A 112,323-nucleotide genomic window follows, 5' to 3' on the forward strand; every position below is an offset into this window, starting at 1 on the left:
TCAAGGAAGGCGGCGGCGTTCCGGGCAACAAGATCTGGATCCAGTTCAACGGCGACGGCGGCCACAAGGAATGGGTCACGGCCGTCTGCGAGAACATCCGCCAGAACACCGGCGTCGAGTGCCTCGCCGACCCCAAGCCGGACTTCCAGGCCGACCTGGACCTGCGTGACCAGAACAAGGTCAAGGCGATGTACCGCGGTGGCTGGGTCGCCGACTACCCGCTGAACGTCAACTTCATGCGCGAGCTCTACCGCTCGGGCGCCGAGGCCAACAGCGGCCGCTTCTCCGACAAGAACATCGACGAGCTCTTCGACAAGGGCGACAACGCCAAGACCCTGGAGGAGTCGGTCAAGCTGTACCAGGAGGCCGAGAAGGCCATGGCGCAGAAGATGCCGGCCATCCCGCTGTGGAACTACCGGATCAACGGTGGCCACTCCAAGAACGTGACCAACGTCAAGGCCGACTACCGCGGTGACTACGTCCTCACCGACGTCACCCCCAAGTAGTCCGCCCACGGAGTACATCCGATCCGGTCCCCCGCATCCCCCGTAACCCGGAACGGGGCGGGAAGGCACCGGGGGCCGCTCCTCCCACAGCCCCGCTGTGCGCGAGCGGCCCCCGGCGCCGTCGTATCCACATGGAGGCACCATGGGGCGTTATGTCGCGCGGCGACTGCTCCAGATGATCCCGGTGTTCATCGGGTCAACCTTGCTGATCTTCCTCATGATGTACGCACTGCCCGGCGACCCCGTCCGGGCCATGTGGGGAGAACAGGCCATCGACGAGGCGCAGATCGCCTCGGTCAAGCACGATCTGGGCCTTGACCTGCCGCTCTGGCAGCAGTACTGGAACTACCTCAGCGGCCTGTTCCAGGGCGACTTCGGCACCCAGATCGCCAGCCAGCGGCCCGTCGCCGACGTCATCTCGGACGCGATCCCGGTGACCCTCCGACTGGCCCTCTTCGCCTTCACGTTCACCGTCGTCGTCGGCATCAGCCTCGGCGTCCTGGCCGGCCTGAAGGCCGACCGCTGGCTGGACAAGGGCGTACTGTTCCTCACCCTGCTGCTGGTCTCGGTGCCGTCCTTCGTGCTCGGCTACCTCTTCCAGTTCATCTTCGCCATGAAGCTCGGCTGGCTGACCCCGACGGTCCAGAACTCCGAGGACTTCGGGCAGTTGTTCCTGCCGGCCGTGGTGCTGGGTTCGCTCTCGCTGGCGTATGTCACCCGGCTGACCCGGACCTCCATCGCCGAGAACAAGCGCGCGGACTACATCCGCACCGCCGTCGCCAAGGGCCTGCCCCGGCGCCGCGTCGTCGGCATCCACCTGCTGCGCAACTCCCTGATCCCCGTGGTCACCTTCCTCGGTACGGACCTGGGCGCCCTGCTGGGCGGCGCGGTGGTCACCGAGGGCATCTTCAACGTCCAGGGCATCGGACGGGAGATCTACGAGGCCCTCAACCGCCACGAGGGCTCCACCGTCGTGGGCATCGTGACGCTGCTGGTCATCGTCTATCTCTGCGCCAGCCTGATCGTCGACCTCCTGTACGCCGTGCTCGACCCGAGGATCCGTTATGCCTGAGGCAATCGAGGGCTCCTTCGTGGACCCGGCTGCCATCGCCGAGAAGGTGGAGAAGGAGAACTCCGAGGGCGCGAAGTCCCCGGTGCAGACCGGTGGTTCCGCCGGCGGCCCGGTCGGCAAGCCGCGCAGCCTGTGGAGCGACGCCTGGCGCGACCTGCGCCGCAACCCGCTGTTCGTGGCATCCGCGATCCTGATCGTGCTGCTGCTGACCATGACCTGCTTCCCCGGCCTGTTCACCAGCGCCTCGCCGCGCAACGGCGACCTGACCGGTGCCTACCTCAAGGAGCCGGAGTTCGGGAAGGTGTTCTCGGGCGAGTGGCTCGGCTACGACGGCCAGGGCCGCAGCATCTGGGCGCGCCTGGTCTACGGCGCCCGCGCCTCGGTGATCGTCGGTGTCGTGGTCACGGCCGCCGTCACCCTCTTCGGCGGCTTCGTCGGCATGATGGCCGGGTACTTCGGCGGCTGGATCGACAGCGTCCTCTCCCGCCTCACCGACATCTTCGCCGGCATCCCCTTCCTCCTCGGCGCCATGGTCGTGCTCACCTCGTTCGACGTGCGCACCGTGTGGGTGGTCTCCGCGGCCCTGATCGTCCTGGGCTGGACCCAGATCGCCCGCGTCATGCGCGGCTCGGTGATCTCCATCAAGCAGCAGGACTACGTCATGGCCGCCAAGGCCCTCGGTGCCGGCACCGGCCGCATCCTGCTGCGCCACATCCTGCCGAACGCCATCGCGCCGGTGATCGTCGTCGCGACCATCGCGCTCGGCGGCTACATCTCGGCCGAGGCCACCCTGTCCTACCTCGGCATCGGTCTGGCCGACCCGGTCGTCTCGTGGGGCATCGACGTCTCGGCGGGCAAGGACCAGCTGCGCAACGCGCCGCACGTCCTGCTCTTCCCGGCGCTGATGGTCTCCGTCACGGTCCTGGCCTTCATCATGCTCGGCGATGCGGTGCGCAACGCCCTCGACCCCAAGCTGCGCTGAGGGAGGCGTACGTGACCACCATCGAGAAGACCGCGAAGGTCCCCGAGCCCCGGCCCTCCGACGCCCCGGGCACCCCGCTGCTCGAAGTCCGCGACCTGCACGTGGAGTTCCACACCCGCGACGGCGTCGCCAAGGCCGTCAACGGCGTCAACTACACCGTCAACGCGGGCGAGACCCTCGCCGTCCTCGGCGAGTCCGGCTCCGGCAAGTCCGTGACCGCGCAGGCCGTCATGGGCATCCTCGACATGCCGCCCGGGAAGATCCCGCAGGGCGAGATCCTCTTCCGCGGCAAGGACATGCTGAAGATGTCCGCCGAGGAGCGCCGGAAGATCCGCGGCAGCAAGATCGCCATGATCTTCCAGGACGCCCTGTCGTCCCTGAACCCCGTGCTGAGCGTGGGCTACCAGCTCGGCGAGATGTTCCGGGTGCACCAGGGGCTGTCCAAGAAGGAGGCGAAGGCCAAGTCCATCGAGCTGATGGACCGGGTCCGCATCCCCGCCGCCAAGGAGCGCGTCAGCGACTACCCGCACCAGTTCTCGGGCGGCATGCGCCAGCGCATCATGATCGCGATGGCGCTGGCCCTGGAGCCGGACCTGATCATCGCGGACGAGCCGACGACGGCCCTGGACGTCACCGTCCAGGCCCAGGTGATGGACCTGCTCGCCGAGCTGCAGCGCGAGCTCAACATGGGCCTGATCCTCATCACCCACGACCTCGGTGTCGTGGCGGACGTCGCCGACAAGATCGCGGTGATGTACGCGGGCCGGATCGTGGAGACCGCGCCCGTGCACGAGCTGTACAAGCGCCCGGCCCACCCGTACACCCGGGGCCTGCTGGACTCCATCCCGCGCCTGGACCAGAAGGGCCAGGAGCTCTACGCGATCAAGGGCCTGCCGCCCAACCTGCTGAACATCCCGGCCGGCTGCGCCTTCAACCCGCGCTGCCCCAAGGCCCAGGACATCTGCCGCACGGACGTCCCCGTCCTGCACCGGGTGACCGAGCAGGACGGTGCGGAGCTCGACGGCCGCGGCAGCGCGTGCCACTTCTGGAAGGAGACGATCCATGGCTGAGACCGGCAAGAAGGACGAGGCCGCGACGCCCAACGTCTCCGAGGTGGAGGTCAGCGACGCGTCGACGACCGCCGAGGTCGAGGCCGTCCTCGACGCCCCGGTGGAGCGCGGCGAGCCGATCCTGCAGGTGCGCAACCTGGTCAAGCACTTCCCGCTGACCCAGGGCATCCTCTTCAAGCGGCAGGTCGGCGCGGTCAAGGCGGTCGACGGCGTCTCCTTCGACCTCTACCAGGGCGAGACGCTGGGCATCGTCGGTGAGTCCGGCTGTGGCAAGTCCACGGTCGCCAAGCTGCTGATGACCCTGGAGACGGCCACCTCCGGCGAGGTCTTCTACAAGGGCCAGGACATCACCAAGCTGTCCGGGCGCGCCCTGAAGGCCGTGCGCCGCAACATCCAGATGGTCTTCCAGGACCCGTACACCTCGCTCAACCCGCGCATGACGGTCGGCGACATCATCGGGGAGCCCTTCGAGATCCACCCCGAGGTGGCGCCGAAGGGCGACCGGCGCAAGCGCGTGCAGGAACTCCTGGACGTCGTCGGCCTGAACCCGGAGTACATCAACCGCTACCCGCACCAGTTCTCGGGCGGTCAGCGGCAGCGCATCGGCATCGCGCGCGGGCTGGCTCTCAACCCCGAGATCATCATCTGCGACGAGCCGGTGTCCGCGCTGGACGTCTCCGTGCAGGCGCAGGTCGTCAACCTGATGGAGAAGCTGCAGGACGAGTTCAACCTCTCCTACATCTTCATCGCGCACGACCTGTCGATCGTGCGCCACATCTCCGACCGCGTCGGGGTGATGTACCTGGGCAAGATGGCCGAGATCGGCACGGACGTGCAGATCTACGACCACCCGACCCACCCCTACACCCAGGCGCTGCTCTCGGCCGTCCCGGTCCCCGACCCGGACGCCCGCGAGGGCCGCGAGCGCATCATCCTCACCGGCGACGTCCCGTCCCCGGCGAACCCGCCCTCCGGCTGCCGCTTCCGCACCCGCTGCTGGAAGGCGGAGGACCGGTGCGCCGAGGAGATGCCGCTGCTGGCGGTGCCGGAGGTCTTCGCCGGCGTCGACACCCCGGCCGCGCACGAGTCGGCGTGCCACTTCGCGGAGGAGAAGCAGGTGGTGGGGGCGGCGTAACGGCGCCGTTCCCGCAGCGGGGGAGTGGCCGGGGTAGTTTCGTGATCATGTCGCTCGATGACTTCCGCACCCACGTTCGTGCCCGCGTCCTGTACGTCACCGACCTGGCCTACGAGGCCAAGGGGCGGCGGTACTGCGACGAGGACATCTTCCTGACGTCGCGGCTGCGCGAGGACTTCGACATCGCGCTGTGCCACCCGCTGGACGCGGCGGCGCTCATGGAGACGGGCGCCTTCGACGTGGTGGTGGTGCGCAACAGCGGACCGGTGCTGCACTACGAGGCGGCCTACGAGGACTTCCGCGCCCGGGCCGTGAAGAACGACGTCCGCGTCTACAACCAGCTCACGGGCCGGGCCGACATGGCCGGCAAGCAATACCTCGTCGACCTGAGCGCGGCGGGATACCCGGTCATCCCGACGGTCGACCGCGCGGAGGACCTGGCCCGCCTGCCGGAGGTGGCCGAGTACGTGGCCAAGCCCAAGGCCGGCGCGGACTCGATCGGCCTGCGGTTCCTCGAGCGGCCGGAGCCGGGGGAGCGGGAGTGGGCTGCGGGAGTGCTGGTCCAGCCCCGCATCCACTTCCGCTACGAGGTCTCGTTCTACTTCATCGACGACACCTTCCAGTACGCGCTGTACGCCCCGGACCCGGAGCGGCGCTGGAAGCTGGAGCGCTACGAGCCGACGGCCGCCGACCTGGCCTTCGCGCAGCGCTTCATCGACTGGAACGACATCGAGCACGGCATCCAGCGCGTCGACGCCTGCCGCACACCGGAAGGCGAGCTGCTGCTCGTGGAGCTCGAGGACCTCAACCCGTACCTGTCCCTGGACCTCCTGGACGACGGCACGCGCGAGGCGTTCGTGGCGAACCTGAAGGCGTCGCTGCGGACCCTGACGGAGACGCCGGCTCAGTAGAACGTCCGCCCACCGGCCCCGGAGGAGACCGACCACACCTCGGTGATGCGCCCGCCGCTGAACCGGAGTATGTCGGTCCCGCTCCGGGAGACGAGTTGCCCGTCGTCGCCGGTGAAGCTCGCGCGATAGGGCCGCGCCACGACTCCGTGCGGTGCCGTCCCGTCGTCGCCCTCCGTGTCGACCACAGCGGGCCCCTCGGCGACGAACCGCAATCCGGGCCGTCGGCGATGCCACCCCGCGATGACGTCCGCGAGCTCACCGGGCCGCCGGACGTCGTCGAACGTCTCGGTCCCCGCCTGCGCGTACCGCAGACGGAACTCCGGCGCCATGATCTCCCCGGCAAGGCCGGTGTCCCCGTTCCACAGGGCGGTCCACCGGTCGTACAGCTCAACCCCGAATCGACGCATGCGAATCTCTCCCCCGTAGGCCGTGTCCCGTCAGCGGTCCTGACTCCTGGTACGGACTGTAGGGGGAGGGTCTGACAACGCCGGTCCGGTGCCGGTGGAGCCGCCTCCACCGGACGGTCCGGGTGGTCCGGGTGGTCCGGGTGGCTCGGATGGCGGGCGTGACGGGAGTCGCCTACGGTTATCTGGGATGTTCGAGAATTCGAACATCTGAGCCTTTCATGGAGGTCACCATGAAGTGTCTTCGAACCCTCGCCCTGGCAGCCGCGCCCGCCGCGATGCTGATCGGCCTCGCGGCCCCCGCGATGGCCGCGGACGACCCCGCACCGAACACGCCGGCAACCGTGAGCACCAGCCCTGTGAAGGTGCAGGTCAAGACCTGGCACTGGATGGGCAATTACGGATCGGTCTACGAGGTGGCCAATGCCGCCAACACCGTTGGCGCCGGGGCCGGGGAAGTCATCACCCAGGACGTCGGCAACGGCCTGTACGCGACATTCCTGTTCTACTGAGCCGAGGCGGTTCGGTGGTCTCGGCACCATCACCCAGGCACCGCGCAGTGCCCGTCCGTGACCGCACACCACGGGCGGGCACCTCGCGCGTCGTGTCCGCATGTGGGGGGCATGCGGTCCGGTACGGACGGTTGAAACCCTCTGGTGCGGTTGATCAAGTCCATGGTTGTCTCGGTCGAGCCGCCGCGATGGTGCGGCAGCTGTGCGATCCGAGGAGAGAAGGACCACCATGAGACGCCTTGCCCGCGCCCTGGCCATGACCGGAGCTGTCGGCGCCCTGACCCTGCTGTCCGCCCCGGCCTCGCAGGCGGCGCCGTCCGCGTCGGCGTCGACGACCGCGTGCGTCACCGCCAAGCAGGAGGCGTCCTTCGCGCGCGGCGAGATATCCCTGTGCCCGCAGAGCGACGGCACCACGCGGGCCACCGGCTACATCGAGGACCTGCTGCCGGGCAGCGGCTGGGGCACGCCGGACGGTACCTGCGCGGGCTGGTGGATCGAGATGGGTCCGAACAAGGGAATGATCGGGCCGATGGTCTGCCCGCACTTCGACCCCCAGCACAGGGCGACGAAGACGTTCGACTACACCTTCAAGCCGGAGGCTCCGGTGACGGGCGCGAAGCTCAACGGCTTCCGCGCGTGAGCCAGGGGCCCTGCCGGGGGCCCCTTCCGTCGGCTCGGTGGGTGACAATCCTCCCGTGGACGTGCCCGAACTGCTCGAATCCGTAGGCCTGCTGGTCCCCGAGGCGACGGCCACCGGGAACGACCTCACGGTGCGGGATGTCTGGGACCACCTGGTCCACGACGAGTGGGACACCGCCCTCGACCTCCTGGAGGAGCTCGGAGGCGGCCGTTCGCTGCCCCCTGCGTGGTGGGAGGCGATGGCCGGCGCCGCCGAGCAGCTGCGCATGGAACGGAGCGCCGCCTGGTGCCACTGGCGCTGCGCGGAAGCCCGAAACGGTGTGATCCGGGCGGACTTGACGCTGAGTCCGGCGGGGGCGACCCGGCGCACCTCGCCCGTTCCGGGCTCCGGTGTCCTGCGACCGATGTGGAACATCGGGCACCGCTCACCCGCCGGCGGGCCGTCCTGGAACATCGCCGGCCTGTGGATCGAGGGCCGCCCGTCTCTGGAGCCCGGCGGCCGCGCCACGGTCCGGCTGCTCCCCCTGACCCCCGACCGCTGGCGCCACCTCGAACCCGGTCAGCAGATCACCATGCACGAGGACCGAACGGTGGCGGGCAGGGCGACCGTCGTGGAGCTCCGCCCACCTGCGACGGCCTCACCCCTGGTGCGGTGAGCCGGACGCCTGTGGATCCTGCCCGAACCCGCGCTTACCGGGCCGCCGTGGTGTAGCGGGCGCGGGCGCGCTCGGGGTAGCGGGCGGTGAAGGCGGCGGGCAGTGCGAATCCGGCGACCTGGACCGCTATGGATGCCCCGCTGCCGAGGCCCTCGGCGCTGGTGAGGGCCAGTGCGGCGGAGGCCAGGGTGAAGGCGAGTGCCCAGGCGGTGGTGACCACGACGTTGATGCGGCGGAAGAGCGGGGTGTTCCATACCTCCGGCGGTGCCTGTCGCTTGGCGATGCCGGTCGTGAACGGGTGGCCGATGAGCAGGGTGGCCCAGGCCGTGAGGGCGAGCCAGCCCAGGGACATGGCACCCCCGAAATGCCGCAGCCCGCTCTGCGGGAGGGCGAAGGCCAGGGCGGTCAGCGCGGCGAAGAAGCCCGCCGTGCTGTGCTCCAGGATCAGCGACTGTCCGGCGGTACCTGCCTTGTGCTCCTTGACCAGCAGGGCTATGGCGGTGGCGAGCCCTGCGGCGGCGCCCCACTGCCAGCCGTACGAGGAGACGGCCGCGAAGGCGATCCAGGGCATGAAGCCGCGCAGGTAGTTCATCGAGAAGTCTCCTTGGTCGGTGGCCGGATGCGGCCGTGCCGGGCGCCGACCCCCCGGCCGACATTCCAACTATGACATGTCAGTTGTGGACTGTCCACACTCGACATGTCGATTGTGGAGGGTAGAGTGGGGGCATGAGCCTGAGACACGCGATGCTGGGCCTTCTCGCGAACGAGCCGGCCAGCGGCTACGACCTGATGAAGAGCTTCGAGACCTCGCTGAGCAATGCCTGGCCGGCAACCCAGAGCCAGGTCTACGGGGAACTGGCCAAGCTCGCGAAGGCCGGCCTGCTGGAGGTCTGCGCGGAAGGCCCCCGCGGCCGCAAGGAATACGCCATCACCCAGGACGGCCGCGCCGAACTGCACCGCTGGCTCACCGAACCCCACCCCGACACCGCCCGCCGCAGCGAGGCCCTGCTCCGGGTCTTCTTCCTCAACCACCTCACGCCCCTGGAGGCGGTCACCTATCTCGTGGGCGAGGCGGAGCGCGCGGCCGGCCAGCGCGCGGCGCTGGCGGAGCTGGAACAGAAGGTCGACTGGGGCGACGACCCGCTGTCCGTCAACGGCCGCCTCGCCATCGAGTACGGCCTGCGCTTCACCGCCATGCGCGAAGAATGGGCCCGCTGGGCCGCCGAAGAACTCGAAAGGACCCGGGGGCGGTAAGGGCGTCGTCCCTTCAGTTCCCCGGGCTCACGTTGAGGTGCTCGGCCAGTTGCTGGAGGACCGTCCATGCCTGGGCGTCGGTGCCGTCGCCGAGGGGGTAGTGGAGGGCGGACCCGAGCTCTGCGGGCCGGAGGTCGAGCGGTGGGCGGCGGGCGTGCTCGAGGCCCACGCGGCGGACGTCCGGGGCGCCGAGGGTGAAGGAGAGGGGAACGGGCGGGGCCTCGAAGTGCGGGGGGACGGTGAGGTCGCGGCGGGCCCGGCGCAGGGAGGCCAGCATCGAGACGAGACCGTGCTCGTCGGCGAGCGTACGGGCGAGGGGCTCGATCGCGTCGAGCGGCGGCTGCTCGTCCTCGCTGTAGCCGAGGGTGAGGGTGACGTCCTCCGCGACGCCGTTCCCGGTGCGGGTGATGCGGTGGGTGGCGAGGGCGGGGCGGCCGGGCTGCCCGACGGCGAGCAGATGGGTGGGCTCGGGGGAGCGGTCGCGCGCGAGGTCGGTCAACTGGCCGGTCGACCAGGGGAGGTTGACGGGCTCGGCGGTGCCCCAGCCGGCGGGGGCGGTGCCGGTGAGCGCGGTCCACGCGGCCCCGAGGGCCCGGCCCAGGACGAGGTCGTCGGTGACCTGCTCGTGCAGCACGCGGAACGCGACGCAGAGCTGCCGTTCCGTGGTGGGCGTAGCGCCCGCGAACGCTTGGGCGACGGAGGCCTCGCCGCTCTCGTCGCGGACCGGCGTGAACGTTCCGTCCTGCCAGTGGAGCACGGCACCGGAGAGGCCGTCGTAGTAGCCGCAGCCGGGGTCCTGGACGACCCAGCGGTTGGGCGCACCGGTCAGCGCGCTGCGGAGCGGCAGGCTGAGGCGCACGTGGGGAGGGGTGACGATCTGCAGGGCGAGGCCGCCGGCGGTGACGGTGCGCAGGACCTCGGACAGCCAGGCGTTGAGGGCGATGACGGGCCGGTCGGCGAGGACGACGGCGGTGGAGCCGGTGAGCACGTCGACGGCGAGCTGCGCCTCGCCGGACGCCGGATGGGCACCCTCCGGCGCACGGGTCTCGACGACGTCGGTGGTGGCGACCCCCGGCGGCCAAACAGTGCCGCCGAGCAGTACGGTGAGCCGCCCGGCCACGGATCCGGCGAGCGGTGCGCCCTCGGGGAGGGCGGTGGAGGCCCGTATCTCGGTCCACCAGTACGGCGTCGGGGGCGCGCTGATGCCGTCACCGAGCAGACGCTCCGCCTCCCCGGGAACGTGGACGAGCAGAGGCGCCTCAAGAGAAACGAGCGGACTACCGTCCACCGCACACAACTGCACGACGGCCCCGTCCTGAACGCTCCCGACCTCCAGCTCGGGCCCGCCCGCGTACAGCCCGGCCACCAGCGCCTGGGAGGAGGGCATGTTGGGGGTGAGGGCTATGACGTCTTTCACGGGGCGTCCTATCAGGCGGTAGAGGTCTCTGGGCTGTTGGCCGTGAGCGATCTGTATGAGCTCCAGCTCACGTGGGAGCTGGGTGACGCCTTACCGGGCGCTGTTCTGGCCGCCTTTTCGGCGGCGTACTCCTGGCGGATCCGGGCATAGATCGCATCGATTTCGGCGTTGTATTCCGCTGCCTGCTCGGGCGTTCCGTCCTCCTCCGGATCACCGATGCCGAACTTCTCGCGGCATTCGTAGAACCACTCCGAGGTCATCCGCTGGCGCTTGGCCACCGGCGGATGAACCACGTCCGGCTTCTCGGTTCGGAGCTTGTCAGTGACGTTGGGCCGGAGCCGTCCTCGCTGATTCGGGGCAGAATCGCCTTCATGCCCCGCTTCGCACTCAGTCGGCGACGTCTTGTGCCTGGTAACCCAAGAGTCCAGCTGTATGCAGGGGCGGCAGCATCTGCTCCAGGTACCAGGGAATGTCGGTCATCTCTTCCGCTACCGCATGCTTTCTTCGGTTGATCGAGGGTGTGAATGAAACCTGTGTCCTATCCGCGAAGAAGAGCAGCAACCCGCCCGTCTCGGCTTCTTGGCTGTAGATGGAGATCCCCACCATGCGGCCATGGTTCCGCGGAGAATCGAGTCCATCGATGATCTCCGCGCCGGATTCCGGCGAAGCGCTCTCCCAGTCCAGATCGCCGTCCTCGTCCTCGCTGGCGTGCGAGATCCCGAGAGGCTCGACGGGGGACCAGCCCGACTGGGACAGAGCCTTCACCACGGACGTCACCGTGACGGGGCTTTGGAACGTGAAATCGATGTCTGCTGTGCGGGACAACTTACCTACTCCTTCGGGATTATTTTCCAGTTGTAGCCCTTCTTATCGAGCCACTTGACGATATTCTCGGGGATCTCCTTCTCGGAAATCAGCAAAAACTCCTTGCCGCGCTCAGCTGCGATGCGGCGCGCGTCGCCGAGGTTCGCCTTGAACTTGAGCATGACCTTTTCGTGCTGGTTGGCCCTTTCCCAGTACGCGCCGGACTTGGCTTCATACCAAGTCTTTGCGTCTTCCTTTCCTCCTGGGTAGCTGCCGTCGAACTCTCGTCCCCCTTCTCGGAAGGAGTCGCCTCCTCCGAGCTTCTCTTGGAGGTGTACTTCGTATTCTCTACCTCGTTTCTCTGCAAGCGCACCCTTCGACCCCGGATTTCCTGGCTGCTCGCCAGGTGCGTGACCGGGCCCGTGGTGCGTCTCGCCGCTGCCGGTCTCCCCGACTCCAGCTTGCTCGCCAGGCCCTTCGGGAGAGTGACCCGCGGGCGGGTGTCCGTCGTGGTGCGCACCGTCGTTGCCGTGAGCGTTGGCCGAGGTGCTGTCCTTACCGTTGCCGTGGCTGCCGTCACGCGGGGGCGGGCCGTCGTCTGCATGGCGCGGGGTATCGCGCTCGTGTGGAGGCGACGAGGAGTCGCCATGGCCGCCGTGGCCCCCGGAAGTGCGACCGGCCGTGCCGGAGCCCGGCGTGTCGTGGGCCGGGTGGACGGACCCGCTTTGCCCGCCACTCGTGCCTGGGACGTCGTGAGCGGCCGACGGCCCGCGTCCGAGGTCGTGGGCGCCGCCGCCCACCCCGTGACCCGCCCCGTGCTCCGCACCCCGCCCCGCCGAGGCCGAAACGTCGCCGTTGCGTACACCCGCGCTGACCAGCGCGCCGTCGTGCTGCGTCCGTGCCTCCGGCTGTCGCGCCGCCGCGGCGCGTTCGTCCGCCGAGAGTTCCTTCTTGACCTCGGACGCGGGCTGGCGCGGCCCGCCGTGCTCGTCGTACATCGCGCCGGTCTTCTTGTCGAGGTAGACGACCTTGTTCTCGTTGTCGAGGAACGGCACCGCGCTCTCCGGCAGATCCGCCGGCCGCTTCGGCAGATGGGCCGCCGCCTCGGCCGGCACCGTGAACGCCTCGTCCGCGATGCGGACCGTCGAGCCCACCCTCAGGTCCTTCAGCCCCGACATCAGGTCGCCGACCTTGACGAAGGCGACCTTGCCGGCCTTGCCGACGTACGTGATCGGGTCGACGATCCGGCCCGCCTTGCCCAGCACCGAGACCGTCTTGGCGACCGCGCCGCCCTTCGCCGCCGCGCCCGAGCCGCCGGTGAAGACGGTGGTGAGGACGTTGAAGGTGACGCCGCCGGCCGCGCGGGCCGGGTTTTTGCCCCACTGGTCGTAGGCGACGAGCGCCTTGCCGGTCTCCTTGACCGCCGTGCGGGAGTCGCGCAGCCACTTGGGCAGCTTCTTCTCGGGGGCCATCCAGTACGCGGCCGCCAGCGGCGTGGTGCTGATGACGAGTCCGGTGGACAGCTTGGCCAGGCCTGTCCACGCCTGGCCGGCCTTGTCCCAGCCCTCGGTGCCCACGAGCGTGCCGAGGCCCTTGATGGTGCCCCAGATGCCGTCGACGATGAAGCCGTCCCAGACGAAGCTCTTGACCTGGTGGCCCAGCCAGCGGATGCCGGTGTATTCGCGCTGCGCCATCGACCCCCAGGGCAGCTTCTCCGCGTGGTTGAGGTCGTCGGCCTTGTAGCCGTACATGTTCGGCTTGTGCGAGCCGTCATCGACGATGAGCGGCTTTCCGCCGACCAGGGCGACGATCTTGTCGTGGCAGGTGCGCTCGGCCGCCTGGAAGGCGGACACGGCGGCGTTGACCCCGCGGACCAGCTCGTTGTTGCGGTCGACCTTCTTCTTGTCCTTGCGCCAGTCGTCGTCGCCTTCGACGCTGCTCACGAAGTCGATGGCGTCGGACTTGAGGTTCTCGAGCCTCTTCACCAGCGGCTTGACCTCGCCCGCGTACGCGCTCAGAGCGGCGGTCACCTTCTCGAGGTCGTCCGCGAACGCGTCCGACTTGGTCGCCACCGGCTTGGTGGTGGCGAAGAGCTTGTCCGCCTCCGGTGCCTTGTAGCAGGCCGACAGTCCCTGGAACGTGGAGTGCACGGAAGCGCCGGAGTCCCGGAACAGCTTGGCGTCCGCCGCCAGTGCCTTGGTCTCGGTCTCGAGCGTGCCCAGATTTCCGGTGAACTGCGGTATGCCCGACGGGATGATGAGCTTTTCGTCGTCGCTCATTTCTTCCCCTGCCCGGGCATCTCTATCTTGGGCTCCTCAAGCGCCTTGCGGTGCGCGTCCTCGGCCATCTTCAGGTCGCCCTGGACGTATTCGTCGGTGGCCTTCTTCGCACCGTTCAGGGAATTGGCGGTGCGTTGCGCCACGTACGCCAGCTGCGACTGCCACTCCTTGCCGAACTCGGCGAGGGCGGCCCCGACCCGCCCCTGTGGGGCCTCGCCGCAGTACATGCCGCTGATGGTGCCCGCTGCGGCCGCGGCGGCCGGCAGGGACTTCTGCACCCCCTGGCCCGCCTTCGACAGCCCCTCCGCCGCCGTCGCCGCCCTGCCGAGCACGCCGTACACGGCGCCCGGCCTGATGTCCCAGCCCGTCACGTAAGCCCCCCTTCCCCCTGGTCCCGGTCGACCCATGGCCGGAACCCGTCACTCCGGTCTTCGGTGATCCCCTGTCACATCAGCCCCACCGAACCGCAATCATGTCTACAGAAAGCACGTTCGGTATGCAAACGTGTTCGCGCGTCGTGTCGGCGGATCGCCCCGCCCGCCTCCCCACCGCCCCCGCCGCTCGCGCATACGGGCGGTTTCTCGGCCCATGCGCCTCCGGAACGCCCCTACAAGTCACTCCATAAGGTGTTATTTGGGTCGGAGCGAGACGTAGGACCCGAGGAGGCACTCCATGCGTGGACGCACGCGCGCCACAGCCGCTCTCGCCGTCTGCGCGGCCGGGGTCGCGCTGACGGCCACCGGATGCGGCGGTGGAGGGGGCGGCAGCGGCGCGGGGGTCGTGCGGGCCTCGTGGGGGGACCCCCAGAGTCCGCTCGAGCCCGCCAACACCAACGAGGTGCAGGGCGGCAAGGTCCTCACCATGATCTTCCGCGGGCTGAAGGAGTACGACCCCAAGACCGGCGAGGCCAGGAACATGCTCGCCGAGAAGATCGACAGCGCCGACCAGCAGACCTTCACCATCACCCTCAAGGACGGCTGGACGTTCAGCAACGGCGAGAAGATCACCGCCAAGTCCTTCGTCGACGCCTGGAACTACGCCTCCGTGGTCGGGAACAAGCAGAAGAACGCCTCCTTCTTCCAGGACATCGAGGGCTACGACAAGGTCCACCCCGCCGCCGGCTCCGCCACCGCCAAGACCCTCTCCGGCCTCGTCGTCAAGGACGACCGCACGTTCACCGTCAAGCTGCGCACCAAGTTCTCCACCTGGCCCGACACCCTGGGCTACGCCGCCTACGCGCCGCTGCCCAGGGCGTTCTACGACGACCACGCGAACTGGCTGAAGAAGCCCGTCGGCAACGGGCCGTACATGATCGACTCGTACACCAAGGGCTCCTCGATGCGGCTCAGCCGCTGGGAGGGGTACCCCGGCGAGGACAAGGCGCAGAACGCCGGCGTGGAACTGCGCGTCTACACCGACAACAACACCGCCTACACCGACCTGCAGGCCGGCAACATCGACCTCGTCGACGACATCCCCAGCGCCCAGCTGAAGAACGTCAAGAACGACCTCGGCGACCGCTACATCAACCAGCCCGCCGGCATCATCCAGACCGTCGTCTTCCCGATGTACGACCCGAACTGGTCCCGGGCCGGGATGGAGAAGGTCCGCCGGGGGCTGTCCATGGCCATCAACCGCGATCAGATCACCGAGCAGATCTACCAGAAGACCCGCACCCCGGCCACGGACTGGACCTCACCGGTGCTGGGGGAGAAGGGCGGCTACAAGGCCGGCCTGTGCGGCGACGCCTGCACGTACAACCCCGGCGAGGCGAAGAAGCTGATCCAGGAGGCGGGCGGGCTGCCGGGCGGCAAGGTCACCATCACCTCGAATGTCGACACCGGCTCCCACCGGGTGTGGATGGACGCCGTCTGCAACAGCGTCAACAACGCACTGGGCAACGACAAGGCCTGCACGGTCAACCCCGTCGGCACCTTCGCCGACTTCCGCAACCAGGTCTCCGAGCAGCGCGTGGCCGGCCTCTTCCGCTCCGGCTGGCAGATGGACTACCCGCTCGCCCAGAACTTCCTGCAGCCGCTCTACTACACCGGCGCCTCCTCCAACTACGGCAAGTTCAGCGACGCGCAGTTCGACAAGCTCGTCGACGAGGCCAACACCGAATCCGACACCGAGAAGGCCATCGGCAAGTTCCAAGACGCGGAGAAGATCCTCGCCGAGCAGATGCCGGCCATCCCGCTCTGGTACCAGAACGGCAGCGCGGGCTACTCCGAGAGCATCGGCGACGTGGAGCTGAACTCCTTCAGCGTGCCCGTCTACGAGCGGATCACCGTCAAGTAGGCCCGTCCCAGAAAGGCCCTGGTCCTCATGGGACGGTATGTGATCCGGCGGCTGCTCCAGATGATCCCCGTGTTCATCGGCAGCACGTTCCTGATCTTCTTCATGGTCTACGCCCTGGGCGACCCCGTCGCCGCCCTCTTCGGCGACAAGGCCCCCGACCCCGCGACCGCCGCGCGCATCCGCAAGGACCTCTACCTCGACGCACCCCTTTGGAAGCAATACCTCCACTACATGGGGCAGATCCTCACCGGGAACTTCGGCACCGCCTTCAACGGCCAGGACGTCACCGAGCTGATGGCCGACGCCTTTCCGGTGACCCTGCGCCTGACGCTCGTCGCCCTCCTCTTCGAGATCGTCATCGGCATCACCCTCGGCCTCCTCAGCGGACTGCGGCGCGGCCGCTCCGTGGACACCTCCGTCCTGCTGGTCACCCTGATCGTCGTCTCCATCCCGACGTTCGTCAGCGGCTATGTGCTGCAGTACCTCTTCGGCGTCAAATGGGGGGTCGTCTCCCCGTCCGTGTCGCCCGCCGCCCCTTTCGACGAGCTGCTCCTGCCGGGCGTCGTGCTCGCCCTGACCTCGCTGGCCTACGTCACCCGCCTGACGCGCACGTCCATCGCCGAGAACTCCCGCGCCGACTACCTCCGCACGGCCGTGGCCAAGGGCCTGCCGCGCCACCGCGTCATCACCCGGCACCTGCTGCGCAACTCCCTCATCCCCGTCGTCACCTTCATCGGCACCGACATCGGCGCCCTGATGGGCGGGGCCATCGTCACCGAGCGGATCTTCAACATCCACGGCGTCGGCTACCAGCTCTACCAGGGCATCCTGCGGCAGAACTCGCCCACCGTCGTCGGCTTCGTGACCGTCCTCGTCATCGTCTTCCTGGCGGCCAACCTGATCGTCGACCTCCTGTACGCCGTGCTCGACCCGAGGATCCGCTATGCCTGAGCTCGATCCTTCCGACCCCAACGCCACCATCACCCCCGCGGGCGGCGGGGCGATGTCCCTGGCCACCAGCGACGCCGAGACGCTCGAAGGCGGCCCCATCCCCGGCGGCACCGCCAGCGGCAAGGCCCGCAGCCTGTGGTCGGACGCCTGGCACGACCTGCGGCGCAACCCCGTCTTCATCGTCTCCGCGCTCGTCATCGTCTTCCTGGTGCTCATCGCCGTCTGGCCCGGCCTCATCGCGAGCGGCAACCCCCTCAGCTGCGACCTGTCCAAGGCGCAGGAGGGCTCCCAGCCCGGCCACCCCTTCGGCTACGACGCCCAGGGCTGCGACGTCTACACCCGTACGGTCTACGGCGCGCGGGCCTCCATCGCCGTCGGCGTGTGCGCCACGACGGGGGCCGCACTGCTGGGCAGCGTGTTCGGCGGGCTGGCCGGGTTCTTCGGCGGCTGGTGGGACGGGCTGCTCTCGCGGCTGGCCGACATCTTCTTCGGCATCCCGATCATCCTGGGCGGGCTGGTCTTCCTGTCCATGGTCACCAGCGGCTCGGTGTGGCCGGTCGTCGGCTTCATCGTGCTGCTGGGCTGGCCACAGATCTCCCGCATCGCCCGTGGCGCCGTGGTCGGCGCCAAGCAGCACGACTACGTCCAGGCCGCCCGCGCCCTGGGCGCCGGCAACAGCCGGCTGCTGCTGCGGCACATCGCACCCAACGCGGTGGCGCCCGTCATCGTCGTCGCCACCATCGCGCTGGGCACCTACATCGCGCTCGAGGCCACCCTCTCCTTCATCGGCGTCGGGCTCAAACCCCCCACCGTCTCCTGGGGCATCGACATCTCCAACGCCTCCAACCAGATCCGCAACGCCCCGCACATGCTGCTGTGGCCGGCGGGCGCCCTGAGCATCACGGTGCTCGCGTTCATCATGCTCGGCGACGCGGTGCGCGACGCCCTCGACCCCAAGCTGCGCTGAGGAGAAGGCGGATGACAGAGCGACAGCCGGCACTGCTCGACGTGCGCGACCTCTACGTGGAGTTCCGCACCCGGGACGGGGTGGCCAAGGCCGTCAACGGCGTCAGCTACTCCGTCGGCGCGGGCGAGACCCTCGCCGTCCTCGGCGAGTCCGGCTCCGGCAAATCAGTGACCGCGCAGGCCGTCATGGGCATCCTCGACAGCCCGCCCGGCCACGTCACCGGCGGCGAGGTCCTCTTCCGGGGCAAGGACCTGCTCACCATGGGCGAGGAGCACCGCCGCCGGGTGCGCGGCGCCAAGCTCGCCATGATCTTCCAGGACGCGCTGTCCTCGCTGAACCCCGTGATGACGGTGGGCGCGCAGCTCGGCGAGATGTACGAGGTCCACCAGGGCATGACCCGCAAGGACGCCCGCGCCCGGGCCGCCCAGCTGATGGACCGGGTGCGCATCCCGGCCGCCGGGGACCGGGTGCGGGACTATCCGCACCAGTTCTCCGGCGGCATGCGCCAGCGCATCATGATCGCGATGGCGCTGGCCCTGGAGCCGGACCTGATCATCGCGGACGAGCCGACGACGGCCCTGGACGTCACCGTCCAGGCCCAGGTGATGGACCTGCTCGCCGAGCTGCAGCGCGAATACAACATGGGCCTGATCCTCATCACCCACGACCTGGGCGTGGTCGCGGACGTCGCCGACAAGATCGCGGTGATGTACGCGGGCCGGATCGTGGAGACCGCGCCCGTGCACGAGCTGTATGCCGCGCCCGCCCACCCGTACACCAAGGGCCTGCTGGACTCCATCCCGCGGCTCGACCGGAAGGGCCGGGAGCTCTACGCCATCAAGGGCCTGCCGCCCAACCTCACCGCCATCCCGGCCGGCTGCCCCTTCAACCCGCGCTGCCCCATGGCCCAGGACATCTGCCGCACCGACCGGCCCCCGCTCTTCACCGTCGCCCCCGGCCGCGCCAGCGCCTGCCACTTCTGGAAGGAGACGCTCGATGAGAGCTGACGGCGAGGCGATCCTGGAGGTACGGGACCTGGTCAAGCACTACCCGCTGACCCGCGGCGTGCTGATCAGGAAACAGGTCGGCGCGGTCCACGCCGTCGACGGGGTCTCCTTCGACCTGCGGCCCGGCGAGACCCTCGGCATCGTGGGGGAGTCCGGCTGCGGCAAATCCACGGTCGCCAAGATGCTCGTCAACCTCGAACGCCCCACCGCGGGGGAGATCCGGTACAAGGGCGAGGACATCGCCAAGCTGTCCCGCCGCGCCCTGAAGACCGTACGCCGCAACATCCAGATGGTCTTCCAGGACCCGTACACCTCGCTCAACCCCCGCATGACCGTCGGCGACATCATCGGCGAGCCCTACGAGATCCACCCAGAGGCCGCGCCCAAGGGCAGCCGCCGCCAGAAGGTGCGGGACCTCCTCGACGTGGTCGGGCTCAACCCCGAGTACATCAACCGCTACCCCCACCAGTTCTCCGGCGGCCAGCGGCAGCGCATCGGCATCGCGCGCGGACTGGCGCTGCGCCCGGAGGTGATCGTCGCGGACGAGCCGGTCTCCGCGCTCGACGTCTCCGTGCAGGCGCAGGTGGTCAACCTGCTGGAGCGGCTGCAGCGGGAGTTCGAGCTGTCGTACGTGTTCATCGCGCACGACCTGTCCGTGGTGCGGCACATCTCGGACCGGGTGGCGGTGATGTACCTCGGCAAACTGGCGGAGGTCGGCACGGACGTCCAGATCTACGAGCACCCCACCCACCCCTACACCCAGGCCCTGCTCTCCGCCGTGCCCGTACCGGACCCGGCGGCGCGCGAGCGGCGCGAGCGCGTGCTTCTCTCCGGCGACGTGCCCTCCCCGGCCCACCCGCCGAGCGGCTGCCGCTTCCGCACCCGCTGCTGGAAGGCCAAGGAGAAGTGCGCGCTGATCGTGCCGCCGATCGAGGTCCCCGACTGGTTCCGCGAGGGCGGCGGCCCGGAGGCGCACGCCTCGGCCTGCCACTACGCGGAGGAGCGCCGGGTGGTGCCTACGGAACCTGGCGGTTCCGGCGATTGAGGACCGGGGTCCGGGGCGGAGCCCCGGGGGGTCAGTCGTCCTCGGCGGCTCGCAGCGCCGGGTCCAGGATGATCTCCGCGTCCCGTTCCACCGTCGGCGGCTCCGGGAAGTGGCACGCCGACAGATGCCCCTCGCCGCTGCCCTCCGCACGGAGCAACGGCGGCTCCTGCGTCGCGCACCGTTCGCGCGCCTTCCAGCACCGCGTCCGGAAGCGGCAGCCGCTCGGCGGCCGGATCGGCGACGGCACATCACCGGCCAGCCGAATCCTCCCCCGGCTACCGCCGGGAGGTGCCCCCACGCGGCCGGGGCCATCGGCGTCGTCGAGGTCCGCCGCCTCCGGTACGGCCGAGAGCAGGGCGTGCGTGTACGGGTGGCGGGGGCGCTCGTAGATGTCGTCGCGCGCGCCCACCTCCACGATCTTGCCGAGGTACATCACCGCCACGCGCTGCGAGAAGTGCCGTACGACCGCGAGGTCGTGGGCGATGAAGAGGAACGCGATGCCCAGCTCGCGCCGCAGCCCGTGCAGCAGGTTGACCACCTGCGCCTGGATGGAGACGTCGAGCGCCGAGACCGGCTCGTCCGCCACGATCACCTTGGGCTCGAGCGCCAGCGCCCGTGCGATGCCGATGCGCTGGCGCTGGCCTCCGGAGAACTCGTGCGGGAAGCGGTTGTAGTGCTCGGGGTTCAGGCCCACGGTCTCCAGCAGCTCGCGCACGCGTGCCTCGCGGCCGCCCGCCGGGGCGATGCCGTTGATCTCCATCGGCCCGGAGATGATCTTTCCGACCGTCTGCCGGGGGTTGAGCGACGAGTACGGGTCCTGGAAGATCATCTGGATCTCGGAGCGGATCGGGGCGAGCCGTCGGCGGTCCGCGTGAGTGATGTCCTCGCCCTCGTAGAGGATCCGGCCGGCGGTCGGCTCCAGCAGGCGGGTCAGCAGCCGCCCGGTGGTGGACTTGCCGCAGCCCGACTCGCCGACCAGGCCGAAGCTCTCACCGGCCCGTACGGCCAGGTCGATGCCGTCCACGGCCTGCACGGCGCCGACCCTGCGCTTGACGGGGAAGCCGCCCATGATGGGGAAGTGCTTGGTCAGGCCCTCGGCGACCAGGATGTCGGTCATGGCTCTCGCTCCGCTCGTCAGCCCAGCCGGGGCTTGATCTGCTCGGTGAAGACGGTCCGTTTGCGTTCCGCGCTCAGATGGCAGGCGGCGCCGCGCCCCTGCGGCAGCTCCGGCCGCTCGGTGCGGCAGCGGTCCCCCTCCACCTCGGCCGTGTAGCCGCAGCGCGGGTGGAAGGGGCAGCCGGGCGGCGGCGCCAGCAGGCTCGGCGGCGTGCCCGGGATGGGCAGGAGCGGCTCCCCGACGTCCGAGGACAAGCGGGGCATCGAGCCCAGCAGCCCCCAGGTGTAGGGATGCCGGGGCTCGCGCAGCACCTCGCGGACCGTGCCGCGCTCCACGGCCCGGCCCGCGTACATCACGAGCAGCTCGTCGGCGGTGTGGGCGACGACGCCGAGGTCGTGGGTGATGAGGATGATGGCCGAACCGGTCTGCTGCTGGAGGTCCTTGAGCAGATCGAGGATCTGGGCCTGGACGGTGACGTCCAGCGCGGTCGTCGGCTCGTCCGCGATGAGCAGCTCGGGGTCGCAGACCAGCGCCATGGCGATCATCGCGCGCTGGCGCATGCCGCCGGAGAACTGGTGCGGATAGTCGTCGGCCCGCAGCGCGGCGTTGGGGATGCCGACCTTCTCCAGCATCTCGATCGCCCGCAGCCGGGCGTCCCGCTTGGAGGCGCCGGTGTGCTTGCGGAAGGGCTCGGCGATCTGCCGGCCGACGGTGTAGTACGGGGAGAGCGCGGTGAGCGAGTCCTGGAAGATCATCGCCATCTTGTCGCCGCGCAGCTTCTCCAGCACCGGCTCGGAGGCCCCGGTCAGCTCCTGGCCGTCCAGCACGATCTCGCCGCGGATCTCCGCCTGACGGGCCTCGTGCAGGCCCAGCACGGCGAGGCTGGTGACCGACTTGCCGGAGCCGGACTCGCCGACGATGCCGAGCGTGCGGCCGCGCTCCAGGCCGAAGGAGAGGCCGTCCACGGCCCGTACGGTCCCGTCCTCGGTGGCGAAGCGCACGTACAGGTCCCTGACGCTCAGGAAGGGGGTGGAAGGGGTCACGGTCGCGGTCTCCTGACGGGTGACGGCTAGGCGAGCCGCACGCGCGGGTCGATGAAGGCGTAGGCGGCGTCGACGACGATGTTGGCGACGACGATCGCCGTGCAGCCGACGAGCATCACGGCCATCAGGGTGGGCAGGTCCGTCTCGCTGACCGAGGAGACCGCGAGCCGGCCGAGCCCGTGCAGGCTGAAGGTGAACTCGGTGATGATCGCCCCGCCGAAGAGCGAGCCGAGGTCGATGCCGAAGATGGTCACGATCGGAGCCATCGCGCCCCGCCAGGCGTAGCGGAAGAAGACCGTGCGCCGGGAGAGGCCCTTGGCGCGCGCGGTGCGCACATGGTCCTCGGCGAGCTGCTCGATCATCTGGGAGCGGGTCATCCGGCTGTAGTTGGCGATGAAGATGATGGAGAGCACCAGCCAGGGGATGAGCATGCCCGTGAACCACTTCACGGGGTTCTCGGTGATGGGGTGGTAGGCGGGGTTGTCCATCCAGTGCAGGCCGCTGACGAGGACGGCGAGGGCGACGACGCCGACGAAGTAGATCTGCAGGGCGCCGCCGATCAGCGACAGGGAGCTGAAGAACTTGTCGATCCACGTGCCCCGGTAGGCGGCGGCGATCATGCCGATGCCCACGCCGACGATCAGGAAGACGGTGGCGCCGCCGAGGGTGATGGACAAGGTGGTCGGGAAGCGGTCCACGATGGTGCCCCAGACCGGCTGCTGGTTGGAGAAGGAGTAGCCGAAGCAGGGCGCCGGGCAGTGGCCCACGGAGAAGTCGCGGCCGGTGAAGATGCCCGTCATGTAGTGCCAGTACTGGACGGGCACCGGCTGGTCCAGGCCCAGGTTCTTGTTGATGACCGCCAGCGCGTCCGGGGTGCAGTTCTTCCCGCAGGACATCAGGGCGGGCTCGGAGGGCAGCGCGAAGAAGAGGAAGAACGTGATCGCGCTGATCAGCAGGACGATGACGATCGCGCCGAGGGAGCGGCGGGCGAGGAATCTCAGCATGGTTCTTCCGGGTGGCGTCTTCCGGTCGGCGGGCGTCCGGGGCGGGTGGGGTGACCGGGCCGGGCCCACGCGCGGCCCGGCCCGGTGGCATCGCTACTTCACGAACACTCCGGTCGGGTCCACGCTCCCGTAGACCGGGTGGTACTTGACCCCGCCGAGGTTCGAACCCCACAGGGCGAACAGCCGGTTGTAGAAGGTCGGCACGCCCGCCGCGTCATCGGTGAGAATCTTGTCGGCCAGCTTCTGCCACTCGGGCGCGGCCTTCTTCACCTCGGGGATCGCGCTGATGCGGTCGATCTCCTTGTCGACGGCGGCGTTCTTGAGGTGGCTGTAGTTCTGGGCGCCGTCGGCGACCTGCCGGCCGTCGAAGAGCGGCGGGACGACCGTCGAGGAGACGGGCCAGTCCGCGCCCCACGAGGTGCGGTAGATGTCGAACTTGTTCTTCACCTCCGCGATCGCGGTGCGCCAGGTGTTGGAGTCGACCTCCTTCTTCTGCACCTTGAAGCCCGCCCGCTCCAGCGCCTGGGTGACGACGACCGCCACCTTCTGCTGGACGTCGGTGTTGGCGTAGGCGTAGACGATCTCCTGGCCGGTCTTGCCGGCCTCCTTCAGCAGCTGCTTGGCCTTCTCCGTGTCACCGGCCGGGTGGGACTTCTTCCCGTACGGGTCGGAGGGCTCGTAGCCGTCCGTCGCGGGGGAGAGGTAGTTGGTGGCCAGCAGGCCCGCCGTCGTCCCGCCCATCTGCTGCACGATCTGCCCGTTGGGCATGGCGTAGGCGAGGGCCTTGCGGACCTTGACGTCCGGGAGCCGGTCGATGTTGAAGCTGATGTAGTCGACGTAGGGCTGGATCTCCACCAGGCGGCGGGCCTTGGTGGCGGCCTGGCCCAGGACCTTCTCGGTCATCTCCGGGGCGACGGCGTTGGTGAACGTCATCGTGTTCTTGTCGGCGCCCTGGTCGGCGAGGAAGCGGCGGGTGGAGTCCGTGAACTGATGGCCGAAGCTGATCTCGAACCGGTCGGCGTACTGGTGCCGGACGGGGTCCGTCTTCGGGTCCCAGTGCTCGTTGCGCACGAGCGTCAGCGACTTGCCGACCTTGTAGTCGCCGACCTTGTACGGGCCGGAGGCGAAGGGCGCGTTGTCGTACTTCTGCTTGGTGTCCTTCGCGGCCTTGACCGGGCCCACGTTCGGCATGGCCGTCGCGAACGGCGTGTCCGCGTGCGGCTGGCGGAAGTGGAAGATCACCGTCTTGTCGTCCGGGGTGTCCAGCACCGACGCCGGCAGGTGCTTGCCCTCGTACGGGCCGTCCGGCAGCGCCTTGCGGAAGTCGTTGCCGTCGCCGGAGAGCCACTGCGGGATGTAGAGCGGCCCGTCGGTCTCGAAGGGGGCGTAGAGGCGCTCGATGCCCCAGCGGACGTCGCTCGAGGTGATGGGCGAGCCGTCCTCGAACTTCAGGCCGTCCTTGAGCGTGAACTTCCAGGTCCTACCGTCGTCGGAGGAGGTGCCGGCGTCCGTGGCGAGGTCCCCGACGATCTTCACCTGGCCCTTGTCGTCCACCTTGTAGGAGGTGAGGGTGCGGTTGTAGAGCATCTGGTTGGTCAGGACGTCGGAGTAGTAGATCTGGCCCGGGTCGAGGTGGTTGAAGGCGTCGCGCTGCAGGACGCCGACGGTTCCCCCCTTCTTGGCTTCCTTCGCCCCCGCGACCTCGGGGGCGGGCCCGGTGGAGTCGGCCTTGGTGCCGATGGAGTAGTGCGCGGACGTGGTCTTGTCCTCGCCCGGCCCCTGGCTCTCCTTGCCCCCGTCGCCGCCCCCACCCCCTCCGCTGCTGCACGCGGAGAGCGTCAGGGCCCCTGCTGCCAGGGCCACGGCCCAGAGCCGGGCCCTGCGCCCGGGGGACATCGTCGCGGAAGTCATGGATGCACCTGCCTGTCGGTTGCCTGTCGGCTGCCGGTCGTGGACGACGTGCGGGGGAGCTGTCAGCGCCTGGTCCGGGGGTCGAAGGCGTCCCGGACCGAGTCCCCGAGGAGGTTGAAGGCGACCACGAAAACGATCATCGCCAGCCCGGGGAAGAAGATGTAGGTGATGTCGCTCTCGTAGTAGGCGGCGCCGTTGGCGAACATCCGGCCCCAGTCGGGGGTCGGTTCCAGAATGCCGACGCCGATGAAGGACAACCCCGCCTCGATGGTCACGATCGACGGCAGCATCAGCGTCGACTGCACCAGGATCGGGGTCCACAGATTGGGCAGCAGCTCCTTGGTGATGATCCGCCACGGCGAGGCGCCCGTCACCTTCGCCGCCTCCACGAACTCCCGCTCCCGGAGGCTGAGCACCTGACCGCGCAGCAGTCGCGCCAGACCCATCCAGCCCAGCACCCACAGCACCAGGATCAGGGTCAGCACCCGCAGGTACGTCGGGGTCTCCTTCTCGGGGCTCACGAAGAGGGAGTAGACGACCGGGGTGAAGGCGATGAACGACAGCTGGCTGGGAAAGGCCAGCAGGAGGTCGATGAAGCGGCCCAGGAAGTAGTCGGTCCTGCCGCCCGCGTAGCCGGCCGTCACCCCGACCACGATGCCGGTCAGCACGCACAGCATCGTGGCCGCGGCGGCGATGAGCAGCGAGGTGCGGATGCCGTAGACGAGCTGGGTGAGGACGTCCCGGCCGAGCGTCGGCTCGATGCCGAACCAGAACTCGCCGGAGATCCCGCCGTTGGGCGCGACCGGATAGCCGAACTCGTTCAGCAGGCCCGGCTCGTTGAGCCCATAGGTCGTCGTCGGGTCCTTCCCGTAGAGCTTGGAGATCAGCGGGGCGGCGAGGGCGACGACGAAGAAGAAGGCCACGACGAAGGCGGAGACGACACCCGGGCGGTCGCGCTTGAAGCGCCGCCACATCAGCTGTCCGGGCGAGCGGCCCACGAGCTCGGCGGGCTGTCCGGCCGGCGCCGGCCCGGCGGCGGCCGGGGAAGGCATCGGGGAAGGTGTCTGGGAAGGACTCGTCATCGCGCAGATCCCCCGCACTGTGGTCGCGTCCGCCCCGCGCGCGGCCGGCGTGGACGCGGTGGGGTTCAGCGGACTTTCGCAACGGACGCACAGTGCAGTCAAGGGGGCTGTCGTGGACGATGGGGCCTTCCCCGGCATCTTGAGCGAAGGTTGTGCAGATCGAGGTGGCGGCGTGCTTGACAGCCCGTCAAGCACGCCGCGCACCGGACCACCCCAACGAGGGCGTCCGGATTCAGACCATGCCCAAGGAACGCTTGAGGAAGTCGACTTGGAGCAGCAGCAGGTTCTCCGCGACCTCCTCCTGCGGGGTCATGTGCGTGACCCCCGACAGCGGCAGCACCTCGTGCGGACGGCCCGCCGCCAGCAGGGCCGACGACAGCCGGAGGGTGTGGGCGGCCACCACGTTGTCGTCCGCGAGCCCGTGAACGATCATCAGCGGACGGGTTTGCTCCGCGGGCGACGACAGACCGGCGTCGGTGACGAGGGAGTTGCGCGCGTACACCTCCGGACGCTCCTGGGGCATCCCCAGATAGCGCTCGGTGTAGTGGGTGTCGTACAGCCGCCAGTCGGTGACCGGGGCGCCCGCGACGCCCGCGTGGAAGACGTCCGGGCGGCGCAGCACCGCCAGCGCCGCCAGATAGCCGCCGTACGACCAGCCGCGGATGCCCACCCGGCCCAGGTCCAGCGGATGGTCCGCGGCCAGCGCCAGCAGCGCCTCCACCTGGTCGTCCAGCGTGACGCCGGCGAAGTCCTCGTGGACGGCCTTCTCCCAGTCGGGAGAGGTGTGCGGGGTGCCCCGGCCGTCGGCGACGACCACGGCGAAGCCCTGGTCGGCGAACCACTGCGACGTCAGATGGGCGTTGTGGGCCGCGGCCACGCGCTGCCCGTGCGGCCCGCCGTAGGGGTCCATGAGCACCGGCAGCGGCCCGTCGCCGTCCCGGTAGCCGGTCGGCAGCAGCACCGCGCAGGGGATGCCGCGCGCGCCGGCCCGGGTCAGCCGGGCGCGGGCGGCGAGCACGGGCGTCTCGGCGTACGAGGGTACCTCGGCGATCTGCTTGCCGTCGCGCAGCACCCGCACCCGGGCGCCGGGGGCGTCCAGGGACGCCGACGCCATCACCGTCACCTCGCCCGAACGCACCGCCGAATGACGGCCCGGCTCCTGCGAAAGCCGCTCGACGCCCTGCTCGTTGACGCGGTAGACGTGCGCCTGGCCGGTCTCCGGGTCCGCCGCCTGCGGTCCGGCGGCCGCGGCGATCAGCACGTCGTCCCCGCAGACGTCCAGCACCGACAGCACGTGCAGCTGCGGCCCCGTCAGTGCCCGGTCGCCGACCACCAGCACCCGGGCCCCGCCTTCGTCCGCGATGCGCACGAGCCGTCCGCCGGGCGTCCACGCGGGCACACCGTCGAAAAGTTCCAGCCACTTCGGATCCTCATCCGCGTGCAGGACGCGTGTGGCACCGGTCGCGGTGTCGACCGCGAGGTACGCCTGGGAGCGCTGGTCGCGCGACTGCACCAGCAGCACCGGCGGGCCGTCCGCCGACCAGTGCACGCGCGCGAGATAGGGGTGGCGCTCGCGGTCCCACTCGATGTCGGTCCGCGAGCCGTCCAGGCCCAGCAGGGACAGCGACACCAGGGCGTTGGGCGTACCGGCCGCCGGGTAGGCGACCTCGGCGGGCGCGCTGCCGGGGTTGGCCGGGTCGGCGATCCACCAGCGCTGCACAGGCGCGTCGTCCGCGCGGGCGGCCAGCAGCGCGTCGCCGTCCGGCGACCACCAGAAGCCGCGCAGCCGGTGCATCTCCTCGGCGGCGATGAACTCGGCCAGCCCCCAGGTGGTGGTGGCGTTCTCCGGCTCGGCCAGCGCCCGGTCGCCGCTGCCGTCGGCCCCCACGACACGCAGGGCGCCGCCCGCCACGTACGCCACATGGCGGCCGTCGGGCGAGGGCCTGGGGTCGGCGACCGGCCCCGGGACGGGCAGTTCGGCCGCCGTGCCGCCGCGCAGCTCCGCCACCCACAGGCGCCCGGAGAGTGCGAAAGCGGCCAACTCCACGGCGCCGTCCACGGCGTAGCCCACGATGCCCGCGGAGCCCTCCCGGCTGCGCTCGCGGCGCGCCCGCTCCTCGTCGGACAGTTCCTCGTCGGCACCGCCCAGCAGGGCCACCGGGTCGGCGGCCGGGTACTCGCGGCCCGTGTCCAGGTCGAGCACCCACAGGACGTTCGCCCGATCGGTGCCGGTGCGCGAGCGCAGGAAGACGACGCGCGAGCCGTCGGGCGACACGCCGAAGGAGCGCGGCGCGCCGAGGGAGAAACGTTGGGTGCGGGCGTGCTGCCGAGGGAACGAGAGCTGTCCGGTCATGCGGGGGAGCCTACGGGCCTTACCACCGGGTTCACCCAAGACGGCGAGAACTCGCCGTGCGCCCCGTGTTTGCGCCCGTGCACCGAGTCATGCGCACGCACGGAAAGTTATGATCGCTCGCGCATAGTGGGTATGACTCCCTGGCGTCGTATGCCTGTCCGGGCATTCGTATGCCGTCCTTCCGACCGCATTTCCTGGAGGTGAGCCGCTGTGGCACTTTCGATTTCGGCGGTGGTGCTGCTGGCGATCATCGTCTTCCTGCTGGTCCGGAAGTCCGGGTTGAAGGCCGGCCACGCCGTGGTCTGCGTGCTGCTGGGCTTCTACCTGGCGAGCTCGACCGTCGCCCCGACGCTCAACCAGCTGAGCAACAGCGTCGCGAGCATGATCAACAACATTAAGTTCTGATCCGACCGCACCGTCGTGGTGAAAGGGGCGCCGCCCAGGTGGCGCTCCGGCGGGCCCGTGCGGCTCGTAGGCTGTTCCCATGACCGACCGTTCCCTCCTGCCCGGCCGCCGGCTGCTCCTGGTGCACGCGCACCCGGACGACGAATCGATCAACAACGGCGCGACCATGGCCAAGTACGCCGCCGAGGGTGCCCATGTCACGCTCGTGACCTGCACCCTGGGCGAGGAGGGCGAGGTCATCCCGCCCGAGCTGGCACATCTCGCCGCGGACCGGGACAACACCCTGGGTGCACACCGGCTCGGTGAACTCGCCGCCGCGATGAGGGAGCTGGGCGTCACCGACCACCGCTTCCTCGGCGGCCCCGGGCGCTACCGCGACTCCGGCATGATGGGCGCCCCGCAGAACGAGCGCCCCGAGTGCTTCTGGCGGGCCGACGTGGACGAGGCCGCCGCGTACCTCGTTGAGGTGATCCGCGAGGTGCGTCCCCAGGTCCTCGTCACGTACGACCCGGACGGCGGCTACGGCCACCCCGACCACATCCAGGCGCACCGCGTCGCCATGCGGGCCGTGGAGCTCGCCGCGGAGCCGGCGTTCCGCCGCGACCTCGGCGACGCCTACGAGGTCGCGAAGGTCTACTGGAACTGCGTCCCGCGCTCGGTGCTCGAGGAGGGCTTCGCGCGGCTGCGCGAGGCCGGCCGGCGGGGAGAGGTCTTCCCCGGCGTCGCCTCGCCCGACGACGTTCCCGGCGTCGTGCCCGACGAGGAGGTCACCGCGGCCGTCGACGCCTCCGCCCACGCGTCCGAGAAGGCCGCCGCGATGCGTGCCCACGCCACGCAGATCGCCGTGGACGGCCCGTTCTTCGCGCTCTCCAACGACCTGGGGCAACCGCTGTTCCCCACCGAGTACTACAAGCTCGTCCGCGGCCGGCCCGGTGCCGACCGCGAGGACGACCTCTTCGCGGGCGTGACGGGAGCGGACGCATGACCGGCGGCTCGAACGGTATGGGCGACGGCCTGCTGAAGCTGCCGGGCGCCGGGCGGCTGTGCGCGTACGCCGGCCTGGCCGCCCTCGGTTTTCTGACCGGGATCGCCGGATCGCTCGTGCAAGGCGGCTGGTTCCCCGGCGGGTTGCTGCTGGCCCTGCTCGCCCTCGCCGGGCTCTGCTACGGCGCCGTCCTGCTCACCCGGGCCAGGGTCGGCGGCGCGGCCGCCGGCACGGGATGGCTGATCGCGGCGCTCGTCCTGGCCGCCAACCGGCCGGAAGGAGACTTTCTCTTTCAGGCCGGAATCGGTTCATATGCCTTCCTGCTGGGCGGAATGGCCGTGGCTGTGATCTGTGCCACGGTTCCGAAAGTGCCGCAACCGGACGGGCCGTCGGCCCGACTTGGCAAGTGACGTGACGTTTTCTACCTGACTGCCCTCCACCGGCCGGGGGAGTGAAGCAGCGGTCGTCGAGTACGGGCCCGTGGTGCCCAGTATGGTGGTGCGCGCCGCCGAGCCTCCCCTGGCCTCCGGCAATGGGCGACCCCGAGCGAGGTCAAACGAGGGCGGCGAAGAGTAACCGGGAGAACCTGCTTTGAGCCGTGCATCTGACAGTTCGTCCTCCGGGCCCCAGGGGCGCGGCGGAGCCGCCTACCCTTCGGGCACCCCGCCGTACGGGACCGCCTCCGGCGAGGAACCGACCGGATCAGCTGCTTCCGCTTCATCCGCCAAGCCGGGTGAGCCGAAGACCGAGACCACGATGACGACGCGGATCCGCATCAACATCCCGGGCTCGCGACCCATCCCGCCGGTCGTCCTGCGCACGCCCGTCGGTGACGAGGCGCCGGCCGCGGACGCGGCCCCCGCGCCCGCTCCGGGCGGCGCGGCCGCCGAGCGCAAGGAGAACCTCCCCGCGCGCAGGGAGAGCCTCCCCACGCGCCCCAAGCAGGACCGCAAGGCCGCCGCGCCGGCTGCGGACGCCGCGGCCGACGGCGCGGGCTCGGGCGACAAGACCAGCGACTGGTTCGCGCCGCGCAAGTCATCCCCGGCCCCGCCGCCCGCCGCGGGCGCCGCGCGCCGGCAGGCCGCGGCCGGCGGCAAGCAGCCGCCGCCGCTGCCGCGCCGTGGTGCCGCGGGCATGGGCGGCGCCCAGCGCCCGCCGGCGCACGGCGGTGCCGCGGGCACGGGCGCGGGCCCCTGGCCGGGCGACGCCTCGACGACGGGAGCGGTGCCGCAGGCGCCCGCCCCCACGGCCGGTGCCGCGAACGGTGCGGCCCCCTGGCCGGGCGGCGCCCCGGCCGCGCCCGTCGACGACTGGCCGGCCAACGACCCCTCCACCACGGCCGCGACGCCGTGGCCGGGTGACCCCTCGGCCGGTGCCATGCAGCACCCGGCGCCGGGTGCCGCCACCGACGGCGCCGCGCCGTGGCCGGGCGACCCGCAGACCACGGGCACCACGCCGTGGCCGGGCGACTCCTCCACGACCGGTGCCATGCAGCAGCCGCCCGCCCCGGGCGGTCCGGCGAACGGTGCGGCCCCCTGGCCGGGCGGCACCCCCGACGCGCCCGTCGACGACTGGCCGGGAGGCTCCTCCACCACGGCCGCCACCCCGTGGCCGGGCGGCGAGGCGCCGGCCGGCGGCAACGCGCCGCGGCAGGCCGACCCCGCGCCGTGGCCCGGCAGCCCGGCCGCGCCCGGCGGCGCTCCGCAGGCCCGCCCCGCCGCCACGCAGCAGTTCTCCGCGCCCACCGTCGGGGCCACCATCGGCGGCGTGCCCGCCGGCGGTGCCGCCTTCGCCGGCAGCCGTACGGACACCCCGCGCGAGGGCTTCCCGGCCGTCCCGGGCACCCCGCAGGGTGCCGGCAACCCCGCGGCGCAGGGCGGCAACGCCCAGGCCAAGGGCAAGAAGAAGCGCGGCCCGAAGGCGAGCGCACCCGCTCCCGCCGCTGGCCGGACCGGCGAGACGCTGGTCAGCGGCGTGCCGCCGGTGCCGCCCGCGGCAGGCCAGGGCGCCCAGCGCGCCGTGGACAGCGGCGCGCCCCGGGTGCCCGTACCGAAGCCCAAGCCGGCCCTGGCGGGCGGACCGTCCGCGGCGGCCCCCAAGGCCCCGGCGAAGAGCGCTCCGAAGAGCGCGGCCAAGAGCGCGCCCAAGAAGAAGGGCCGCTCCAAGCTCGTCCTGCTCGGCGGCGGGCTCGTCGCGCTGGTCGGTCTCGCGTACGGCGCCGGCCTGTTGCTCGACCACGCGGACGTACCGAACGGCACGACCGTCCTCGGCATCGACATCGGCGGCAAGTCCAAGGACCAGGCCGTGCAGACCCTCGACTCCGCCCTGGCGAGCCGCACCGGAGCGCCGCTGAAGGTCACCATCGGCGGCAAGACGGCCGACCTCAAGCCGTCGGTGGCCGGCCTGTCCATCGACACCCAGGCCACCGTGCGCGCCGCGGCCGGCCGGGACTACAACCCCGTCACCGTCCTCAGCTCGCTCATCGGCGGCAGCCGCACGGCCGAGCCGACCGTGGTCGCGGACGAGGAGAAGATCGCCGCCGCGCTCAAGACGCTCGCCGGCGAGACGGGCACGGCGAAGGAAGGCACCATCAAGTTCGAGCCGGGCAAGGCCGTGCCCGTCTACGGCCAGCCCTACGAGGGCGTGAACGTGGACGCTTCGGTCAAGGAGGTCTCCAAGGCCTTCCGCGAGCGGGCGGCCACCGGCAAGGACAAGCCCATCACCCTGCAGACCTCCCCGCAGCAGCCGAAGGTGGCCAAAGCCGAGGTCGACCGGATGATGAAGGACTTCGCCACGCCCGCGATGTCCGGTCTCGTCACGATCCAGACCGACCCGGCGCACAAGATCCAGTTCGGTCCGGACCGCTCGCTGCCGAAGATCCTCTCCGTCAAGGAGGTCAACGGCAAGCTCGTCGAGAACTACGACCTGGAAGCGATCAAGGAGCTCTACGGGAGCGCCTTCAACGGCGTCCAGATCCAGCGCGGCAACGGCGCCAAGACGCCCGTCCAGCCGACGGACGTCGCGGTCGCCCTCGGCAAGGCGCTGCGCGGCAAGACCCCGGCCGAGCGGATCGGCACGATTCCGCTGGGCTGACCTGCCCACCGCCGCCCGACGGCGTACCGAGCCCCCGTGCCGCACCCGGCGCGGGGGCTCACTTTTGTCATCCCACCCATGACATCTGTCATCGCCTGTTCACGACGGCTGACACTGCCCGGCGCCGCGCCGGGCCGCGATGATTTTCTCCATGAGCACCACAGCAACCACGGTCACGGGGGACGGGCGCCGCACCGGCGCACCCGTGGTCAGCTTCGAGAACGTCAGCAAGAGCTACGGCACCGTACGGGCCGTCGCCGACCTGGACCTCGCCCTCTACCCGGGCGAGACCGTGGCCCTCCTCGGGCCGAACGGGGCGGGCAAGTCCTCGACGCTCGACCTGCTGCTGGGGCTGCGGAACCCCGACGCCGGCCGCGTCGAGGTCTTCGGCATGACCCCGGGCCAGGCCATCGCGCGCGGCAGGGTCGGCGCGATGCTGCAGTCGGGCGGCCTGATGGAGGACGTGAAGGTCCGCGAACTGGTGAAGCTCGCCTGCGACCTGCACCCCCGGGCCTTCCCGGTCGACCAGGTGCTGGCGGCCGCAGACCTCACCGACATCGCCGACCGCATGGTCAACAAGCTCTCCGGCGGCCAGGAGCAGCGGGTGCGCTTCGCCCTCGCGACGGCCGGCGCCAACGACCTCATCGTGCTGGACGAGCCGACCACCGGCATGGACGTCTCGGCCCGTCAGGCCTTCTGGGCCGTGATGCGCGAGCAGACCCGCCAGGGCCGCGCCGTCCTCTTCGCCACCCACTACCTCGAAGAGGCCGACGCCATCGCCGACCGGGTGATCGTGCTGCGCCAGGGCCGCGTGCTGGCCGACGGCTCGGCGGCCGAGATCAAGGCGAAGGCCGGCGGCCGCCGGATCGTCTTCGACCTCGACCAGCCGGTGGGCGAGGGCGCGCTGCGGGAGCTGCCGTTCCTGTCGTCGCTGGAGATATCCGGCCGCACGGTCCGTATCCAGTCCCAGGACGCCGACGCGACCGTCCACGCCGTCTACGGCCTCGGCCTCTACCCGCGCAACCTCGAGGTCGCGGGCCTCGGCCTGGAGCAGGCCTTCCTCGCCATCAACGACGCAGCGACCGCCGAGGAGGCGGCCCGATGAAGACTCTGGTCAAGCTCGAGATCGCGCGCACCCTGCGCAACAAGAAGTTCGTGTTCTTCTCCGTGCTCTACCCCGTCCTGCTCTATGTGCTGATCGCGGGCGGCGCCAGCGAGGATGAGCTGGTCAAGGGCACGAAGCTGACCCTGCCGCTGCTGATGATGGTCTCCATGGCCTCCTTCGGCGCCATCACCGCCGTCCTCGTCGGCAACAGCGAGAAGATCGCCAAGGAGCGCGAGAAGGGCTGGGTGCGCCAGCTGCGCCTCACAGCCCTGCCGGGCCGCGGCTATGTGGCGGCCAAGGTGGCCTCCGCCTCCGTCGTCTCCCTCCCCTCGATCCTCGCCGTCTTCGCCGTCGCCGCCGCGGTGAAGCACGTCCGCCTCGACGCCTGGCAGTGGGCCGCGCTCACGGGCTCCATCTGGGCCGGCAGCATCGTCTTCGCCGCGCTCGGCGTGGCCATCGGCTACCTCGCCACGGGCGACGCCGTACGGCCCATCACGTTCATCATCTACTTCGCCCTGGCGATCCTGGGCGGTCTGTGGATGCCGACCACGACCTTCCCGCAGTGGCTGCAGGACATCGCCGCCTGGACGCCCACCCACGCCTACGCCGCCCTCGGCCAGGCCATCGAGGTGGGCGACGCACCGCACCTGAAGGACGTCAGCCTGCTCTTCGCCTATCTTGTGCTCTTCGCAGGCGGGGCCGCGTGGCTCTACCGCAAGGACACACGCAAGGCCTGAGCGGCCGAGAGGGAGGGGGCTGCTGTGGCCGGAGACGAGCGACGCCGGAAGCTGTGGCGCGTGGTCATGGAGACCGAGGACGAGCCGTCCTCCGACAACGCCACCATCGGGATGCGTCCCGAGACCCGCCGGCAGATGATGATCAAGCTGTTGTGGATCTCCATCTGGTTCGCCTATCTGGCGGCGCCCGCCGAGGACGTCCTCGGAGACCACCACGGCCCCCTCGCCGACGTCCTCGGCGGCATCGGCCTGGTGGCCTTCGTGAGCGCCTATCTGGCCCTGGTGTTCCGGCACACCTCCCGGGCCCTGGAGCGGTCCCGGGTGCTGGCCTGGCTGGGCGTGCTGATGTCGCTCGCGCTGGTGCTGTCCCTGACGCTCGGGCCGTCCTGGCTCGTGCTCTTCGTCTTCGTCGGCATCTCCTGTGGTGCGGTTCTGCCGGCGAAGCTCGCTCGCGTCGCGATTCCGCTGGTCACGGGGGTACTGGTGGCCGTCGGCGCGGGCATGCCGGGATCAGTGGGTGCGCTCATCGGCGCCCTGCTGATCCCGGCCCTCCTCGGTGGCTTCGCGATGGTGGGGGTGCGGCAGATGGCCCTGACGACCCGTGCGCTGCGTGAAGCACGGGCGACGGTGGCTCACCTCGCCGCCAACGAGGAACGGTTGCGGCTCGCCCGCGACCTGCACGACCTGCTCGGCCACTCGCTCTCGCTCATCACGCTCAAGAGCGAGCTGGCCGGGCGGATGCTGCCGGACAAGCCCGAGCAGGCCGCCCAGCAGGTCGCGGACATCGAACGGGTGAGCCGCCAGGCCCTGGTGGACGTCCGGGAGGCGGTGAGCGGCTATCGCCGCCCCACCCTCGAGGCCGAGCTCGCCGGGGCCCGCACCGCACTGGCCGCCGCCGGCATCGCTGTCGACCTCCCCGGGGCCGCCCCGGACCACCCCGACCTGCCGCCCGACGAGGAGGGCGCGCTGGCCTGGGCGCTGCGGGAAGCGGTGACCAACGTGGTGCGGCACAGCGGGGCGCGACGCTGCGAGGTGACGCTCACCGAGTCGGGGGACGAGCTCTGTCTGACCGTCACCGACAACGGCCGGGGGCCGGGCGGTTCGCCAGGCAACGGCCTGACCGGTCTCACCGAGCGGCTGGCGCTCGCCGACGGCCGGCTGGAGACCGGCCAGGCGCCGCGCGGCGGATTCCGGCTGCGGGCCTATGTCCCGCTCTCGCGCCCCGTCGTGGCGGCAGGGGCGGGGACGGAGGTGGAGCGGCAGGTGTGAGGGCGAGGCCCGCCGGCGCCTACCCTGTCGCTGTGACTGCAGCTCAGCCCGCGACGCCCCACGACGCCCACGACCGGCCCGCCATCCGGGTCCTTCTCGCCGAGGACCAGTCGATGGTCCGCGAAGCGCTGGCCGCGCTCCTGGGACTGGAGGGGGACATCGAGGTCGTCGTCCAGGTGGCACGGGGCGACCAGGTTCTGGACGCGGCCCGCCGCACCCCGCTCGACGTGGCGCTGCTGGACATCGAGATGCCCGGCATGACGGGCCTCGACGCGGCCGCCCTGCTGCGGCGCGAGCTGCCCGGGCTCAAGGTCGTCATCCTGACCACCTTCGGGCGGCCGGGCTATCTGCGCCGGGCCATGGAGTCCGGCGCGGACGCCTTCCTGGTCAAGGACGCCCCCGCCGCGCGCCTGGCGGACGCGCTGCGCCGGGTGCTGCGCGGCGAGCGCGTCATCGACCCGACGCTGGCGGCGGCCGCGCTCGCGGAGGGGGCGAACCCCCTCACCGACCGCGAGCGCGCCGTCCTGACCGCCTCCGCCGACGGCTCCACCAACGCCGAACTGGCCGCGGCCCTGCACCTCTCCCACGGCACGGTCCGCAACTACCTCTCCACCGCCATCCAGAAGACCGGCGCCCGCAACCGCGCCGAAGCGGTCCGCATCGCCCGCGACAAGGGCTGGCTCTGAGCGCGGCCCCGGTCGTCAGTTGAGCATCGCCCGCGCGGCGATCGCCTGGTGGCGCACGGACTCCGCCGCCGTCGGCTCCAGCGGCGCGATCACGTCCGCGTACTCCTCCAGCTCGCGTGCGCCCCGGGCGAAGTCGCCCCGCTCCACCAGGAGCTCGGCGCGCTCGTAGCGGAGCCGGGCCGGGTGGGTGGGCAGCAGGAGGGAGAGCTCCACGGCCCAGAGCTGGACGTCGCTGCGCTCGGGGCGGGCCGCGGCCCAGGCCCGGATGTTGTTCAGCACGCGCAGCACGATCTCCAGCGGCTCGGCCGGGGAGAACATCGACGGCGCCAGCGGCGCCCCGGTCGCGCCCGCCACCAGCAGGCCCGCGTCCTCCTCGGACAGGGTCCGGCCCCCGTCGAAGGGGTCGGCCAGCGCGTGCTGCCCGTACGGGTCGCCGAAGCCGACGACGAAGTGCCCCGGCAGCGCCACCCCGTACACGGGCGCCCCCGCCCGCCGGGCGACCTCCATCCAGATCACGGACAGCAGGATCGGCAGGCCGCGCCGCCGCGTGAGGACCTCGTGCAGCAGCGAGGACTCCAGCCGCCGGTAGTCCGCCGGCGAGCCGTGGAAGCCGCAGCGCTCACCGAGGAGCTCCGCGAGCGCCTCCGCCCAGCGCCGAGGCTCCCCGTGCCGGCCCAGCGCTGGCAGCAGCCCGGCCAGCCGGTCCAGCTCCATCTGCGCGGCGTCGATCGCCTCCTCCGGCAGCCCCGCCTCCGCCTCGGCGGAGATCAGCAGGCACAGCAGCGCCAGGTCCGGCCGCTCGTCCCGGGCCGTCTCCGCGAACCGCCGCCGTCGGTCAGTGGTGTCGTCGTACATGCGTGCCTCGTACCCCTCGGAGCGATGGCGCAGCCGCCGTCACTGTCCATGGTGCGGCCGCGTCGGCGGCTACCGCAGCGGCTCGCGGCGGTAGTGGTAGGCGTGGTGCGTGGTGAAGCCCAGCTCGTCGTAGAGCCCGGCGGCCGCGTCGTTGTCGGTCTCCACCTGCAGATATGCCGCCGAGGCGCCCTCGCTCAGCGCCTGCCGGGCCAGGGCGGCCATCACCTGGGTGCCCAGTCCCTGCCGTCGTCTGCCGGGGCTCACGTCCAGTGCGGCGAAGCCCGCCCACCGGCCGTCGATCACACAGCGGGCTATGGCCGCCGGCCGGTCCCGGGCGTCCGTTGCCGTCTCGCCGGGCTCCTCCGAGGCGGCTGCCTGCGGCACGGTCGCGAACCAGACCGAGGGGCCCCCGGTCAGCACGGCCAGCGCGTCCGCGGGATCGGCGCCCGTCCGCCCGTACGCCGCAAGCCACGCCTCGTCCGGCTCGCGGGAGAGCACCACCGGGGCCTCGTCCGCGTACCGGTCGGCGATCGGCGCCAGGGCCGCCGTGCGCATCAGGGCATGGCGCTCGGCCGTCCAGCCGCGCCCCGCCAGCTCCGCGTCGAGCCGCTCGTCCGCCGCCGGGTCCCCCGTGGTGATCTGCACACGGGCGGGCAGCCCGCGCGCGGCGTACCAGTCGGTCACCCGGTCCAGCGCCGCGTCCAGCGGCAGCCCGCAATCGTCCAGGGGCAGCACCGAGTTGGCCCGGGCGGTGAAGCCGCCCGCCGCCCGCAGTGTCCAGCCGCCCAGCCGCCCGGTCTCCCGCGCGGGCCAGCCGCGGGCCGCGATCTCCTGGAGCTCGCGACGGGTCGCGGCGGGGCCGCGCCGCCGGGCGGGCTCCGCCGGAATGACCTTGCCGGCGACGAGCGCGCCCTCCTCGATCTCGACGATCTCACCGCTGCGGCGTGTGATCCGCAGCACACCGCCCGTCCAGGATGTGAGCACGCCGACGGCGTCGGTGAAACGCTCCGGGGAACTCCCGGAGTCGTTCAGGCGCCGTACGGAGACCCTTTTTCCCACATCTGCCGCGGTGATCCGCACCGCGAGCCTTCCGCCCGTGGTGAATTCCACAGCTCTGCCCGCCCCTCTTGTTCGTCATGTGCCCGGGGAGGGAGATACTAGGTGTGGGCATCGACGACGCCGCGCTCCCGCGCGAGATGAGCCCTACCGAGGAGGAACGACAGCGTGACCTACGTCATCGCGCAGCCTTGTGTCGACGTGAAGGACAAGGCGTGCATCGAGGAGTGCCCCGTCGACTGCATCTACGAGGGCTCCCGGTCCTTGTACATCCACCCGGACGAATGCGTTGACTGTGGTGCCTGTGAGCCGGTCTGCCCGGTCGAGGCGATCTTCTACGAGGACGACACTCCGGAAGAGTGGAAGGACTACTACAAGGCGAACGTCGAGTTCTTCGACGAGCTCGGTTCGCCCGGTGGAGCCTCCAAGCTCGGCCTGATCGAGCGGGACCACCCCTTCATCGCCGAGCTGCCCGAGGGCATCAACGCCGAGCACTGACCTGCGGCAGCAACCGCGGCCCCGTACGGCCACCGCCGTACGGGGCCGCGGCGCATTCCCCACCCCACTGACGCAAGAGAGCGAGCAGCGAACACCGTGAGCGCAGTCTCTTCCCGCCTCCCCGTCTTCCCCTGGGACCGGCTCGAGCCCTACAAGGCCACCGCGGCCGCCCACCCCGACGGCATCGTCGACCTCTCGGTGGGCACCCCCGTCGACCCGGTGCCGGCCGTCGTCCAGCGGGCGCTGGCGGACGCCGCCGACAGCCCCGGCTATCCCACGGTGTGGGGCACGGCCGCGCTGCGGGACGCGCTCACCGGCTGGGCGGAGCGCCGCCTGGGTGCCCGGGACATGTCGCACGCCAACGTGCTGCCGATCGTCGGCTCCAAGGAACTGGTGGCCTGGCTGCCGACCCAGCTGGGCCTCGGCGCCGGCGACAAGGTCGCCTACCCGCGGCTGGCCTACCCCACGTACGAGGTGGGCGCGCGGCTCGCGGGCGCGGAGCCGGTCGTCTACGACGACCCGACCGAGCTGGACCCCGCCGGCCTCAAGCTGCTGTGGCTGAACTCGCCGTCCAACCCGACGGGCCGGGTGATGTCCAAGGAGGAGCTGCGCCGCGCGGTTGCCTGGGCCCGCGAGCACGGCGTGCTGGTCTTCAGCGACGAGTGCTACCTGGAGCTGGGCTGGGAGGCCGACCCGGTCTCGGTCCTGCACCCGGACGTCTGCGGCGGCTCGTACGAGGGCATCGTCGCCGTCCACTCGCTCTCCAAGCGCTCCAACCTGGCCGGCTACCGCGCCGCCTTCCTCGCCGGTGACGCCGCCGTCCTCGGCGAGCTGCTGCAGATCCGCAAGCACGGCGGAATGATGGTCGCCGCGCCCGTCCAGGCCGCCACCGTCGCGGCCCTGGGCGACACGGCCCACGTCAGCGAGCAGCGGGCCCGCTACGCCGCCCGCCGGGCCGCGCTGCGCGCCGCCTTCGAGGGAGCCGGCTTCCGGATCGAGCACAGCGAGGCGTCGCTGTACCTGTGGGCCACGCGTGACGAACCGTGCTGGGACACGGTCGGCGAGCTGTCCAAGCGCGGCATCCTGGTCGCCCCGGGCGACTTCTACGGCCCGGCCGGTGGGCGTTTCGTCCGGATCGCCTTCACCGCGACGGACGAGCGTGTCGAGGCCGCGGTCCGGCGTCTGGCCGAGTAGCGTCTACGTCCGTACCTACGCGAACAGGGGGCCCGGGACGGTAAGTCCCGGGCCCCCTGTGGGTGCTCCATGGCGTGGTTCAGCCGAGGGGCAGACCCTTGGTCGGCAGGCCCTGGGTGGGCAGGCCGCTCTTGGTGACGCCCTGCGCGGTGTTGCCCGCGGCCTGGCCGAGGCCGCCCGCGACCTGGCCCGCGGCCTTCTGCACGGCCGGGACCTGCTCCTTGCTGGCCTTGCCCACCGTGCTGGTGGTCGTGCTGACGGCCTTGCCGCCGACGCCCGTCGCCGTGCTCCCGGCCTGCTTGGAGGTCGAGTCGATGTTGTTGCCCAGGTTGGCGCTGTCCACCGCGCTCAGCCCGCCGAGGTCGGGGGCCTTGACCAGGTCCGCGGCGCTCGCAGAGCCGGCCGCCGCACCGACGATGGGAGCAGCCGCTGCGACGAGCAGGGCGGCCCGGGCGATGCGACGCGTGAGGGGGAGGGACATGTTGCTCCTTTGACGGAGTGAGAGGTCGGTTGCTGTCCGGCGAGCGGACGCTGTGACTACCGCGTGAGCCCCTCGAAGGTTGCGGTGAACCAAGGTAAAGAGTGAGTAATGCGTCGCATTATCGGCTCCGTTGAAACCACGGCAAACCGGGCAGGTTGTCAATCAATCCGGAAGGCTTAAAAGCCTTTAGTCACAAGGCTGCCGGGGGTGAGTCGAGAACGCGTGCGGATGACGGGCAAGGCGACAACTCCCGTATACGGAACGTACTCCGGGGGAGGGGCCTCTCGTACTACTGAGCGGTCGTGATTCTTACCGCTGCCGGGCCGTTCCCGGCCGCTTCGTCCTCCGATTCGCGCCAGCCGGCCGCCGAATTCTTCGCCGTCCACACCCGGTCGCCGAAGGAAACGCGCTCCACGCGCAGTTCGGCCGCGTGCGCCACCGCCCAGGACGCCAGCTCCCAGCCGCGCCGCCCCGGCCCGTCCTGCGCGGACGCCGCAACGGGCTGCACCGGCACGATCAGCGTGCGGCCGCCACCGGACCCGCCCGCGCCGGCCGGACCGGCGGCCAGCTTCGGCAGCACCCCCGGCCCGAACTCCCGCGTCAGCTTGGACCGCAGCGCCGACATGTCACCGGGCCTGCCGTCGCCGGGGCTGCGCGTGCAGCTGAAGGCGGCCTCCACGCGGCCCGTGAGCGCCGAGGACAGCAGCGACGCGTTCGGCTCGTGCTTGGCGTACGCCTGCGGGAAACCGCTGCGCTGCACCCTCTGCGCGGCCACCGTCAGCGGCAGCCGCGAATAGCCCCGCACCTCCACCAGGTGGTCGTAGAACTTCCCGGCCGCGTACACCGGGTCCGTGATCTGCCCGGCCGTGCCCCAGCCCTGGGTCGGCCGCTGCTGGAACAGGCCCAGCGAATCGCGGTCGCCGTGGTGGATGTTGCGCAGCCCCGACTCCTGCATCGCCGTCGCCAGCGCGATCGTCACCGCCCGCTCCGGCAGCCCGCGCGAGGACCCCACCGCCGAGATCGTCGCCGCGTTCACGGCCTGCTCGGGAGAGAGGGAGTACGACTCCCCGTCGGCCCGCACCGTGCAGCGCGGCGCCCCCGTCCCGCCCGTCACCTGCAGGGCGATCACGTAGCCGATCAGCGCCAGCAGTACGGCGCAGGCGGTCACGGTACGCAGCAGTCGGCCACGGCGGGCGACGGTGATCCGGGACATGCGGGCCACGTTACTTGAGAGTGCGCTCCCCGGCGGCCCTGGACCTTACCGGCGGTCGCGTTAGGCTCGCGGCATGGATCACGCCGCACTGGACCTGTCCCTCGACGCCGTTGCCCTCACCGCCCAGCTCGTCGACTTCCGCTCCGAGAGCGGCGACGAGAAGGCCCTCGCCGACGCCATCGAGCACCGGCTGCGCGCCCTTCCGCACCTGAGCGTCGACCGGCACGGCAACAACGTCGTCGCCCGGACCAACCTCGGCCGCGCCGAGCGGGTCATCCTGGCCGGCCACATCGACACCGTCCCGATCGCGGACAACGTCCCCTCGCGGCTGGACGACAACGGCGTGCTGTGGGGCTGCGGCACCAGCGACATGAAGTCCGGCGTCGCCGTGCAGCTGCGCATCGCCGCGACCGTCCCCGAGCCCAACCGCGACCTGACGTTCGTCTTCTACGACAACGAAGAGGTCGCCGCCCACCTCAACGGCCTCGGGCACGTGGCCGCGGCCCACCCGGACTGGCTGGAGGGCGACTTCGCCATCCTGCTGGAGCCCTCCGAGGGCGAGGTCGAGGGCGGCTGCCAGGGCACCCTGCGGGTGCTGCTGCGCACGGCGGGGGAGCGGGCCCACTCCGCGCGCGGCTGGATGGGGTCCAACGCCATCCACGCCGCCGCCCCGATCCTCGCCCGCCTCGCCGCGTACGAGCCGCGCCGCCCGGTCGTCGACGGGCTCGAGTACCACGAGGGCCTCAACGCCGTGGGTATCTCCGGCGGCGTCGCGACCAACGTCATCCCGGACGAGTGCACCGTGACGGTGAACTTCCGATACGCCCCCGACCGCACCGAGGAGGAGGCCCTCGCGCACGTCCGTGAGGCCTTCGACGGCTGCGGCGTCACGGAGTTCGTCGTCGACGACCACGCGGGCGGCGCGCGTCCCGGCCTCACCCACCCGGCCGCCGCGGCCTTCATGGAGGCCGTCGGCGGCACGGCACGGCCCAAGTTCGGCTGGACGGACGTCGCGCGCTTCAGCGCGCTGGGCGTCCCCGCGGTCAACTACGGGCCGGGCGACCCGCTGTACGCGCACAAGCGCGACGAGCACGTGGTCGCCGAGAAGATCACGCACTGCGAGGAGCGGCTGCGCGCCTGGCTGACCGGCTGACGGCCGGTGGCCGCGGTGGCCGCGGGCCTACGCTGAGGCGCAACGAATCCGACGATCTGCGGTTCCGACGATCCGCAGCGGAGGGAGCACGGTATGGGCAATCCCGAGACGCCGCGCGTGCGGCGGGAGCAGCGGCGGGGGCCGGTCGTGCGCCGGCTGGGCCAGATGCAGGCGGGTACCACCGACCAGCATCTGCTCGACACCAGAGGAACGGCCGACTGGGTGCACGAGGACCCGTTCCGGGTCATGCGCATCCAGTCCGAGTTCGTCGAGGGCTTCGGGGCGCTCGCCGAACTGCCACCGGCCATCAGCGTGTTCGGCTCGGCCCGTACGAAGCCGGGCACGCCGGAGTACGAGTCCGGGGTGGCCATCGGGCGCGGCCTGGTCGAGGCGGGCTTCGCCGTGATCACCGGCGGCGGGCCCGGTGCGATGGAGGCCGCGAACAGGGGTGCCATGGAGGCGGGCGGGGTGTCCGTGGGCCTGGGCATCGAGCTGCCCTTCGAGCAGGGGCTCAACCCGTATGTGAACCTCGGCGTCGACTTCCGCTACTTCTTCGTGCGCAAGACGATGTTCGTGAAGTACGCGAGCGGGTTCGTGGTGCTGCCGGGCGGCCTGGGCACGCTGGACGAGCTGTTCGAGGCGCTCACCCTCGTTCAGACGAAGAAGGTCACCCGCTTCCCGATCGTCCTGTTCGGCACCGCCTACTGGCAGGGCCTGCTCGACTGGCTCAGGGGCACCCTCGTCGCCGAGGGCAAGGCGGGCCTGGCGGACCTGCAGCTGTTCCACGTCACGGACGACGTGGAGGAGGCGATCGGCGTCGTCACCAAGGAAGCGGGCACCTGACCCGCCCCACGGTCCCGGCGAGCCCCCGGCGGCCCACCGCCGGGGGCCGGCGGCCCACCCCTCAGGCGAGCCCGCGGCGGGCGACCGCCGGGGGGCGGTGGCCGGCGATGGAGGCGACCATGTCGAGCACCTGTTTGGTTTCCGCGACTTCGTGGACGCGGTAGACCTGGGCGCCCAGCCAGGCGGAGACGGCCGTCGTCGCCAGCGTGCCCAGCACCCGCTCCTTGACCGGCTTGTCGAGCGTCTCGCCGACGAAGTCCTTGTTCGACAGCGAGACGAGCACGGGCCAGCCCGTGGCGGCCATCTCGTCCAGCCGGCGGGTGGCCTCGAGCGAGTGGCGGGTGTTCTTCCCGAAGTCGTGGCCCGGGTCGATCATGATGCCGTCGCGGCGCACGCCCAGCTCCACGGCCCGTTCGGCCAGGCCGAGCGTCACCCGCAGGACGTCCGCCATCACGTCGTCGTACGCGATCCGGTGCGGCCGCGTGCGCGGTTCGACGCCGCCCGCGTGGGTGCACACCAGGCCGGCGCCGTAACGTGCCGCCACCTCGGCCAGCTTGGGGTCCACACCGCCCCACGCGTCGTTCAGCACGTCGGCCCCCGCCTCGCAGACGGCCTCGCCGACGTCGTGGCGCCAGGTGTCGACGCTGATGACCACGTCGGGGTGGCGGCGCCGCACCTCCGCCACGAAGCCCACCGTGCGGCGGGCCTCCTCCTCGGCGGTGACCTCCGCGCCGGGGCCCGCCTTGACACCGCCGATGTCGATGATGGCCGCGCCCTCGGCGACCGCCTGCTCCACCCGGGCCAGCGCGGGCTCGTCGCTGAACGTCGCTCCCTGGTCGTAGAAGGAGTCGGGCGTCCGGTTCACGATCGCCATGATCACCGGCTCGTGAGCGTCGAACTCGCGTCGTCCCAGCCGCAGCATCTTCCGTACTCCCTCTCCGTGGTCCGCCAGCGACCTTAACTGTCAGTGCGGCATGGCACGATCAGGGTGGACGGATTGGCTGACGGAGGACGACGGGGAGACGGCCGTGTTCTGGTTCTTGCTCATCGCGCTGGTCGTGGTGGTCGCCGCGGTCACGCTCGCCGTCGCCGGGGGCGGTGGCGACACCGCCGGCGGCGTGCTGCCCGAGCCCGCCCAGGACCGCATGGCCTGGCCCCTGCCGCTGGGCCGGCCGGTGGGCCGGGCCGACGTGGAGGCGCTGCGCCTGCCGATGGTGCTGCGCGGCTACCGCATGGCGGACACCGACGACGTCCTGGACCGGCTCGGCGCCGAGCTGGCCGAGCGGGACGCCCGCATCGCCGAGCTCGAGGCCGCGCTCGCCGGTGCCCAGGCCGCCGCGATAGGGGGCCGTCACGGCCTCGCCGGCGGCGCGGCCCGGGACGCCCGGCAGGACGCGGAGCCCGGCCGGCCGGCAGAGGGGGCCGAAGGGCCCGACGAGGGCTCCGAGGGCCCTGACGAGGGGGAGAAGACGTCATGACCGACGGTGGAGCGGTCCTCGGGCCGGACGGGCTGTCGCGCTGCCCCTGGGGCCTGGAGGCGGAGTCCCGGGCGGACTACCGCGCCTATCACGACACGGAGTGGGGCCGCCCGGTGCACGGCGACGACGCCCTGTTCGAGCGGATATGCCTGGAGGCCTTCCAGTCGGGGCTCTCCTGGCTGACGATCCTGCGCCGCCGCGAGGGGTTCCGCGCCGCCTTCGCGGGCTTCTCCATCGCCAAGGTCGCGGCGTTCACGGACGCCGACGCGGAGCGGCTGCTGGCCGACCCGGGCATCATCCGCAACCGCGCGAAGATCGCGGCGGCGATAGCCAACGCCCAGGCCGCGTCCCGGCTGGCGCCCGGCGAGCTCGACGAACTCGTCTGGTCGTACGCGCCGGAGGCGGCGGGCCGCCCGGTGCCGGGGACGTTCGCGGACGTGCCGGCGGTGACGCCCGAATCCACGGCCCTGGCCAAGGACCTCAAGAAGCGGGGCTTCCGTTTCGTGGGGCCGACGACGGTGTACGCGCTGATGCAGGCGTGCGGGCTGGTCAACGACCACCTGGCCGGGTGCCACGCACGGGATACGGCCTGAGCCGTCCGGCCGCCGGGCGGGCCGCACGGGCCCGCCCGCCGTCCGGGCCGGGGTCAGCGACCGACGAAGCGGGGCTTCTCCTTGGCGAGGAAGGCCGCCACCGCGATGCCGTGGTCCTCGGACGCGCCGGCCCGTTCCTGCAGCTCGTCCTCCTTGACCAGCGAGTCGGCCAGTGAGTGCTCCGCGCCGTACGCGAGGGACTCCTTGATCGCCGCGTAGGCCCCGGTCGGGCCGGCGGCGAGCCGGCGGGCCACGGCCTCGGCCGTGGCGGCCAGCTCCGCCGCGGGGACGACCTGGTTGGCGATGCCCAGCTCGTACGCCTCCTGGGCGCTCACATTGCGCGGGAAGAGCAGCAGGTCCGCGGCGCGGCCGTGGCCGATGAGGCGGGGCAGGGTCCAGGAGACTCCCGAGTCGGCGGTGAGGGCGACCCCGGCGAAGGAGGTGTTGAAGGCGGCCGAGTCGGCGACCACGCGGTAGTCGGCGGCGAAGGCGAAGCCCGCGCCCGCGCCGGCCGCGACGCCGTTCACCCCGGCGACGACCGGCTTGGGCATCCGGGTGATCGCGGTGACGATGGGGTTGTAGTGATCCTTGACGGTGTCCATGGTCGTCCGGGTGCCGTGCTCGCGGTCGGCCGCCAGCGAGGTCACGTGTTCCTTGAGGTCCTGCCCGACGCAGAACGCGCGTCCGGTGGCGGTCAGCAGCACGGCCCGTACGGCCGCGTCCCCGCCCGCCCGGACCAGGGCGTCGCGGAGGGCGACCTTGGTCTCCGTGTCCAGCGCGTTCATGGCGTCGGGGCGGTTCAGCGTGATCGTCGCGAGCCCGTCGCCCACCTCGTACAGCACGGTGTCGGCCATGGTGCGGTCCCTCCCTGGGTCGGCTGTGGTCAGCGCCAGCATGCCGGAGATCATCGGGGGCCGATATGTGACCTGCGTCAAACAATCGAGTGCCGCTATGTCCCTGAGGGCGACGCAGGAACGGAGCGTGATCCCCGAATTGAGTGGTTTTGCGGCAGCGCGTTGCCGAAGGGATGCGGACCGATGTTGGTCATTGGGTCGCGCGATGCGGGATAATGACCTGGAAGCAATGTGTTCGATGCCGGTGACGCGTGCCCTTCCATAGGGCCGTCGGCTGACGATGAGCTGGTTTCAGGAAGGGGAACGAGCATGGCGGCCATGAAGCCGCGGACGGGCGATGGCCCGCTCGAGGTGACCAAGGAGGGGCGGGGCATCGTCATGCGGGTTCCGCTCGAGGGCGGCGGTCGTCTCGTCGTCGAGCTGACCCCCGACGAGGCCAAGGCTCTCGGCGAGGCCCTGGAGAAGGTCACTGTCTGAGGCGCAGACCCACGACTCCCGCACCGCCCCGGCTGCCGGTCCCACCGGCCACCGGGGCGGCGGCGTATCCAGGGGCCACCCGGCGGTCTGACGGGCCCCGCTCAGGCGCCGCGCCGCACCGCGCACAGCAGCCCGTCGCCGACCGGCAGCAGGGACGGCACCAGCGCCGTGGACTCCCGCACGGCCCGCAGCAATTCGCGCAGCCGCTGCACCTCGGCGGGCGGCAGGGCCGAGTCGACCGTGCGGCCGTCCGCGAAGACGCCCTCGAAACAGACCAGCCCACCGGGGCGCAGCAGGCGCAACGATTCGGCTAGGTAGTCGAGGCACTCCAGCCGGTCACCGTCGCAGAAGACCAGGTCGTACCCGCCGTCGGCGAGGCGCGGCAGCACCTCCAGCGCCCGGCCGGGGATGAAGCGCGCCCGGTTGCCGGCGAAGCCGGCGGCGCGGAACGCCTGCCGGGCGAACTGCTGGCACTCCGGGTCGCTGTCCACGGTCGTGAGCACGCCGTCCGGGCGCATGCCGTGCAGGAGGTGGATGCCGGAGACCCCGGTGCCCGTGCCGATCTCGGCGACGGCCTTGGCGTCCGCAGCGGCGGCGAGCAGGCGCAGCGCCGCGCCGGTGCCGTTCGACACCGAGCGGAGCCCTGCCTCGTAGGCCCGGTCCCGGGCCCAGCGCAGCGCCTCGTCCTCGGCGACGAACACATCGGCGAACGCCCAGCTCGTCTGCTGGTTGCCGGTAATGGCCCTCTCCTGTCCCCGTAGTCCACGCAACCGTGACTGTATCCGCTGCCCACGGGAACCCGCAGATGGGACCGGGCGTTGAGGAGAGCGGAGGGCCGGGGAAACGGCGGGAACCGCGGACGCCGGCCGGGCGTCACGGATCACGGCAGAGCAAGACCAAAAAGCGGGTCAAAAATGCTTATCCGGAGCTAACGGGCGAGGTGGATATGGTAGGGGCTCCACTGGACACCACCAGAGCCGACAGGGGAGGTGCGGCTGCGGGTGGCGACCGCCGGGGCGTGCTCAGGCGCTTCCGCAGGTCCGCTCCCGAGCCGAAATCCGTGACCTACACCGCTGACCGTTCCCACTCCGCAGACTCCGCAACCACCGCGACTTTCGCCACCGATGCGGACACGCAGGCGTGGACACCTCCCACCTGGGAGGAGATCGTCAGCACGCACAGCGCACGGGTCTACCGCCTCGCCTACCGCCTCACGGGCAACCAGCACGACGCCGAGGACCTGACGCAGGAGGTCTTCGTCCGCGTCTTCCGCTCGCTGTCCACGTACACCCCGGGCACGTTCGAGGGGTGGCTGCACCGCATCACCACCAATCTCTTCCTGGACATGGTCCGGCGCCGCCAGCGCATCCGCTTCGACGCGCTGGGCGAGGACGCCGCCGAGCGGCTCCCCAGCCGCGAGCCGTCCCCCCAGCAGCACTTCAACGACACGCACTTCGACGCCGACGTCCAGCAGGCGCTGGACACCCTCGCACCGGAGTTCCGCGCCGCGGTCGTCCTGTGCGACATCGAGGGGCTCTCCTACGAGGAGATCGCCGCGACGCTGGGCGTCAAGCTCGGCACCGTGCGCAGCCGTATCCACCGCGGCCGCTCCCACCTGCGCAAGGCGCTCCAGCACCGCTCGCCCGCCGCCCGGGCCGAGCAGCGCGCGGTGGCGGGTGTGGCTCCCGGCTTCCGGATGGGTGGGGAGGTAGGGATCGCGTGAGCGGTTCAGGCGGTCAGTCCCCCGCTGAGCACCATCTCGGCGACCGCCTCGCGGCCCTGGTCGACGGGGAGTTGGGACACGATTCGCGGGAGCGGGTGCTGGCGCACCTCGCCACCTGCTGGACATGCAAAGCCGAAGCCGACGCGCAGCGCCGGCTCAAGAGCGTCTTCGCGGAGGCCGCGCCTCCACCGCTCTCCGATTCCCTGCTCGCCCGGCTGCAGGGCCTGCCGGGCGAACGGCTCGGGGGCGACGACCGGAGCGGCGGCGGTGAGGGCCCGGGCGACGGAAGAGGTGGCTCCGTCGGCCGCATGGAGGCGTTCGCCCTGATCCCGGTGGCTCCGCTGCCCCGTGAGCGCGGCTTCCGCATCCACGAGGTCGAGCCGCGCGGTGGCACGCGCGGGCGCCGGTTCGCCTTCGCGGCCGCCGGAGCCGTTTCGCTGGCCGCGTTCGCGCTGGTCGGCGCCCAGCCGCTGGAGACGGCCGTGGAGGCGCCCCGGGCCCGCGGGGGTGGCCCGAGCGCCGCCACGACCTCGCTCGCGATGTCGCCGGGCGAGGTCCGCCAGGAGCGCGACCTCAGCCGTACGCGGCCCGCCGCGAAGGAGCTGCCCGCGCCTCTGACGGCCGCCCCGGCCGCCGCCGGCGTCTCACTGCTGCGCCCCTCCGGCGCTCCTGTGCTGCCGCCGCTGGTCCTCACCTCCCACACCCATCCCGCACCGTCCGTCGCTCAGCCCCAGGCACTACCGGAGCGGACGGCCGCCGCCCGCTGATTGCGGCCCACTCCCCCCTCCGCACCCACCGGGGGACCTGGTGTAATCGTCGGTGGGGCGCGGGTGCCACCGGCATGCGCGCCCTCGGACGAACGGGGAGAGCAATGGACGAGGGGAAGGCACGGGTGTCCGGGCCCAAGCCGCAGTGGTGGAGCCGTCGGCGCCGCAATCCCGACGACTGGCCCCTGCAGGCCCCGTCGGCCCCGCCCGCACAGCCGCCCGTTTCCGCGCCTGGCGCGGAGGCGGAGGCCGGCCTTTCCGCTCCCGGTACGGAGCCGGTCGCCGACCTGCCCGCTCCCGGTGCGCAGTCGCCCGCAGGTCTTTCCGCTCCCGGTGCGCAGTCGCCCGCCGGCCCTTCCGTCGCCGACGCCGAGGCGTCCGCCGGGCCTGCCGTCCCCGAGAGCGCGGCCGAATCCGTCCCGGCGCCCGCCGCGCATCCGGCACCCGGGGACGCGCCCCGGCCCGCCCCCATCGCGCACCCCGCGCCCGAGCACGGCGGGCCTCCCGGCCCCCTGCACGCGCCCGATCCGTACGGCACCCCGCCCTATGGGCGGCCCGGGCCCTGGGCGCCCGCGCCGCCCGTGCAGCGACCCGTGGTGACGCCGCCGCACGGCACACACCTGCCGCCCGCGTACCCGCAGGCCGAGCCCCCTGCGTACCCGCATGCCGGCCCCACCCCGCCCCCCGGCACGGCCGTGCCCACCGCCGGGCCCGCCCCGGCGCCGCAGGGGCCGTGGCAGTACGACCCGTGGGCGGCGTCCGCGGCGCGCGGGTCGCGGGAGAAGGCGGCAGTGGGGTCGCTGACGCGGGGCAGGGTTCTGGCCGGGGCCGTGGCCGTGGCGTTGGTCGCCGGTGGGGTCGGGGCCGGGGTCGGGGTCTATCTGGAGCGGGACGGCGGGGGGTCCCGGGTGACGCTGCCGCAGGCGGCGCCCGGCAAGGGCGACCGCGCGCCCGGCAGCATCGCGGGCATCGCCGCCCGCGCCCTGCCCGGCGTCGTGACGATCCACGTGCGCGGCGGCGGCGAGGGCGGCACGGGCACCGGCTTCGTGCTGGACGACAAGGGACACATCCTCACCAACAACCACGTCGTGCAGCCCGCCGGCTCCGACGGCTCCATATCCGTGACGTTCAACGGCGGCCAGACCGCCAAGGCCACCCTCGTGGGCCGGGACGGCGGCTACGACCTGGCCGTCATCAAGGTCTCCGGGGTCTCCGGCCTCACCCCGCTGCCGCTGGGCAACTCCGACTCGGTGCGCGTCGGCGACTCCGTCGTCGCCATCGGCGCGCCCTTCGACCTGGCGGGCACGGTCACCACCGGCATCATCAGCGCCAAGGAGCGGCCGATCACCGCGGGCGGCAAGAAGCAGGACGGCAGCGACATCAGCTACGTCGACGCCCTGCAGACCGACGCCCCGATCAACCCGGGCAACTCCGGCGGCCCCCTCATGGACTCCTCGGCCCGCGTCATCGGCATCAACAGCGCCATCCGCTCCGTCGGCGAGTCCGCGGCCGGTGGCCAGGGCGGCAGCATCGGCCTGGGCTTCGCCATCCCGGTCAACCAGGCCAAGCGGGTCGCCGAGGAGCTGATCAACACCGGCCGGGCCACCCACCCGGTCATCGGCGTCTCGCTCGACATGGGCTACGCGGGCGACGGCGCGCGGGTGAACACCGACAGCGCCAGGACCCCGGCCGTCAACCGCGGCGGGCCCGCCGACAAGGCGGGCATCCAGCCCAAGGACGTCATCAGGAAGGTGGACGGGGTGCCTGTCCACAGCGGCCAGGAGCTCATCGTCAAGATCCGTAGCCACCGTCCCGGTGACACGCTCACCCTCACGGTCGAGCGGGACGGCGGGGAACGCACCGTACGGCTGACCCTGGGATCGGCGAGCACCCGGTGAGCCTTCGCCGGGCGTTGGCCGAGGCGTCTCCCGCGGTACCCGCCGGGCCAGGTACCGTGATAGACGGCCCGATCCCGGCCGCCGACGCCCCAAGGAGCTGTGCAACGTGCTCGACATAGGACCCCTCGAGCTGGTCGCGCTCGTCGTCCTCGCCGTGCTCATCTTCGGCCCCGACAAGCTGCCGAAGATGATCCAGGATGTGTCGCGCACGCTGCGCAAGATCCGGCAGTTCTCCGAGAACGCCAAGGAGGACATCCGCTCCGAGCTGGGCCCCGAGTTCAAGGACTTCGAGTTCGAGGACCTCAACCCCAAGACCTTCGTCCGCAAGCACGTGCTGGAGAAGGACGAGCTGGGGCTGAAGGAGATCCGCAACGGCTTCGACTTCAAGTCCGAGATGGCCGAGGTCACCGACGCGGTGCACGGCCGTAACGCCGACCCGGCGGCGCCCGCGCCGTCGCCGGCCGCCGGGTCCGGTACGCCCGACCTGCTGAAAAAGCGCGAGAGCCCGCAGTCCGGCGGCCATCCGCCGTTCGACGCCGACGCCACCTGAGCCCGCGTATGCGGGGCCCCATTGACGGGGGTGGCTATCCTCCCTTTGTTTGGGGTGTGTCGCCCGCGGGGCGGACGCGCCCAGAACAAAGGGGCTACGAGGAGGCGCCGCGCAGATGGAGACGACGAGTCGGGTAGGGGCGCAGGGGGTCGGTACGTCCGACGAGACCGCCGTGGACGAGCAGGGAGTGCCACAGGGCGGCCCCGGCACCCGGCGCTCGGTCGACGGCTACCTCCTGGCGTCGTTCCCCTGGTACGGCCTCGACGAGGCCTACACCGGGCCGCGCTGGCTGATGCAGGTCGGCGCCGCGGCCGACGGCACCGTGGAGCACGGGGCCACGGGCCACGGCGCGGAGCCCTCGCTGCGGATGGGCCGGATCGAGCACGACACGGGCACACAGCGCTTCGCGGTCGTGGTGACCGTCGCCAGCCGCCCGGTGCGGCGCAGCGCGGACGGTACGGGCGTGCTGGAGGCCACTTCGGTCTCCTCGGCGGCCTGGCTCGCCGGCTCAGGGCTGCTGGCCTGCACGTGGCCGGCCCAGATGGAGCGGGCCCTGCGCCAGGACTGGCTGGACCAGCAGACGGCCCTCGCCTGGGAGCTGGCGGACCAGCTGGACGAGGCGCCCTGGTCGACGCTGTCGCTGCCGGTGGACGGCGTGCCGACCGACTTCCGCTACCGCGAGTCCGAGTACGGCTGGGTCCTGGCCGGCTCGGCCGAGGGCGGCGTCCACGTGGGCGCGTACGGCCGGGGCATGAGCGCGTACGGCATGGGCTTCTCGGTGATCAAGGACATCACGACGTACGAGCACTGAGCCATGCCTGCGCCCAGCAGACGAACGGTACGAACGGTAAGGGGCGGCCTCCATGGAGGCCGCCCCTTACCGTTCGTCCAGCGCTCAGAACTTGTTGCGCGGGGTGATGCCCAGCGACATGCCGGACAGGCCGCGCTGGCGGCCGCCGAGCTTGCCGGCGATGGCCCGCAGCGCGCTCCCGGCCGGGGACTCCGGGTCGGTCAGGACGACGGGCCTGCCCTCGTCGCCGCCCTCGCGCAGGCGGACGTCGATGGGGATCGAGCCCAGCACCGGAACGGTCGCGCCCGTGGTCCGCGTCAGGCCGTCGGCGACCTTCTGGCCGCCGCCCGTGCCGAAGACGTCGACCATCTCGTCGCAGTGCGGGCACGGCAGCCCGGACATGTTCTCCACGACGCCGACGATCTTCTGGTGGGTCTGCACGGCGATCGAACCGGCCCGCTCGGCGACCTCGGCGGCGGCCTGCTGAGGGGTCGTCACCACCAGGATCTCGGCGTTCGGCACCAGCTGGGCCACGGAGATGGCGATGTCGCCGGTGCCCGGGGGCAGATCCAGCAGCAGCACGTCCAGGTCGCCCCAGTAGACGTCCGCGAGGAACTGCTGCAGCGCGCGGTGGAGCATCGGGCCGCGCCAGACCACGGGGGCGTTGCCCGGGGTGAACATCCCGATGGAGATGACCTTCACGCCATTGGCCGACGGCGGCATGATCATGTTCTCGACCTGGGTGGGACGGCCGTCCGCGCCCAGCATGCGGGGCACCGAGTGGCCGTAGATGTCGGCGTCGACGACACCGACCTTCAGGCCGTCGGCCGCCATGGCCGCCGCCAGGTTGACCGTCACCGACGACTTGCCGACGCCGCCCTTGCCGGAGGCGACGGCGTAGACGCGCGTCAGCGAGCCCGGCTTGGCGAAGGGCACCTCGCGCTCGGCCTGGCCGCCGCGCAGCGAGGCCGCCAGCTCGCGCCGCTGCTCGTCGCTCATCACGTCGAGCTCGACGGTGACGCCCGTGACGCCCTCGACGCCGGAGACCGCCTCGCTCACCCGGCTGATGATCGTCTCCCGCATGGGGCAGCCGGACACCGTCAGGTAGACCGCCACCGCGACCGAACCGTCCGCCGCGATCTCCACCGATTTGACCATCCCGAGGTCGGTGATGGGTCGCTGGATCTCGGGGTCGTTCACCGTCGCGAGCGCGGTGCGGACCGCGTCCTCGCTCGGGGACGTTCCGTTCGTGTCGGTAGCCATAGGGACGATGGTACGGCGCGTGAGGGGGCCTCCGGAAAGGCCCGTCAACGGTCGCGTTCCTCACTCTCCTCCGGGAATACCCGGCGCTGTTCCAGCTCCTTGACCATGTCCTGGAACTCCGAGCGGATCCAGTCCCGGGTGGCCACCTCGCCCAGGCCCATGCGCAGTGCCGCGATCTCCCGTGTCAGGTACTCGGTGTCCGCGATGGAGCGCTCGTTCTGCTTGCGGTCCTGTTCGAGGTTGACCCGGTCGCGGTCGTCCTGCCGGTTCTGCGCCAGCAGGATCAGCGGCGCCGCGTACGAGGCCTGCAGCGACAGCATCAGGGTCAGAAAGATGAACGGATAGTTGTCGAAGCGCAGGTGCCCGGGGACGGTGGTGTTCCACACCACCCACAGGATGATGACGACCGTCATCCAGACGATGAACCGCCCGGTGCCCAGGAAGCGCGCGATCCGCTCCGAGGTCCGCCCGAACGCCTCCGGGTCGTACTCCGGCAGCCAGCCGCGCCGCCGCACCAGGGGCAGGTCCAGCCGCACCCTGGGCGGGTGCGGCCGTTCGTGCGCCGCCCGGTCGGCCGCCCGCTCCCGCTCGCCGCGGTCGGTGCGCTCAGCGCCCATCGGCCACCTCCGGCAGATCGCTCATGCCGAGGGCACCCTGGAGGAGCTCGGTCTCGCGCCAGTCGTCGGGCAGCAGGTGGTCCAGCACGTCGTCGACGGTCACCGCGCCGAGCAGCGAGCCGCTGTCGTCCACGACGGGCGCCGCGACCATGTTGTACGTGGCCAGGTAGCTGGTGACGGCCGGCAGCGGGGTGTTTGGCGGCAGGGGGCGCAGATCGGTGTCGGTGAGCGAGCCGACGAGCGTGAAGGGCGGATCCCGCAGCAGCCGCTGGAAGTGGACGGTGCCCAGATACTTCCCGGTGGGGGTCTCGTCCGGCGGCCGGCAGACGTAGACCTGCGCGGCGAGCGCGGGGGACAGGTCGGGGTTGCGGACCCGGGCGAGGGCGTCGGCGACGGTCGCGTCCGGGCGCAGCACGATCGGCTCGGTGGTCATCAGGCCGCCGGCCGTCCGCTCCTCGTAGGCCAGGAGCCGGCGCACGTCCGCCGCGTCGTCCGGCTGCATGAGGGTCAGCAGCCGCTCCTTCTCCTCCTCGGGCAGCTCGGAGAGGAGGTCGGCCGCGTCGTCTGGGTCCATGGCCTCCAGGACGTCGGCGGCGCGCTCCTCCTTGAGCTTGCCGAGGATCTCGATCTGGTCGTCCTCCGGCAGCTCCTCCAGGACGTCCGCGAGCCGGTCGTCGTCGAGGGCGGCCGCGACCTCGGAGCGCCGCTTGGGGGAGAGGTGGTGCAGGACGTTGGCGAGGTCGGCGGGGCGCAGCCGCTCGAAGGTCGCCAGGAGGTTCTCGGCGCCCTGGCCGTGCTCCTCCAGGGAGAAGCCGCTGACCGCCGACCACTCGACGGTCAGCGTCTCGCCCTTGCGGCGCAGGGCGCCGCCCTTGCCCCGGCGGACGAAGACCTTGTCGATCTCCCAGTCCCGGCGGGCCGGCAGCTGGGTGATCGACACGTCGAGGACGGTGACGTCCTCATCGGTGCCGGCGAGCCGGACCCGGCGGTCGAGCAGCTCGCCGAGGACCAGCGTCTCCGTCGGCCGCTGTTCGAAGCGCCGCATGTTGACCACGCCGGTCGTGATCACCTGGCCCGACTCCACGCCGGTGACCCGGGTCATGGGGATGAAGACCCGGCGGCGGCTGACGACCTCCACCACCAGCCCCAGCACGCGCGGCGGCCGGCCGCCGACGCGGAGCATCGCCACGACGTCGCGCAGCCGGCCCACCTGGTCGCCGTTGGGGTCGAACACGGCCACGCCCGCGAGGTGCGACACGAACACCCGGTGGGCGCCTGCTGCCATCGCCGCGCACCTCCTCACGTCCCGGGTGTCCGATTCAGGCTAACGTGACCGGCTTCGCCGGGCGCGGGAGAGACGGCCGTACGGACTCTTGGCACGACCTGTACGGACTCCCGGCTTCCGCTCCGGGGCGGCACAGGTACGCTGCCGCCGTATCCCACCGGTAACAGGAGGCAAGAGCGAGGTGCGAACCCGGAACGCGGCTCTCGTGGGGGCGCTGTGCGTCGGCCTGTCCGCGGCGCTCACGGCCTGCGGCGGTGGCGAGGACCCCGACGCGGGGACCAACGGCGTGGGCAAGCTCGAGGCCACCGCCATCCAGGACAAGGCCCGCGCCGCCGCGCGGGGCGCGGAGACCGTCCACCTGTCCGGAAACGTCGTCAGCCAGGGACGTACGTACCGCCTCGACATGCGGCTGAAGAAGAACGGCGGCACGGGGCGGGTCTCCTCCTCCAACGCCAGCGCCTTCGAGCTGCTGCGGGTGGGCGACGCCCTCTACCTCAAGGCCCCGGCCGGCTTCTGGTCCCGGGGGGCCACGCCGTCGCCGTCGGCCAAGGCCGCGCCCACGGCCAAGGCGGACGCCGCGGCGGCCGCGGGCAAGCTCGACGACAAGTACGTCAAGGTGCCCGCCGACGACCCCTCGTACCAGCAGCTCAAGGGCTTCACGGACAAGGACGTCCTGCTCGACGGGCTCATCGGCCTGCACGGCACCCTCGCCCGCGGCGACCACGGCACGGTCGGCGGCGTCCGCACCATCCGCGTCACCGGCGCCAAGGGCGGCGGCGGCACGCTGGACGTCTCCCTCGTCGGCACGCCCTACCCCCTGCGCGTGCAGCGCGCCGGGGGAGCGGGCCAGCTGGAGCTGGACGGCTGGGGCAAGGACTTCGCCCTCGCCGTCCCGACGAAGGAGCAGACCGTGGACTACGGCAAGCAGCTCCACATCCCCAGCGGGGGCTGACCCCGGGGGCGCGTCAGCGGCCCTTGCGGCCGCGGCGCAGGAGCTTGGGGAGGGCCGCCGGCATCGGGTGGCGGGTCGTCGCCGGTGTGGGCAGGGGCACCGCCGTCAGGGAGCCCGACGGGAGGTCCACCGTGGCGCCGGAGGGCGCGAGGCGCAGCACGCGGCACTCCTGCGCCCAGCGGTCCTCGAGGCGCTCCGCGTCCGGCGCGTTCAGGCGCTTGCCCTTGAGCTCGGCCACGGCGGCCGTCCAGGCCTCGCCGCGGGGCGGGAGCTCGCTGACGGTCGCGGTCCAGGTCACCAGCCGGCCGCCCTTGTCCTTGCTGCGGACGGTGACGGTGGCCGGGCCGCCGTCGGTGAGGGCGAGGGCGTCCACGGGCTGCTCGCCGGGTCCGCCGACGATGTGGGCGGCGCCGTCGTGCCAGACGTGCCACAGCGCACGGCTCGGCCCGGCCGGGCCCTGCACCCAGATGAGACCGGACTTCTTCGTGGCCTCTTCGATCAGCGCCTGCGTCATCGTCATGGGCTTACCTTAAGCGTCCGCTCCGCCTCACCCAGCGGCATGCCTGGGCCTAGGCTAGGGGCGTGAGTGCCGCCCGTACGCGCCGTGAGGCGATACCGTCCGCCCCCGCCGTGCCGGCCCCCGAGGCAGCCCCGGCGCCCCCTTCCGTCCGCACCGAGCTCCTCCTGCTGGGGACCGCCGTGGCAGCGGTCTCCCTGTCGGCACCGCTCATCGCCGCCACCGCCGCCCCCGCCCTGGCCATCGCCTTCTGGCGCAACGCCATGGCCGTCGGCGCGCTCACCCCGCTCGCCCTGTGGCGCCACCGCGCCGAGCTGCGCGGCATCGGGCGCCGGGCGGCGCTGCTGGCGGTCGCCGCGGGCGCGCTGCTCGCGCTGCACTTCGGCGTCTGGCTGCCGAGCCTGCACATGACCTCGGTGGCCTCCTCGACCGCACTGGTCACCACCACACCCATTTGGACCACCCTGCTGCTGCGGCTGCGCGGCCACCGTCCGCCGACGCTGGTCTGGGCGGGCACCGGGCTCGCCTTCCTGGGCGTGGTGATCCTCACGGGCGTCGACCTGTCCCTGTCCCCCCGCGCCCTCGCCGGGGACGCCCTCGCCCTCGCGGGCGGCATGGCGGCGGCCGGGTACGTCCTGCTGGGGGCGGAGGTCAGGCGGACGGTGAGCACCATCGCGTACTCCTACGTCTGCTACGCGACCACCACCGTGCTGCTCCTGGCGACCTGCCTGGTGTCGGGCACCTCGCTCGGCGGCTACAGCGGGGAGACCTGGCTGAAGCTGGTCGTGCTCACGCTCACCGCGCAGCTGCTGGGCCACTCGCTGATCAACCGGGTGGTCAAGGGCCTCGGCCCCTCCGTCACCTCCACCGCGATCCTGCTGGAGACGCCGGGCGCGGCGCTGATCGCGGCGCTCTGGCTGGGCCAGCTGCCGCCGGCCGCGGCGTACCCCGCACTCGCCGTGATCATGGTGGGCCTGGTCCTGGTGATCATGGGGGACCGGAAGCGGCCGCCCGTCCCCCCGGAGACCGGGGTCTGAAGCCCCCGCGCTAGAGCCAGCCGTTGCGCTTGAAGCCGCGGTGGATCGTCACACAGATGGCGACCGTGACGGCCATGACCGCCGGATAGCCGTACTTCCAGTGCAGCTCCGGCATGTGGTCGAAGTTCATGCCGTAGATCCCGGCGATCATCGTCGGGACGGCGAAGATGGCCGCCCAAGAGGTGATCTTGCGCATGTCCTCGTTCTGGGCGACGGACGCCTGCGCGAGGTTGGCCTGGAGGATGGAGTTGAGCAGGTCGTCGAAGGAGACCACCTGCTCGTGCACGCGCGCGAGGTGGTCGGCGACGTCACGGAAGTACTTCTGGATGTCCGGCTCGATCAGCCGCATCGGCCGCTCGCTCAGCAGCTGCATCGGCCGCATCAGCGGGGTGACCGCCCGCTTGAACTCCAGGACCTCGCGCTTGAGCTGGTAGATGCGGCCCGCGTCGCCGCCGCGCCGGCTGCCCTTGCCGGGGTCGGAGAAGACGTCGATCTCCACCTCGTCGATGTCGTCCTGCACGGCGTCGGCCACGGCTATGTAGCCGTCGACCACCTGGTCGGCGATGGCGTGCAGAACGGCCGAGGGGCCCTTGGCGAGCAGCTGGGGGTCGTCCTGCAGCCGGTGGCGCAGCGCCCGCAGCGAGCCCTGGCCGCCGTGCCGGACGGTGATGATGAAGTCCGCGCCGGTGAAGCACATCACCTCGCCGGTCTCCACCACCTCGCTGGTGGCGGTGAGTTCGGCGTGCTCGACGTAGTGGATCGTCTTGAAGACGGTGAAGAGCGTGTCGTCGTACCGCTCGAGCTTGGGCCGCTGGTGGGCGTGGACCGCGTCCTCCACCGCCAGCGGGTGCAGCCCGAACTCCCGCGCGATCCCGGAGAACTCGTGCTCCGCGGGCTCGTGCAGCCCGATCCACGCGAAGCCGCCCTCGGCGCGCACCCGGCGCATGGCCTCGGCCGGGCTGACGTGGTCGCTCACCCGCTTGCCGTCGCGGTAGACGGCGCAGTCCACGACGGCGCTGCTGGCGGACGGGTCACGGGTGGCGTCGTAGCCGCCGCCCTGGACGGGCACCCGACGCAGGGCGGGGCGGACCGCTGCACGCAGGTCACGGATCATCGACATGGCTGGCTCCTTCACGGGCCGGCCGTCAGCCGGTGACGCGGGGCGCAACGCTTCCTGAAACGTAGACGTGGTGGCCCGGGGGGCCGGCGTGCTGGTACGTCCGCAAATCGGGCGGCGCTTCGCGCGGTGCGTACAACTGACGGCAGTTCGCGGAGAACTTCGCAGAGAACACGGAACAAAGCGAGAGGCAGGCGCTCTTCCGCCAAGTGCTGCGGGCGAGGAAGGACTTCCGGGACGACGCCGGCGGGAAGGCCGGGCTCGGAAGGCTTCAGATCACAGGGTGACGCGCGTCCGGAGCGGGAAGACGGGAGAACTGTCGGTACTGCACGGTCGACTAGGATCCACCGCAGCCCCACCTCCTCCGGCCGGTCCCCGCTGAGGGACGAACGTAACGCCTTGACCAGAGGTCGAGGCAAGCCAAGGCTAGCAGGAGCGCGGCGCGTCAAGGCCCCCCTTTGCCCGTTCGATACGCGTTCTATGCTCACTGCATGTCAGACGTTCTCGCACTCGTCGAGGCCCGGCTGGTGATGGCTCTCGGCGAGCCGGACGCCCGCGCCGCGGTGACCTTCCTGGGCACGGACCGCATCGAAGTCCTGCGTTTTCCTGCCGAGGACGACGGCGGGGACGTCGTCCGCTACGCCACGCTCGGCATGTCCGCCCAGCCGATGACCGACCCCACCGCCGCCGTCGCCGACCCCCTGCGCGGCCCGCGCGCCGAGCTGCTGCTGTCGGTGCGCGCCGGCCGCGCCGACACGGACAAGGTGCTCCGCCCGCTGGCCGTGCTTGCCGCGTCCCCGCAGGTGGAGGGCCTGATCGTGGCGCCCGGCGCCTCCCTCGACACTGGTGAGCCGCTGTGGCCGGGCGCGCCCTTCACCTCCGTGCTCGTCGCGGAGTCCGGCGGCCTCGTCGAGGACCTGGAGCTGGACGAGCCCATGGACCCCGTCCGCTTCCTTCCCCTGCTGCCGATGACGCCCAACGAGGCCGCGTGGAAGCGGGTGCAGGGCGCGGCCGCGCTGCAGGAGCGCTGGCTGCAGCACGGCACGGACCTGCGCGACCCGCTGCGGTCCGGCGTGCCGCTGGGCTGAATCCCTTGTGCGGCCCAGGGAGGCGGAAGGCCGGAACGGTGTGACGGCATCGACTCCGGACGGGTGATCGTCCTTGACGGGAGGGCGGCCTGGTAGGACCGTTGGAGGCTATGAGGGGCGAACCCAGTTGCCCGAAGTGCGGTGGCCGGGTGCGAGCGCCCGGTCTCTTCGCCGACTCCTGGCAGTGCGGCGTGCACGGCACCGTGCACCCTCTGCAGCCGGTCGTCCCGCCCAGTGTCGAAGCGCTGGCCGTCGTGGTCCGCCGGGCCCGGGTGCCGGTCTGGATGCCCTGGCCGCTGCCCGTCGGCTGGCTCTTCACCGGCGTGGTCTGCGCCGGCGACGACCGCAGCGGCGGGCGCGCCACCGCCGTCGCCTGCTCGGGGCCGAGCCCGCTCGGCGGCCCCGGTGAGCTGCTGCTCGTCGCGGAGGAGCTCGGCGTCGGCCTCGGCGCGCGCTACGCCGGCGTCGACGGCCCCGACCCCGGTTCCCATCTGCGCATGGACCGCTCCCCGCACGCCAAGGTGCACGCCGCCGGCCGCCCGACCCCCCTGTGGCACGTGGACAACGCGCCCGGCGACCGGGCCGTCTTCGCGGGTGAGGCCCGGGGGCTGTGGCTGTGGGCGATCGTCTGGCCGGAGCGGTCGGGGCTGCTGATGTACGACGAGCTGGTGCTCACCGATCTGCGCGATGCCGGCGCTGAGGTGGATCTGCTGCCCTGTGGGGCGTTGTCGCCGCGGATTCTGGCCCCCTGAACGTCCGGGCGCCGACGGCGCTCGGACGACGGTGATCGTTCGAACGACGGTTATCCTGAAGCGGTCCTGCCCGTTCCATCCGCCGTTGGGAGCCGTGTCGTCGTGCGCATCGACCTGCACACCCACTCCACGGCCTCGGACGGTACGGACACCCCCGCCGAGCTGGTCCGCAACGCGGCCGCCGCCGGGCTGGACGTCGTCGCCCTGACCGACCACGACGGGGTCGGCGGCCACGCCGACGCCATCGCGGCCCTCCCCGCCGGGCTGACCCTGGTCACCGGTGCCGAGCTCTCGTGCCGGCTGAACGGCCCGGACGGCCTGAGCCTGCACATGCTGGCCTACCTCTTCGACCCCGCGGAGCCCGAGTTCGCGCGCGAGCGCGAGCTGGTCCGCGACGACCGCGAGCCCCGCGCCCGCACCATGGTCGCCAAGCTCAACGAGCTGGGCGTGCCCGTCACCTGGGAGCGCGTCGCACAGCTCGCCGCGGGCGGCGCCGTGGGCCGGCCGCACGTGGCCAGCGCCATGGTCGAGCTCGGAGTGATCGACACGGTCTCCGACGCCTTCACCCCCCAGTGGCTCGCCGGCGGCGGCCGCGCCTACGCCGAGAAGCACGAGCTGGACCCCTTCGAGGCGGTCCGCCTGGTCAAGGCCGCCGGCGGCGTCGCCGTGCTGGCGCACCCGATGGCGCTGAAGCGCGGCCACTGCGTGCCCGAGAGCGCGATAGCCGAGCTGGCCTCCGCCGGACTGGACGGCATCGAGGTGGACCACATGGACCACGACGCCCCCACCCGGGCCCGGCTGCGCGGCCTCGCCGCCGAGCTCGGCCTGCTGACCACCGGCTCCAGCGACTACCACGGCAGCCGCAAGACGTGCCGCCTGGGCGAGTTCACGACCGACCCGGAAATCTACGGCGAGATCACCCGCCGCGCGACGGGCGCGTTCCCCGTCCCGGGCGCCGGCGGCTGACCGCCCCCTCACCCCCTGCCCGTACGGATGTCCTCGTACGGGTGACGGTGTGCGTACCCCCTCATCGCCGTTTCCGCGTACCGCACGCGGCCGGCCGTACGAGCCCGTCGTCACTCCCCCCTGTTGTTCCGCTCCTGCTCGCACCACTCCCGCAAGGCCCTCACTGTGTTCGACATCGCTGTCTTCGGCTCCCTCTTCCTCACCCTGTTCGTGATCATGGACCCGCCCGGGATCACGCCGATCTTCCTGGCCCTCACCGCGGGCCGCCCCGCCAAGGTCCAGCGCCGCATGGCCTGGCAGGCGGCCGTGGTCGCCTTCGGCGTGATCACCGTCTTCGGCATCTGCGGCCAGCAGATCCTGGACTACCTGCACATCACGACCCCGGCGCTGATGATCGCGGGCGGTCTGCTCCTGCTGCTCATCGCCCTGGACCTGCTCACGGGCAAGTCGGAGGAGCCGACCCAGACGAAGGACGTCAACGTCGCGCTCGTGCCGCTGGGCATGCCGCTGCTGGCGGGCCCCGGTGCGATCGTCTCCGTGATCCTGGCCGTCCAGCACGCCGACTCCGTCGCCTCCCAGGTCTCCGTGTGGTGCGCGATCGCCGCGATCCATCTGGTGCTGTGGCTGGTCATGCGGAACTCGCTGCACATCATCCGGGTGATCAAGGACGGTGGTGTGGTGCTGGTGACGCGGCTCGCGGGCATGATGCTCTCCGCGCTGGCCGTGCAGCAGATCATCAACGGCATCACCCAGGTGATCGACGCCCACTGAGCCGGGCGCGACGAAGAACACCCCCGTACGGTGGTCCGTACGGGGGTGTTCTGTCTGTGGGTACGCGGTGGGCGTTACCGGACCGCGGATTCGGCCGGGCGGATGTAGATGCGCTGGCCTATCGAGGCGGCCTGCTGCACGATCCGGTTGACGGAGGCGGCGTCCACGACGGTGCTGTCGACGGCCGTACCGTCGACGTCGTCCAGGCGCATGATCTCGAAGCGCAAGGCTTCTCCCTTCGTCTGATCCTCCTGAGGAGAACTGTGAACAGTGACGCGCGCGGCGACGGTGCTGCGCGCGTTCCATACGTGTCCAACGAGGTGACCCCTACAAACATTCCCTACGCTAAAGAAATTTTTAACATGACTAACCACTGACTCCTGGTGAGAACTGCATGAACGACCCGAACCACCTGCCCGGCAGCACCCGCCGGGCCGACCTCACCGACCTCGCCGCCGGCATCGAACGCACCAATGAGCTGCTCACACGGGTGCTCGCCGAGGTCGCGACGACCCCCTCCACCCACGCGATCTTTGTCGACGCCGGCTACGCCTACGCCGCCGCAGGCCGTCTCGTCGCCGGCACCGAGGACCGGCGCGCCTTCGCCCTCGACGCGGAAGGACTGATCGAGGCCTTCATCGACAAGGCCCGCACGATCTTCCCCGACAGCCGGCTGCTGCGCGTCTACTGGTACGACGGTGCCCGCCGCCGCATCCACACCACCGAACAGCAGAGCATCGCCGAGCTCCCCGACGTCAAGGTCCGCCTCGGCAACCTCAACGCCAACAACCAGCAGAAGGGCGTCGACTCCCTCATCCGCACCGACCTCGAATCCCTCGCCCGCCACCGCGCCATCAGCGACGCGGTGCTCATCGGCGGCGACGAGGACCTCGTCTCGGCGGTCGAGGCGGCACAGGGCTACGGCGCCCGCGTCCACCTGTGGGGCATCGAGGCCGTCGGCGGGCGCAACCAGGCCGAACCGCTGCTGTGGGAGGTCGACAGCCAGCGCACCTTCGACCTCGAGTTCTGCCGGCCCTACGTCACGCGGCGCAGCAGCTACGAGCCCTTCGGCGAGGCCCCCGAACGGCCCGGCCCCGCCCCCTCCCGCGACGACGTGCGCTTCGTCGGCGCCCAGGTGGCGGCGCAGTGGCTGGGCTCGCGCGGCCGGGCCTCGCTCGCCGAGCTGCTGCCCGGCCACCCGTACCTGCCCGGCACCGTCGACCAGGAACTGCTCGTGGAGGCGGAGGCGCTGCTCGGCCTGTCCCTGCGCGGCCACGCGGACCTGCGCCGCGCACTGCGGGACGGCTTCTGGGACCACCTGAGCACCCAGTACTGACGCCGCGGACGGGCGCCGACCGGGTTGTACCAGCGACGAACCGGGCCCGCCCCGCGCGTGCCGGAATGCGCGCGCGGGAAGCGAGTGGAACCCTGGCAGGGGGCGGGTAGCGGCGCGGCCGCACCGCTCCGGCGGACGGGCGCGCGGCCTCCCGCGGGATGCGCGGCACTGAGGAAAAGAAACGAGGCGATCGGCCATGTCGGCCTCCGACGGCGCAGGGCTGGGGCAGCCCTGCTGGGTGAGCCTGCTGACCGCGGACCTCGCCTCCGCGCAGGACTTCTACGGCGCGGTGCTGGGCTGGAAGTTCCGCCCCGGCTCCCTGGGCGAGGGCTTCGCCGTGGCGATCTCCGACGGCAAACCCGTCGCCGGGCTGAGCGACATCGTCAGCCGCATGGGCCTGTCCGCCTCCTGGACCTCCTACTTCGCCGTCGCCGACGCCGACATGGTGGCCTCACGGGTCCGCGAGCGCGGCGGCACCGTCGCGGTCGGCCCCCTCGCGGTCGGCCGCGGCCGCGTCGTCCTGGCCGCGGACCCCGCCGGAGCCGTCTTCGGCTTCTGGGAGGGCAAGAACCTGCCGGGCTGGCGCATCGGCACCGGCGCCGCGCCCGCGTGGCTGGAGCTGCGCACCCGCGACGCCTTCGCCGCGGCCATGTTCTACGGCGAGATCTTCGACTGGACCGTGGACCGGCCGGAGCGCATCGAGGTCCGCTACGAGGACGACGCGGTGACGGTCCGCGCCGGCGAGCGCACGGTGGCCTGCCTGCGCGGCGGCGCCGTCGAGGCCGACCCCGACCCGCGCATCCGGCCGCGCTGGCACGTCTTCTTCCGCGTCGACGACGTCGAGAAGGCCGTGGAGGCCGCCCTCGCCAACGGGGGCGCGGTCGTCTCCGAACCCACCCACTCGCGCGTGGGCCGCGAGGCGACGCTGCGCGACCGCGAGGGCGCCCTCTTCACGGTCACCGTCAAGACGGGCTGCTAGCCGCCGTCAGACCGTCTCCCAGAAGCCGATGAGGGCCTCGGCCGTCGCGGCGGGCCGCTCGGCGTTGGGGGAGTGCCCCGCGCCCTGGACGACCGTGCGCCGCGCCGACAGCTCCTTCGCCATCGCGTCGATCTCCGGCACCGGCCAGGCGTAGTCCAGCGCCCCGGAGACGACGTGCTTGGGCAGCGCGACCCGCGCCAGCTCCGCGGTACGGTCCGGCTCGACGGTCAACTGCCGCCCGGTCGCCATGAGTTGCTCGGGGACGGTGCCCATCCAGCGGCGGTGCAGGAACTCCGCGAGCGCCGGGGGAGTGTCGACGGCGTCCGCGCTCTCCGCGTCCTCGCGCCGCATCTCCTGCCACACGCTCTCCATGTCCAGCACCCCGAGGGCCTGGACCAGGCGCCGCGTACGGGCCTGCTGCGACGCGGAGATCGCGCCCGGACCGCTGCTCATCACCGTGAGGGAGCGGAACGGCGAGGCGTCGGCGAGCACGGCCGCCCGTGCGATCAGCCCGCCCAGCGAGTGCCCGAGCAGATGCACGCCGCCGCCCTCGCCGTCCACGGCGGCCGCCTGCGCGAGGACGTCGAGCGCCAACTCGGCCTGCCCGTACGCGCTCTCGTCCCGCGGCCCCGGACTCTCGTGCTGCCCGCGCCCGTCCACGGCCACGACCCGGTACCCGGCCGCCGCCAGCGGCTCCAGCAGCGCGACGAAGTCCTCCTTGCTGCCGGTGAAGCCCGGCACGAGCAGCGCCGTACCGCGCGGCGCGGCCCCGGGCCGGGCGTCGTGCACGGCGAACTCGCCGCGCTCGGTGGTCAGGAGGTACGCGCGTGCGCACGCGGGCAGGGTGAGGAAGGGCGGCTTGCTCATGCCACGAGGCTAACGCGGCGTCGGATGACGGCCGGACGGGCGGGTCGCCGATACGGCGACGGCCGGCCACCCCGTGGGGTGACCGGCCGTCGCCGTGGTGCGGTGCCCCGCTTACGCCTCGGCCTTCTTGACCGTGCGCGTGCGCTTGGGCTTGGCCTCGGCCTCCGGGGCCGGGGCGGCGGCGACGGCCTTCTTGGCCACGCGGGTCCGCTTCGGCTTCGCCTCGGGCTCGCCCTCGGCCACCGGCGCGGCGGCCTTCTTGGCGGTACGGGTCCGCTTGGGCTTCTCCTCGGCGGCCTCGACCGTCTCGACGGCCTTCTTGGCGCGGGTGCGCTTCGGCTTCTCCTCGACGGTCTCCGCGGCCGGGGCGGCGGCGACGGCCTTCTTGGCCACGCGGGTGCGCTTCGGCTTCTCCTCGGCGACCTCGACAGCGGGCTCGACGGCCTTCTTGGCGCGGGTGCGCTTCGGCTTGGCCTCAGCGGTCTCCGCGGCGTCGACGGCGGCCACGGCCTCGGGGGCGGCGGCGGCCTTCTTGGCGACGCGGGTGCGCTTCGGCTTGACCTCGGCGGCCTCGGCCTCCACCGGCTCGGCGGCGGCCTTGGCGGTGCGGGTGCGCTTGGGCTTGGCCTCCACCGTCCCGGCGACCTCGACGGCGGCCTCGACGGCCTTCTTGGCGCGGGTGCGCTTCGGCTTCTCCTCGGCGGCCTCCGCGGTGTCGACGGCGGCGACGGCCTCGGGGGCGGCGGCGGCCTTCTTGGCGACGCGGGTGCGCTTCGGCTTGACCTCGGCCTCGGCCTCAGGGGCCGCCTCGACCGTCTCGACGGCCTTCTTCGCGGTACGGGTCCGCTTCGGCTTCGTCTCCACGGCCTCCGAGGCCTCCACGACGGCAACCGTCTCGACGGCCGCCACGGGCGCCGTCTCCACGGCCGGCTCCGCCGCGCGGGCGGCCGGCACGGACACGGCGGGCTCGAGGACCTCGGTGGCCGTCACGGCCGCCGCCCGGTCCGCGCCACGGGTGCGGCGGCGGCGCGGGCGGGCCGGGGCCTCCGGAGCGTCGGCCGGGGCCGGGGCGGCCTGCGCCTGCTCGGTCACGGGCGTCGCGGCGACGGCCGGGGCCGTGCCCGCACCGCCGCGCGTACGGCGGCGGCGGCGCGGCCGGGCCGGGGTCTCCGGAGCGCCACCGGCCGCGGGAGCGGCCTGCTCGCCGGAGCCGGCGACCGGGGTGCCCTCGGCGGACACCGGCGCGCCGTTGCGCGTACGACGGCGCTGGCGCGGGGTGCGCGCCGGGCGCTCCTCCTGGACGCGGTCACGGTCACGGTCACGGTCGCGGTCCCGGCCACGGCTGTCACGGCCGCGGCCACCGCGGCCGCCCGGCTCGCCGAGGTCCTCGAGGACCTCCGCGTCGAGCCCGGCCAGGGTCCGCTCGTTGCGGGGCAGGATGCCCTTCGTGCCGGCCGGGATGCCCAGCGCCTCGTACAGGTGCGGGGACGTGGAGTACGTCTCCTCCGGCTCGTCGAACGGCAGCTCGAGCGCCTTGTTGATGAGCTTCCAGCGCGGGATGTCGTCCCAGTCGACCAGCGTGACGGCCGTACCCGACTTGCCCGCGCGGCCGGTGCGGCCGATGCGGTGCAGGTAGGTCTTCTCGTCCTCGGGGGTCTGGTAGTTGACGACGTGCGTGACGTCGTCCACGTCGATGCCGCGGGCGGCGACGTCCGTGCAGACCAGGACGTCGACCTTGCCGTTGCGGAAGGCGCGCAGCGCCTGCTCGCGGGCGCCCTGGCCGAGGTCGCCGTGGACCGCGCCGGCGGCGAAGCCGCGGCGGGTGAGCTGCTCGGAGATGTCGGCGGCCGTCCGCTTCGTACGGCAGAAGATCATCGCGCGGTTGCGGCCCTCCGCCTGCAGGATGCGGGCGACCATCTCCGGCTTGTCCATGTTGTGGGCGCGGAAGATGTGCTGGGCGATGTTGGCGTGGGTCTGGCCCTCGTCGTCCGGCGAGGTGGCGCGGATGTGCGTGGGCTGCGACATGTAGCGCCGCGCCAGCGAGATGACCGCGCCCGGCATGGTGGCCGAGAACAGCATGGTCTGGCGCTTGGCCGGCAGCATCGTGATGATGCGCTCGACGTCGGGCAGGAAGCCCAGGTCGAGCATCTCGTCGGCCTCGTCCAGGACGAGCGCCTTGATGTGCGCCAGGCTGAGCTTCTTCTGGCCGGCCAGGTCGAGCAGGCGGCCCGGGGTGCCGACGATCACGTCGACGCCCTTCTTGAGCGCCTCGACCTGCGGCTCGTAGGCGCGGCCGCCGTAGATGGCCTGGACGCGGACGTTGCGGACCTTGCCGGCGGTCAGGAGGTCGTTGGTGACCTGCTGGCAGAGCTCACGGGTGGGGACCACGATGAGCGCCTGGGCGGCGTCGGTCAGCTGCTCGGGCTTCGCCCGGCCGGCCTCGACGTCCGCGGGGACGACGACCCGCTCCAGCAGGGGCAGACCGAAGCCCAGCGTCTTGCCGGTGCCGGTCTTGGCCTGGCCGATGACGTCGGAGCCCGAAAGGGCGACCGGGAGCGTCATCTCCTGGATGGGGAACGGATTCACGATGCCGACGGCTTCGAGCGCTTCGGCGGTTTCGGACAGAATCCCGAGGTCTCGGAAAGTGGACAGAATCTTGCCTCTTCTGTGAGACGCGGCACGAGCGGCGAAGGGGGTCGTACGAAGGGAACGTACGGACCGCGCCGGTACAGAGCCGGTTGCCAGGAGCATCCGGGTGGCGCGGGACCACTGCCTTCGCTCGAGCGCACGTGCCGCGAGCGGATCCCTCCTGGTGTGCGTACGTCCCGTACGTACCGCGCGGAGGGCGGTCGGTTTTGTGGAAGCCGATCGGGCCACCGACCGGGCATCCGCTGCAGTCCTGAAGACAGGCCTCCAGAAGACACAGCATGAGTTCGGCCCGCCGAATACTCGGCTGGCCTATTAGCACTGTACCCCGGAAAGGCGCATGTGTGTCCGGACAATCCTGTGTCCGGATCGGGATGAACTGTCTGACCAGGGGGTTCGTCGTGTCGCGTGGCGGGCTATCGTTCGCTGCATGGAGACGTCCGACACGCCAGAGAACGCCAGCCCCGACGCCGGGGAGCACACCGGGATCGCCGCCCAGGACTGGGCCCACGCCTCCGCCGACCCGCAGTACCGTGCGGCCGTCGTCGACCTGCTCGGCGCCCTCGCCTACGGCGAGCTGGCCGCCTTCGAGCGGCTCGCCGAGGACGCCAAGCTGGCCCCCACGCTGGACGACAAGGCGGCCCTGGCCAAGATGGCCGCCGCCGAGTTCCAGCACTTCCAGCGGCTGCGGGACCGGCTGGAGGCCATCGACGCGCCGCCGACCGCCGCGATGGAGCCCTTCGCCGCCGCGCTGGACGAGTTCCACCGCCAGACCGCGCCCTCGGACTGGCTGGAGGGCCTGGTCAAGGCCTATGTGGGCGACTCGATCGCCAGTGACTTCTACCGCGAGGTCGCGGCGCGCCTGGACTCCGACACCCGCGCGCTGGTGCTGACCGTGCTGGACGACACCGGGCACGCGTCGTTCGCGGTCGAGAAGGTCCGCGCCGCGATCGAGGCCGAGCCGCGCGTGGGCGGCCGGCTCGCGCTGTGGGCGCGCCGGCTGATGGGCGAGGCGCTCTCGCAGGCGCAGCGCGTGGTCGCCGACCGCGACGCGCTCTCGACGATGCTGGTGGGCGGCGTGGCCGACGGCTTCGACCTCGCGGAGGTCGGGAAGATGTTCTCCCGGATCACCGAGGCGCACACCAAGCGGATGGCCGCGCTGGGCCTGGCCGCCTGACGACGTCGCGACACCGTGCGGCCCCGCCGGATCCCGGCGGGCCCCCGGTTCCCGGTGGGCCCGCCTCAAGCCGTGGCTGATCGGCGGGCCCGGCCGGCGGGGCGCAGCAGCAGCGAGAGCAGCGCGACGGCCACGCCCAGGGACACCGCCAGCGTGGCGACGACGTGGCCCGGCCCCAGCACGGAGTGCGCCAGCAGCGCGCCGAACAGCGCGGCGACCGGTCCGGTGGCGAGGGTCAGGGTGCGGGAACGGAACTGTCCGTAGCGCATGGGAAGCCAGCGCAGGGCTCCGTAGGAGACGGCGAGGCCGATGAGGACCGAGCCGAGCGCTTCCCAGAGGATCATGCTCATTCCCTCCCGTGAGGTGGCCGAGAAGCGGGGTGCAAATCGGTCGTAGCGGTCTTACCCCATGACCGATCCGGGCAACCCTCGTCGCTGATCCCGGTGTCGGCTACGACAGTCACACAGGAATGCCCCCTACGACAACGGCGGGGCCCCGGTGAATTCCACACCGGGGCCCCGCCGTTCATGTCCGGCCTCGGCCGGACATGTCGTGATCATCGCGTGATCACATCGCGCCGAATCCGACCTTACGGACGGCTGGCTCGCCGATCTCCACGTACGCCAGCCGGTCGGCCGGGACCAGCACCTTGCGGCCGCGGTCGTCCTCCAGGCTCAGCAGCTGGGCCTTGCCGGTGAGGGCCTCGGCCACCGCGCGCTCTACATCCTCGGCAGCCAGCCCGCTCTCCAGAACGATCTCGCGGGGCGCGTGCTGCACGCCGATCTTGACCTCCACGGTCTGTCCCTCCGAAGGTGTGCGGTCCCCGTGGCGAAGCCCAGGGGAGGGGTGCGCGAACCATCCGCGCCGTACGTTCCACACATTAGCCCGGTACGGGGGCGAGCCGGGCCCCTGCCCGCACGCTCGCAGCGAACAGGCGCCCGCGCCTGCGGGGGGCGGGGCTCAGTGCTGCTCGTGGGCGACCTTGGGGAAGCCCGCGATGCCGCGCCACGCCAGCGACGTCAGCAGCTGGACGGCCGTCTCGCGCGGGACCGTGCTCTCGCTGGAGAGCCAGTAGCGGGCCACCACCTGCGAGACGCCGCCGAGGCCCACGGCCAGCAGCATGGCCTCGTCCTTGGACAGGCCGGTGTCCTCGGCGACCACGTCGCTGATCGCCTCGGCGCACTCCAGCGAGACCCGCTCGACGCGCTCGCGCACGGCCGGCTCGTTGGTCAGGTCGGACTCGAAGACGAGGCGGAAGGCGCCGCCCTCGTCCTCCACGTACGCGAAGTAGGCGTCCATGGTGGCCGCCACGCGCAGCTTGTTCTCGGAGGTGGACGCGAGCGCGGTGCGGACGGCCTGTAGGAGGTTCTCGCAGTGCTGGTCCAGCAGGGCCAGGTAGAGGTCGAGCTTGCCCGGGAAGTGCTGGTAGAGCACCGGCTTGCTGACGCCCGCGCGCTCGGCGATGTCGTCCATCGCCGCCGCGTGGTACCCCTGGGCCACGAAGACCTCCTGGGCCGCGCCCAGGAGCTGGTTGCGTCGGGCTCGGCGCGGCAGGCGCGTGCCTCGCGGGCGCGCCTCGGTCTGCTCGATGGCTGTCACGCCGCCTCCCATGATTGTTCCGTGCACGGTGTGCACCGCGCCCGCCATCGTACTTTTGGGTAACCGGGCCGTGCGTGGTCGGAGCGGAGAATTTCACGGACCGGACGCTGTGGGAAGTCGACAAACGCCTCAATCCGTACATGAGTGCCCGGCGCCGTCCCGGCCGTGACGGCCGCGCCGGCCCGTCCTGGGGCGCGCCTCAGCGGTAGTCGTCCTCGTCCAGTTCCACCACGCGGGCCTGCTCGGCGCGGTCGGCCTCGTTCGACTCGTCGGGATGGGTCTCGGACATCGGGTCGTCTCGGTGGGGGGCGATGTCGGCGTGCTGTTCCGCGGCGTCGGCCTCGGGGGCCTCGACGTCGATCTCCGTGGCGTCCGCCTCGGCCTCGTCCTCGAAGGTGTCCGGGTCGGTCGGGTCGACAGGCATGCGGGATCCCTTCCAGCATCCAGGGTGGCGCCCTCGTACTCGCCCTCGTACTCCTTGGTAGTCCCTCATGAGCAGCCTAGGAGACGGCGCCGGGTATCGCCAGGCGATCTGTGACCGCCACCACAAAGGTTCGGACGTGATCGTCTCGTAACATTGCCCGCATGTCTTCGACCGAGTCGCCGGACGCACGCGCCGTGCCCGTCGTGCCGCCCACGCGTTCCTCGCGGGTCAGCCGGGGCGAGAAGCTGCGCACGGTGACGCTGCCCGGCCTCACGCTGGCCGTGCGCTCCCGGCCGCCCGCCGACGCCCCCGGCGAGGCGCTGCCGCCCGCCCTGTTCGTCCACGGCCTCGGCGGCTCCTCGCAGAACTGGTCCGAGCTCATGGAGCGGCTCGCCGGCGTCGTCGACGCCGAGGCGCTCGACCTGCCCGGCTTCGGTGACGCGCCGCCGCCCGAGGACGGCGACTACTCCATCACCGGCTACGCCCGGGTGGTCATCCGCTACCTCGACGCCGCCGGCCGAGGCCCCGTCCACCTCGTCGGCAATTCGATGGGCGGCGCCGTCGTCACCCGCGTCGCCGCCGTCCGGCCGGACCTGGTCCGCACGCTCACGCTCGTCTCGCCCGCCCTGCCCGAGCTGCGCCCGCAGCGCACGGCGGTGCCCACCGCGCTGCTCGCCGTGCCGGGCGTCGTCTCCTTCTTCGCCCGGGCGACCAGGGACTGGACCCCCGAGCGCCGCACCCGCGAGGTGCTCGCCCTCTGCTACGGCGACCCCTCGCGGGTGACGTCCGAGGGGTTCGCCCTGGCGGCCGCGGAGTACGAGCGGAGGCTGGAGCTCCCTTACTTCTGGGAGGTCATGGCCCGCTCGGCGCGCGGCATCGTCGACGCGTACACACTCGGCGGACAGCATTCGCTGTGGCGCCAGGCGGAGAAGGTCCTTGCCCCTACTCTGCTCGTGTACGGAATGCGCGACCAGCTCGTCTCCATCCGTATGGCCCGCCGCGCGAGCAAGGCATTCCGCGACTCGCGGCTGCTGACGCTTCTCGAGGCGGGTCATGTCGCGATGATGGAGGACCCGGACGCGGTGGCTCGCGCCTTCCGGGCACTGCTCGCGGATACCGCCACGACATCTGAACGGAGCGCCCCGCCCCGTGGGTAAACACAGCGCACGCGCCGACCGGGCCCCTCGCGGGTCCGCCGCTGCCGCCGCCCCCGGTACGGGCCGCCGCCGCGCCCCCGACGGCGGCCCTGCCGCGCACGGCCGGGCCGGCCCCGACGCCTCCGCCGTGCCGGGTCCGGGCACGGGGCGCAGGCGCGGTGCCGCCTCCGGTGCCGACGCCGCCGAGCTGGCGGCCGACTTCGACGCGGGCTTCGGCCCCGACTACGACGCCGGGTACAGCGCGGGTCTGGGAGCAGGCGCCGGCCGGGAGGAGTCCGCCCGGCCCTCCGCCCGCGGCGGCCACCCCGAGCAGCGCGACCCGGTGCTCGGCTGGGGCGTCATCGGCGCGCAGCGCGCGCAGACGCCCGGTACCGTCCCCGCCGCGCCCGCCGGGCCCACGTACTCCGCCACCGGGTATCTCTCCGGCAGTGCTTCCGACGGTGACGCGGTCACCCACACCCGGGTGCCCATGCCGGGCGGCTCCGGCCGACGCCCCGCCCCGGCGGGCGGCGCGCCCCGGGGCCCCCGCGCCGCGGCCCGCGCCGAGGCCCGTGGCTCCGGCAGGCGGCTGGCGCGGACCGTGACGGGAGTGGCCGCCGCCCTGGTGACGGCCGTGCTGGCCGTCACGGTGGCGGGGCAGGTGCAGGACGGCGCGGACGGCAAGGCCCAGGCGCACTCCGCGGACGTGGGCAACCGCCCGGGCGCGGACACCGCCTCCCGCTCCGACAGCAGGCCCACGCCCAACGGCGGTGCCGAGGTCCCCGTCACGTACGAGCAGAAGATGGCGAAGAAGTACCCGCTGGAGGCAAAGGCGGGAGGCTCGGGCGACTTCGAGGCCGTGGGCGGCGAGGACAAGGCCCCCGGTAAGGGTGAAGTCCTGCGCTACCGCGTTGACGTGGAGAAGGGGCTCCCGCTCGACGGCACCCTCTTCGCCGACGCCGTGCACCGCACGCTCAACGACGAGCGCAGCTGGGGCCACGGCAAGAAGCGCACCTTCGAGCGCGTCTCCTCCGGAGACACCGACTTCGTGGTCACCCTCGCCAGCCCCCGCACGACGGCCACCTGGTGCGCCAAGTCCGGCCTGGACACCACCGAGGACAACGTCTCCTGCGACTCCGCCGCCACCGACCGCGTCATGATCAACGCCTATCGGTGGGCGCAGGGCTCGCCGACCTTCGGCGACGACATGCACGCCTACCGGCAGATGCTGATCAACCACGAGGTCGGTCACCGGCTCGGCCGCGACCACGAGTCCTGCAGCGCGGACGGCGCCCTGGCGCCGGTGATGATGCAGCAGACGAAGTTCCTCACGACGGACGGAAAGACCTGCCGCCCCAACGCCTGGCCCTACCCGGAGCCTGATCCACTTCCCACGTCCTGAGACGATGCGTCTCTGCATGTGAGACACCTTTGCCACGGGCCGAAAATTCGTTCAGTGTTCTGCGCATGTCGCACCCCCACGCCTCCGAGATCGCCGGCTTCGAGCTGGCGCTGATCGGCGTGGCCGTGCACGCAGTCGCCGACATCCTCTGTCGCTGAGACCGCCCTTCCCCCCGCGCCCTTGCGCGCTGCCCGGCAGCGTCGCGTCCGCCGGGGGCGGTCCGGCGCTCGTCCGCGCTTCTTTCCCACCGCCTTCGCGGGTGCTTCCTGCTCCCTTCCTTCGGTTCACCGTCGCATTCCGCGAAAGGCATTACCTGTCATGCGTCACATGTCCGTCATATCCCGTCGGGTGGCCGCTGCCGCCGTCAGTGTGGTCCTGGTCGGCGGCGCAGCGGCGTGCGGCCCGGAGAAGAGCGGCGGTGACGCCGGCGGCGGCGCCGACGGCGCGCCCAAGAAGGGCGGCACGCTCACGGTCCTCAACCGGGCGCCGCAGAAGCAGTTCGACCCCGCGCGCCTGTACACCTCCGGCGGCGGCAACATCCCCTCGCTCGTCTACCGCACCCTCACCACCCGCAACCGCGAGAACGGCGCCGAGGGCACCAAGGTCGTCCCCGACCTCGCCACGGACACCGGCACGCCCAGCGACGACGCCAAGACCTGGACGTACAAGCTCAAGGACGGGCTGAAGTACGAGGACGGCTCGCCCATCACCGCCGCCGACATCAAGTACGGCGTCGAGCGCTCCTTCGCCGCCGAACTCTCCGGCGGTGCCCCGTACTTGCGCGACTGGCTCATCGGCGGCGACAGCTACCAGGGCCCCTACAAGGAGAAGAAGGGCCTCGACTCCATCGAGACGCCCGACGAGAAGACGATCGTCTTCAAGCTCAAGAAGTCCGAGGGCGACTTCCCCTACTTCGCCACCTCCACCCAGTTCGCCCCCGTGCCCAAGGCCAAGGACACCGGCGCCAAGTACGCCGAACACCCGGTCTCCTCCGGCCCGTACAAGGTCGTCAAGAACGTGGGCGACGGCGAGCAGCTGAGCCTCGAGCGCAACCCCCACTGGTCCGAGGAGACGGACAAGGAGCGGCACGCCTACCCCGACCGGATCGAGGTGAAGTCGGGCCTGTCCCCGGCGGTCATCAACCAGCGGCTGTCCACGGGCTCCGGCGCCGACGCCGCCGCGGTGACCACCGACACCAACCTCGGCCCCGCCGAGCTCGCCCAGGTCACCGGCGACAAGAAGCTCGCCGGCCGGGTCGGTACCGGCCACTTCGGCTACACCGACTACCTGGCGTTCAACCCCAAGGCCAAGCCCTTCGACGACCCGAAGGTGCGCGAGGCGATCTCCTACGCGATCAACCGCACCAGCGTCGTCAACGCCGCCGGCGGCTCCTCGCTCGCCGAGCCCGCGACGACCTTCCTGCCCAACCAGAAGTCCTTCGGGTACACCGCCTACGACCACTTCCCGGCGGGCGCCAAGGGTGACGCCGCCAAGGCCAGGGAGCTGCTGAAGCAGGCCGGTCACGAGGACGGCCTGGAGATCACCCTCACCCACTCCACCGCCCAGAACGCCGAGACCAGCCCCGAGATCGCCACCGCGATCCAGGCCGCGCTCAAGGACGCCGGGATCAAGGTCAAGCTCGAGGGCCTGGAGGACAACGACTACGAGGAGAAGGTCCACAGCGTCGACAAGCAGCCCGGCCTCTTCCTCGCCCACTGGGGTGCCGACTGGCCCTCCGGCGGCCCCTTCCTCGCGCCGATCTTCGACGGCCGGCAGATCGTCAAGGACGGCTACAACTTCAACGCCTCCCGCCTCGACGACTCCAAGGTCAACGACGAGATCGACGAGATCAACAAGATCACCGACCATGACGCCGCCGCTCAGCGCTGGGGCGCCCTGGACAAGAAGATCGGCGAGCAGGCCCTGACCGTGCCGCTGTTCCACCCCGTCTACAAGCGCCTCTTCGGCAAGGACGTCAAGAACGTCGTCATCAGCGACTGGACCGGTGTCCTCGACGTCTCGCAGGTCGCGGTCAAGTGACCACGGACCTCCTCCTCACCCAGGAACCGGAGGCGGGAGCCGCTCCCGCCTCCGGCGCCCGGCAGGTCTGGCGGCGGCTGAGGGCGCGCAAGTCCGCGCTCGCGGCCGCCGCCGTACTGGGCCTGCTCGTCCTCCTCGCCCTCGCCGCGCCCCTGCTGGCCGCGCTCGAGGGCCAGGACCCGAACACCTACCACGACACCCTCGTCGACTCCGCCCGTGGCGGCGTGCCGTTCGGCGACTTCGGCGGCATCAGCGCCGAGCACTGGCTGGGCGTCGAACCGGGCACCGGCCGCGACATGTTCGTACGGCTGCTGTACGGCGCCCGCGTCTCGCTCGTCGTCGCCCTCGGCGCCACTCTCGTCCAGGTGCTGATCGGCGTCGGCGTGGGCCTGGCGGCCGCGCTCGGCAACCGCTTCGTCGACAGCGCGCTCAGCCACGTCACCGACGTCATGGTCGCCATGCCGATGCTCGTCTTCGCCATCGCCCTGATGGCCGTCGTCCCGGCCGACTTCCCGCGCCCGGTGCTGCTCGTCATCGCCATCGGCCTGCTGGCCTGGGGGCCCATGGCCCGGCTCGTGCGCGCCCAGACACTCGGCCTGAAGAAGCTCGACTTCGTCTCGGCCGCCCGGCTGACCGGAGGCTCGACCTGGCGGGTGGCCCGGCGCGAACTGCTGCCCTCGCTCGCCGCGCCCGTGATCACCTATGCGGCCATCCTGCTGCCGAGCAACATCGTGCTCGAGGCGAGCATGTCCTTCCTCGGCGTCGGCGTGAAGCCCCCGACCCCCTCCTGGGGCCACATGCTCTCCACGGCCACGACCTGGTTCCGCGCGGACCCCATGTACGTACTGCTGCCCGCGCTCATGCTGTTCGTCACCACGCTCGCCTTCACCGTCCTCGGCGACGGGGTGCGCACGGCGCTGGACCCGCGCGAGGCCTCACGGCTCAAGGTCGGCAGGGACCGGCGCAAGGCCCCGGCACAGGGCGCGGGAGGCACGGCATGACCGGATACCTGCTGCGGCGCGCTCTCGGCGCACTCGTCGTCGTCCTCGTGCTCTCCGCCGTCGTCTACGCGACCTTCTACATCGCCCCCGGCGACCCCGCGCGCCTGGCCTGCGGCCCGCGCTGCAACCCGGAACAGATCAGCCAGGTCCGCGAGCAGCTCTCCCTGAACGACCCCGTGTACGTGCAGTACTGGCACTTCCTGCAGGGCATCGTCACCGGGCACGACTACTCCGCCGGCGCCGGCGTCCTGCACTGCGACGCGCCCTGCTTCGGCTTGTCGTACCAGAACAACCAGCAGGTCACCGACATGCTCGTCGAGCGGCTGCCCGCCACCGCCTCCCTCGCGGTCGGCGCCATGGCCGTGTGGCTGCTGCTGGGCACCGCCACCGGCCTGCTCTCCGCGCTGCGGCGCGGCGGGATCACCGAACGCGTCCTGACGTGGCTCACCCTCGCCGGAACGGCCACGCCGGTCTTCATCAGCGGCCTCGGCCTGCTGATGCTCTTCTGCGCCTACCTGGCCTGGCTGCCCTTCCCGACCTACGTGCCGCTCACCGACGACCCCGAGCAGTGGGCCTGGAACATGCTGCTGCCGTGGGCCGCGCTCGGACTGCTGGAGTCGGCGAAGTACGCCCGGCTGACGCGCAGTTCGCTGCTGGAGACGCTGGCCGAGGACCACATCCGCACCTTCCGCGCCTACGGCGTCGCCGAACGCTCGCTCATCGGGCGGCACGCGCTCCGGGGCGCCGTCGCCCCCGTCATCGCGCTGACGGCGGCCGACTTCGGGTCGATGTTCGGCAACGCGGTACTCACCGAGATGATGTTCGGCCTGCCCGGGATCGGGCAGCTGCTGGTGCACGCCACCACGAGCCTCGACCTGCCCGTGGTCGTCGCCGTGGTCGTGGTCACCGGCACCGCCGTCGTCGTCGCCAACATCGTGGCGGACGTGCTCTACGCCGTCGCCGACCGAAGGGTGGCCCTGCGATGACGAACCGGTCCCTGGTCGCGGTGGACGGCCTGACCGTCGCCTTCCCGGCCGGCCCCGGCGCGGGCGACGGCCTCGTACGGGCCGTCGACGGCCTGTCCTTCACGCTCCCGCCCGGCGGGTCCCTCGGCATCGTGGGCGAGTCCGGCTCCGGCAAGTCCACGGCCGCGTACGCGCTGCTGGGCCTGCACCGGGGCACCGGCGCCCACGTCACCGGCTCGGTGACCGTCGCCGGCCACGACGTGACGGCCGCCGGCGAGGCGGAACTGCGCCGGCTGCGCGGGGGAGCGGCGGCCATGGTCTTCCAGGACCCGCTCTCCTCCCTCGACCCCTACCAGGCCGTCGGCGACCAGATCGCCGAGGTCTACCGCGTCCACCGCAAGGACGCCTCCCGTCGGGCGGCCCGCGCCCGCGCGACCGAGGTGCTCGACCGCGTGGGCATCCCGGACGCCGCCCGCCGGGCCCGCTCCCGCCCGCACGAGTTCAGCGGCGGCATGCGCCAGCGCGCCCTCATCGCCATGGCCCTGGCCTGCGAACCCCGCCTGCTGGTCGCCGACGAGCCCACCACCGCCCTCGACGTCACCGTCCAGGCCCAGATCCTCGGCCTGCTGCGCGAGCTGCGCGCCGAGACCGGCATGGGCCTGATCCTGGTCACCCACGACCTGGGCGTGGCGGCCGGCAGCGTCGACGAGCTGCTGGTGATGAAGGACGGGCGGGCCGTCGAGCACGCGCCGGTCCACGAGGTGCTCGACGCGCCGCGCGAGACCTACACCCGCGACCTGTTGGCGGCCGTCCCGCGCGTAAACGTCCGCCGCGAGGGAATCCGCACACCCACCGGTGACGACACCGTGCTCCTCGAAGCCGCCGGTCTGCGCCGGGAGTTCGGGCGCGGCAAGCGGGCCGTGACCGCCGTGGACGGGGTGTCGCTGACCGTACGGGCCGGCGAGACCGTCGGCGTCGTCGGCGAGTCCGGCAGCGGCAAGACCACGCTCGGCCGGATGCTGGTGCGGCTGCTGGAGCCCACCGGCGGCGAGCTGCGCTACCGCGGCCGCGACATCGGCGGCCTGAAGGAGCGTGAGCTGCGGTCCTTCCGCAGCGAGCTGCAGATGGTCTTCCAGGACCCCGTCTCCTCGCTCAACCCCCGGCGCAGCATCGGCGAGTCCATCGCCGACCCGCTGCGGGCCGCCGGAAAGCTGGGAGAGGCTCAGATCACCGCCCGCGTAAGGGAACTGCTCGAGCGCGTGGGGCTCGACCCCGGGTCCTACCACCGCTACCCCCACGAGTTCAGCGGCGGCCAGCGCCAGCGCGTGGGCATCGCCCGCGCCCTGGCGCCCGAGCCGAAGCTGATCGTCTGCGACGAGCCCGTCTCCGCGCTGGACGTCACCACACAGGCGCAGGTCGTGCGGCTGCTGGGCGAGTTGCAGCGGGACCTGGGGCTGGCGCTGGTCTTCATCGCCCACGACCTCGCCGTCGTGCGCCAGGTCAGCGACCGGCTGATCGTCATGCGCGGCGGGAAGATCGTGGAGGAGGGCCCGGCGGACGCCGTCTACGAACGGCCCCGGCACGCCTACACCCAGGGCCTGCTGGCCGCCGTGCCGGTGCCCGAAGCCCCGCGCGGCCCGGCCGCGGACACCGCCCGCAGGCGCCCCGCCGCATAGCGCGATCTAACGCCCCATCTGCGGGAAAGTCACTCCCGTTCACCCCTTCCGGTGGCGCGACGGACAACCGTCCGCCGCGCCACCGGGAAGCGCGCATAGCGTGCTCCCCGCTGCCGTAACGGCGGCTGCCGACAAGGGAGAACGGGGGTGCGTTCGTGCGTGTGGGACTGCTTTCCGAGGGCGGGTATCCGTACGCCGCCGGCGAGGGCGGGGAGTGGTGCGACCGCTTGGTGCGCGGGCTCGGCCAGCACGACTTCGAGCTCTACGCCCTGAGCCGCAGCGCCCGCCAGGAGGACAGCGGTTGGCACGCGTTGCCGGGCAACGTCCGGCGGGTACGGGCGGCACCCCTGTGGGGCGGCCCCGCCCCCGGCTGCGCGGGACGCGCCTACGGCTCGTACGGGCGCGACCAGCGGCGGCGGTTCGCCGCCCACTTCGGGGACCTCGCCGCGGCCATCACCTTGCCGGGCGACCAGGCGTACCGTTTCACCGACGGCCTCAACGGACTCGCCGACCTCGCCCGCGACGAAGGGGGCCTCGCGGCCGCCCTCCGCTCCGAACTGGCCCTGCGCGCTCTGGAGACGGCCTGCCGCGCACCCGGCGCCCACCCCGCCGTCTACGGCACCCGCGTCACCGACCTCCTCGTCGTCTCCGGACTCCTCGAGCGGGCCCTGCGCCCCCTCTCCCTCGACTGGTACGGCACCGCCGACGGCGACCGGGGCCTGGCCGCCGTCGACCTCTGCCACGCCACCTCCGCCGGACCCGCCGCCCTCCCGGGCCTGCTGGCCAAACGCTTCTTCGGGACCCCCCTGCTCGTCACCGAGTACGAGGTCCGGCTGCGCGAGTACTACCTGGCCGGCGACGAGGGCCTCTCCGTGTCCGTACGGACCCTGCTGTCCGCCTTCCACCGCCAGCTGGCCGCCCGGATCTACGCCGAGGCCGCCGTGATCACCGCCGGCGACGGACAGGGCCGCCGCTGGCAGGAGCGGTGCGGAGCCGACCGCTCCAGGCTGCGCACCGTCCACCCCGGCATGGACGCCAGCCTCTACGAAACCGTCGGCGAAGGCGACGGCCGGGGACCCGCCGCCGACGACGGCCTGACCCTGGTGTGGACCGGCGGACCCGTCGAACCCCACCTGTGGGAGGCCCTGGCCCTCGTGCGCGACGCCGAACCGGGCGTACGGCTGAGGGTCGTCGGAGCGCCACCGGACACCGTCGACGGGCCCGAAGGAGTCACCTTCGGACCGGCCTGCGGCCCCGAGGACTACGCCGCGGGCAGCGTCGTCGCCCTCTCCGGGGCCCCCGACGGCTTCCCCACCGCCCTCGCCGAGGCGATGTTCTGCGCCCGCGCCACCGTCTCACCGGACGTCGGCGCCGTCCGCGAAGTCATCGGAGGCACCGGCCTGATCGTCCCCCCGCGCGACGCGGCCGCCCTCGCCGAGGCCTGCCTGACGCTGCTGCGCGACCCCGAACGCAGGGCCCGGCTCGGCGCCGCCGCCCGCGCCCGCGCCCTCGAACTCTTCACCGTCGAGCAGAACGTCTCCGCCTTCGGGGCCGTCTACCTCGAAGTCCTCTCCCGCGCCCCCGTCCAGCACACCGCCCCCGACCCCTCCGTCCCCTTCTCCCACGCCGCCGGCGCCCAGCCGCCGCTGTCGGTGTCCCCGCGCTCCGCCTCTCCCACGTGGGCAGGGCGCCGATGACCACATCGCTGCGCCCCGCCGGCGCGACCGCGGCCCCCGTCGGCATAGCCGCGACCCGGACGGACGCGGCGTGCGCGGACGCCGAGCCCACCTCCACGGACGACAGGCACCCGGCCGACCCCGTGAAGGCCCTCATGCGCCGCCACCACGCGCTGTGCGCCGGCGCCGTCCACCCGCTGGAGATCGCCGCGGTCCTGGAGAAGCACGGCATCGGCGACCGCGTCGCGGCCGAGTACCGCCACCGCGACGTGTTCTCCCTCGCGGAGGAGCTCCACGCGCGCGTGGAGCGCCACGAGGACCCGTACGCCCCGCCGGCGCCCGGCCCGTCCGACGCCGGCCGGGCCGGGCACGAGCTCCGGCCCGGCGCCTGCGCCGCACTGAGCGGCGGCTGGGGGGCCACCGGCTCGCTGGCCTGGCTCTGGCTGCTCGGCTACGCCCTCGCCGGCGACTGGGCCGTCACCCTGCTGCTGCACGGCCGCCGGGGACTGCCCGCGCACGTGCTCGTGGCCGTCGCCGTCACCGCGGCCGCCCCCACCGCGCTCGCCCTGGCCTGCGCGGTCGCCCCCGCGGCCTGGTGCGCCCACTGGTTCACCGCCCGGGCCCGCCGGCTGCTCGCGGCGAGCCGGGGACTCGCGGAGTTCGGCCGGCAGGTACGGCCGGCGCTGCTGGTGGCGGTGGTGCTGTTCCTCGGCACCCTGCTGGGCTTCCTGTGGCCCGCCCGCACGGCCCTGCCGGCGGGCGGCCCGCTCGGCGCCCCCACCCCGCCCGCCCTGGCCTACACCGCGCTGGCCGCACTCGGCGGGCTGTTCTTCCTCGCCCGGCTGCTCGCCGCACACGGCCTGGCCAGGGCGGCCGTCGCCGCCACCCTCGCCGCCGCCGTGGCCGAGGCCGTACCGCTCGGCACCCTCCTCGCGGCACGGCTGCCCGGCTGCGAGGCCCTGCGATGGCCCGTCGGCTGGGCGGCGGGCGCCTTCGGGCCGGCCGCCATACCGCTCGTCGCCTGCGCCCTGCCGGCCCTCGCCCTGCTGGCCCACGCCGTTCCCGCGCTGTCTCGGGCCTCGGTCCACGGACACGCGGACGCCCCGCACGCGCCCCGTCCCGCCGTTTCCAGAGGAGAGCAAGGAAGATGAGCGTTCACCCCCTCAGCACCACCGGGCGAGAGCGAGGGCACGACCGATGAGAGTCCTGCTGCTCGGCGCCAACGGCTACCTCGGCCGGTTCGTGGCCGACCGGCTGCTCGCCGACCCCGCCGTCCAGCTGACCGCGCTGGGCCGCGGCGACGACGCGGACGTCCGCTTCGACCTCGCCAGCGGCAGCCCCGGCGCGCTCACCCGCTTCCTCAACGCCGTCCACCCCGGCGTCGTGATCAACTGCGCGGGCGCCACCCGGGGCGGGGCCCGCGAGCTGACCCGGCACAACACCGTCGCCGTCGCCACGATCTGCGAGTCGCTGCGCCGCAGCGGCTGCGGCGCACGCCTGGTGCAGGTCGGGTGCTCCTCGGAGTACGGGCCTTCCCAGCCGGGCTCCTCCACCGCCGAGGACGCGGTGCCGCGCCCGGGCGGCCCGTACGGGGTGAGCAAGCTCGCCGCCACCGAGCTGGTGCTGGGCTCAGGCCTGGACGCCATCGTGCTGCGCGTCTTCTCGCCGGTCGGACCGGGCACCCCCGCCGGGTCGCCGCTCGGCCGGCTCGCGGAGGCCATGCGGCGGGCCATGCAGAGCGGCGACAGCGAACTCAAGCTCACCGGCCTCGGCGTGCAGCGCGACTTCGTCGACGTCCGCGACATCGCCCGCGCCGTCCACGCGGCCTCCCTGTCCGCCGCGCAGGGCGCCGTCAACATCGGTACCGGGCGGGCCGTGCGGCTGCGCGACGCCGCGACCCTCCTCGCCCGCGTGGCCGGCTTCGGCGGCGCCCTGCACGAGCTCGACGACCCGCACCTGGGCAGCCCGCCCGCCTACCCCTACCCGGACGGCTGCGGCGGCTGGCAGCAGGCCGACGTGCGCACCGCCCGGGACCGGCTCGGCTGGCGCCCCCGCATCGGCCTGGAGGAGTCGCTGGCCGACATCTGGATGGAGGCGGCGTGTCGTATCTGATCTCCCCGGGCCAGCGCCGCGCCCTCGCCGCACGCAAGGCCCCGCTCCGGCTCGCCGTGCCGGGCTTCGCCCACCCCCTGGTCGCCCCCGCCGAGTGGGGCGGCCTCCAGCGGGCCGGACTCCCGCTGGACTGGGTGGTGCTGGGGAGCAGCTCCCTGCGGGAGTCCGGGGGCCGGGCCGGCGGCCCCGGCTTCCGCCAGGACCCGTACTGGCTGTCCGCCGCCGTACCCCTGCGGACGTCCGGCGTCCGGGTGCTGGGCCACCTGGACGCGGGGTTCGGCGAGCGTCCTTTCGGTGAACTGCTCTCGGACGCGCAGCGCTTCCTCAACTGGTACCGGGTGGACGGTTTCGCGCTGGGCCGCTGCCCCTCCGACGCCGAGGGGCTGGGGGAGATCCGGCGCGTGACCGGTGCGCTGCGCACCCTGCTCGACGGAGCCCACGTGGTGCTGGTGCACGGCCGGCCCCCCTGCTCCGGATACGCCGCCCTCGCCGACCAGTTGGTGACCTACGCCGGACCGTGGTCCGGCTACCGCTGGTCCCAGGCCCCCGAGTGGACGGCCGAGCACCCGCCCGGGCGCTTCTGCCACCTCGTGCACGGCGTGCCGCGCGACCGCCTCGACGAGGCGCTGCGCATCGCCCGCTGGCAGGGCGCGGGCACCATCTACTTCACGGACCGTACGGACCATGACGAAGTGGACCCCTGGGAGTCCCTGCCCGGCTACTGGGACGAGATCGTCTCGCGCATCGGACCTGGTGTCTCGGAATGAGACGGGGCGTGGCAGGGTTACAGGGGAAGAACAGAACGCTGCCTCTATGTTCCCCGCACCCGTGGGGATGACCCTGGAGACCCCGTGTCGCTGCCACCCCTGGTCGAGCCGGCTGCCGAGCTCACCGTCGACGAGGTCCGTCGGTACTCCCGTCACCTGATCATCCCGGACGTCGGGATGGACGGGCAGAAGCGCCTGAAGAACGCCAAGGTGCTCTGCGTGGGTGCCGGCGGTCTCGGTTCCCCCGCCCTGATGTACCTGGCCGCGGCCGGCGTCGGCACGCTCGGCATCGTGGAGTTCGACGAGGTCGACGAGTCGAACCTGCAGCGCCAGATCATCCACAGCCAGTCGGACATCGGCCGCTCCAAGGCCGCCTCCGCCCGTGACACGGTGCTGGGCATCAACCCCTATGTGAACGTCGTCCTGCACGAGGGCCGCCTCGAGGCGGACAACGTGATGGAGATCTTCTCCCAGTACGACCTGATCGTCGACGGCACGGACAACTTCGCCACGCGGTACCTGGTCAACGACGCCTGCGTGCTGCTGAACAAGCCGTACGTCTGGGGTTCGATCTACCGCTTCGACGGACAGGCGTCCGTCTTCTGGAGCGAGCACGGCCCCTGCTACCGCTGCCTGTACCCCGAGCCCCCGCCGCCCGGCATGGTGCCCTCCTGCGCCGAGGGCGGCGTCCTGGGCGTGCTCTGCGCGTCGATCGGCTCCATCCAGGTCAACGAGGCCATCAAGCTGCTGGCCGGCATCGGCGACCCGCTCGTCGGCCGACTGATGATCTACGACGCCCTTGAGATGACCTACCGGCAGGTCAAGGTCCGCAAGGACCCCGACTGCGCGGTGTGCGGCAAGAACCCGACCGTCACCGAGCTCATCGACTACGAGGCCTTCTGCGGCGTCGTCTCCGAGGAGGCCCAGCAGGCGGCGGCCGGCTCGACGATCACTCCCGCGCAGCTCAAGGAGTGGATCGACGGCGGCGAGAACATCGACATCATCGACGTCCGCGAGCCGAACGAGTACGAGATCGTCTCCATCCCCGGCGCCCGGCTGATCCCCAAGAACGAGTTCCTGATGGGCAGCGCCCTGCAGGACCTGCCGCAGGACAAGAAGATCGTCCTGCACTGCAAGACGGGCGTCCGGTCGGCGGAGGTGCTGGCCGTGCTGAAGTCGGCCGGCTTCTCCGACGCGGTCCACGTCGGCGGCGGCGTGATCGGCTGGGTCAACCAGGTCGAGCCGCAGAAGCCGGTGTACTGACGGTACGGCGTAGAGAGAACGGTACGGCGTAGACAAAAAAGGGGCGGTCCGCTGCGGCGGGCCGCCCTTTCGCCGTGACTACGAGCGCCTTCCGCGCTCTACGTGCACGTCGTGCCGTTCGCCGGGGCCCTGCCCTCCAGCAGGTGGGCGTTCACGGCCTTGGTCGCGCACGCGTTGACCCCGTAGGTGCCGTGGCCCTCGCCCTTGACCGTGAGGAGGACGCCGACGCTCCTGCCGAGCCTCTCGGCCATCCGCTCCGCGCCGGCCACCGGCGTCGCCGGGTCGCCCGCGTTGCCGATCACCACGATCGGCGCCGAACCCTCCGCGCTCACGTCCGGGGTCTTCCACTTGCCCTTCACCGGCCAGTCCGTGCAGGCCAGCAGCGACCAGGCGGCGGACTCCCCGAACACCGGCGAGGCCGCACGGAACTCCGGCAGGCGCTGCTTGACGTCGGCCACGGTGTAGCGCTGTTCCGCGTCGGCACAGGAGATGGCCCGGTTGGCGGCCTGGAGGTTGTTGTAGCGGCCGTCGGGGCTGCGGCCGGAGATGCTGTCGAAGAGCAGCAGGAGCGTATTGCCGGTGCCCTTGCGCATGGCCTCCTGGAGGCCGGCGGTCAGGTACTTCCACGTGTCCTTCGAATACAGCGCGGCCGCGATGCCGTTGACCGCCTCGTCCTGGGTGAGCTTGCGCCCCTGGGCGGTGGGCAGCGGGTTGGCGTCGAGCTTCTTCAGCAGGGCGGTGATCTCGCCCTGCGACGGGCAGCCGCCGGAGCCGCCCGAAGAGCCGCAGTCCTTCAGGTAGTTGTCGAGGGCGAGCTGGAAGCCCTTGGTCTGGCCGATGCTGCCCTGCAGCGGGTCCTGGGTCGGGTCCACGACCGCGTCGAGGACGGTCCGGCCGACGTTCCTGGGGAACAAGTGGGCGTAGACGGCGCCCAGTTCCGTGCCGTACGAGATGCCGAAGTAGTGCAGCTTCTCCTCGCCGAGCGCGGCCCGGATCCGGTCGAGGTCGCGGGCGGCGCTGACCGTGTCCACGTGGGGGAGGACCTTCGAGGAGTTCTTGGCGCACGCCTCGATGTACGCCTTGTTCGACGCGAGCGTCTCCCGCAGCTCGGCGTCGTCGTCGGGCGTGCCGTCGATCTGGAACGCGGCGTCGAGCTCCTTGTCGCTCTGGCACCGCACGCCCGCGCTCTCGCCCACGCCGCGCGGGTCGAAGCTCACGAGGTCGTAGCGGGCGTGCAGCTTGTCGTACTCGTCCGCCAGGGACGGCAGCCCGGCCACCCCCGAGCCGCCGGGCCCGCCGAAGTTGAAGACGAGCGAGCCGATGCGGTCCTGCTTCTTACGCGCGACGTTGCGGATCAGCGCCAGCTCGATCTTCTCGCCGTCCGGCTTGCCGTAGTCGAGCGGTACGGGCAGCTTGCCGCACTCCCACTCCTTGCCGGGAGCCTTGCCGGCGCCCTGCGCCGCGGTGGGGGCCTCGCACCGCTTCCAGTCGATCGTGACGCCCGGCGCCCGGCCCTTGCCCTCGGCACCGCCGCTTCCGCTGCCCGCGCCGCCGTCTCTGCTCTCGCCGCAGCCCGTGGCGGTGGCCGTGAGGGCGATGACGAGGGACGCGGAGGCGAGGGCAGTGGCCCTTGGGCGTGTGGGACTCATTCCACCGACTCTACGGATGAATCGCCCGGCACAAGGGGTGCGACCCCCGGCGTACGGTCGCCGTCAGACGGAGTGCAGGGGCGCGCAGCCTATGCGGCTCGCCACCGCGTCCACGAAGTCGGGGAAGGCCTCGCGCGGGTCGTCGAGGCGGGTGCCGGTGCGGCCGGGGCCCGTGCGCATGGTGAAGACCGTGGGGCGGCCGGCGCAGTCGGCGCGTATGAGCGCCCCCGACGCCTCGATCCGGCCCTGGGCGCGCCAGCCGGGCCCGGGCGGGCCGTCGCCCGTGAGGCCGTCGAACAGGGCGACGATCCTGGGCCGGGCGACCATCGTGAACCTGGCCGCCCACTGGCCGTCGCCGGCCACCGCGCAGGTCTGAAAGCCGTCGTGCGCGCTGCCGGCCGCGGGCCGGGCCGCGGCGAGGCCGGGCAGGGGGACCGGGCAGGCGGTGGTCGGGGTGGGGGTAGGAGTGGTGGGTGGTGTGGCTGGGGTGGGTGGTGTTCGGGTGCCTGGTGTCGACGTGTCCGGTGGGATCGGTGGGCCTTGGGTGGTGGGAGTGTGTGGTGCGGCGGGTGCGTTTTGTGGGGTCGGTGCTTCCTCCCGGGTTTCCACCTCGCCCGCGCAGCCCGTCGCCTTCGTGGCGCGGTTCGCGGCCTCCACCAGCAGCCGGCCCGTCCTGGCGGGGCTCGAGTCGAAGGAACCCGAGACCGTGACCACCGAGGGTCTGCCGTCCACGTCGCACGACTCGGGCAGGACCAGGGTGCCGGTGTCGGCCGTGACGAAGCCCGGCAGATCGTCCGGGAGGGCCGCGTCACCCCCGGCGAACAGCCCGGTCAGCCACGCCCGGCGCTCCTCCTCCGCCCGTGGCCCCGTCTCGTAGCGCACCTCCAGCTGCCGGCGCGGTGCGTCCGGGCCGCGGCCGCCGCTCCAGCTGAGCGTGCACCGGCCGTGGGGGCGGCCGGCGGTGGGGGCGCTCTCGCGGACCGAGCGGTGACGGGCGTCCTCGCGGAACGGCCCGCCGTCCGCCCGCCACGTGCCCCAGCAGTACTCCGGTTTGGTCAGCGGTCTGAACTGCGCCTGCCACAGGGCCATCAGGGCCGCCAGCAGTGCCGCGATGGCCAGGGCGCCGGTGAGCGTCCGGGCGCGCCGGTCGGTGCGGCTGCGCGGTCTGTGCGCCATCGCATGGCCCCCTCTCGCCCCCGTCGGTCGGCTGCAACTCGTCCGTCGTCTGCGGAACTTCTGTGCGGGCGATGGTAGTGCGGGCCACTGACATTCGGTCCGGCGGAGTTCGTATTACCGGTGTGATGTGCTATGGGTGCTATCAGTACACCTTATGAGCAGATCTTATGGGCGTCCGGAACAGTACCTTCCAACAGGTATGCGTCGACAGCGCTCTTCACGCACGCATTACCGCTGTCGTACGCCCCATGGCCTTCGCCCCGGTACGTCATCTCCACGCCCACCCCCGGGCCCAGCTCCTGGGCCATCTTGTGCGCTCCCTCGTAAGGAGTCGCCGGGTCACCGGTGTTGCCGACGACGAGGACGGGCGCGGAGCCCTTCGCGCTCACATCGGGCGTCTGCCATTCGCCCTTTGCGGGCCAACCGGTGCACTGCAGCAGGCTCCACGCCATGAACTCCCCGAAGACCGACGACGCCCTGCGGAACTCCGGCACCTTCCCCTCGATCTCGGCCGCCGTGTAGCGCTGGGCGAAGTCCGCGCACGTGATGGCGTTCAACGACGCCTGGAGCGAGCTGTACTTGCCGTCCTGGGCGCGCCCGTTCATGGAGTCGCCCAGCGCGAGCAGGATCTTCCCGTCGCCGTTCTCCGCGTCCTCCACGCCCTCGGTGAGGTAGTCCCAGAAGTCCCGTGAGTACAGGGACTGGGCGATGCCGCTGGTGGCGAGGGACTGGGTGAGGTCGCGGCCGCCGCCGCCCGGCACGGGGTTCTTCTGCAGGCGGTTGAGCAGGTCGCCGATCTGTTGCTCCGTCGGGCAGTTGTCGGACGTCTTCACGCACGCGGCCATGTAGTTGCCGAGCGCCAGCTGGAAGCCGCTCGCCTGCGCGAGCGCGCTCTGCACGGGGTCGCTGGAGGGGTCCACCACCGCGTCCAGGAGGGCGCGGCCGACGTTCTTCGGGAACAAGTGGGCGTAGACGCCGCCCAGTTCCGTCCCGTACGAGACGCCGAAGTAGTGCAGCTTGGCGTCGCCCAGTACCTGGCGCATCAGGTCCATGTCGCGGGCGGCGTTCGTCGTGCCCACGTGCGGCAGGATCTTGCCGGAGTTCTTGCCGCAGCCCGCTGCGTACTGCTCGACCCTTCCGACCAGGGCCTTCTCCTCCTCCTTCGTGGCGGGGGTGGCGTCGGCCGCGTAGTAGGCGTCGAGTTCCTTGTCGCCCAGGCAGGTCACTCCGCTGCTGCGGCCGACGCCGCGCGGGTCGAAGCTGACCAGGTCGTAGCGGGTGCGCAGGGTGCGGTAGTCGTCGGCGAAGGCCGGGAGCGTGGTGATGCCGGAGCCGCCCGGGCCGCCGAAGTTGAAGATCAGCGAGCCGATGCGGTGGGCAGGGTCGGTGGCCTTGGCGCGGATCATGGCGATGCCGATGCTGTCGCCGTCGGGGTGGGCGTAGTCGAGGGGCGCCCGCAGCGTCGCGCATTCCCACTCGTCCCCCGGGGGCCTGCCCGCCCCGCTGTCCTCGCCGCGGCTCGGCGCGGGGCACGTCTTCCAGTCCAGCTTCTGGCCGCCGGCGGCGGTGTCGGTGCCGGCGGCGACGCCGGTGCCGGTGCCGGGGGCGACGCCACCGATGCCGCCGTCGCAGCTGGTGAGGGTGGCGAGGAGCAGCACCACGGTGGCGAGCAGGGCGCCGGCCGCCCGTACGGATCTGGACACGGGTCCCATCCTCCGGGCGGGACGGCGGGGGGCGCGCGGTGTGCGGGGCGTACGGGTTACGGGGCGTACGGGCTGCGGGGTGTACGGGTCAGGCGGGCACGAACCTGACTTCTGTCGCCTTGACGCTCACCCATACCGGGGTGCCCTCGGCCAGGGCGAGGTCCGCGGCGGCCGCGGGGGTGATCTCGGCGACCACGTCCGGCTCGCCGTCGACCAGGACGCGCATCCTGCCGCCCTGGGCGGTGAGCTCGCGGATCGTGCCGGGCCAGACGTTGCGGGGGCTGCCTGTGGGGCGGGTGGTGTGGAGGGATACGGCCTCCGGGGGGATCACTGCCAGGCCGGTGGTGGGGGCGGGTCCGCTCTGCCGCGTTGTCGTCAGGCTTGCGCCGTTGTTCAGGAGGATCGTTCCCTCCGGGGTCGCCTTGCCGGGCCACGCGTTGTGGCCGAGCATGCGGGCCACCCAGGGGGAGCGGGGGTGGCGGGTCAGCTCGGCGGGCGTGGCGTACTGCAGCGTGCGGCCGTCCTCCAGGACCAGGACGTGGTCGGCCAACGACACGGCCTCGATGGGGTCGTGGGTGACGATCAGGCAGACGCCCGGGAAATCGGCGAGGTGCGTGCGCAGGGTCTGGCGCACGTGGGCCCGGGTGGACTGGTCCAGCGCCGCCAGGGGTTCGTCCAGAAGGAGCAGGCGGGGGCGGGCGGCCAGGGCGCGGGCGAGTGCCACGCGCTGGGCCTGGCCGCCGCTGAGGTGGGCGGGCCTGCGGTGGGACAAGGGGCCCACGCCCAGGCGGTCGAGCCAGTGCTGGGCCTGTTGGTGGGCTTCCGTTTTGGGGACGCCCTGGGTGCGGAGGCCGTAGGCGGTGTTGGCGAGGGCGGTGAGGTGGGGGAAGAGGGCGCCGTCCTGGGGGACCCAGGCGATGCGGCGGTGGTGGGGTGGGGTCTGCGATACGTCCTGGGCGTCGTCGCCCAGGTGGAGGGTCTTCGGTGTGGCGCGGGTCGTCAGGCCCAGGAGGGTGCGGAGCAGGGTTGTCTTGCCGGCGCCGTTCGGGCCCACTACGGCGATCGTGGTTCCGGCTTGGGCGTGGAGCGTTGCTTCTACGGCACCGCTGACCGTGGTGCGCAGGGGGTGTTCTGGGGTGCGGGGCCGGGGCGGGACGGGCCCTTCTGGGGCTGCATGATTTACGGCCGCTTCTGGCTCCTCGTGCGGTTGCTCAGAATGCGGCCGCAAATCACGCTTTACGCCCCTGCCAGGGCCCGTCCCGCCCCGGCCCCTCCCGGCCGTCGGCGGCTGCAGCCAGCGGCCCCTGAGGGAGAGCAGGACCGCGGTGGCGATCGCCAGGAGGAGGAGCGACACCGCCGTCGCGCCCTCCGGGTCGTCCTGGAGGAGCAGGTAGACCTGGAGGGGGAGGGTCTGGGTCGTGCCGGGGAGATTGCCCGCGAACGTGATCGTCGCCCCGAACTCCCCCAGCGCGCGGGCCCAGCACAGCGCCGCTCCCGCGAAGAGGCCCGGGGCCACCATGGGGAGCGTGATCGTGCGGAAGGTGTGGAGGGGGGTGGCGCCCAGGGTTGTCGCCACCTCTTCGTAGCGGGGGTGGAGGTTCGCGAGTGCGCCCTCGAGGCTGATCACCAGGAACGGCATGGCCACGAACGTGGAGGCGAGCACTGCTCCCGTGGTGGAGAAGGGGAGGGTGATGCCGAACCATGAGTCGAGGTACGTGCCGATGATGCCTCGTCGGCCGTAGCCCTGGAGCAGGGCTACGCCTGCGACGGTGGGTGGGAGCACCATCGGGAGCATCACCAGGCAGCGTACGAACGCCTTGCCGCGGAAGGGGACGCGGGCCAGGAGCCAGGCGAGCGGTACGCCCAGGGTGAGGGAGAGCAGGAGGGCCCAGACCGAAACCGTGAGGCTCAGGGTCATGGCCTGGGTGACCTCGTGCGAGGTGAAGCGGGTGGGGAGCGTGGCCCAGGGCGTACGGGCGAGGATGCCGGCCAGGGGCAGGAGCAGGAACGCCACGGCCAGGGCGGCCGGCAGCGCGAGGGTCAGGGGAGCGCGGACCCTCACGGCTGCTGGAAGCCGGCGGACCGGAGGAGGTTCTGGGCCTCGGGCGAGGTCAGCCACTTGACGAAGTCGGCGGCCTCGGTGGTGTGCCGGGAGGACTTGAGCGCGGCGGCCGGGTAGGAGGCCACCGCGTTCTGGGCGTCGGGGACGGTCACGGTGGCGACCTTGTCCTTGGCCGCGGCGGCGTCGGTGACGTAGACGATGCCCGCGTCCGCCTCGCCGAGCGAGACCTTGCTCAGCACGGCACGGACGTTGGGCTCCTGGGACACCGGCTTGACGATGACGTGCTGGTCGTCGAGGACCTTCTTGCTGTAGCGGCCCACGGGCACCTCGGGGGCGGCGAGGACGACCTTCAGGTCGTTCTTGGAGAGGTCGGAGAGCCCCTCGATCTTCTTCGGATTGCCGGGGGCGGTGGCGATCGTCAGCCGGTTCTTCGCGATGACGGTGGGGGCCGCGGTCTCATGCTTGAGGCCGTCCATCGTCTTCGTGTCGGCCGTCACGAGAGCGTCGGCGGGGGCGCCCTGGCGTACCTGTGCGGCCAGCTCCTGCGAACCGGCGAAGGAGAACTTCACCGTGGTGCCCGGGTGCGCCTTTTCGTACGCCGCGCCCGCGCTCTTGAAGACGTCGGTGAGGGAAGCCGCCGCCAGGACCGTCAGGGCGGTCTTCTCCTTGGCGTCGTCGGCCTTGCCGGAGTCGTCGCCACAGGCGGTGAGGGGCGTCAGCAGGGCTGCTGCCAGGAGCGCGGTGGCTGCGGTACGGGCGCGGTGCATTGTCTCTCCTGGCGTCAGGCGCGGTCGATGTGGACGTTGGTGGCCTTCACCCGGGCCACGGCTTCCATCCCGACCGCGAGGCCCAGCTCCTCGACGGCCTCGCGGGTGAGGAGGGAGACGAGCCGGTGCGGGCCGGCCTGGATCTCGACCTGGGCGGCAACGTCGCCGAGCTTGACGGCGGTGATGATCCCGGCGAAGGCGTTCCGGGCGGTGGTGTACGCGGTGTCCTCGCCCTCGGCACTGTGCGCCTCGGCGGCGAGCGCCACGGAGAACGCCGCGAGGTCGGCCCCCTTGATCAGCCGCTTCCCGGCGTCGTCCCGCTCAGTGGGCATCCGCCCCGCGTCGGCCCAACGCCGGACCGTATCGGGACTGACGCCCAGCAGACGGGCAGCCTGCCCGATGGTGTACGACCGCATACGCGGCACGGTATGGCCATGCACCTCGCAGATGCAAGGCGGAACATGCATTCCGGCTGGCAAATCCAGCCCGTCCGGCGCTTGAGGACCCGCCGCCGGCGGCCCGGCATCCGCCCCGCCGCCCCCTAGATCGCACCCTTACGCGTCAACTGGTTGAAGCACAGCCACCCCGGCAACACCGGCAACCAGAACGTCATCAGCCGATACAGCAGTACCGCCGGCGCCGCCGTCTCCGCCGGCAGGCCGGCCAGGGTGAGGGCGCCGATCAGGACGCCCTCCACCGCGCCCACGCCGCCCGGCGTCGGCGCCGCCGAGCCCAGGGCGTTGCCGGCGAGGAAGACGACGGCCACGCTCGCGTAGCTCAGCTCGCCGCCGAAGGCGCGGATGGAGGTGTCGAGGCACATCACGAAGGCGGCCGACAGCAGCAGCCAGCCGCCGATGCCGTTGACGACCTTGCGGGGGCGCTGCAGGAGGTCCAGCATGCGCGGCACGACGCCCGCGAACAGCGACCGCACCCGGGTGGAGACGAACTTGCGCAGGAAGGGCACCGCCGTGACGACGAGCACCAGGACGGCCGCCGTCAGCAGGCCGCCGATGACCGTGCGGGACGGCGGGAGCGCCGAGGACGTGCGCTCGGTGCCGGTGATGTAGCCGAAGGTCAGCAGCAGGACGATGTGGCAGGCAAGGCCGAAGAGCTGGGAGGCTCCGACGCTGGCCACCGCGAGCCCGGGGCGCAGGCCCGCGCGCTGCAGGAAGCGGGTGTTCAGGGCCACGCCGCCGACCGCCGCCGGGGCGACCAGCTTCACGAAGGAGCCCGCGACCTGGGCGAGCACGGTGCGGCCGAAGGGGACCTTCTCGGGGACGAAGCCCAGCAGGCTCATCGCCGCGGCGAGGTAGCTCAGCGCGGAGAAGCCGGCGGCGGCCGCGACCCAGTACCAGTTGGCCTGGTCGACGAGCTCGCCGAGCTTGACGTGGGCGAGCTGGGAGAGCAGGACGTAGGCGGCGATGGCGCCGGCGATGGAGCTGATCAGCGTGCGGGGCTTGATGCGCTCCAGGCGTACGGGCTCTATGGGGGCCTGGGGGCGGATGAGGAGGACCTGGCGGCGGATCTGCGCGAGGAGGTCCTCTTCGCGGGCCTCCTCGGCGGCCTCGTCGAGGGCCTGCTTCTCGGCCTTCCGCTCGGCCTTGAGGGTCTTCTTGAGGTCGCCCCTGTCCTCCTCGGCGCCCGCTTCGGCGCGCTCGCGGGCCTTCTCCTCCCGGGCGATGCGGGAGGCCTCCAGGGCGGCCTCGCGCTCGCGGTGCGCGCGTTCGCGGGCGATCTGGCGCAGGGTCGCGCGGCTGGAGCGGGTGAGGGCGATGGGCTGCAGGAGGGGGAGGCTGTCGGCCACGGCCTCGGGGCCGATGACGGCGACGGCCGCGGCCACCGCGCGCTCGGCGCCGACGCGCAGGCCGAGCGTGGTGAGGAGCTGGGCGACGTCCATGCGCAGCACCAGGTCGCCGGCGGCGATCTCGCCGCCGCGCAGGTCGGTCAGGACGACATTGCCGGAACGATCCACCAGGAGGGCGTCGCCGTCGAGCCTGCGGTGGGCGATGCGGCGCGACTGCAGGGCCTGGACCTGGCGCCAGGCGCCGGCCATCAGCTCGTCGGTGATCTCCTCGTCGGGGAGGGCGTCGAGGGTGCGGCCGCCGATGTGCTCGTAGACGAGCATGACGGCGTCCGGGCCGAGCTCGGAGGTGGCGATGAGCTTGGGCGCGTTGGCGCCGGCGGCGATGGCCGCGTAGGCGAGCAGCGCCTCCTGCTCGAGGGCCTGGCGCAGGGACACCAGGCTGCGGCGCTGGATGATGCCGCGCAGGGCCAGCCGCTGCCAGACGCGGTAGAAGAAGCCCTGGGCCTGCTGTTCGCGGTCGACGACGGTGACGTCGAGGGGCGGGCCGTCCTCGAGGGTGACGAGGTAGCGGCGGCCCCGGTCGGGGTGCGCGGACGGCTCGGCCTCCGGGGTGTCCTCCTCGGTGCGCAGCGCGCTGACGGGCTTGAAGCCCACGTGCCGCAGGCCCGCCAGGAGGTGCTGGCCGGTGGGGCGCACGTTGGGGGAGCCGACGGCGTAGAGCGTGCCGTAGGCGACGGTCCAGCCGATCAGGACGGTGGTGACGATCGAGAACGGCGTGGTGTAGCCGTTGACCAGCACGGCGAAGGCGTCCAGGAGGAGGACGCCCCACATGGCCACCCGCCAGCGGGGGCGGCGGGACATGCCGACGGCCGTCATGTAGGCGATGACGGGGGCCAGATAGCCGTGCACCGGGTCGGTGAGGCCGCCGGTGGGCGCGCGCTGGGTGAGCGCGGCGCGGATGGACTCGGGCGCGGCCTCGGCCACCCACAGGGCGGTGGCCAGGGAGACGCCGTGGGCGAGGACGGCGGCCAGGACGCCGTCGGCGATGCGCAGGCCGTCGCGTTTGATCAGTCGTTCGATGGCGAAGGCCACCGGGACGATGAAGACGGCGATGTTGGCCGTGAGCCCGGCGAAGCTGGCCAGCAGCTGGGGCGCCTTGCCGGTGCTCTCGCTGACGTCCTGTGCCAGGCCCGTGGTGGTGCCGTGGGCGAACGCCGCGAGGGCGAGCACGAGGGCGATGCCGACGATGCCGAGGAACAGCCGCACGAGGTCGGCCGGGCGGTGGACGCGGGCGGGGAGCAGGGGCTCGTCGCCGGAGACCTTGTCGATGTGATCCTCGCCGCCTTCGCACTTGTACGCGCCGGACTCTTCGGGGTCACCGGGCGTGCCGCGGCCCTCGGGGTCGCCGTGGCAGGGCAGCACTTCGGGGGCGCGCGCCTCTTCAGGAGGCTGCGCGCCCTGCTGCTTGTCGGTCTCTTCTTTGTCTCGTATCACCGGTCACCGCCCGGAAGATGGTGGCATGGCCCGGCCGGGCAAGGGGGTATCAGGGTGCATTTCGGGGGCGCGGACTCCGGATCGTACGCCCTGTAGTGCGATGACGCACTCTGAGTGATCTTGTGGAATGCGCGGCTCCGGAGGGTGGCAAGGAGCGGTGGCTTCCGCTCCCGTGGGGTGCGACGGGGGATGCGGCAGTATGGACCGGTGAACGAGCTTCCCGAGTACGCAGAGCGGGTGCTGGCCGTCGCCGAGCGGATCCCCCCGGGACGGGTGATGACCTACGGGGACGTCGCCGAGTGGCTCGGCGAGGGCGGACCCCGGCAGGTCGGCCGGGTCATGGCGCTCTACGGCGGCGCGGTCCCGTGGTGGCGCGTGGTCCGTGCCGACGGCGTGCTGCTGGCCGGGCACGAGCTGCGGGCGCTGGACCACTACCGCCGGGAGGGCACCCCGCTGCGCCAGGCCGGCCCCGCGGCCGAAGGGCACGTGCCCCGGCTCGCGATGGCCCGGGCGCGCTGGGACGGCACGGAAGCGGACGATCCGGATGTGACTCCGCACACCTGACAGCCTCCGCCGCCCACCGGCCGGCGAGCCGCACCCCGGCCCGTGGCCCCAAGGCATTACCCGAACGGATGAGGTCGCCGAAGACCGTCGGCGACCGCCGTGACGCCCTGCGCCCCACCCGTCTTCTGGCGTAGCGTCGGGGGTTCCCCTTCGCACGGGGCCCTGCCCCATCACGGACGGCCGCACGACACCCCGCACTCCCACCAGGACCGGCAACCCACGTGAGTTCCTCCCCCGCTTCCCGCCCGGCGCACCGGCCCGCCCCGGGTACCTACCGCCTGGTGCGCACCCGGCCGGGGCCCGTGGCCCCTCCTGAGCTGGACGCCCGCCAGCGTGCCGTGGTTGACCACGCGCAGGGGCCGCTGCTGGTGCTCGCCGGGCCCGGAACGGGCAAGACGACGACGCTCGTGGAAGCGGTCGCCGAGCGGGTGCGGCGGGGCACCGACCCGGAGCGCATCCTCGTGCTGACCTTCAGCCGCAAGGCGGCCGTGGAACTGCGCGACCGGATGGCGGCCCGGCTCGGCGGTGCGCACGGGCCGCAGGCGACCACCTTCCACTCCTACTGCTACGCGCTGGTGCGGGCCCATCAGGACGTCGACCTGTTCACCGACCCGATGCGCCTGCTGTCCGGGCCGGAGCAGGACGTCATGGTCCGCGAGCTTCTCGCGGGCGAGGTCGATCTGGAGCGCGAGGGCCGCAGCAGCGTGCGCTGGCCCGACGAGCTGCGCGCCTGCCTGACCACGCGCGGCTTCGCCGACGAGGTGCGGGCCGTGCTCGCGCGCAGCCGCGAGCTGGGGCTGGGCGCGCGCGACCTGGGCGACTTCGCCCGGCGCGGCGGCCGTCCGGACTGGCTCGCCGCCTCGTCCTTCCTGGCCCAGTACCTGGACGTGCTCGACATGCGCGGCGTCCTCGACTACGCCGAGCTCGTGCACCGGGCCGTCCTGCTCGCGGAGCGCGCGGAGGTCGCGGAGCGGCTCGCGCGGCGGTACGACGCCGTCTTCGTCGACGAGTACCAGGACACCGACGCCGCCCAGGTGCGGCTGCTGCGGGCGCTGGCGGGGGGCGGCAGGACGCTCGTCGCCTTCGGTGATCCTGACCAGTCCATCTATGCCTTCCGCGGTGCCGACATCAACGGCATTCTGGACTTTCCCCACGCATTCCCCCGCACGGACGGCTCCGCCGCGCCGGTCGAGGTCCTGACCGTCTCGCGCCGCTCGGGCGCCGGCCTGCTGGCCGCGACCCGGCTGCTCACCCGGCGGATGCCGCTCACCCGCCTGCCGGCCGCGGCCGTACGCGCCCACCGCGAGCTCGGCGCCGTACGGGACGGCGGCCGCGTGGAGGCGTACACCTACCCGACCGCCGGCGGCGAGGTCGACAACATCGCCGACATCCTGCGCCGCGCCCACCTCGAGGACGGCGTCCCCTGGCACGAGATGTCCGTCCTGGTCCGGGCCGGCTCCCGCTCGATACCGGGCCTGCGCCGCGCCCTGACCTCGGCGGGCGTCCCGGTCGAGGTCGACGGCGACGACCTCCCGCTGCGCCACGAACCGGCGGTGGCCCCCCTGCTGACCGCCCTGCGGGCGGTGGCCTCCGCCCCGCCCGGAGACCAGTGGCTCGCGCCCGAGACCGCGCTCACCCTCCTGACCTCCCCCCTGGGCGGCATGGACGCGGCCGACCTGCGCAGGCTGGGCCGCGCCCTGCGCGACGAGGAACGCGCCGCCGGCCAGGCCGTGCCGCGCTCCTCGGACATCCTCGTCGCCGAAGCCCTCGCCGAGCCCGAGCGCCTCGTCGCGCACGACCCGGCGTACGCACGCGGCGCCCAGCGCCTGGGCGCACTCCTGCGCACCGCCCGCGAGCTCCTCGCGAACGGCGGCACCGCCGAAGAGGCCCTGTGGGCCCTGTGGGACGGCACGCCCTGGCCCTCCCGCCTCCAGCGGGCGGCACACCGCGGCGGCGCCGCCGGCCGCAACGCCGACCGCGACCTCGACGCCGTGTGCGCCCTCTTCGAGACCGCCGCCCGCGCCGAGGAGCGCACCGGCGGCCGCGGCGCCCTGAACTTCCTGGACGAGCTCGACGCCCAGGACATCGCCGCCGACACCCTCACCCACCGGGCGGTGCGCCCCGACGCCGTCCGGCTGATGACCGCCCACCGCTCCAAGGGCCTGGAGTGGCGGCTCGTCGTCGTCGCCGGCGTCCAGGAGGGCCTCTGGCCCGACCTGCGCCGCCGCGGCTCGCTCCTGGAGGCCGACCGCATCGGGCGCGACGGCCTCGCCGAGCCCCTGAGCCCCGGCGCGCTCCTCGCCGAGGAGCGCCGCCTGTTCTACGTGGCCGCCACGCGCGCCCGCGAGCGCCTGATCGTCACCGCCGTCAAGGCGGCGGCAGAGGACGGCGACCAGCCCTCCCGCTTCCTGACCGAACTCGGCACCGAGCCCGTCGACATAACCCAGCGCCCCCGCCGCCCCCTGGCCGTCTCCGCGCTCGTCGCCGAACTGCGCGCCACCACCGTCGACCCCGCCGCCTCCGACGCCCTGCGCGCCGCCGCGGCCGAGCGCCTCGCCACCCTCGCCGCCCTGCGCGACGACGAGGGCCAGCCGCTCGTACCCTCCGCGCACCCCTACCGCTGGTGGGGCCTGGACGAGCCGACGCGCAGCACCGTGCCGCTGCGCGACCCCGACCGTCCCCTCGCGCTGTCCGGATCGGCCGTCGGCCAGCTGGCCGGTACGTCCGGCACCTGCTCGCTGCAGTGGTTCCTGGGCCGAGAGGTGAAGGCCGACGCGCCCTCCACCGCCGCCCAGGGCTTCGGCAACGTCGTGCACGTCCTCGCCGACGAGGTCGCCTCCGGCCGCACCCCGGCCGACCTCGCCGTCCTGATGGAGCGCCTGGAATCGGTCTGGGACTCCCTCGCCTTCGACGCCCCCTGGAAGTCGCAGCAGGAGAAGGAGAACGCCCGCGCCGCCCTCGAACGCTTCCTGCGCTGGCACGTCATGGAACGCGGCGGCCGCACCCCCGTGGCGACCGAGCACGGCTTCGACCTCACCCTGAAGGCGGCCGACCACCTCGTGCGCATCCGCGGCTCCATGGACCGCGTGGAGCGCGACGCCGAGGGCCGCGCCTATGTCGTCGACTTCAAGACCGGCAAGGGCACGGTCTCCGCGAACGACGTCGAACACCACCCCCAGCTCGCCGTCTACCAGCTCGCCGTCGAGGAGGGCGCCGTCGACGACCTCTTCCCCGACGGCCGCCCCGCCGCCGGCGGCGCCGAACTCGTCCAGCTGCGCCAGGGCGCCGCGAAGAAGGACGGCGGCGACACCCTCCCCAAGGTCCAGGCCCAGGGACCGCTGGGGGAGGGCGAGTGGATCGGCGACCTCCTCGCCGAGGCCGCCGGCCGGGTGCTCGACGAGCGCTTCGCCCCCCGCCCCGGCCAGCACTGCACGCACTGCTCGTTCCGGGCCTCCTGCACCGCCCGGCCCGAGGGCCGGCAGATCGTGGAGTGAGTGTCAGTGACCCCCGTTAGCGTTTTTGGCGTGACCCCGCGCCTGACCGACCCCGAGCAGCTCAAGGAGCTCCTCGGCATCCCGTTCACCCCGGAGCAGCTGGCCTGCATCACCGCGCCGCTCGCCCCGCAGGTCATCGTGGCCGGAGCCGGCTCGGGCAAGACGACCGTCATGGCCGCCAGGGTCGTCTGGCTCGTGGGCACCGGCCAGGTCGCCCCCGAGCAGGTGCTCGGCCTCACCTTCACCAACAAGGCGGCCGGCGAGCTGTCCGAGCGTGTGCGCAAGGCCCTCACCGAAGCCGGCATCGGCCCCCAGGAGTCGTACGACGAGACCCCCAACGAGAACAGCACGGGCGGCGACCCGCAGATCTCCACCTACCACGCCTTCGCCGGCCGCCTCCTGAAGGAGCACGGCCTGCGCATCGGCCTGGAACCCACCACCAGGCTCCTCGCCGACGCCACCCGCTTCCAGCTCGCCGCCCGCGTCCTGCGCTCCTCCCCGGGCCCGCACCCCGCGCTCACCCGCTCCTTCGCCGACCTCGTCCCCGACCTGCTCGCCCTGGACGGCGAGCTCGCCGAGCACCTCGTACCCCCCGCCCGCCTGCGCGCGTACGACCAGGAGCTGCTGGCCACCCTGGACGGCGCCCGGCTCACCAACGCGGACCTGCGCAAGCTGCCCGACACCGCCCGCGCCCGCCTGGAGCTGCTGGATCTGGTCGAGTCCTACCGCCGCGAGAAGCGCTCCCGCGACCTCCTCGACTTCGGCGACCAGATCGCCCTCTCCGCCGAACTCGCCGGCAGCCGGCCCGAGGTGGGCCGCATCCTCCGCGAGCAGTTCGCGGTCGTCCTCCTCGACGAGTACCAGGACACCTCGGTCGCCCAGCGCCTCCTGCTGGCCGGCCTGTTCGGCGGCGGCACGGGCCACGCGGTGACCGCCGTCGGCGACCCCTGCCAGGCCATCTACGGCTGGCGCGGCGCCTCGGTGGCCAACCTGGACGACTTCCCGGACCACTTCCCCCACACCGACGGCCGTCCCGCCGACCGCTACTCCCTCAGCGAGAACCGCCGCAGCGGCGGCCGCCTCCTCCACCTGGCCAACGAGCTCGCCACCGACCTCCGCGAGCGCCACGAAGGCGTCGAGGCACTGCGCCCCGCCCCCGGTGCCGAGCGCGACGGCGTGGTGCGCTGCGCCCTGCTGCCCACCCACGCCGAAGAGCTCGACTGGCTCGCCGGCTCCCTGGCCCACCTCGTCCGCACCGGCACCCGCCCCGGCGACATCGCGGTCCTGTGCCGCACCGCCACCGACTTCGCCCAGATCCAAGGCGCCCTCGTCGAGCGGGACATCCCCGTGGAAGTAGTGGGCCTTTCGGGCCTCCTCCACCTGCCCGAGATCGCCGACCTCACCGCCGTCTGCGAGGTGCTCCAGGACCCCACGGCCAACGCCGCCCTGGTCCGCCTCCTGATCGGCCCGCGCTGGCGCATCGGCCACCGCGACCTGGCCCTGCTGGGCCGCCGCGCCCGCACCCTCGTGCCCCACGGCAGCACGGGCTCGGACCCCGAACGACGCCTGGCCGAAGCGGTCGAGGGCGTCGACCCGGCCGAGGTGATCTCCCTCGCGGACGCCCTCGACACCTTCCTCACTCCGGACGCCTCCGACGACGGCCTGCCGTTCTCCCCGGAGGCCCGCATCCGCTTCGCCCGCCTGGCGGCCGAACTGCGCGACCTGCGCCGCAGCCTGGGCGACCCGCTGATGGACGTCCTCCACCGCGTGCTGGCCACCACGGGCCTGGAGGTGGAGCTCTCCGCCTCCCCCCACGCCCTGGCGGCCCGCCGCCGGGAGACCCTCACCCAGTTCCTCGACATCGCCGCGGGCTTCGCGGCCGTGGACGGCGAGGCGACGCTGCAGGCCTTCCTGGGCTTCCTGCGCACGGCGGCCCAGTACGAGAAGGGCTTGGACAGCTCGCTCCCCGGCGGGGAGGACACCGTCAAGATCCTCACCGCGCACAAGTCCAAGGGCCTGGAGTGGGACGTGGTGGCGGTGCCGGGCCTGGTGGCGAAGTCCTTCCCGAGCGAGCAGTCCCGCGACTTCTGGACCTCCCAGCCCAAGGTCCTCCCGCACGCCCTGCGGGGCGACGCCGACACCCTGCCCGACGTCCGCTCCTGGGACAGCAAGGGCCTGACGGCCTTCAAGGCCGCGATGAAGTCCCACCAGCACACCGAGGAACTCCGCCTCGGCTACGTCACCTTCACCCGCCCCCGCTCCCTCCTCCTGGGCTCCGCCCACTGGTGGGGCCCGAACCAGGTGAAGCCCCGCGGTCCGTCGGCCTTCCTGGAGGCCCTGCGCGAGCACTGCGAGGCGGGCCACGGCGAGATCGAGGCCTGGGCGGACCGCCCCGAGGAGGACGCCAGGAACCCGGCCCTCCAGGAGGAGGCCATGGACCACTCCTGGCCCCTGCCGCTGGACCCCACGTCCCTGCGCCGCCGCCGAGAGGCGGCGGAGGCGGTGCTGACCCACTTGGAGCGCCTGGAATCGGCTCCGGCCCCCGAGACGGCCCACGACCCGGACTGGCCCCCACCGGAGGAGGAGGACGACCTACCTGAGTGGGAATCGCTTCCCGCGACCCGCGCGCAGGTGGGGGAGGAACCGGTCCCGCAGCAGAGAACGGCCGGGAGGGGCCGGGGCGGGACGGGCCCTGGCAGGGGCGTAAAGCGTGATTTGCGGCCGCGGTCGGGGTTCGCTGCCCAGGAGACGGAAGCGGCCGTAAATCATGCAGCCCCAGAAGGGCCCGTCCCGCCCCGGCCCCGCACCACGGACCTGCTCCCCGAGGAGACCCGCACCCTGGCCTCCTGGGACCGCGACCTGACCGCCCTGGCCACCGAGCTCAAGCGCGCCCGGGCCACGGTGCGCGACGTCGTCGTACCCGCATCCCTCACGGCCACGCAGCTCGTAGCCCTGGCCGACGACCCGGACGCCTTCGCCCGCGACCTGGCCCGCCCCATGCCGCGCAGACCCCGCCCCGCCGCCCGCAGGGGCACCCGGTTCCACGCCTGGGTCGAGTCCCGCTTCGAGGAGGTCCCGCTCCCCTTCCCGGGCCCCGACGAGCTCTGGGGCGCGGGAGCCCCGGAGGACGCCCCGGAGATCGCCGACGAGCACGACCTGGCCGAGCTCAAGGAGGCCTTCGAGCGCACCCCGTACGCCCACCGCACTCCGTACCGCGTGGAGGCACCGTTCCAGCTCACCCTCGCGGGCCGTCTGATCCGAGGCCGTATAGACGCGGTCTACCGGGCCAAAGCCGCAGGCGAGGGCGAGCGCTACGAGATCGTCGACTGGAAAACGGCAAGGACCCAGGACGCCGACCCCCTCCAGCTGGCGATCTACCGCCTGGCCTGGGCGGAACAGCGCGGCGTCCCCCTGTCGTCCGTAGGGGCCGCCTTCGTGTACGTACGCGACGGCGAGACGGTCCGCCCGGACGCCCTGCCGGACCGCGCGGGGCTGGAGAAGATCCTCCTGGGGGAGGAAGGATGACGAAACCCGGTCATGGTCACACCGCGTTGGCGGATAGGCTCGATGTCATGAGCAACACCCCGGACACCGCCGTCCGCGCGTACATCGACGCCCACCGCGCCGCGTTCCTCGACGACCTCGCCGAGTGGCTGCGCATTCCGTCGGTGTCGGCCGACCCGGCCCGCGCGGCCGACGTACGGCGCAGCGCGCAGTGGCTGGCGGCGAAGCTCAGGGAGACGGGCTTCCCGACGGTGGAGGTCTGGGAGACGGGGGAGACGGGCACCGACGGTGCCCCCGGCGCCCCCGCCGTCTTCGCGGAGTGGCCCTCCGGCGAGGAGGACGCCCCCACGGTCCTGGTCTACGGCCACCACGACGTCCAGCCCGCGGCCCGCGAGGACGGCTGGCACACGGACCCCTTCGAGCCGACGGCCGTCGACGGCAGGCTGTACGCGCGCGGCGCCGCCGACGACAAGGGCCAGGTGTTCTTCCACACCCTGGGCGTCCGCGCCCACCTGGCCGCCACGGGCCGTACGGCGCCCGCCGTCAACCTCAAGCTGCTGATCGAGGGCGAGGAGGAGTCCGGCTCGCCGAACTTCCCGGCCCTCGTCCACGCCCGCGCCGACCGGCTCGCCTGCGACGCCGTGATCGTCTCGGACACGGGCATGTGGTCGGAGGACACCCCGACCGTGTGCACCGGCATGCGCGGCCTCACCGACTGCCAGATCGACCTGTACGGCCCGGACCAGGACATCCACTCCGGTTCGTTCGGCGGCGCGGTGCCGAACCCGGCCACCGAGGCCGCCCGCCTGGCCGCCGCGCTGCACGACGGGGACCGCCGGGTGGCGATCCCAGGCTTCTACGACGGCATAGTCGAGCTGAGCGAGGCCGAGCGCGAGCTGTTCGCGGAGCTGCCGTTCGACGAGAAGCGGTGGCTGGGCGCCGCGCATTCGCACGGCGCCCTCGGCGAGGCCGGCTACAGCACGCTGGAGCGCGTCTGGGCCCGCCCCACCGCCGAGGTGAACGGCATCGGCGGTGGCTACCAGGGCCCCGGCGGCAAGACGATCGTGCCGTCGACGGCCCAGCTGAAGCTGTCGTTCCGACTGGTCGCGGGCCAGGACGCGGACCGCGTCCAGCAGTCCGTGCGCGCGTGGGTGGCGGCCGCACTGCCGGAGGGGATCCGGCACGAGGTCACCTTCTGGGGCGCGACCCGCCCCTGCCTGACCCCGCTGGACCACCCGGCCCTGCAGTCCGTCGTACGGGCCATGGGCCGCGCCTTCGGGCAGAAGATCCGTTTCACGCGCGAGGGCGGCTCGGGCCCCGCGGCCGACCTGCAGGACGCGCTCGGCGCACCCGTGCTGTTCCTGGGCATCTCGGTGCCCTCGGACGGCTGGCACGCGCCCAACGAGAAGGTCGAGCTGGACCTCCTCATGAAGGGCGTCGAGACCGCCGCCTACCTGTGGGGCGACCTCGCCGCGAGCGGGCGCACCGACCGGCGGCCGAGCCCATGACGCACGGGCCGCGCCGCACCGCACAGGCCGCCGCCCCGTAACGCACAGGCCGCGCCCGTGACGCACACGCACCACCACCATCCGTAGGGGGAGTTGGAAGCAGCCGTGACCACCTGGACCGAATTCGCAGCCACCCGGCCCATCACGCTCAGCGGTGCCAGCGGCATCGACCGCGCCGCGCACCACCGCCTGGACGAGGCGTGGATCTCCGCGGCGTGGAGCCACCCCTCGACGCGGGTCTTCGTGGTCTCCGGCGGTCAGGCGCTGATCGACGACACCCCCGACGGCCGTACGGAGCTGGTGATGACGCCGGCCTTCGAGGCGCCCGTCACCGAGACACACCGCTACTTCCTCGGCCAGGACGAGGACGGAGTGGCCTACTTCGCGCTGCAGAAGGACGCGCTGCCGGGCCGCATGGACCAGTCCGCGCGCCCGGCCGGGCTGCGCGAGGCGGGCCTGCTGCTGTCCCCGCGCGACGCCGGCCTGCTCGTCCACGCGGTCGCCCTGGAGAACTGGCAGCGGCTGCACCGCTTCTGCTCGCGCTGCGGCGAGCGCACGGTCATCGCGGCCGCCGGCCACATCCGCCGCTGCCCGGCCTGTGGCGCCGAGCACTACCCGCGCACCGACCCGGCCGTGATCATGCTGGTCACGGACGAGAAGGACCGCGCGCTGCTGGGTCGCCAGATGCACTGGCCGGAGGGCCGCTTCTCGACGCTCGCGGGCTTCGTCGAGCCGGGCGAGTCCATCGAGCAGGCGGTGCGCCGGGAGGTCGCCGAGGAGGCGGGCGTGACGGTCGGCGAGGTGGAGTACGTCGCGAGCCAGCCCTGGCCCTTCCCGTCCAGCCTCATGCTCGGCTTCATGGCGAGGGCCACGTCCTCCGACATCCAGGTGGACGGCGAGGAGATCCACGAGGCGCGCTGGTTCTCCAGGGAAGAGCTGCGGGCCGCGTTCGCGTCCGGGGAGGTCCTGCCTCCGACCGGCATCTCGATCGCGGCCCGACTGATCGAGCTCTGGTACGGCGAGCCGCTGCCCTAACGGGCCCGGCGACCCCGCTCAGACGCCGATCTTGGCCTTCACCTGGGCCAGCGAGGGGTTGGTGAGCGTGGAGCCGTCCGGGAAGAGAACGGTGGGAACCGTCTGGTTTCCGCCGTTCGCCTTCTCGACGAACGCCGCGGAGTCGGCGTCGAGCTCGATGTTGATCTCGTTGTACGTGATGCCCTCGCGCTCCATCTGGCTCTTCAGCCGGCGGCAGTAGCCGCACCAGGTGGTGCTGTACATCGTCACGCTGCTCGACATGCGACCCGCGCTCCTTTTCCTCGAATTGGTCGGTGCTGTTTCCGGAGGTCTAACGCGCACCTGTACGCGGCCATTCCCTCCAGTAGTACCAGTCGGATTAGTACGACCGCGCCGGCCCACCTGTGGACAACATTCCCGGTCGCCTCCGCCGACCTGGCAGCATGGCGGGGTGACAGCAGCAACGCACTCCACTCTCTTCCCTCAGGCGCCGGCCTCCGCCGACGCGGTGCTCGACGGGCTCGACCCCGAGCAGCGCGAGGTGGCCACGGCCCTGAGCGGACCGGTGTGCGTGCTGGCCGGAGCCGGTACGGGCAAGACGCGCGCGATCACCCACCGCATCGCGTACGGCGTCCGCTCCGGAGTGCTCCAGCCCTCGAGTGTGCTCGCCGTCACGTTCACCAACCGCGCCGCCGGCGAGATGCGCGGCCGGCTGCGCCAGCTCGGCGCGGGCGGCGTCCAGGCCCGTACGTTCCACTCGGCCGCGCTGCGCCAGCTCCAGTACTTCTGGCCCAAGGCCGTGGGCGGGGAGCTGCCCCGGCTGGTGGAGCGCAAGGTGCAGATCGTCGCGGAGGGGGCCGCCCGTTGCGGGGTGCGGCTGGACCGCAACGAGCTGCGCGACGTGACCGCCGAGATCGAGTGGGCGAAGGTCACCCAGACCGTGCCCGAGGACTATCCGGCCGCCGTCGCCAAGTCCGGCCGCGAGGTCCCCCGCGACCCCGCCGAGATCGCCCGGATCTACGGCATGTACGAGCAGCTCAAGCGCGACCGCGGCGTGATCGACTTCGAGGACGTCCTGCTGCTGACGGTGGGCGTGCTGCAGGACCGGCACGACATCGCCGAGACCGTGCGCCGCCAGTACCAGCACTTCGTGGTCGACGAGTACCAGGACGTCAGCCCGCTGCAGCAGCGGCTGCTGGAGCTGTGGCTGGGGGACCGGGACAATCTGTGCGTGGTCGGCGACGCCAGCCAGACGATCTACTCCTTCACCGGCGCCACCCCCGACCACCTGCTCAATTTCCGCACCCGCCATCCGCGCGCCACGGTCGTCAAGCTCGTGCGCGACTACCGCTCCACGCCCCAGGTCGTGCACCTGGCCAACGGCCTGCTCTCCCAGGCCCGCGGCCGCGCCGCCGAGCACCGGCTGGAGCTGATCTCCCAGCGCGACGCGGGCCCCGAGCCGGTCTACGGCGAGTACGCCGACGAGCCCGCCGAGGCCGAGGGCACGGCCCGCCGGGTGCGGGACCTCATCGACGCCGGGGTGCCCGCGAGCGAGATCGCGATCCTCTACCGCATCAACGCCCAGTCCGAGGTCTACGAACAGGCCCTGGCCGACGCCGGCGTGCCCTATCAGCTGCGGGGCGCCGAGCGGTTCTTCGAGCGCCCCGAGGTGCGCGAGGCCGGGCTGCTGCTGCGCGGCGCCGCCCGGGCCGGAGGCCACTCCGACCCTCAGATGGCCGCCGCCGAGGACGTGCCCTCGCAGGTCCGCGCGGTGCTGAGCACCCGGGGCTGGACGAGCGAGCCCCCCGCCGGCTCGGGCGCGGTGCGCGACCGCTGGGAGTCCTTGGCGGCGCTGGTGCGGCTCGCCGAGGACTTCGTGCGGGCCCGGCCGGGCGCCACCCTCGCCGATCTCGTGGCCGAACTCGACGAGCGGGCCAGTGCCCAGCACGCGCCGACGGTGGAGGGTGTGACGCTCGCCTCACTGCACGCGGCCAAGGGCCTGGAGTGGGACGCCGTCTTTCTCGTCGGGCTCACCGAGGGCATGCTGCCCATCACCTACGCCAAGACCGACGAGCAGGTGGAGGAGGAGCGCCGGCTGCTCTATGTGGGCGTCACCCGGGCCCGCTCGCACCTCTCCCTGTCCTGGGCGCTCTCCCGCACCCCCGGCGGCCGTCCCTCCCGGCGGCCCACCCGCTTCCTGAACGGCCTGCGACCGGGCTCCGCGGCCCCTCGCCCCGGCTCTCCGGGCGCGGCCGTCGGGCAGGGCGGCATCGAGCGGGGGGCCGCCCGCAAGCGGCGCGGGCCCGCGCGCTGCCGGGTCTGCGGGCGGACGCTGACCGACGCGGGCGAGATCAAACTGATGCGCTGCGAGGACTGCCCCAGCGACCTCGACGAGGCCCTGTACGAACGGCTGCGGGACTGGCGGGCCGAGCAGGCCCGGCAGCTGGGCCAGCCCGCCTACTGCGTCTTCACCGACAAGACACTCCTCGCGATTGCCGAGGCCGTTCCGGGAACCGAATCGGAGCTGTCGGGCATCTCTGGTGTCGGGGCACGGAAGCTCGGCAGGTTCGGAGCCGACGTCCTGGCCCTGTGCGCAGGCGAGGAGCCGGCCTCGGAAGAGGTGTCCCAGGACACCTCCGAAGAATCTCCGGAAAAATAGTTTGCGCACGCGGACGGCCTACCCATAGCCTTCCGAGCAGGGAAACGACGGCTCTGCGGTACTACCGGGATTCGTTGGATCCGTGCTGTACTGAACCGAAGACCTGGACCGGTTTCGACCGGTCCCCGAAGACGCCGAAGGGAGGCGGAGACAATGATCAGCTTCATCGCCAGCAACAAAATGACCGATCGCCAGGTCGGCTCCGCCAGCATGCTCGGCTTTACCTTCGGCCCGTTCCAGGGCACCGGTCTGTCCGGTGACACCTCGGTTCGTCTCGAACAGCGACCGGCCAACGCGTCCGAGGTAAAGGCAGCAGCAGCGGCACAGGCACAGGCCTATGCCCCGGCAGCGACGGCCAATGGCGCCGGATCCCCGAACGCACTGCACCACCTTCCCAAGACGTGGGCCTTCCGTGGGCTCGAACCCTGGAGAGATCCAGCCTGATCGGCGCGATCAGGTCGGCACCTTCCAGGGCCGCGGAACCCACACCGGGATCCGCGGCCCTTTTGTTTGCCCCCAAGCCTGGGGAAACCAGCCCGGCCACCAGCCGGAACAACAGACGAGGAATGACACACCGTGCAACTCAAGGCGCACACCCCGTCAGTAGCGACCGACCTGATCCCCCCGCCTGTCCCCACGGAGGACACCTTGACCCCCCTCACCGCCCTGACCGACCTCGACGACGCGATCGAGAACCTCGGCGTCCCGGTCCCCTGCCGCAGCTATGACCCGGAGGTCTTCTTCGCCGAGTCCCCTGCGGACGTGGAGTACGCCAAGTCGCTCTGCCGTACCTGCCCGCTGGTGGCGGCCTGCCTCGCCGGCGCCAAGGACCGCCGTGAGCCGTGGGGCGTCTGGGGCGGCGAACTGTTCGTCCAGGGCGTGGTCGTCGCCCGCAAGCGGCCCCGTGGCCGTCCGCGCAAGAACCCGGTCAACGCATGATCACCACCGGCACCATCGACCGCCCCACGACGCACGACCCCACGAAGCAGGACCCGACGATGCAGCGCCCGTCCCCCGAGCCGTTCGGCTCCAGCACCCCCACCCTTGATGCCTTCAGCGCGATCGCCTCGCGCCAGAACAGGAACCTCGAAATGCAACTCATCCCAGAAGCCCTGGCTCGTGCGCATATGCACGACCGCTTGCGGGAGGCGGAATCCCAACGCAAGGCCGTACGGCTGGCCGCCGCCCGGCGCATGCAGCGCCGCGCCGAGCGCGCCTCGCTGCGCGCGCGTCGCGCTCTGGCCATGGCCGTCATGCAGTGAGTCCTCGCGGGGCCGGTCCGTTCGGACCGGCCCCGCGCCGCGTTGGGTGCGCCACCCGCTCCCGGCCCGCCTGCGGGGATATCGTCTGGGAGTGGACCGGAAGTCGCATGAACCAGTGCAGTTGGACCCTGAGGCCACCGAGAACATCACCTGCGCTCGCTGTGGCAAGGCAGCCCCCGACGGCGCACCGCCGACCTGGACCTGCTCCGTCGAGAACGGCAGCCGTCGCTACTTCTGCGACGACTGCGCCCGCGCCAACATCAGATCGATCGAAGGCCGGCTCGACTCGTCCTGGTGGTGAGCCCACCCGCACCTGACGGCGGGGACGGGCCCCGCCGTCAGGCGGGTGTGTCCTGAGTCCGGGGCTCCGCCGCGAAGCCGGGCACCCATGCCTCCATCTCCTCACGCAGCCGCACCGTGGCACCCAGCTGGCACAGCACCCCTATGGTGCTCATCGTCACCCGGTGGATCAGCAGATACGCCGGGGGCAGATTGAGCTGCCGGGCCAGCTGGTACGCGGGGGAGCGGGGATCGGCGATCCGCGTCGCCTGGGCGCGCAACCAGTCGCGGGTGAACGTGAACTCCGTCACCTGCGCCGGCTCGATGATCGGCAGCAGATAGTCGAGCACCGCCCCCGGGTCCAGCTCGATCTCCGGCTTGACGAAGCCCTCCCCGCGCAGCAGCTCATGGACTTCGTCCGCCTGCCCGTCCAGCGTCATGCGCAGCGCCGTCCCGATCTCGACGGGCAGCCCCTGCGGCAGCCGGTCGACCGTGCCGAAGTCCAGCACCCCCAGCCGCCACTTCTCCGGCGGCCCGTCCGGGGCGTCCCCGGTCAGGAGCCGGAAGTTGCCCGGGTGCGGGTCGGCGTGGAGCAGGCCCGTGCGGGCCGCTCCCGAGAAGAGGAAGCGGGCCAGCAGCTGACCGGCCCGGTCCCGCTGCTCCTGGGTGCCGTGCGCTATCACCTCGGACAGCGGCACCCCCTCCAGCCACTCCGTCACCAGCACCTGGTCGCTTTGGTGGACCACGTCCGGCACCGTCACATCGGCATCACCGGCGAACTCCCGTGCGTGCGCGCTCTGGGCCCGGGCCTCCAGCTTGTAGTCCAGCTCC

The 112,323-nt window shown here is 72.3% G+C and carries 107 protein-coding genes (2 of these 107 cut by a window edge); 66 read left to right on the plus strand and 41 right to left on the minus strand.

Features of this window, described 5'->3' with window-relative positions:
- From ACIGXW_RS09795 to ACIGXW_RS09820, 6 genes are all read left to right on the plus strand, one after another.
- Window positions 1-506, plus strand: the 3' portion of a protein-coding gene (locus tag ACIGXW_RS09795) for an ABC transporter substrate-binding protein (RefSeq protein ID WP_399571724.1). Its footprint begins 1,111 nt before the window's first position; only the last 506 of its 1,617 coding nucleotides appear in the window; the start codon falls outside the window, past its left edge; the stop codon is at window positions 504-506.
- A 142-nt stretch (window positions 507-648) separates the two neighbouring features.
- Window positions 649-1,578, plus strand: coding sequence for an ABC transporter permease (locus ACIGXW_RS09800; protein WP_399571726.1), 930 nt, complete (start codon window positions 649-651; stop codon window positions 1,576-1,578).
- Window positions 1,571-2,560, plus strand: coding sequence for an ABC transporter permease (locus ACIGXW_RS09805; RefSeq protein ID WP_399571728.1), 990 nt, complete (start codon window positions 1,571-1,573; stop codon window positions 2,558-2,560). Before ACIGXW_RS09800 ends, ACIGXW_RS09805 begins: the two co-directional genes overlap by 8 nt.
- Window positions 2,561-2,571: 11 nt before the next feature.
- Entirely contained in the window at window positions 2,572-3,630 is a 1,059-nt protein-coding gene (locus ACIGXW_RS09810) for an ABC transporter ATP-binding protein (protein WP_399571732.1), read from the plus strand.
- On the plus strand, window positions 3,623-4,765 hold the full coding sequence (locus tag ACIGXW_RS09815; protein ID WP_360906599.1) for a dipeptide ABC transporter ATP-binding protein: 1,143 nt from the start codon (window positions 3,623-3,625) through the stop codon (window positions 4,763-4,765). The genes ACIGXW_RS09810 and ACIGXW_RS09815 overlap by 8 nt, the downstream gene beginning before the upstream one ends.
- Before the next feature lie 47 nt (window positions 4,766-4,812).
- Window positions 4,813-5,676 (plus strand): hypothetical protein, encoded by an 864-nt coding sequence (locus ACIGXW_RS09820; RefSeq protein ID WP_399571734.1) that lies wholly within the window; start codon window positions 4,813-4,815, stop codon window positions 5,674-5,676.
- On the opposite strand, the gene ACIGXW_RS09825 is transcribed toward ACIGXW_RS09820, so the two are convergent.
- Entirely contained in the window at window positions 5,670-6,083 is a 414-nt protein-coding gene (locus ACIGXW_RS09825; RefSeq protein WP_399571737.1) for a nuclear transport factor 2 family protein, read from the minus strand. The genes ACIGXW_RS09820 and ACIGXW_RS09825 overlap by 7 nt on opposite strands.
- Window positions 6,084-6,313: 230 nt before the next feature.
- Here ACIGXW_RS09825 and ACIGXW_RS09830 point away from each other — a divergent pair, with 230 nt between their 5' ends.
- From ACIGXW_RS09830 to ACIGXW_RS09840, 3 genes are all read left to right on the plus strand, one after another.
- The gene (locus ACIGXW_RS09830; RefSeq protein ID WP_399571739.1) at window positions 6,314-6,592 is read left to right on the plus strand and encodes a hypothetical protein; all 279 of its coding nucleotides are present in this window, start codon (window positions 6,314-6,316) and stop codon (window positions 6,590-6,592) included.
- A 229-nt stretch (window positions 6,593-6,821) separates the two neighbouring features.
- Window positions 6,822-7,232: a hypothetical protein gene (locus tag ACIGXW_RS09835; protein ID WP_399571741.1), complete on the plus strand. Its 411-nt coding sequence runs from the start codon at window positions 6,822-6,824 to the stop codon at window positions 7,230-7,232.
- A 55-nt stretch (window positions 7,233-7,287) separates the two neighbouring features.
- On the plus strand, window positions 7,288-7,887 hold the full coding sequence (locus ACIGXW_RS09840) for a hypothetical protein (RefSeq protein ID WP_399571744.1): 600 nt from the start codon (window positions 7,288-7,290) through the stop codon (window positions 7,885-7,887).
- 34 nt (window positions 7,888-7,921) lie between these two features.
- On the opposite strand, the gene ACIGXW_RS09845 is transcribed toward ACIGXW_RS09840, so the two are convergent.
- Entirely contained in the window at window positions 7,922-8,479 is a 558-nt protein-coding gene (locus ACIGXW_RS09845) for a hypothetical protein (RefSeq protein WP_399571747.1), read from the minus strand.
- 134 nt (window positions 8,480-8,613) lie between these two features.
- On the opposite strand from ACIGXW_RS09845, the gene ACIGXW_RS09850 reads away from it, so the two are divergent.
- Window positions 8,614-9,141 (plus strand): PadR family transcriptional regulator, encoded by a 528-nt coding sequence (locus tag ACIGXW_RS09850; protein ID WP_399571750.1) that lies wholly within the window; start codon window positions 8,614-8,616, stop codon window positions 9,139-9,141.
- A 13-nt stretch (window positions 9,142-9,154) separates the two neighbouring features.
- On the opposite strand, the gene ACIGXW_RS09855 is transcribed toward ACIGXW_RS09850, so the two are convergent.
- The 5 genes from ACIGXW_RS09855 to ACIGXW_RS09875 all read right to left on the minus strand — a co-directional run bounded on the left by ACIGXW_RS09855 (window position 9,155) and on the right by ACIGXW_RS09875 (window position 14,012).
- Window positions 9,155-10,528, minus strand: a complete 1,374-nt coding sequence (locus ACIGXW_RS09855; protein ID WP_399572498.1) for a DUF6177 family protein — start codon at window positions 10,526-10,528, stop codon at window positions 9,155-9,157.
- Window positions 10,529-10,569: 41 nt separating this feature from the next.
- A complete protein-coding gene (locus ACIGXW_RS09860) occupies window positions 10,570-10,851 on the minus strand; it encodes a hypothetical protein (RefSeq protein WP_399571752.1) in 282 nt (93 codons plus the stop codon).
- Window positions 10,852-10,945: 94 nt separating this feature from the next.
- Window positions 10,946-11,383, minus strand: coding sequence for a hypothetical protein (locus tag ACIGXW_RS09865; protein WP_399571754.1), 438 nt, complete (start codon window positions 11,381-11,383; stop codon window positions 10,946-10,948).
- Window positions 11,384-11,388: 5 nt separating this feature from the next.
- Window positions 11,389-13,641, minus strand: a complete 2,253-nt coding sequence (locus ACIGXW_RS09870) for a hypothetical protein (protein WP_399571757.1) — start codon at window positions 13,639-13,641, stop codon at window positions 11,389-11,391.
- Window positions 13,638-14,012, minus strand: coding sequence for a DUF6507 family protein (locus tag ACIGXW_RS09875; RefSeq protein WP_399571760.1), 375 nt, complete (start codon window positions 14,010-14,012; stop codon window positions 13,638-13,640). Before ACIGXW_RS09875 ends, ACIGXW_RS09870 begins: the two co-directional genes overlap by 4 nt.
- A gap of 301 nt (window positions 14,013-14,313) precedes the next feature.
- On the opposite strand from ACIGXW_RS09875, the gene ACIGXW_RS09880 reads away from it, so the two are divergent.
- From ACIGXW_RS09880 to ACIGXW_RS09900, 5 genes are read left to right on the plus strand one after another with little or no spacing between them, the layout of a single operon-like run.
- Complete coding sequence (locus ACIGXW_RS09880) at window positions 14,314-15,939, plus strand: ABC transporter substrate-binding protein (RefSeq protein ID WP_399571763.1); 1,626 nt, start codon at window positions 14,314-14,316, stop codon at window positions 15,937-15,939.
- A gap of 27 nt (window positions 15,940-15,966) precedes the next feature.
- Window positions 15,967-16,890, plus strand: coding sequence for an ABC transporter permease (locus ACIGXW_RS09885; RefSeq protein ID WP_071964360.1), 924 nt, complete (start codon window positions 15,967-15,969; stop codon window positions 16,888-16,890).
- Window positions 16,883-17,857, plus strand: coding sequence for an ABC transporter permease (locus tag ACIGXW_RS09890; RefSeq protein ID WP_399571765.1), 975 nt, complete (start codon window positions 16,883-16,885; stop codon window positions 17,855-17,857). The genes ACIGXW_RS09885 and ACIGXW_RS09890 overlap by 8 nt, the downstream gene beginning before the upstream one ends.
- A gap of 11 nt (window positions 17,858-17,868) precedes the next feature.
- Window positions 17,869-18,864 carry an ABC transporter ATP-binding protein gene (locus ACIGXW_RS09895; protein ID WP_399571768.1) on the plus strand — a complete coding sequence of 332 codons (996 nt, stop codon included), beginning with the start codon at window positions 17,869-17,871 and terminating at the stop codon, window positions 18,862-18,864.
- Window positions 18,854-19,909: an ABC transporter ATP-binding protein gene (locus ACIGXW_RS09900; protein ID WP_399571770.1), complete on the plus strand. Its 1,056-nt coding sequence runs from the start codon at window positions 18,854-18,856 to the stop codon at window positions 19,907-19,909. The genes ACIGXW_RS09895 and ACIGXW_RS09900 overlap by 11 nt, the downstream gene beginning before the upstream one ends.
- 31 nt (window positions 19,910-19,940) lie before the next feature.
- Here the strand turns inward: ACIGXW_RS09900 and ACIGXW_RS09905 are convergent, their stop codons facing one another.
- The 6 genes from ACIGXW_RS09905 to ACIGXW_RS09930 form a co-directional block, all read right to left on the minus strand.
- The gene (locus tag ACIGXW_RS09905) at window positions 19,941-21,026 is read right to left on the minus strand and encodes an ABC transporter ATP-binding protein (RefSeq protein WP_399571773.1); all 1,086 of its coding nucleotides are present in this window, start codon (window positions 21,024-21,026) and stop codon (window positions 19,941-19,943) included.
- 17 nt (window positions 21,027-21,043) lie between these two features.
- Entirely contained in the window at window positions 21,044-22,069 is a 1,026-nt protein-coding gene (locus tag ACIGXW_RS09910; RefSeq protein ID WP_399571775.1) for an ABC transporter ATP-binding protein, read from the minus strand.
- Between the two features lie 26 nt (window positions 22,070-22,095).
- Entirely contained in the window at window positions 22,096-23,073 is a 978-nt protein-coding gene (locus ACIGXW_RS09915; protein WP_399571778.1) for an ABC transporter permease, read from the minus strand.
- Between the two features lie 93 nt (window positions 23,074-23,166).
- On the minus strand, window positions 23,167-24,984 hold the full coding sequence (locus ACIGXW_RS09920; protein ID WP_399571780.1) for an ABC transporter substrate-binding protein: 1,818 nt from the start codon (window positions 24,982-24,984) through the stop codon (window positions 23,167-23,169).
- A 62-nt stretch (window positions 24,985-25,046) separates the two neighbouring features.
- Window positions 25,047-26,066: an ABC transporter permease gene (locus ACIGXW_RS09925; protein ID WP_399571782.1), complete on the minus strand. Its 1,020-nt coding sequence runs from the start codon at window positions 26,064-26,066 to the stop codon at window positions 25,047-25,049.
- Window positions 26,067-26,298: 232 nt separating this feature from the next.
- The gene (locus tag ACIGXW_RS09930) at window positions 26,299-28,419 is read right to left on the minus strand and encodes a prolyl oligopeptidase family serine peptidase (protein ID WP_399571785.1); all 2,121 of its coding nucleotides are present in this window, start codon (window positions 28,417-28,419) and stop codon (window positions 26,299-26,301) included.
- 210 nt (window positions 28,420-28,629) lie between these two features.
- Here ACIGXW_RS09930 and ACIGXW_RS09935 point away from each other — a divergent pair, with 210 nt between their 5' ends.
- The 8 genes from ACIGXW_RS09935 to ACIGXW_RS09970 all read left to right on the plus strand — a co-directional run bounded on the left by ACIGXW_RS09935 (window position 28,630) and on the right by ACIGXW_RS09970 (window position 36,699).
- Window positions 28,630-28,824 carry a hypothetical protein gene (locus ACIGXW_RS09935; RefSeq protein ID WP_071964353.1) on the plus strand — a complete coding sequence of 65 codons (195 nt, stop codon included), beginning with the start codon at window positions 28,630-28,632 and terminating at the stop codon, window positions 28,822-28,824.
- 79 nt (window positions 28,825-28,903) lie between these two features.
- Window positions 28,904-29,809, plus strand: a complete 906-nt coding sequence (gene mshB, locus ACIGXW_RS09940; RefSeq protein ID WP_399571787.1) for an N-acetyl-1-D-myo-inositol-2-amino-2-deoxy-alpha-D-glucopyranoside deacetylase — start codon at window positions 28,904-28,906, stop codon at window positions 29,807-29,809.
- Entirely contained in the window at window positions 29,806-30,219 is a 414-nt protein-coding gene (locus ACIGXW_RS09945; protein WP_399571790.1) for a DUF6113 family protein, read from the plus strand. Before mshB ends, ACIGXW_RS09945 begins: the two co-directional genes overlap by 4 nt.
- Before the next feature lie 346 nt (window positions 30,220-30,565).
- Window positions 30,566-32,902, plus strand: a complete 2,337-nt coding sequence (locus tag ACIGXW_RS09950) for a hypothetical protein (protein ID WP_399571792.1) — start codon at window positions 30,566-30,568, stop codon at window positions 32,900-32,902.
- Window positions 32,903-33,053: 151 nt separating this feature from the next.
- On the plus strand, window positions 33,054-34,007 hold the full coding sequence (locus tag ACIGXW_RS09955; protein WP_399571794.1) for an ABC transporter ATP-binding protein: 954 nt from the start codon (window positions 33,054-33,056) through the stop codon (window positions 34,005-34,007).
- The gene (locus ACIGXW_RS09960) at window positions 34,004-34,744 is read left to right on the plus strand and encodes an ABC transporter permease (RefSeq protein ID WP_399571797.1); all 741 of its coding nucleotides are present in this window, start codon (window positions 34,004-34,006) and stop codon (window positions 34,742-34,744) included. Before ACIGXW_RS09955 ends, ACIGXW_RS09960 begins: the two co-directional genes overlap by 4 nt.
- 66 nt (window positions 34,745-34,810) lie before the next feature.
- Window positions 34,811-36,013, plus strand: coding sequence for a sensor histidine kinase (locus ACIGXW_RS09965; protein WP_399572500.1), 1,203 nt, complete (start codon window positions 34,811-34,813; stop codon window positions 36,011-36,013).
- Between the two features lie 32 nt (window positions 36,014-36,045).
- Window positions 36,046-36,699: a response regulator transcription factor gene (locus tag ACIGXW_RS09970; protein WP_399571800.1), complete on the plus strand. Its 654-nt coding sequence runs from the start codon at window positions 36,046-36,048 to the stop codon at window positions 36,697-36,699.
- Window positions 36,700-36,714: 15 nt separating this feature from the next.
- On the opposite strand, the gene ACIGXW_RS09975 is transcribed toward ACIGXW_RS09970, so the two are convergent.
- Both ACIGXW_RS09975 and ACIGXW_RS09980 read right to left on the minus strand, forming a co-directional pair.
- Entirely contained in the window at window positions 36,715-37,554 is an 840-nt protein-coding gene (locus tag ACIGXW_RS09975) for a tetratricopeptide repeat protein (RefSeq protein WP_399571802.1), read from the minus strand.
- A gap of 69 nt (window positions 37,555-37,623) precedes the next feature.
- The gene (locus tag ACIGXW_RS09980; RefSeq protein ID WP_071964348.1) at window positions 37,624-38,664 is read right to left on the minus strand and encodes a GNAT family N-acetyltransferase; all 1,041 of its coding nucleotides are present in this window, start codon (window positions 38,662-38,664) and stop codon (window positions 37,624-37,626) included.
- A gap of 114 nt (window positions 38,665-38,778) precedes the next feature.
- On the opposite strand from ACIGXW_RS09980, the gene fdxA reads away from it, so the two are divergent.
- The gene (gene fdxA / locus ACIGXW_RS09985) at window positions 38,779-39,108 is read left to right on the plus strand and encodes a ferredoxin (RefSeq protein WP_071964347.1); all 330 of its coding nucleotides are present in this window, start codon (window positions 38,779-38,781) and stop codon (window positions 39,106-39,108) included.
- A 96-nt stretch (window positions 39,109-39,204) separates the two neighbouring features.
- Entirely contained in the window at window positions 39,205-40,302 is a 1,098-nt protein-coding gene (gene dapC / locus ACIGXW_RS09990; protein ID WP_079274064.1) for a succinyldiaminopimelate transaminase, read from the plus strand.
- 79 nt (window positions 40,303-40,381) lie between these two features.
- Here dapC and ACIGXW_RS09995 read toward each other — a convergent pair whose 3' ends face one another.
- Window positions 40,382-40,783: a hypothetical protein gene (locus tag ACIGXW_RS09995; RefSeq protein ID WP_071964345.1), complete on the minus strand. Its 402-nt coding sequence runs from the start codon at window positions 40,781-40,783 to the stop codon at window positions 40,382-40,384.
- A 289-nt stretch (window positions 40,784-41,072) separates the two neighbouring features.
- Entirely contained in the window at window positions 41,073-41,996 is a 924-nt protein-coding gene (locus ACIGXW_RS10000) for a hypothetical protein (protein WP_071964344.1), read from the minus strand.
- Window positions 41,997-42,069: 73 nt separating this feature from the next.
- On the opposite strand from ACIGXW_RS10000, the gene dapE reads away from it, so the two are divergent.
- Together dapE and ACIGXW_RS10010 are read left to right on the plus strand one after the other, a co-directional pair.
- A complete protein-coding gene (gene dapE, locus ACIGXW_RS10005; protein WP_399571804.1) occupies window positions 42,070-43,149 on the plus strand; it encodes a succinyl-diaminopimelate desuccinylase in 1,080 nt (359 codons plus the stop codon).
- A gap of 93 nt (window positions 43,150-43,242) precedes the next feature.
- Window positions 43,243-43,992, plus strand: coding sequence for a TIGR00730 family Rossman fold protein (locus tag ACIGXW_RS10010; RefSeq protein ID WP_071964342.1), 750 nt, complete (start codon window positions 43,243-43,245; stop codon window positions 43,990-43,992).
- Between the two features lie 61 nt (window positions 43,993-44,053).
- On the opposite strand, the gene folP is transcribed toward ACIGXW_RS10010, so the two are convergent.
- Window positions 44,054-44,914: a dihydropteroate synthase gene (folP, locus tag ACIGXW_RS10015; RefSeq protein WP_071964341.1), complete on the minus strand. Its 861-nt coding sequence runs from the start codon at window positions 44,912-44,914 to the stop codon at window positions 44,054-44,056.
- A gap of 106 nt (window positions 44,915-45,020) precedes the next feature.
- Here folP and ACIGXW_RS10020 point away from each other — a divergent pair, with 106 nt between their 5' ends.
- Both ACIGXW_RS10020 and ACIGXW_RS10025 read left to right on the plus strand, forming a co-directional pair.
- Complete coding sequence (locus tag ACIGXW_RS10020; protein ID WP_071964340.1) at window positions 45,021-45,470, plus strand: cell division protein DivIVA; 450 nt, start codon at window positions 45,021-45,023, stop codon at window positions 45,468-45,470.
- Window positions 45,467-46,063, plus strand: a complete 597-nt coding sequence (locus tag ACIGXW_RS10025) for a DNA-3-methyladenine glycosylase I (RefSeq protein WP_399571806.1) — start codon at window positions 45,467-45,469, stop codon at window positions 46,061-46,063. Before ACIGXW_RS10020 ends, ACIGXW_RS10025 begins: the two co-directional genes overlap by 4 nt.
- Before the next feature lie 53 nt (window positions 46,064-46,116).
- Here the strand turns inward: ACIGXW_RS10025 and ACIGXW_RS10030 are convergent, their stop codons facing one another.
- Complete coding sequence (locus ACIGXW_RS10030) at window positions 46,117-46,917, minus strand: enoyl-CoA hydratase-related protein (protein ID WP_071964384.1); 801 nt, start codon at window positions 46,915-46,917, stop codon at window positions 46,117-46,119.
- 309 nt (window positions 46,918-47,226) lie between these two features.
- Between ACIGXW_RS10030 and ACIGXW_RS10035 the strand changes: the two genes are divergently transcribed.
- Window positions 47,227-47,394 carry a DUF3117 domain-containing protein gene (locus ACIGXW_RS10035; RefSeq protein WP_003985072.1) on the plus strand — a complete coding sequence of 56 codons (168 nt, stop codon included), beginning with the start codon at window positions 47,227-47,229 and terminating at the stop codon, window positions 47,392-47,394.
- A 101-nt stretch (window positions 47,395-47,495) separates the two neighbouring features.
- Here ACIGXW_RS10035 and ACIGXW_RS10040 read toward each other — a convergent pair whose 3' ends face one another.
- Complete coding sequence (locus ACIGXW_RS10040; RefSeq protein WP_071964338.1) at window positions 47,496-48,164, minus strand: class I SAM-dependent methyltransferase; 669 nt, start codon at window positions 48,162-48,164, stop codon at window positions 47,496-47,498.
- A 176-nt stretch (window positions 48,165-48,340) separates the two neighbouring features.
- Between ACIGXW_RS10040 and sigE the strand changes: the two genes are divergently transcribed.
- The 5 genes from sigE (at window position 48,341) to ACIGXW_RS10065 (ending at window position 53,143) form a co-directional block, all read left to right on the plus strand.
- Window positions 48,341-49,117, plus strand: coding sequence for an RNA polymerase sigma factor SigE (gene sigE / locus ACIGXW_RS10045; RefSeq protein WP_079274063.1), 777 nt, complete (start codon window positions 48,341-48,343; stop codon window positions 49,115-49,117).
- Complete coding sequence (locus ACIGXW_RS10050; protein WP_071964336.1) at window positions 49,114-49,884, plus strand: zf-HC2 domain-containing protein; 771 nt, start codon at window positions 49,114-49,116, stop codon at window positions 49,882-49,884. Before sigE ends, ACIGXW_RS10050 begins: the two co-directional genes overlap by 4 nt.
- Window positions 49,885-49,988: 104 nt before the next feature.
- Window positions 49,989-51,782: a trypsin-like peptidase domain-containing protein gene (locus tag ACIGXW_RS10055; protein WP_399571808.1), complete on the plus strand. Its 1,794-nt coding sequence runs from the start codon at window positions 49,989-49,991 to the stop codon at window positions 51,780-51,782.
- Between the two features lie 106 nt (window positions 51,783-51,888).
- Window positions 51,889-52,332 carry a sec-independent translocase gene (locus ACIGXW_RS10060; protein ID WP_399571809.1) on the plus strand — a complete coding sequence of 148 codons (444 nt, stop codon included), beginning with the start codon at window positions 51,889-51,891 and terminating at the stop codon, window positions 52,330-52,332.
- Between the two features lie 115 nt (window positions 52,333-52,447).
- Window positions 52,448-53,143 (plus strand): hypothetical protein, encoded by a 696-nt coding sequence (locus ACIGXW_RS10065; RefSeq protein WP_071964333.1) that lies wholly within the window; start codon window positions 52,448-52,450, stop codon window positions 53,141-53,143.
- Between the two features lie 84 nt (window positions 53,144-53,227).
- Here the strand turns inward: ACIGXW_RS10065 and ACIGXW_RS10070 are convergent, their stop codons facing one another.
- Genes ACIGXW_RS10070 through ACIGXW_RS10080 form a run of 3 tightly spaced genes read right to left on the minus strand, consistent with a single transcriptional unit; the run spans window position 53,228 to window position 56,287 of the window.
- The gene (locus ACIGXW_RS10070; protein ID WP_399571812.1) at window positions 53,228-54,385 is read right to left on the minus strand and encodes an Mrp/NBP35 family ATP-binding protein; all 1,158 of its coding nucleotides are present in this window, start codon (window positions 54,383-54,385) and stop codon (window positions 53,228-53,230) included.
- Between the two features lie 44 nt (window positions 54,386-54,429).
- The gene (locus tag ACIGXW_RS10075) at window positions 54,430-55,002 is read right to left on the minus strand and encodes a DUF1003 domain-containing protein (RefSeq protein WP_071964330.1); all 573 of its coding nucleotides are present in this window, start codon (window positions 55,000-55,002) and stop codon (window positions 54,430-54,432) included.
- The gene (locus tag ACIGXW_RS10080) at window positions 54,992-56,287 is read right to left on the minus strand and encodes a magnesium transporter MgtE N-terminal domain-containing protein (protein ID WP_399571815.1); all 1,296 of its coding nucleotides are present in this window, start codon (window positions 56,285-56,287) and stop codon (window positions 54,992-54,994) included. Before ACIGXW_RS10080 ends, ACIGXW_RS10075 begins: the two co-directional genes overlap by 11 nt.
- Window positions 56,288-56,468: 181 nt before the next feature.
- Between ACIGXW_RS10080 and ACIGXW_RS10085 the strand changes: the two genes are divergently transcribed.
- Complete coding sequence (locus ACIGXW_RS10085) at window positions 56,469-57,239, plus strand: hypothetical protein (protein ID WP_071964328.1); 771 nt, start codon at window positions 56,469-56,471, stop codon at window positions 57,237-57,239.
- A gap of 13 nt (window positions 57,240-57,252) precedes the next feature.
- Here the strand turns inward: ACIGXW_RS10085 and ACIGXW_RS10090 are convergent, their stop codons facing one another.
- Window positions 57,253-57,759, minus strand: coding sequence for a hypothetical protein (locus tag ACIGXW_RS10090; protein WP_071964327.1), 507 nt, complete (start codon window positions 57,757-57,759; stop codon window positions 57,253-57,255).
- A gap of 62 nt (window positions 57,760-57,821) precedes the next feature.
- On the opposite strand from ACIGXW_RS10090, the gene ACIGXW_RS10095 reads away from it, so the two are divergent.
- Window positions 57,822-58,793, plus strand: coding sequence for a DMT family transporter (locus ACIGXW_RS10095; protein WP_079274062.1), 972 nt, complete (start codon window positions 57,822-57,824; stop codon window positions 58,791-58,793).
- Window positions 58,794-58,803: 10 nt separating this feature from the next.
- Here ACIGXW_RS10095 and corA read toward each other — a convergent pair whose 3' ends face one another.
- Window positions 58,804-59,913 carry a magnesium/cobalt transporter CorA gene (corA, locus tag ACIGXW_RS10100; RefSeq protein WP_071964325.1) on the minus strand — a complete coding sequence of 370 codons (1,110 nt, stop codon included), beginning with the start codon at window positions 59,911-59,913 and terminating at the stop codon, window positions 58,804-58,806.
- A gap of 488 nt (window positions 59,914-60,401) precedes the next feature.
- Here corA and ACIGXW_RS10105 point away from each other — a divergent pair, with 488 nt between their 5' ends.
- The 4 genes from ACIGXW_RS10105 to ACIGXW_RS10120 all read left to right on the plus strand — a co-directional run bounded on the left by ACIGXW_RS10105 (window position 60,402) and on the right by ACIGXW_RS10120 (window position 63,487).
- Window positions 60,402-60,998 carry a suppressor of fused domain protein gene (locus ACIGXW_RS10105; protein ID WP_360906694.1) on the plus strand — a complete coding sequence of 199 codons (597 nt, stop codon included), beginning with the start codon at window positions 60,402-60,404 and terminating at the stop codon, window positions 60,996-60,998.
- Between the two features lie 110 nt (window positions 60,999-61,108).
- On the plus strand, window positions 61,109-61,750 hold the full coding sequence (locus ACIGXW_RS10110) for a DUF6758 family protein (protein ID WP_399571818.1): 642 nt from the start codon (window positions 61,109-61,111) through the stop codon (window positions 61,748-61,750).
- A gap of 102 nt (window positions 61,751-61,852) precedes the next feature.
- The gene (locus ACIGXW_RS10115) at window positions 61,853-62,716 is read left to right on the plus strand and encodes a PHP domain-containing protein (protein ID WP_071964322.1); all 864 of its coding nucleotides are present in this window, start codon (window positions 61,853-61,855) and stop codon (window positions 62,714-62,716) included.
- Between the two features lie 165 nt (window positions 62,717-62,881).
- Complete coding sequence (locus ACIGXW_RS10120; RefSeq protein WP_071964321.1) at window positions 62,882-63,487, plus strand: MarC family protein; 606 nt, start codon at window positions 62,882-62,884, stop codon at window positions 63,485-63,487.
- A gap of 74 nt (window positions 63,488-63,561) precedes the next feature.
- Here ACIGXW_RS10120 and ACIGXW_RS10125 read toward each other — a convergent pair whose 3' ends face one another.
- Window positions 63,562-63,714, minus strand: coding sequence for a hypothetical protein (locus tag ACIGXW_RS10125; protein WP_177338129.1), 153 nt, complete (start codon window positions 63,712-63,714; stop codon window positions 63,562-63,564).
- Window positions 63,715-63,881: 167 nt separating this feature from the next.
- On the opposite strand from ACIGXW_RS10125, the gene ACIGXW_RS10130 reads away from it, so the two are divergent.
- Window positions 63,882-64,823, plus strand: coding sequence for an NYN domain-containing protein (locus tag ACIGXW_RS10130; RefSeq protein WP_399571820.1), 942 nt, complete (start codon window positions 63,882-63,884; stop codon window positions 64,821-64,823).
- A 196-nt stretch (window positions 64,824-65,019) separates the two neighbouring features.
- Entirely contained in the window at window positions 65,020-65,802 is a 783-nt protein-coding gene (locus ACIGXW_RS10135; protein WP_071964319.1) for a VOC family protein, read from the plus strand.
- Window positions 65,803-65,808: 6 nt separating this feature from the next.
- On the opposite strand, the gene ACIGXW_RS10140 is transcribed toward ACIGXW_RS10135, so the two are convergent.
- Both ACIGXW_RS10140 and ACIGXW_RS10145 read right to left on the minus strand, forming a co-directional pair.
- Window positions 65,809-66,669 carry an alpha/beta fold hydrolase gene (locus tag ACIGXW_RS10140; protein ID WP_399571823.1) on the minus strand — a complete coding sequence of 287 codons (861 nt, stop codon included), beginning with the start codon at window positions 66,667-66,669 and terminating at the stop codon, window positions 65,809-65,811.
- Window positions 66,670-66,780: 111 nt separating this feature from the next.
- Window positions 66,781-69,231 (minus strand): DEAD/DEAH box helicase, encoded by a 2,451-nt coding sequence (locus ACIGXW_RS10145; RefSeq protein WP_399572502.1) that lies wholly within the window; start codon window positions 69,229-69,231, stop codon window positions 66,781-66,783.
- Between the two features lie 514 nt (window positions 69,232-69,745).
- On the opposite strand from ACIGXW_RS10145, the gene ACIGXW_RS10150 reads away from it, so the two are divergent.
- Complete coding sequence (locus tag ACIGXW_RS10150) at window positions 69,746-70,492, plus strand: ferritin-like fold-containing protein (protein WP_071963264.1); 747 nt, start codon at window positions 69,746-69,748, stop codon at window positions 70,490-70,492.
- A gap of 65 nt (window positions 70,493-70,557) precedes the next feature.
- Here ACIGXW_RS10150 and ACIGXW_RS10155 read toward each other — a convergent pair whose 3' ends face one another.
- The 4 genes from ACIGXW_RS10155 to ACIGXW_RS10170 all read right to left on the minus strand — a co-directional run bounded on the left by ACIGXW_RS10155 (window position 70,558) and on the right by ACIGXW_RS10170 (window position 72,515).
- Window positions 70,558-70,836: a hypothetical protein gene (locus tag ACIGXW_RS10155; protein WP_177337866.1), complete on the minus strand. Its 279-nt coding sequence runs from the start codon at window positions 70,834-70,836 to the stop codon at window positions 70,558-70,560.
- A gap of 223 nt (window positions 70,837-71,059) precedes the next feature.
- Entirely contained in the window at window positions 71,060-71,287 is a 228-nt protein-coding gene (locus ACIGXW_RS10160; RefSeq protein ID WP_071963265.1) for a DUF3107 domain-containing protein, read from the minus strand.
- Window positions 71,288-71,452: 165 nt separating this feature from the next.
- Window positions 71,453-72,091 (minus strand): TetR/AcrR family transcriptional regulator, encoded by a 639-nt coding sequence (locus ACIGXW_RS10165; RefSeq protein ID WP_071963301.1) that lies wholly within the window; start codon window positions 72,089-72,091, stop codon window positions 71,453-71,455.
- Between the two features lie 199 nt (window positions 72,092-72,290).
- Window positions 72,291-72,515 carry a hypothetical protein gene (locus ACIGXW_RS10170; protein WP_071963266.1) on the minus strand — a complete coding sequence of 75 codons (225 nt, stop codon included), beginning with the start codon at window positions 72,513-72,515 and terminating at the stop codon, window positions 72,291-72,293.
- A gap of 161 nt (window positions 72,516-72,676) precedes the next feature.
- Between ACIGXW_RS10170 and ACIGXW_RS10175 the strand changes: the two genes are divergently transcribed.
- From ACIGXW_RS10175 to moeZ, 12 genes are all read left to right on the plus strand, one after another.
- Window positions 72,677-73,672 carry an alpha/beta fold hydrolase gene (locus ACIGXW_RS10175; RefSeq protein WP_399571825.1) on the plus strand — a complete coding sequence of 332 codons (996 nt, stop codon included), beginning with the start codon at window positions 72,677-72,679 and terminating at the stop codon, window positions 73,670-73,672.
- The gene (locus ACIGXW_RS10180) at window positions 73,665-75,053 is read left to right on the plus strand and encodes a DUF3152 domain-containing protein (protein WP_399571827.1); all 1,389 of its coding nucleotides are present in this window, start codon (window positions 73,665-73,667) and stop codon (window positions 75,051-75,053) included. The genes ACIGXW_RS10175 and ACIGXW_RS10180 overlap by 8 nt, the downstream gene beginning before the upstream one ends.
- 65 nt (window positions 75,054-75,118) lie before the next feature.
- On the plus strand, window positions 75,119-75,211 hold the full coding sequence (locus tag ACIGXW_RS10185; protein WP_360906714.1) for an Ms4533A family Cys-rich leader peptide: 93 nt from the start codon (window positions 75,119-75,121) through the stop codon (window positions 75,209-75,211).
- Window positions 75,212-75,371: 160 nt separating this feature from the next.
- Entirely contained in the window at window positions 75,372-77,093 is a 1,722-nt protein-coding gene (locus tag ACIGXW_RS10190; protein WP_399571830.1) for an ABC transporter substrate-binding protein, read from the plus strand.
- The gene (locus ACIGXW_RS10195) at window positions 77,090-78,094 is read left to right on the plus strand and encodes an ABC transporter permease (RefSeq protein ID WP_399571833.1); all 1,005 of its coding nucleotides are present in this window, start codon (window positions 77,090-77,092) and stop codon (window positions 78,092-78,094) included. The genes ACIGXW_RS10190 and ACIGXW_RS10195 overlap by 4 nt, the downstream gene beginning before the upstream one ends.
- Complete coding sequence (locus ACIGXW_RS10200) at window positions 78,091-79,080, plus strand: ABC transporter permease (protein WP_071963271.1); 990 nt, start codon at window positions 78,091-78,093, stop codon at window positions 79,078-79,080. Before ACIGXW_RS10195 ends, ACIGXW_RS10200 begins: the two co-directional genes overlap by 4 nt.
- Entirely contained in the window at window positions 79,077-80,735 is a 1,659-nt protein-coding gene (locus ACIGXW_RS10205) for an ABC transporter ATP-binding protein (protein WP_399571835.1), read from the plus strand. Before ACIGXW_RS10200 ends, ACIGXW_RS10205 begins: the two co-directional genes overlap by 4 nt.
- Window positions 80,736-80,890: 155 nt before the next feature.
- Complete coding sequence (locus tag ACIGXW_RS10210; protein ID WP_399571838.1) at window positions 80,891-82,432, plus strand: DUF3492 domain-containing protein; 1,542 nt, start codon at window positions 80,891-80,893, stop codon at window positions 82,430-82,432.
- The gene (locus tag ACIGXW_RS10215) at window positions 82,429-83,562 is read left to right on the plus strand and encodes a hypothetical protein (RefSeq protein WP_399571841.1); all 1,134 of its coding nucleotides are present in this window, start codon (window positions 82,429-82,431) and stop codon (window positions 83,560-83,562) included. Before ACIGXW_RS10210 ends, ACIGXW_RS10215 begins: the two co-directional genes overlap by 4 nt.
- Before the next feature lie 46 nt (window positions 83,563-83,608).
- Window positions 83,609-84,523: an NAD-dependent epimerase/dehydratase family protein gene (locus ACIGXW_RS10220; RefSeq protein WP_071963275.1), complete on the plus strand. Its 915-nt coding sequence runs from the start codon at window positions 83,609-83,611 to the stop codon at window positions 84,521-84,523.
- Window positions 84,511-85,290, plus strand: coding sequence for a spherulation-specific family 4 protein (locus ACIGXW_RS10225; RefSeq protein WP_399571844.1), 780 nt, complete (start codon window positions 84,511-84,513; stop codon window positions 85,288-85,290). The genes ACIGXW_RS10220 and ACIGXW_RS10225 overlap by 13 nt, the downstream gene beginning before the upstream one ends.
- 84 nt (window positions 85,291-85,374) lie before the next feature.
- Entirely contained in the window at window positions 85,375-86,553 is a 1,179-nt protein-coding gene (moeZ, locus tag ACIGXW_RS10230; protein ID WP_071963277.1) for an adenylyltransferase/sulfurtransferase MoeZ, read from the plus strand.
- A gap of 98 nt (window positions 86,554-86,651) precedes the next feature.
- On the opposite strand, the gene ACIGXW_RS10235 is transcribed toward moeZ, so the two are convergent.
- The 7 genes from ACIGXW_RS10235 to ACIGXW_RS10265 form a co-directional block, all read right to left on the minus strand.
- Window positions 86,652-88,202 carry an alpha/beta hydrolase gene (locus ACIGXW_RS10235; RefSeq protein ID WP_399571847.1) on the minus strand — a complete coding sequence of 517 codons (1,551 nt, stop codon included), beginning with the start codon at window positions 88,200-88,202 and terminating at the stop codon, window positions 86,652-86,654.
- Between the two features lie 63 nt (window positions 88,203-88,265).
- Window positions 88,266-89,378, minus strand: a complete 1,113-nt coding sequence (locus ACIGXW_RS10240) for a hypothetical protein (protein WP_399571849.1) — start codon at window positions 89,376-89,378, stop codon at window positions 88,266-88,268.
- A gap of 152 nt (window positions 89,379-89,530) precedes the next feature.
- Complete coding sequence (locus ACIGXW_RS10245) at window positions 89,531-91,090, minus strand: alpha/beta hydrolase (protein WP_399571852.1); 1,560 nt, start codon at window positions 91,088-91,090, stop codon at window positions 89,531-89,533.
- A gap of 79 nt (window positions 91,091-91,169) precedes the next feature.
- Window positions 91,170-93,143: an ABC transporter permease gene (locus tag ACIGXW_RS10250; protein WP_399571854.1), complete on the minus strand. Its 1,974-nt coding sequence runs from the start codon at window positions 93,141-93,143 to the stop codon at window positions 91,170-91,172.
- Window positions 93,140-93,910, minus strand: a complete 771-nt coding sequence (gene modA / locus ACIGXW_RS10255) for a molybdate ABC transporter substrate-binding protein (protein WP_399571857.1) — start codon at window positions 93,908-93,910, stop codon at window positions 93,140-93,142. The genes ACIGXW_RS10250 and modA overlap by 4 nt, the downstream gene beginning before the upstream one ends.
- A gap of 14 nt (window positions 93,911-93,924) precedes the next feature.
- Window positions 93,925-94,326 carry a helix-turn-helix transcriptional regulator gene (locus ACIGXW_RS10260; protein ID WP_360906738.1) on the minus strand — a complete coding sequence of 134 codons (402 nt, stop codon included), beginning with the start codon at window positions 94,324-94,326 and terminating at the stop codon, window positions 93,925-93,927.
- A 125-nt stretch (window positions 94,327-94,451) separates the two neighbouring features.
- Window positions 94,452-97,208, minus strand: a complete 2,757-nt coding sequence (locus tag ACIGXW_RS10265) for a flippase-like domain-containing protein (protein ID WP_079273879.1) — start codon at window positions 97,206-97,208, stop codon at window positions 94,452-94,454.
- 189 nt (window positions 97,209-97,397) lie between these two features.
- On the opposite strand from ACIGXW_RS10265, the gene ACIGXW_RS10270 reads away from it, so the two are divergent.
- The 5 genes from ACIGXW_RS10270 to nudC all read left to right on the plus strand — a co-directional run bounded on the left by ACIGXW_RS10270 (window position 97,398) and on the right by nudC (window position 107,313).
- Window positions 97,398-97,772 (plus strand): MGMT family protein, encoded by a 375-nt coding sequence (locus tag ACIGXW_RS10270; protein WP_071963283.1) that lies wholly within the window; start codon window positions 97,398-97,400, stop codon window positions 97,770-97,772.
- A gap of 221 nt (window positions 97,773-97,993) precedes the next feature.
- Entirely contained in the window at window positions 97,994-101,266 is a 3,273-nt protein-coding gene (locus ACIGXW_RS10275; RefSeq protein ID WP_399571860.1) for an ATP-dependent helicase, read from the plus strand.
- A gap of 30 nt (window positions 101,267-101,296) precedes the next feature.
- On the plus strand, window positions 101,297-104,791 hold the full coding sequence (locus ACIGXW_RS10280) for an ATP-dependent DNA helicase (protein WP_399571863.1): 3,495 nt from the start codon (window positions 101,297-101,299) through the stop codon (window positions 104,789-104,791).
- A 47-nt stretch (window positions 104,792-104,838) separates the two neighbouring features.
- Window positions 104,839-106,278 carry a dipeptidase gene (locus ACIGXW_RS10285; RefSeq protein WP_399571865.1) on the plus strand — a complete coding sequence of 480 codons (1,440 nt, stop codon included), beginning with the start codon at window positions 104,839-104,841 and terminating at the stop codon, window positions 106,276-106,278.
- 105 nt (window positions 106,279-106,383) lie between these two features.
- Window positions 106,384-107,313, plus strand: a complete 930-nt coding sequence (gene nudC / locus ACIGXW_RS10290; RefSeq protein ID WP_399571868.1) for an NAD(+) diphosphatase — start codon at window positions 106,384-106,386, stop codon at window positions 107,311-107,313.
- An 18-nt stretch (window positions 107,314-107,331) separates the two neighbouring features.
- Here the strand turns inward: nudC and ACIGXW_RS10295 are convergent, their stop codons facing one another.
- Entirely contained in the window at window positions 107,332-107,574 is a 243-nt protein-coding gene (locus ACIGXW_RS10295) for a mycoredoxin (protein ID WP_071963288.1), read from the minus strand.
- 169 nt (window positions 107,575-107,743) lie between these two features.
- Between ACIGXW_RS10295 and ACIGXW_RS10300 the strand changes: the two genes are divergently transcribed.
- The 5 genes from ACIGXW_RS10300 (at window position 107,744) to ACIGXW_RS10320 (ending at window position 111,514) form a co-directional block, all read left to right on the plus strand.
- The gene (locus ACIGXW_RS10300) at window positions 107,744-109,951 is read left to right on the plus strand and encodes an ATP-dependent DNA helicase UvrD2 (RefSeq protein ID WP_399571870.1); all 2,208 of its coding nucleotides are present in this window, start codon (window positions 107,744-107,746) and stop codon (window positions 109,949-109,951) included.
- Between the two features lie 153 nt (window positions 109,952-110,104).
- Window positions 110,105-110,395, plus strand: coding sequence for a hypothetical protein (locus ACIGXW_RS10305; RefSeq protein ID WP_399571873.1), 291 nt, complete (start codon window positions 110,105-110,107; stop codon window positions 110,393-110,395).
- Window positions 110,396-110,527: 132 nt separating this feature from the next.
- Window positions 110,528-110,890 carry a WhiB family transcriptional regulator gene (locus ACIGXW_RS10310; protein WP_071963289.1) on the plus strand — a complete coding sequence of 121 codons (363 nt, stop codon included), beginning with the start codon at window positions 110,528-110,530 and terminating at the stop codon, window positions 110,888-110,890.
- Window positions 110,887-111,213: a hypothetical protein gene (locus ACIGXW_RS10315; protein WP_071963290.1), complete on the plus strand. Its 327-nt coding sequence runs from the start codon at window positions 110,887-110,889 to the stop codon at window positions 111,211-111,213. The genes ACIGXW_RS10310 and ACIGXW_RS10315 overlap by 4 nt, the downstream gene beginning before the upstream one ends.
- A 121-nt stretch (window positions 111,214-111,334) precedes the next feature.
- Entirely contained in the window at window positions 111,335-111,514 is a 180-nt protein-coding gene (locus tag ACIGXW_RS10320) for a hypothetical protein (RefSeq protein WP_399572505.1), read from the plus strand.
- Window positions 111,515-111,551: 37 nt separating this feature from the next.
- Here the strand turns inward: ACIGXW_RS10320 and ACIGXW_RS10325 are convergent, their stop codons facing one another.
- Window positions 111,552-112,323, minus strand: partial view of an ABC1 kinase family protein gene (locus ACIGXW_RS10325; protein WP_399571875.1) — the 3' portion only. It continues 593 nt past the right edge of the window; only the last 772 of its 1,365 coding nucleotides appear in the window; the start codon falls outside the window, past its right edge; the stop codon is at window positions 111,552-111,554.

Source organism: Streptomyces sp. NPDC053079, from assembly GCF_044546695.1.
In the GTDB taxonomy this organism is placed as follows: domain Bacteria; phylum Actinomycetota; class Actinomycetes; order Streptomycetales; family Streptomycetaceae; genus Streptomyces.

Excerpts from the sequence above, each read along its gene's own strand:
- ACIGXW_RS10140 (WP_399571823.1), bottom strand. The coding sequence starts at position 66,669 with ATGAGCAAGCCGCCCTTCCTCACCCTGCCCGCGTGCGCACGCGCGTAC.
- ACIGXW_RS09835 (WP_399571741.1), top strand. The coding sequence starts at position 6,822 with ATGAGACGCCTTGCCCGCGCCCTGGCCATGACCGGAGCTGTCGGCGCC.
- dapE (WP_399571804.1), top strand. The coding sequence starts at position 42,070 with ATGGATCACGCCGCACTGGACCTGTCCCTCGACGCCGTTGCCCTCACC.
- ACIGXW_RS10305 (WP_399571873.1), top strand. The coding sequence starts at position 110,105 with ATGATCAGCTTCATCGCCAGCAACAAAATGACCGATCGCCAGGTCGGC.
- ACIGXW_RS09945 (WP_399571790.1), top strand. The coding sequence starts at position 29,806 with ATGACCGGCGGCTCGAACGGTATGGGCGACGGCCTGCTGAAGCTGCCG.
- ACIGXW_RS09895 (WP_399571768.1), top strand. The coding sequence starts at position 17,869 with ATGACAGAGCGACAGCCGGCACTGCTCGACGTGCGCGACCTCTACGTG.
- ACIGXW_RS09975 (WP_399571802.1), bottom strand. The coding sequence starts at position 37,554 with ATGTACGACGACACCACTGACCGACGGCGGCGGTTCGCGGAGACGGCC.
- ACIGXW_RS10190 (WP_399571830.1), top strand. The coding sequence starts at position 75,372 with ATGCGTCACATGTCCGTCATATCCCGTCGGGTGGCCGCTGCCGCCGTC.
- ACIGXW_RS09925 (WP_399571782.1), bottom strand. The coding sequence starts at position 26,066 with ATGACGAGTCCTTCCCAGACACCTTCCCCGATGCCTTCCCCGGCCGCC.
- ACIGXW_RS10065 (WP_071964333.1), top strand. The coding sequence starts at position 52,448 with ATGGAGACGACGAGTCGGGTAGGGGCGCAGGGGGTCGGTACGTCCGAC.
- ACIGXW_RS09960 (WP_399571797.1), top strand. The coding sequence starts at position 34,004 with ATGAAGACTCTGGTCAAGCTCGAGATCGCGCGCACCCTGCGCAACAAG.
- ACIGXW_RS09880 (WP_399571763.1), top strand. The coding sequence starts at position 14,314 with ATGCGTGGACGCACGCGCGCCACAGCCGCTCTCGCCGTCTGCGCGGCC.
- ACIGXW_RS10070 (WP_399571812.1), bottom strand. The coding sequence starts at position 54,385 with ATGGCTACCGACACGAACGGAACGTCCCCGAGCGAGGACGCGGTCCGC.
- ACIGXW_RS10025 (WP_399571806.1), top strand. The coding sequence starts at position 45,467 with ATGACCGACGGTGGAGCGGTCCTCGGGCCGGACGGGCTGTCGCGCTGC.
- ACIGXW_RS09920 (WP_399571780.1), bottom strand. The coding sequence starts at position 24,984 with ATGACTTCCGCGACGATGTCCCCCGGGCGCAGGGCCCGGCTCTGGGCC.
- folP (WP_071964341.1), bottom strand. The coding sequence starts at position 44,914 with ATGCTGCGGCTGGGACGACGCGAGTTCGACGCTCACGAGCCGGTGATC.
- ACIGXW_RS10185 (WP_360906714.1), top strand. The coding sequence starts at position 75,119 with ATGTCGCACCCCCACGCCTCCGAGATCGCCGGCTTCGAGCTGGCGCTG.
- ACIGXW_RS10075 (WP_071964330.1), bottom strand. The coding sequence starts at position 55,002 with ATGGGCGCTGAGCGCACCGACCGCGGCGAGCGGGAGCGGGCGGCCGAC.
- ACIGXW_RS10110 (WP_399571818.1), top strand. The coding sequence starts at position 61,109 with ATGAGGGGCGAACCCAGTTGCCCGAAGTGCGGTGGCCGGGTGCGAGCG.
- ACIGXW_RS09965 (WP_399572500.1), top strand. The coding sequence starts at position 34,811 with ATGGAGACCGAGGACGAGCCGTCCTCCGACAACGCCACCATCGGGATG.
- ACIGXW_RS09995 (WP_071964345.1), bottom strand. The coding sequence starts at position 40,783 with ATGTCCCTCCCCCTCACGCGTCGCATCGCCCGGGCCGCCCTGCTCGTC.
- ACIGXW_RS10215 (WP_399571841.1), top strand. The coding sequence starts at position 82,429 with ATGACCACATCGCTGCGCCCCGCCGGCGCGACCGCGGCCCCCGTCGGC.
- ACIGXW_RS10175 (WP_399571825.1), top strand. The coding sequence starts at position 72,677 with ATGTCTTCGACCGAGTCGCCGGACGCACGCGCCGTGCCCGTCGTGCCG.
- ACIGXW_RS09930 (WP_399571785.1), bottom strand. The coding sequence starts at position 28,419 with ATGACCGGACAGCTCTCGTTCCCTCGGCAGCACGCCCGCACCCAACGT.
- sigE (WP_079274063.1), top strand. The coding sequence starts at position 48,341 with ATGGTAGGGGCTCCACTGGACACCACCAGAGCCGACAGGGGAGGTGCG.
- ACIGXW_RS09915 (WP_399571778.1), bottom strand. The coding sequence starts at position 23,073 with ATGCTGAGATTCCTCGCCCGCCGCTCCCTCGGCGCGATCGTCATCGTC.
- ACIGXW_RS09800 (WP_399571726.1), top strand. The coding sequence starts at position 649 with ATGGGGCGTTATGTCGCGCGGCGACTGCTCCAGATGATCCCGGTGTTC.
- ACIGXW_RS10010 (WP_071964342.1), top strand. The coding sequence starts at position 43,243 with ATGGGCAATCCCGAGACGCCGCGCGTGCGGCGGGAGCAGCGGCGGGGG.
- ACIGXW_RS10200 (WP_071963271.1), top strand. The coding sequence starts at position 78,091 with ATGACCGGATACCTGCTGCGGCGCGCTCTCGGCGCACTCGTCGTCGTC.
- corA (WP_071964325.1), bottom strand. The coding sequence starts at position 59,913 with ATGTCGATGATCCGTGACCTGCGTGCAGCGGTCCGCCCCGCCCTGCGT.
- ACIGXW_RS10260 (WP_360906738.1), bottom strand. The coding sequence starts at position 94,326 with ATGCGGTCGTACACCATCGGGCAGGCTGCCCGTCTGCTGGGCGTCAGT.
- ACIGXW_RS10035 (WP_003985072.1), top strand. The coding sequence starts at position 47,227 with ATGGCGGCCATGAAGCCGCGGACGGGCGATGGCCCGCTCGAGGTGACC.
- ACIGXW_RS10145 (WP_399572502.1), bottom strand. The coding sequence starts at position 69,231 with ATGACGCTCCCGGTCGCCCTTTCGGGCTCCGACGTCATCGGCCAGGCC.
- ACIGXW_RS10055 (WP_399571808.1), top strand. The coding sequence starts at position 49,989 with ATGGACGAGGGGAAGGCACGGGTGTCCGGGCCCAAGCCGCAGTGGTGG.
- ACIGXW_RS09885 (WP_071964360.1), top strand. The coding sequence starts at position 15,967 with ATGGGACGGTATGTGATCCGGCGGCTGCTCCAGATGATCCCCGTGTTC.
- ACIGXW_RS09955 (WP_399571794.1), top strand. The coding sequence starts at position 33,054 with ATGAGCACCACAGCAACCACGGTCACGGGGGACGGGCGCCGCACCGGC.
- ACIGXW_RS10220 (WP_071963275.1), top strand. The coding sequence starts at position 83,609 with ATGAGAGTCCTGCTGCTCGGCGCCAACGGCTACCTCGGCCGGTTCGTG.
- ACIGXW_RS10240 (WP_399571849.1), bottom strand. The coding sequence starts at position 89,378 with ATGGCGCACAGACCGCGCAGCCGCACCGACCGGCGCGCCCGGACGCTC.
- ACIGXW_RS09890 (WP_399571765.1), top strand. The coding sequence starts at position 16,883 with ATGCCTGAGCTCGATCCTTCCGACCCCAACGCCACCATCACCCCCGCG.
- ACIGXW_RS10295 (WP_071963288.1), bottom strand. The coding sequence starts at position 107,574 with ATGTCGAGCAGCGTGACGATGTACAGCACCACCTGGTGCGGCTACTGC.
- ACIGXW_RS09830 (WP_399571739.1), top strand. The coding sequence starts at position 6,314 with ATGAAGTGTCTTCGAACCCTCGCCCTGGCAGCCGCGCCCGCCGCGATG.
- ACIGXW_RS10105 (WP_360906694.1), top strand. The coding sequence starts at position 60,402 with ATGTCAGACGTTCTCGCACTCGTCGAGGCCCGGCTGGTGATGGCTCTC.
- ACIGXW_RS09820 (WP_399571734.1), top strand. The coding sequence starts at position 4,813 with ATGTCGCTCGATGACTTCCGCACCCACGTTCGTGCCCGCGTCCTGTAC.
- mshB (WP_399571787.1), top strand. The coding sequence starts at position 28,904 with ATGACCGACCGTTCCCTCCTGCCCGGCCGCCGGCTGCTCCTGGTGCAC.
- ACIGXW_RS10235 (WP_399571847.1), bottom strand. The coding sequence starts at position 88,202 with ATGAGTCCCACACGCCCAAGGGCCACTGCCCTCGCCTCCGCGTCCCTC.
- ACIGXW_RS09805 (WP_399571728.1), top strand. The coding sequence starts at position 1,571 with ATGCCTGAGGCAATCGAGGGCTCCTTCGTGGACCCGGCTGCCATCGCC.
- ACIGXW_RS10315 (WP_071963290.1), top strand. The coding sequence starts at position 110,887 with ATGATCACCACCGGCACCATCGACCGCCCCACGACGCACGACCCCACG.
- ACIGXW_RS10130 (WP_399571820.1), top strand. The coding sequence starts at position 63,882 with ATGAACGACCCGAACCACCTGCCCGGCAGCACCCGCCGGGCCGACCTC.
- ACIGXW_RS09825 (WP_399571737.1), bottom strand. The coding sequence starts at position 6,083 with ATGCGTCGATTCGGGGTTGAGCTGTACGACCGGTGGACCGCCCTGTGG.
- ACIGXW_RS10135 (WP_071964319.1), top strand. The coding sequence starts at position 65,020 with ATGTCGGCCTCCGACGGCGCAGGGCTGGGGCAGCCCTGCTGGGTGAGC.
- ACIGXW_RS09850 (WP_399571750.1), top strand. The coding sequence starts at position 8,614 with ATGAGCCTGAGACACGCGATGCTGGGCCTTCTCGCGAACGAGCCGGCC.
- ACIGXW_RS10090 (WP_071964327.1), bottom strand. The coding sequence starts at position 57,759 with ATGACGATGACGCAGGCGCTGATCGAAGAGGCCACGAAGAAGTCCGGT.
- ACIGXW_RS09815 (WP_360906599.1), top strand. The coding sequence starts at position 3,623 with ATGGCTGAGACCGGCAAGAAGGACGAGGCCGCGACGCCCAACGTCTCC.
- ACIGXW_RS10000 (WP_071964344.1), bottom strand. The coding sequence starts at position 41,996 with ATGTCCCGGATCACCGTCGCCCGCCGTGGCCGACTGCTGCGTACCGTG.
- ACIGXW_RS09845 (WP_399571747.1), bottom strand. The coding sequence starts at position 8,479 with ATGAACTACCTGCGCGGCTTCATGCCCTGGATCGCCTTCGCGGCCGTC.
- ACIGXW_RS10205 (WP_399571835.1), top strand. The coding sequence starts at position 79,077 with ATGACGAACCGGTCCCTGGTCGCGGTGGACGGCCTGACCGTCGCCTTC.
- ACIGXW_RS10080 (WP_399571815.1), bottom strand. The coding sequence starts at position 56,287 with ATGGCAGCAGGCGCCCACCGGGTGTTCGTGTCGCACCTCGCGGGCGTG.
- modA (WP_399571857.1), bottom strand. The coding sequence starts at position 93,910 with ATGCACCGCGCCCGTACCGCAGCCACCGCGCTCCTGGCAGCAGCCCTG.
- ACIGXW_RS09905 (WP_399571773.1), bottom strand. The coding sequence starts at position 21,026 with ATGACCGACATCCTGGTCGCCGAGGGCCTGACCAAGCACTTCCCCATC.
- ACIGXW_RS10245 (WP_399571852.1), bottom strand. The coding sequence starts at position 91,090 with ATGGGACCCGTGTCCAGATCCGTACGGGCGGCCGGCGCCCTGCTCGCC.
- ACIGXW_RS10170 (WP_071963266.1), bottom strand. The coding sequence starts at position 72,515 with ATGCCTGTCGACCCGACCGACCCGGACACCTTCGAGGACGAGGCCGAG.
- ACIGXW_RS10270 (WP_071963283.1), top strand. The coding sequence starts at position 97,398 with ATGCGGCAGTATGGACCGGTGAACGAGCTTCCCGAGTACGCAGAGCGG.
- ACIGXW_RS09900 (WP_399571770.1), top strand. The coding sequence starts at position 18,854 with ATGAGAGCTGACGGCGAGGCGATCCTGGAGGTACGGGACCTGGTCAAG.
- ACIGXW_RS09950 (WP_399571792.1), top strand. The coding sequence starts at position 30,566 with ATGACGACGCGGATCCGCATCAACATCCCGGGCTCGCGACCCATCCCG.
- ACIGXW_RS10155 (WP_177337866.1), bottom strand. The coding sequence starts at position 70,836 with ATGATCCTCTGGGAAGCGCTCGGCTCGGTCCTCATCGGCCTCGCCGTC.
- ACIGXW_RS09855 (WP_399572498.1), bottom strand. The coding sequence starts at position 10,528 with ATGCCCTCCTCCCAGGCGCTGGTGGCCGGGCTGTACGCGGGCGGGCCC.
- ACIGXW_RS10285 (WP_399571865.1), top strand. The coding sequence starts at position 104,839 with ATGAGCAACACCCCGGACACCGCCGTCCGCGCGTACATCGACGCCCAC.
- ACIGXW_RS10030 (WP_071964384.1), bottom strand. The coding sequence starts at position 46,917 with ATGGCCGACACCGTGCTGTACGAGGTGGGCGACGGGCTCGCGACGATC.
- ACIGXW_RS10150 (WP_071963264.1), top strand. The coding sequence starts at position 69,746 with ATGGAGACGTCCGACACGCCAGAGAACGCCAGCCCCGACGCCGGGGAG.
- ACIGXW_RS09870 (WP_399571757.1), bottom strand. The coding sequence starts at position 13,641 with ATGAGCGACGACGAAAAGCTCATCATCCCGTCGGGCATACCGCAGTTC.